Below are 115,343 nucleotides of genomic sequence, written 5' to 3' on the forward strand. Positions count from 1 at the left end.
GACGAAGTCGCCGACGCCGCTCAGCCCGCGGTTGATCGCCCCGCCCCAGCCGCCGTGGTCCTTGTTCCACAGACCACCGTCGTACTCGTCTGTCTCGTTGTTGTAGCCGAAGAACGAGTTGACGCCGCGGGCGAACTTGCCGCCGAAATCGGCGTCGTTGTCAGCCCAGTCCCAGATTTGACGGAACCATCCGGCCTGCTCGGCTTGGCCCGGTTCGAGTTGTTCGGGGACCTTGCCGGGTGCGTCGCCTTGTTCACTGTCGTCGCTACTTCGGGCCGGGCGGAACCACTTCAGCATTTCTGCGGAAGTGGCGATGATGCCCATGATCGATTCGACGATCGACTTGACGTCCTCGAAGAACTTCTTGATTTCGTGCCGACCTTCGGGCGTTCCGAGGAATTCGTTCCAGCGGTCGAGGGTGGACTCGATCGAGTCGAGCCAGGACTCCCCCACCTCATCCGAGCCAGCGAACATGTTGCCCGCGAGTTCGCCGATTCCCTTGATGATGCGCCAGATTTGAGCGAACGTGTCGATCGCTTCCTGCATGAAATTGTGCAGTTGCGACTTACCGTTTTCGTCGATGGTGGTGCGCATCGAGTGGATCATTTCGGCGAAATTGCCGGTCCCCTCCTCGAAAGCACCGGTGATGGACGGGAGGAAATCCGATCCGACGGCAGAGAGGTCCAGCAGCGCAGAACCGAGATTGCCGAGACCATCCAGCAACGGCCCCAACGCTTCTGCCGTACTGGTGAGAATTTGCGAGATGTCGTCCTTGACACCATCGGTCATCAGCCAATCCATGGCCGATTTCAGTTTGGTGTTCAACACGTCCGCCAGCGCCGTCAGACCGTCCGTCAGAATCGGCATGTAGGTGCCGCCGAGCTCCGAGAACTTCTGCCCCATCCCGTCGAACAGCGCGTCCTGTACCGAGAACCGGAGTTCCTTCCAGGCGTCGGACATTCCGCGTGTCATCTCGACGAACTGCCGTGCATTCGGCGAGAGGTTCGCGAGCGCCTCGTTGTACTTCTCGAGGGACGGCGATCCTGCTGCCATGGTGTCGTTCAGGTTCTGCTGAGCGACCGCCACGTTGTCGAGTGCCCGCTCAATCCCTCTCTGCGACTCAGCGACTCGATCCTGCGCATCGACGATCGCTTGCTTCGAGTCGACGACACGGTCATCGGCGTCCACCACTGCCTGTTGCGCAGCGACGACCTGGTCCGCACCTTCGACGCCCTTGGCGTTGACGTCAGCGACCTCGGCCCGGAGATCCTGGTTCGCCTCGCGGACTTCCGTCAGACGCTGGACCTGCTGGCGGTACGCGAGATCGGCCCTGCGTAGCTGGGTCGGGGTCGCATCGCCGGAGCTTCGGGCTTCGACCAGTCGTTCCCAGGACTCCTGAACCCCGAGTAACGCGTCCTCTTCGTCGAGGGAACTGCGCTTGAGGGCGAGGTTCATGTCCTCGATCTGCTCGGTTGCGGCCTTGCGCGCCTGCGTGAGCGACTTCTGAGCGAGTTCCGCGTCCGCCACCGCACGACGGTTGTTCTTCTCCGCAGACTCGACCTCACGCAGTGCTCGCGTGTGGCCCTTCTCCGCCTGCTCCACCGCGTCGATCGCGTCGGCAAGAGAGCGCTGAGCGGCCTCGGTCTGCTTCGCTGCGGCTGCCGACTCCTTCGCGGAGTTCTTGGCCACTTCCTTGCCTGCCTCGAAGGCGTCCTTGATGCCGGTGGCACCGACTGCGATCGTTGCGAAGGTCGCCGTTGCAGCCGCACCCATCGCGGGTAGCAGCGCAACGACCCCTGCTGCCTGGACGAGTTGGCCGATGAGCGGTACCAACGACACTGCACCCAAAGCGACCAAAGCGATCTTCGCCAGACCTGCACCGGAAGCAATGCCACTGAGAGCTGCTCCGGCACCGCCGCCTGCGCCGCCACCTCCACCACCGGCAGGGATCGGCGGCATGCCACGAATCAGCGCCTCGAGCGCCAATACCTGTGCGGTCAGAGCTGCGACCTGAGTCATCGCCGCACCTGTGTCGATGTCCAGGTTCATGTGGACGTCTCTGATCGATGCCCGGAACGCCTGCATTTGCGCATGTGCCCTGGCCAGGTCCAGATCGGCGCGAACGGTGACGTCGGCTTCCATCCCCTGCAACTGGGTACGTACGCGATTACGCAGCCCAGTGAGATTCGGGGTGATGTCGACCTCGACGGCCTGCATGTTCCGGGTACCGTTCCGCACTCGCTGGTGGAATCCGGCAAGGTTCGGGAGAACTTGAACGTTCGCTTCGACATGTTTGGCGTCGACGAGGAACTTGACGCGCTCGTGGAAGTTCGCCTTGAGTTCGGGTTCGACGATCAGCCGTGCGGATCCAGCGTTGTACGACGTTGACATGTGCGCCTCGCTATTCAGTTGTTTTTCTTGTTGTCTTGCGCTGCTACTTCATCTAATGAGCTGCAGCGCAGGTGTTTACGTAGCTATCGCGCGAGTCGGCGCTGGATTGCTGCTTTGATGCGCGCGGCGTACCCGGGCTTAGGGGAGTTGCTCGTAGATGCTGCGTCGACTGAATGGGCCATTCGACTGCGTCGGAGCCTTGGGGGCGTTAATCCGAGACGGGCGAATAGTCGGCGGTAGGCGTTTCTCATGGTGTTGGTGACCTTTCGGGGTCGAGAAAACACCCCATCGGCATGTGCTCCGATGGGGTGTGGCGATGAAGTGGGAGGCGATCTGGTACCCCGGGTGGGGATACGCGAAGGATTGGCTAGATTTGTGGGTGTCTGACTGCGGACACACTGCTAGCGCGGAAGTAGCTTACCACGAGTTTCGCGTTCGAATTGAATGAAAATCCTTGTCCGCATGGAGAACTGGGGTTCAGCTCAGGTGTTTGTATGTCATCTCGAAGACCGACCGAGCGTTTGCGACAGCTTCGGATTGTCGAGGGCCGGAGCTGAGGAGAATCTCGACGACCGCGCCTTCAATTGATGGTGAGAGGCCATGGCACGACACGATCTCGCCGTCCTCGATGGCGACCACAAGGAGAAGTTCGAACGCGGCCGCCAATTCGTCGTATGTGCGCGCAGGTCGGCCGGTTCTCACACCTCCATGGAACCCCATCTTGGCGGGTTTGCGTGCCTTCTTGACGAACAACAGAGGCTTGCCTGGCATCCAGGCAAGCCTCTGGGGGTGTCGAGTGGGTTGAGCGGGTTAGCGAATGTGCCTCCCATCGCTGAGGTCAGCTGCTTTGCTGAGGATCTGGGCAAGGGCCCTGGCCAATTCTGGGGTCAGGCCTTCGATCGTGTCGATTGCGCCGGCGCTGATGGTGATGGGGTGACCGTGCTGGGCAACAATGTCCAGACTGCCCACCCTTTGGTCGGAATGGAGGGAGGTGATGCTGGTGCCTTCCACAGTGAAGTGATCCAGTGTGATGCTCATGCTGACACCTCCAGGAGTGCGCTTGCGGGTTCGAGTTCTTCGATTGCGCTGGTCAGCTGCGCGAGTAGGAGCTTGGCTTGCTCTGGCTCGAGGTGGAGGCTTTGGTGCTGTAGCTCTGGAATGTACAGCTGGACAAGAGGGTTGGATGATTCTGCAGACCAGGGGTGCACCCAGACTTCCTTGCCTTGTATGTCTGTGACTCGAGGCCTGATTGGGGTGATGTGTGCCATGTGGATGCCTTACTCGAGGGGATGTGCCATCCAGGTTGGTGTCCCTGGGGCTGATTCATTTTTACACCCCCCTTTAAAGTAATTCAACCCCCCTTCAAAAACTAGTTCGTCAAGCCGGGTGCTCGTAGCTACTTGGGGCGGGCCTTCGCGATCGTGTAAACCCGCGACAGGCTGACGCCGGCCGCCCTCGCGATGTCCGCGATGGGGATGCCAGCGTCTATTGCTGCGTAGATCGCCGCACGGTGGGCTTCTGCTGCATCGATCGACGATTGTTGTGCCGCTTTGTTGGTCGCCGCCGTGGTTGCAACGCGCGCCAGGGGATCCAATGTCATATTCCCAAATTACACCCCCCTTCAAGTTTCTGAGTAGGCGAGCCTGTGCGGGATTGTTCTTCGCAGTTGCGAAGGAGCTGGGCTCTACATCGGCAGCATTCAAGCGTGCGTTGGCATCGACTGGGAAACAGCGTGCGTTGGCATCGACTGGGAAACTCAGTCGAAGCAGCGCATTCGCTCGGCATGTCTCCGCGAGGAATGCTCGCGGTTGATATTTCATTCGCAGTCATAAAATGACGTCTTCGGTCGAAATTCGCAAATTATGACCTGAAATTATGACCTGCGTGTGCAAGGGTCCCGACGAAATCGTCGACGCGGCTATCCATCGCAGTCTTCGGGGCATCCTGGCGTTCGGGGTGGACGGAGGCGAGCCAGAAGTAGCGCTTGGGGTCCTTGGTAAGGGCACTTGAACTGCCGCAAGTGGCATCGTGAACCATAGTGGTACTTAATTAGGTACCGGTTTGGTACACTAGGTAGCAACAGTGGCGTAGAAACCAAAAACCGAAATCATCATCGATGCGAGCTGCTGTTCAGGAGGCCGTATGTCCAATGCCATCACCGCCACGGACGCCAGGAAGTCGCTGTTCCCGCTCATCGAGCAGGTCAACGACGACCACACGACGATCGAAATCGTCTCAAAGAAGGGGAACGCCGTTCTCCTCTCGAAGGACGACTACGACTCTATCGTCGAGACCGCGCACCTGCTGTCATCGCCTGCAAACGCGATGCGCCTGATCCGCAGTCTGGAGGCAACCCGACGTGGCGAATACACCGAAAGAGAGCTTCTCGAGTGAATATCGCCTTTACGGACGACGCATGGGATGACTACACCCACTGGTCTGTCGCAGACCGCAAGATGCTCAAAAAGATCAACGATCTGATCAAGGACATCAAGCGGGATCCCTTCACCGGGACCGGTAAACCCGAACCTCTGCGATACAGCGACTTGAACGCCTGGTCTCGTCGCATCGACCGCGAGCATCGTCTCGTCTACGTCGTCAAAGATGACATCATCGTCATCCAGCAGGCACGGCGACACTACTGAAAGCAACAGCCCCGGTTCGTGATTTGCGCGCCGGGGTTTTCTCATTCAACTCCGAGGATTCGTACGCGTCACTTGCCTTGCTTCGCTTCGGCCGCGGTCAGCAGGTTCACGAACGCCGACGAGGTCACCAGCATGTATCGCGCGAGATCCTGGTCCGGGGTCGGCGCCGAATCGCAGCCATGACGCAACCCGTCCTCATCGCTCGCCCAGCCGTAAATCTTCTTCCACCCCTCGACCAAAGACGGATGCACGTACGGACCCGACTTTTTGATCTCGTCGAGGGCTTTCCCTAAGGTGCTTCTACCAGTCAGCTGGCCGGCCTTCGACTCAACCGCAACTGATCGACTCCTTGATCGAGTTTGGGTAGTCAGGGTTGTCCCTATCAGCAAAAAGATCCAAGGCCTGCTTCAGGTGGTGCCGGGTCCCTTCGTGCTCCGAACCGATCGCGGTTTCGATCTCCGACACCTCTGCTTCATCCGAAATTGGGACGACGCGCCCCGCCAGCACCCGATAGCCCGCTTTGTGTTCCTCTAGCAGTGAGTTAATTGAAGCGGCGAACGCTGGCACCTTCCCGGTCAGAACCTCCACCAGGTCGTAGACCCGTTCCACGGCCCCTTCTTGATCCATGTCTTCACCCAGGTGTCGATGTCGTAGGAACTCCGGTACTGGTCGGCGTCATACCCATAGTGAAGAGTCCATATAGGGGCGAACAACGCATCGACTTCGTAGTCGGCCATCGCGCCGTGGTCGAACACGGTTGCGTAGAGCAGATTCCAAATCTGGGTGCGTGTCGCGTCGTCTAGCACCTCGACTTGGATCGCACTACGGATGGGTGCGTAGCCGTATCTTTCTGAGAATCTCATCGCGCCATTCATGCCAAATCCGACCGACTGGTTCACGGTCGACTTTGTGCGGGCCAGTTCTCCGGCCCTGCGCCATACCCCCACTTCAGACTGATTGGTACGATCTGCTGACTTCGAGCGAAAGACGGCCCATGACCAGCAAAATCAAACGCTTCACGACCACCGCCGCCCTCACAGCAGCGGCAGCCCTCGCGGTTCCCGCGCTCGCTTCCGCAGCGCCGACGCCCGCCACTATTTCCGTTGAGCCTGGAACCAACTCGGCCGTCGTGACCATTCACGCGCCGGACAGTCTCACCCGGAACGGCAATTGCCAGGGGCCGTGGGTGCACACAGCCCAGGACGCCAAACTGATGGACGCAAGTCCACTGCTCGACCTGGCGAACAATCCACGAAATTGGCTAGTCGGCAATCCTGCATCCCCGACAGCAGCCGACAACCCGTCGTTCGAGTCGTACGCCTACCTTCAGCCTGGCGAGACGAAAACCCTGACGATTCCGTTCCTCAGGGACGGCGAATACGTGGCGGGGGCCCTATGCCAGGACTGGGACGGGAAAGTCGTCTACACGCTAGCTCGGACTTCGTTCACGGTTGGTACCCCGACAACTGAGCCCGGCAACGGAGCCGGAAGCATCGGGAGCCCGTTCGGTTCGTGACCGACCGCCCAACACACGTCTTCTTCTCCACAAATGCAGCCCCGGTGAGCAAATCCCGCGCCGGAGTTTCCTCATTCACCGCCAAGATTCCCTATGACCGAACGAAAGAAGGCCCAATGACCAGCCTGATCAGACGCGCCACCACCGTCACGGCCCTCGCGGCAGCGACCGCCTTCGCAGTCCCCGCCCTCGCACACGCTGCGCCCGCTGCCACAGTGACAGTAACGAGCGTGGCGAACACTGCGAACGTGACAATCAAAGCCCCCGACGGAGGAAACATCGGGCAGTGCACGGGGCCGTGGGTGCATACGGCAGCTGAAGCAAAGAAGCTTCACGAAAGCGCCGAACTCGACATCGCCAATAACCCGATCAACTTCTTCGTGGGAACGCCGGTGTCCCCTAACACAGGCACCTCGCAGGGGGCTGACCGAGACGCCTGGGTTGACGTGAATGCAGGTGAGACAAAGACTGCGAAGATCCTCTTCATCGACGACGGCAACTACGTTTCCGGTGTTGTCTGCGTAGCTATCGAAGACAACAAACCTGTCTACTCACTGACTGAAACGCCGTTCACGATCGGCACGCCGACAACTGAGCCCGGCAACGGAACCGGAAGCCTCAGCAGCCCTTTCGGTTCGTGACACGTCGAACAGCAATAAGCCGTTAAGGCATTTGCCCCGGCATGCGGATTGCATGCCGGGGCTGTTGGAACCGATCTGCCCGGCCATTGCCCACTCCGAAGACGGGGTCATGACGGCATCGAAATCGATTCGCGACGGTGTGCCCGAAAAACCGCCACGGGGTGGCTCACGCCGTCAGACCTGCGGAAACCCGACAACTGCAGTGTAAGAGCGCGATTCGGAATCACGGCCATGTCGTTTCGAGGCATCCATAGGTGCACACAAACCATGTTTCATCGCCGGCAATAATATCCGGGATCTGCGAAATTATCGCGTCTCGACGAAACCGTTAACGCCGTGGAAGTCATCGTCTTCCGCCGCGTCAGCAGTCATTTCAGCGAGCACCGCACTGCGCCGCTCCGAGATACGAGACTTGTATGCGAGGAGATCCGCGAGATTGACCCTCCGGTGCCGACTGGGCTTCTCGAACGGAATCTCGCCCTCCTCGAGCAACCGCACCAACGTCGGACGTGAGACGCCCAGCATCTCCGCAGCTTCCTGAGTCGTCAGTTCGTCGTCACCCATCACCTTCCCGCCACCCATCCCCGGATCCACCCAGATATCTAGTGTCTAGCGCGCCACTCGATAACCATCAAGTGGCGCAACGTTTTTCAATCAACGATACTCAACAGTCCACACAATCGGAGAGTACGTGACCAAACCAAATCCACCGCACCACCCACCAGCGATCGAACCACTGATGACCCTCGCCGAACTGTGTTCGGTACTAAGCATCACGCCAGCAGCCGTCCATAAAGGCCGAAACCGCGGCGGACACCCCCTGTACGAAAAAGGATTCTGCCCACTAGGCACCCGAGCCGGCCTACGCTGGCTCACCGCCGACGTACGAGACTTCATCAACCGAGCAGCCGCGAACTCCGACTGATAAACGTTCGCCCGGCCGCTCGCGTCGAGTGGCCGGGCGAACACTCCATCAATCCTCGATCGACGTCACGCGACCACCACTGGAAATGAACGCCTGACGTTCCCTGAGAGCTTTGCGCTTCGCCTCCGCACGCTCCTGAGCACGCGCGACGGTTTCAGTCCGGTACGTCGACTGCCTCGCCAAATGCGCAGCCCTCGCCTGCCTCCCGACTGCGTTCATGCGCTCCACCTCCGAGTCGTGCGCGGCTGCCGTCCGTGCGGATCGATCCTGATCCCTATTGCGCCGTTCCTCGATCAATGCGGCAACATCATCATCAGTCCGGCCTGCGCGCTTGCGCTCCCGGATTGCGTCAATCCGAGCCTCCTCCTCGAGACGTTCCACCTCGCGGGCAGCGCGAGCCTCCTCCTGCGACATCGGAACATCCAAAGCCTTGGCAACCTGTTCATCCAACTCGGCCCTCGCCTCCTCGCGGCGTCGAGACTGAGCCCCAGGACCTGTTCGACCCCGGTGAGACTCCTTCAAGGACTCGATCGACGCAGCTCGATCATCTTGTGACCCATTGTGCGAAACAGACATGAAACTTTCCCTTCAAACGAATAATGGACGAGCCAGAACAAATGTTCAAAACGATTCCTCGCGCGCGCACACGCGCGCACACGAGGCTCCGACCGGTTGGTGCGGGGTGCAGGTAAGAGCCGAAACACGCTTGGTGTGTGAGAACCAGATGGGCCTCGGAATGGATTCGTCGTTAGTCGGACATTCCTGTGCTTCGGAGTTTTACTTCGAGTGCTGCGCGTTTGAATTCCTTTCTGACTGGGATGTTTTCGGCGTCGCATAGTTCGAGGATTGGTTCGAGGATCATGGTGGCCATTTGTGTGATTGCGATGGCGGTGTAGTGGTGGCCGTTGGTGCCGAGTGTGTGGTTGTAGTCGGTGATGAGGCTGATGAGTCGGGTTGGGCTGTCTGTGTTGGCGGATGCTTGCCAGATGAGGTTGTGTGTTGCGCGGTCGAGTTTGTCGGGTGTGGTGTTTGGTGTGGGTTTGATTGTGGCGTCGAGTATTTGGTGGATTCGGGTGTTCATGTGGGTTGCTTTCGTTGTGGGTGGGTTCCGGGCCAGCCGTAGGCGGTGAATTGTCGGGGCATTTGGGTGAGGCCGGCGGCGGTGGGGTGTAGGCAGTGGTTGTGGCGTCGGTGTTGGTCGAAGGCGCTGGGGCTGGTGAAGGTTGTGTGGCAGTTGCTGCAGTGGCATGTGGTGAGTCCGGTCCAGGTGGCTGCGCAGCAGTTGGTGTGTATTGCGGTGGTATTGGGGTGGGGTTTTTCGGCCTGGGGTTCTCCGCTGTGCGGGTTTTCCAGAGTGTCTGTGGGTGTTTGGTTGGGTTTGGTGTTCATCGGCGGTTTCCACGATGGTCTGGGCAGAGTTGGGTTGGGTGTCGGGTGAGTTGTGCGCAGTGTGTGGTGGTGCAGCGTTTGGCTGGCGCTTTGGTGCGCTGTTGGCGATGGACTGCGATGAGGTCGGTCATGCGAGTGGTCCTTCGGGTTGTGCGGGGGCGTTGTAGGGGTGGAAGGTGGCGTTGGCTGTCGCGGGTGGGATCAGGGTGATGGTGGTGCGTCCTGTGCTGGTGAATACGTCGAACTGCTGTTGTGTGTTCTTAGTGGGGTCTGGGTTCCAGTGATGCGTGATTGTTCCGCCGGTGTTGCCGATTTCGACGGTGGATGAAACTGGGCGACCGTCGGAGTACGTGGAGCTGGTGGTGTGTGCTCGCGCAGCATCGTGGACGTCGTAGATGAGTTGGCTGAGTGAGTCGAGTGCACGCCGATTGCTCTCGTAGAGGTCGTCGGCTGTTGTTCGCGCGGTGGGAATGTTGTCCGCGATAGCGTGGATCGCGCGTTGGACGCGGGCTTCGACGATGTTCGCAACGTAGGCGACGGCGTCGACAGCAGTGTGGTTCGGCACAGTCATGGTCTCTCTTAGGTGGTGGTGATCGGAGGTGCTGATTCGTAGTCAGCGTTTGTCCGTTTGTCCGCTCTCCTTAGAGAGGAGAGAGCGGACGAACATAACGGCGCTTCGCGGACAAACCTCGGACAAACTCCGGACAAACTTGGACGTTGTTCGATCACGGGCCGTCAGCAGCAGGGAAAAATGCAGGCATCCCGACATAGTGGGTTCGCTTCTCGGTACCGATGTTCTTGAGTTTGTTGCTATTGACCAGCAGTTTTAACGCTTCGAAGTACGAGGTGCGTTTCATGCCGTGTTCGAGGGCGATCTCTCGAATCTCGGATCCCGGTAGACCGTCCTGGGTCAGCTTTGTTCGGAGTATGTCCAGAAGCAGGCTGCTGTTCTTCTCGGCGGCGAGAAGGTTTGTTCGGGCGCCATTTCCGGACATACTGTCGGCCTGGATGAGCACCAGTGTTCGCCGCTGCGGTTCGTCGGCCTCCGGCATCAGCCTCTTGCTGACCGTGTGTGGAACGAGTCGGTAGTGGTAGTCCATCCCGGCAGGAACATCTTTGTGTTTCTCGACATGGATTCTTGCCATGAGATCACCACCTTCGAGGCGAAGGTCGGACCATACGGCGCCGTCCCATGCGTTCGATCCACGACCAGCGGTCCCGCCGCGCGAGCTGTGATGGACGGTGAGAACCGCACAATCGGCAGCTTTCTGGATCAGCTCAAGCGCCCGGATGGCTTTCCCTTGTTCTGTCGCCGAATTCTCTTCCAAGCCGACTGTGCACCGTGCCCGCGTATCGAGAACGAGTAAGTCAGCATCGATCTCCTTTACCATCTCCACGGCTTCACTGATATCAATGAGCTCGCCGAGCTGTACTGGGCAGGGCAGGATGAACAGTTGCCCCTCGAGTGCGTCGGGATCGATCCCGGAAAGCTCGCAGTAAGCCAGGATTCTGGCTCGCAATCCCGTCGCGCCTTCCGCTGCGACGTAGACAACTTTCCCTTTCGTGGGCACATGGTGCCCTTCCCAGTTTTCGCCGGCTGCGACGGCGACACTCATTCCAACGGTGCAGAACGATTTGTACGAACCAGGGGGGCCGGACAGCTGGGCAATGGTGTCGCGATAGATGATTCCGTCCACGAGCGCTTCGACGGAACCGATGTCTGCGAGACTGGCAAGCGTCAACAGTCGGTCTTTGAGGGGCTTCCGAGTGGGCATCGTGCTATCCACGACTTGACCGTTCGTCGTTGACGAGAGCGCGGTCATGCGCAATCACCTCGGAGTGCAATTAGCCTCTTCGAGTGGAGCCGAAGTTCTGAGCCTTCAGCCACGAGATAGGGAAGTAGGTCATCCTCTCGCCAGCTGTCCGCGTGTTCAATGAGACCGCGGCCGAGTGCGCTGTACCGGCGTCGGTAGGACGCGGATACGACTGCGGCGGCGTAGGTTCGCAGTCCGTGTGCGTCGGCGCCACAAGTGACGGCATCTAGAAGTCGACGACTGACCAGTTGACCGGCGTGGCCACCAAGATGGCCATTGCGTTGCAGTTCGTCAGCGATGCCGGTGCTGTCAGTGGGTCGTTTCGCTTCGGCCAGTCTGCGGATTGCTGCCAGAATCGTTCGTGCAGAAGGATCTTCACAGTCGTGGCTATCGACATGGGCGAGTATCGTATGTAATTCGGCTGGTCGGGCCCACATTAATGCGCCGAGAAACATCGTCTCGGCGGAGATCATTTCCCGTTCCGGGATGGCTGGCGGGCTGTTGTCGTATACAATTGTCAACGTGAAACTCTGCCTTGGATAAAGGGTTTCGCATCCCCCGCACGCTTTTGGCGGCGGATACCTTGTTGCTCGAGCTGTGTGGGTGTCGAGAAACTTGAGTTAGATGGTCGGGACCTTGCCAGAGGTCCCGACCATCCTCATCTCGGTGCTTAGAAGTTAGAAATCCCTACAGTGACTGGGATCAAATTCTTAGGTGTCACCGATTCCCAAGACGGACAGCAGATCGGCTGTCAGTACTCGATAGGTCCCGCCGAGGCGAAGCACTCTGGCTGGGAATTCCCCGCTGCTTGCAAGTTTGTAGGCGTGCGAGCGCCCTATGCCGAGTGCTTGACCGGCGGTGGGCCACAAGCTGACTGTTGGTGGCGCACTCTGCAGTTCTGTGATCGTGACGTCCGGTTTCACTTCTGGTGCAGTGGGCATGAGGAGTCCTTCGCTGTTCTGCGAGAAATCGATCGATTGCTCGTTGTGCTACACATTCTGTGTGATTGTGCCAAATTACGCAAGATCTCGGTATAGTTCGCAGAATGACGAATGATCGTTGGGGTAGAGACACAACGCAGAGGGTTGCCGACGCGATACGTAAAGCCCGCGGAAAGTCGACCGTTCAGTGGTTGTCTGATCGCACGGCTGAGCTGGGGTACCGAGTCAGCAGATCCAGGATTTCCGACCTCGAGCGGGGTGACCGTGGTGGTCTACTTGGCGTTGCGGAGCTGATTGTGCTCGCGGGAGCTCTTGATGTACCTCCGGTTGTGCTGCTGTATCCAGGGCTAGCGGAGGAGAAAATCAAGGTGCTTCCTGAAATTGAAGCTACGTCGTGGGATGCTCTGCGCTGGTTCACAGGTGAGGCACCAATGGCTGAACTCCACGGTGTCGAGGGTTTTAAGTCCCATTTTGAGGAGGTATCGAGCACTACGATTTCGTATGTTGGTAGATGGTTAGAGGGGGCCGAGGTCCTTATGCTGCTGCGGCGGCACGAGAGCCTGACTGACGAGTACAGCTCAGTTACTCAGCGCGCCAACGAGGCCTATGCCGAAGCGGGGGAGAAGCAAACGCTCGAGACTCGGCGGCTTTCGGCCTACGAGTCGTCGTTGGTCGAAGAGCTCGGCCACATCAGAGGTCGCTTGAAAAGCTTGGGGGCGAGCGTGCCCCGAGTTCTCTCTCCCCGCGAGGAGCAGAGTCTGTTGGACGACGATGCGAACTAGCGCCGGCGGGTCAGTCAGTGCAGATCTTTGATTGAGTAGCGAGGAGCCAAGGGACATGAGAGGTAGTGTTCTTAAGCGGTGCAGGTGCCCCGTCGAACGTGATGCAAAGGGCCGGCGCAAAGCCTGCCGCAAAGCTCACGGCTCGTGGGTGTTCGTCGCTGACGTGGGAAATGACCCGTCAACGGGCAAGCGTCGCCAGGTTCGTAAGTCCGGATTCCGGTCGAGCGACGAGGCCGAAGCTGCACTCTCTGCGTTCCTGCACGCTGCCGGCACCGGACAGCTCGCACACGACGACAAACTAACTGTCGCTGACTATCTGCGTAGTTGGATCGAAGCGAAACGAGATTCGGGGATCCGGCCGACGACGATCCGGTCGTATGAGCAGCACGTGAACTCGTACCTGATTCCCCATCTCGGGCGGCTTCGTCTCGGTGAGCTGCGCGCCACCCATGTCGAGAAGTTCCTACGGGACATCGCGAAGCCGAAGGCCAAGCCTGAGGTAGACGCACAGATCGCAAAGGGAGCGCGCCGCCACCCGAAGACACTGAGTCCTGCAACAATCCGGCGCGTCCACGCAACGCTGCGCACCGCGCTCACTTCAGCGAAGCGCAAGCACCTCGTGGCATTCAATGCTGCCGAGAACCTCGAACTGCCTCGCGCCAACCGTCCCAAGGTGAAGCCGTGGGAAGCCGAGGAGCTAGGCAAGTTCCTCGACCACGCCACGACCGACCGACTCGGCACGCTCTACGAGACGATGGCGATGACGGGACTGCGCCGCGGTGAGACTTGCGGGCTGCGTTGGGATGACGTGGACCTGGACAAGAACACCGTCATCGTTCGTCAACAGCTCGTGGAGATCGACGGAACGGGCATCGAATGCGAGTACTGCGGGGGAGAGCACCGACAGTTCCAGTTCGGCAAGCCAAAGACGGCCAGCGGTGAAGATCGTGTGGTCGGTATCGACGCGCACACCGCGGGGGTTCTGCTGGCTCACCGTTTCGCACAGGACATGGAGCGAGCCGAGTGGGGTGACGCCTACGTCGAACACGGTCTCGTCTTCGCTCGCGAGAACGGACAGCCCTACCCGCCGCAGTACGTAACCGATCAGTTCAACAAGCTGACCAAGGCCGCGGGTGTGCGCTCGATCCGTCTGCACGACCTGCGCCACGGTCAGGCGTCACTGTTGCTCGCGGCCGGCGTCGATTTGACCATCGTCAGTAAGCGGCTCGGGCACTCGTCGATCGCCATCACAGCGGACACGTACAGCCACCTTTTGGCTGGTGTGGACTCCAAGGCTGCCGAAGCTGCGGCCGGTCTCGTACCGCGCTCGAACAGGGAACAAAAAGGCGGGCGTGACCACTTGGTGACCACTCCCGCCGATCCGAACGTACCTGTCCCACAATCTGAACAGGACGATCCTGGTCAGGATGGTGCCCCCAGTAGGACTCGAACCTACGACCTGCGGATTAAAAGTCCGTAGCTCTACCAACTGAGCTATAGGGGCGCGGCGCAGAGTCTAACGGGACCGCAGAGTCCGTGAAAACACCACCCCCACCAGAAGGGCGATTCCGATGACGGCGATGGTCCCGCCCGTGCGATGCAGACCCGCGTCGTCGATGGTTCCGCGCATGGTCAGCTCGATGACGACGGCCGCAAGGTTGGCGCCGATGTACTGGATTGTTCGGTACAGACCGATCGCAGTTCCGACGTCGGCGGAGGTGGTCACCGAGTTGATCAGGTTCTGGTTTCCCATGTTGTTGAAGCCGTTGGGAATGCCCAGGATCGCCGCAATCAGCAGGAGTGCCACAAGGGGAGTCGAACTCGATTCGACAAAGGCGATCAGAATCCCGCCGACAGCCAACGCGGCGGTGCCGATCAGGAGGGTGATCCGTGCGCCGAATTTCCCGTACACCCTGGACGCGGACATGGTCGCGAAGATCCCGACCGCAGCGACAGGCAGCATGAAGAGTCCGGCGCTGATCGGTGACATTCCGCGGGCTACCTGCAGCCACTGGGGGAGCCCGAAGAAGATGCAGTAGAACGCCGTGTACGTCAGAAGCGTCCGGCCGAGAGTCATGCTCAGTGCGCGGTTTCGAGCGACGGCACGGACGTCGATGAACGCCGAGGCCGTTCGACGTTCCCACCAGACGAACAGGAACGCGAAGAGGGCCGTCGACGGGACGAGGTACCACTTCGCGTGCTCGGCGAGAGAGAGGAGAAAGAGCATCGTCGATGTCGTCAGAGCGAGAAACAGGGTGATGCCGAGTGGGTCGAGAGACTTGAACAACGCAGCGGCGCCGGCCCGGTCGGGCAGGGCGGAGTCGCTCGGGGCGGCGAAGAAGACCCATACGGCAGTGACGACGACAAGTGGGAGGTTCACCCACATGATCGATTGCCAACCGAGTGTGCCGACCAACAACCCGCCGAGAGTGGGCCCCAGCGCGACGACCGATTGAGCGCAAATGGTGAGTGTTGCTATAGCTGAACGGGTTTGAGTCCGGTGGCGGTCAGCGTATTCGCGGATGACGGTCATTGCGTTCGGATACTGTGTCGCCGTGCCGATTCCGAGCAGGATTCGTGCGGCGATCAGCCAGCCCAGCGACGGGGCGAGCGAGCCGAGGATCGATCCGGCAGCGATCAGGCCCAATCCGGCGAGGTAGACGCGTTTGGCGCCGAGGATCGATCCGAGTCGACCAGCCGCCGGCGCCGTGACCGCAGTCGCGATGTAGAGGGCCGAGATGACCCACGCTGTGCCTGAACTGGAACCGAAGTATGTGGCGATCGGGACGATTGCCACGGCAATCATCGACGAGTTCAGCGCTTGAAGAACGGTTCCGGAGCCGAGAGCAAGACTCAGTTTCAGGGGAACGGGAGTTTGGGGGGTCGGCGTTTCGACGACGGTGGTCACGAGTTCATCAGTGACTCCTCTGATATCGATGTCGATGCTGGGGACTCGCCCTGGCCTAGTCTGCGCAGGATTCGGCCGGCGATCAGAAGCAAGTCACGCTCGGCTTCGGTGCACTCGGCGTCGATGACCTCAGCCAGCCACTCTGTTCGTTTCGTTCGGTCTTCGTGAAGGGTCGATGTGCCGAGTTCGGTCATCGTGACCAAGACCGCGCGGCCGTCCGATGGATCCGCCCTTCGCGTCACCATGCCCTGTTCTTCGAGCGCGGCCACGGTCTTTGCGATTGATTGCGGTGTGACGCGCTCGAATTTTGCCAACTCTTTGGCGGTCGACGGACCTTGTCGGTCGAGGTGGCCGAGGGCCTGGATCTGGCTCGGCGTGAGCTTGTGGTCGTTGCGTTTGGTGCGTAGACGTCGGACGAAGGCACCCAGATCGTCCCAAAGTACGTCGATCTCGTCTCGAGCCTTGCTGCGACCCTCTCCAACGTTCATTTAGACAGTCTAACTGTGTTGTTTCGATGCTGCCAGCACGGTTTCGACGGAAAAGGGGGAATAAACAATTGCACTAGTTGTTTAAAACCTTGGGACTGCTGTCCATCGGTCGGCGAAGCAGTTCCGTCTGCGAGGTCGAATTATCAGAATCTCGGGCACGAAAAAGCTCGGATGCGCACCCCCTGCGGCGCACCCGAGCGGCCAAAACCATACCACTTGGTGTCTTTTGGGCATAAAGTCGGTTCTTGTCCCCTGAACAGCCGATTGCGTCTAGTACTTTTGGCGGGTATGGCTCTAGTCCTTACGTAGGGTGTGTTGGAGGGGATATTGTGAAGTTTCGGGGGATGACAGGCGCCGATCACGGCGGCTCTGCGTACCAACTCTGCGAGAGGCACAACACCGTAAATGGCACGTCAACAAGAGCGTGCGCGGCGTACCCGCGCCGCCCTGGTCGAAGCGGCTGCAGTCGAATTCGCCAAGCGCGGCTATGCAGCTGCGTCGGTGAACACGATCCTCGAGGGCTCCCGCGCCACCAAAGGCGCCATGTATTTCCATTTCCAGTCCAAGGAAGAGTTGGCGCGAGCGGTTCTGACCTCGGCTATCGAAACCTTCACTGGAATTACTGATCGTTGGGCCAAGAGAACAGACCTCGATCCATTCGTCGCTTTGCACGGTCTCGTGCTCGACATTGCCGAGGTCTTCCGTGCCGAGGTAATCGTGCAGGCGGAATTCCGGCTGATCATCGAGCCCGAGTTCTACAAGGATGTGCAGTCCGGTGGTGGGCAGGTCTGGGGAAAGACCGCCTATGAGTTGGCATTGCGTGCCAAGGACGACGGTTTGCTCCGAGAGGACGCCGACCCGGACAAATTCACGCGTGTACTGGCAGCGAGCCTTGCCGGTCAGCGGTACATGGCAGACCTGATTGCCTCCAGTGGAGATCTGGGCGAGTGGTTCGAGGAGTCTCTCGAAGTAGTCCTCGAAGCCATGGCTACGCCGCAGTGGTTGGAGACGTTCCATCGTGACGGGTGGCCCCAAGTCGAGTTCCCTGACACTGAATAGTGCACTTTTCTGCCCGTGAACAGGCGATTTGTGATTTCCGAATGCCGTGCCATAAGCTATCCAAGCTCCCAACGGAACGCCGTTGGGGTACTAGTTCGGAGAGATCCGGCGGGCCCCCTTCGTCTAGCGGCCTAGGACGCCGCCCTTTCAAGGCGGTAGCGCGGGTTCGAATCCCGTAGGGGGTACGTTTTGCGAAAGCGAAACGATGCAGTATGGTTTGACCCGCACGACACGCTTTGAGATGCACAAATGCCAGGCCAGGACAGTGGTTTGGGAGCGGCTCGAAGATGTAGTACGGTTTCACAGCAAGGAAAAAGCAAGGCCCTGTGGCGCAGTTGGTTAGCGCGCCGCCCTGTCACGGCGGAGGTCGCGGGTTCGAGTCCCGTCAGGGTCGCAAAGCTTTGTTCTCAATCAATCGGTTGAGAACAAAGCAATGCGATAGGCATTCGGTTCGGGTGCCGTCCGGCCAGGTAGCTCAGTTGGTACGAGCGTCCGCCTGAAAAGCGGAAGGTCGCCGGTTCGATCCCGGCCCTGGCCACCATAATTCTTATCGAAAAGCTCCAATCTCATGTTCTTCGAACATAAGGTTGGAGCTTTTTCGTATTCGGATGTCAGTCGCCGTCAACCACTCGGCCCGATCATCTCAGTTATGCGCATCCTTTGTCTCCGTGAATGTTTCCGGTCACCGGGAACGTGCTGGGCGTCACTCCACAGAGGACATCACTATTAGCCGATTGCGGCCGATCCGTGGCTGCGTCTACTGAAAGTGAGGTGGAATCTCCGTGTCGCACTCGAGATCTTGGCGCATCGGGAAAGTCAGCCGGGTCACCGTCGCATTGTTCGGTACCGGGGTTCTATTGGTGGGCTGCGCGAGCAATGGTGACGACAGCGGGACCGATACGACGACCGCGTCGGCGGACGTCGTGACCGGCATGGTCAACGAGCAGCCTGATCCGGGAACTGCGGTGGCCGGCGGGACCATGACGTACGGCGTACAGGTGCTCGTTCCCTCACTCGACCCGACGAAGACGGCCGCGCGCGGCGGTTCCGGCGGTGAGGCCTTCGCTGCTGTGTACGACGTCCTGATGAGTTACGACACTGCGAGCGGCGAGTTCGAGCCCAAGTTGGCTGAATCGCTCGAGACAGCTGACGACGGAGCCACCTGGACGCTGAAACTTCGCGACGGTGTGAAGTTCAGTGACGGCACCACCCTCGACGCCAACGCCGTGATCGCGAGCATCGATCGGTACAACGCGGGCAAGGGCAATGGCGCCGAACTGTGGCTGGCTTCGGTGGAATCGGCGCAGGCAAGCGGTCCGACGACAGTGGAATTCAAGCTGAAGACGCCGTGGATGCGTTTTCCGTCGATGCTCGCTCTCGGGCACGGGATGATCGTCGCCCCGAGTTCGCAGCAGGGCGACAAGTTCACCGCCATCGGAGCCGGACCCTTCACCGAAGATGTCTTCACACCGAGCGTCGAGCGAATCTTCAAGGCCAACCCGTCCTACTACGGCGGCGCCCCCAAGCTGGACAAGTTGCGGATGGTTGCGCTCAACGGTCCGCAGGCCAATCTCGAATCATTGAACAGCGGTCAGCTCGATGTCGCCTACATTCGCGGCCTCACGTCGGCGATCAATTCCGCCAAGTCCGCTGGCTACCCCGGCTACATCGACGTGCTCAATGCCGGTAGTGCCGAGATTATCAACAACCGTGAGGGCCGACCGGGCTCGGATGTTCGCGTTCGCCAGGCCATCGGCTACGCGCTGGACACCACGTTGATCGATCAGCGAGTGGAAAACGGTGAGGGACTGCCGGGCTCGGAGTTGTTCGGTCCGACGTCTCAATGGCATGTAGACACACCGGGTATTGCCTACGACCCCGAAAAGGCCAAGGAGCTTCTGAATCAGGCGAAGGCAGACGGATACGACGGCAGCCTCGACTACGTCGCGCTCAGTGAGCCCAAGGACCACGCGATCGGCCTCGCCGTGCAGTCACTGTTGCAGGCCGTCGGGTTCGAGGTGAACTTGATCTTGGCCAACAACGCCGGCGACATCGTGCAGAACGTCTACGTCAAGCACGATTTCGACCTCGCGCACGCGGGCATCGGAATGTACGAGTCGATTCTCGATCTCGGATTGTTCTCCACGACCAACAGCACCTCGATGGCGAATACTGCTGGATATGCGAACCCGGCGATGGATCAGCTGATCGCAGATCTACAACAGGCCAAGGACAATTCGTCGACCCTGGCGATCATCGGCAAAATTCAGACGCTGTGGAACGAGACGGTTCCATCGGCGCCGATCGGCGGGCTCACGTCGTTCTGGGCTTGGCAGAAGAACGTGCACGGTGTGGTTCCGACTGCAACCGGCATCATGCTGTTCGATCAGGCATGGATGGGCGCGAAGTAGCGTTCCAGCGCACACCGAGAGCTCCGTCCGACGCGAGTCGGGCGGGGCTCTTTCGTGTCTACGTCGGCTAGCGTTGCGCAACCCTTTCGATCAGGATGATTGTATTGAAATATGTTGTAGGTCAATATGATTCGACAAGCGTGATTTGACTTGCCCAGCGTGGCCCGCATAGATTGCATCCACCATCCAGAGTGGCTGAGAGACCTGGCTCGATGATGCCGCAGCAACCCGCTACCTAACCGCAGTGTGGGTGCTACCGCCAGGACCGATGGAGGACACATGACTGTATTTGCCGTGGGTATCGAACTGGACGGCGAGGGCACTCACCCCGCTGCCTGGCGCCGAAGCTCACACCGCCCGGACCAGCTGCTCACGGGCAAAGCCGTGCGCGATCGCGTCGCGGCTGCCGAGAATGCCGGCTTCACGTTCGCGACGTTCGACGATTCCATCCTCCCCCCGAGTGGTGACGTCGTCGGCCGCATCGATGCCGTCTCGAGGGCGTCGTACGTGGCGGCGACAACCAGCACGATCGGGCTGGTCCCCGTCGTCGGGACCACGTACGCCGAACCGTTTCATACGTCCTCGCAATTGGCGACGTTGGACTACTCCTCGCGTGGGCGTGGCGGCTGGCTTGCTGTTCCGGTCGAAGACGATGCCGCGGCGAGGGCGTGGGGGAGGGCTCCGGTAACAACGGAGTCGGCGCGTCAGCAAGAGCAGCGGGATTCGGTCACCGTTGTGACCGATCTCTGGGACTCGTGGGAGGACGACGCCGTCGTTCGTGACTATCTCAGTGGGCGTTTCCTCGAGCGTGATCGTCTGCATTACGTCAATTTCGAGGGCGACACGTTCTCGGTGAAGGGGCCCGCAATCGTTCCGCGGCCGCCTCAAGGCCAGTTGGTGGTGTTCGGCCGCTACGGCGAAATCGATCCACGCCAGCCGGATGTTGTTCTCGTTTCCGGTGATTCGGTGGAGACCATTGCACAGTCGGCTGCCAAGGCGCGCGATGAGGGCGCGTCATTGGTGGTCGCCGAGGTCGATGTGGCATTCGATACGCCGAATCTGTCTGCGGCGCAGCGGAGGACCGAGCTGAACTCGTACGGGAATGCCGTCGTCACCGGCCGACTGCTCCTGGCTGCAGATCCGGGGGAAGCGGCCGTGGTTCTGAAGGAATTGGCGGGACACCTCGACGGTGTTCATTTCCATGCTCTCGTGATCGACGAGGACCTTCCGGTGCTGGCCAAATTCGTGCTTCCGACGCTGTCCAAGGCCGGGTTGACGCGACGCCCGGTTCCGGGATCGACCCTGAGGGACAACCTCGGTCTGCAGCGGCCCGCAAATCGATTCGCCCACTCCTCCTGACTTGACTTCGCGCTAAGGATATTTCGGCCATGACTGCATCACGCTCCGCCGTACCTCGACCCGACGCTCACGTTCACTTCGGCGTCTTCTTCCAGGGGGTCAACCACACCACCATCTGGTCCGATTCCGCGAGCGGATCCCAGATCGACTTCGAGACGTTTCGGCGGTTGGTACTCACCGCCGAGCGAGGTCTGTTCGACGCCTTCTTCCTCGGTGAAGGCCTGCGGCTTCGGGAACAGAACGGCAAGATTCTCGATCTGGATATCGCCGGCCGCCCCGACGCCATTGCGCAGTTGGCCGCCCTCGCCGGTATCACCGACAAGATCGGGTTGGTCGCGACACAGAACACCACGTACAACGAACCGGCCGACCTTGCGCGTCGACTCTCCGGCCTCGACCTACTTTCCGACGGACGGGCCGGCTGGAATGCGGTGACCACCGACAACGCGTGGACGGGAGAGAACTTCCGTCGCGGTGGTTTCCTCGACCACTCCCTGCGCTACGAGCGTGCCGGGCAGTTCATCGAAACCGCGCGGGCACTGTGGGATTCGTGGGCCGACGACGCGATCTCGGATTCTCGTACGTCCGAGAACTGGTCTACTCCGGGCGCCGTCGGCGCCGTGCGCAGGCAGACTTCACAGTTCGACATCTCCGTGACGCCGACGCTTCCCCGAAGCCGCCAGGGGCATCCGGTCATCTTCCAAGCGGGTGATTCTCCGAGTGGACGCGATTTCGCGGCGACCCATGCCGACGTCATCTTCTCGCGACACGGGACTCATTTCGACGGCGCGCTCGACTTCGCCGACGACATTCGGGCTCGGTTGCGTAAAGCCGGGCGACCGGAGGACGACGTCAAGATCTTGCCCAGCACGCAGATCGTGTTGGCGGAGAACGAGTCCGAAGTCGAGGAGAAGGCACGGTGGGTCCTCGAAGGCCAGTTCACCGGTCAGACTGCCCTCTCTCTCGTCGGACTGGTGTGGGGTAAGGACCTTTCCGATCGAGACCCCGACGGTCCACTCCCCGAGCAAGATCCGGTTGCCCGCCCGGTTTCGGAGACGCGCGGTTCCGCGCGGGACGGCAACGACCCCATTGCGATCGCACGTGAATGGCGTGCTCTTGCCGAGGCAAAGAATCTGTCCCTACGTCAGGTCGCTATCGAGACCTCGCAGCGTTCGGGTTTTGCGGGCACTCCGGGGCAGGTCGCAGATCAGTTGGTCCATTGGGTGCGCAATGGAGCTTCGGACGGCTTCAACATCTCGCCGTACCTGGTGCCGACCGGGCTCGACGAGATCGTCGACTGGTTGATCCCGGAACTGCAGGAGCGTGGGGCGTACCGCACCGAGTACTCCACGTCGACGCTGCGAGAGCACTTGGGGTTGCGACCGCCGCTCACGCGTCGGGCCACGTCTGAAGCTGCGGGGTAACGGGTCCTGTCCCACACAGTCACAGCGACGGCCGAATCCACCAAGCTCGGTTCGGCCGTCCGCTGGGAAATCGTCGTCTGCGTAGCTGCGGGTTTCACCACCCTTCTCGATTCGGCGGTGCTCGGAATCGGGGTTCCGTCGATCCGGGCGTCGCTGGGCGCGTCGACCTCGGAGGTGCAGTGGATCCTTGCGAGCTATTCGCTGACTTTCGGCTTGGCCCTGGTGCCGGCGGGCCGACTCGGTGACGTCGTCGGGCGTCGACGCTTGTTCTTGGCAGGCCTGAGCATTTTCGCGGTGATGGGAATCCTCGGAGCGTGTGCGTCGGATCCGTCGATGATCGTGTTGGCTCGGCTGGGGCAAGGGATCGGCGCAGGCACCGTCAGTTCGCAGGTGCTCGGCATCATCACCGACCGGGTGTCCGGAAAGGCTCGGGCGAAGGCGTTGGGCGCGTACAGCACCGCGGGTGGTCTGGCCGGCGTTTCCGGACCGATCCTCGGTGGCGTACTGCTGAAGTATTCCGACGCCGACTTCGGATGGCGGTTGCTTCTCGTTCTCAACGTGCCGTTTGCTCTGATCACACTGATTCTGGCGTTTCGCTTTCTGCGCCGTGATCGAACCACCCGATCGGGCGCGTCGATCGATCCGGTTGGGCTGTGTCTGCTGGCGACTACGACCGGGCTCCTGTTGTGGCCCATCGTGACCCGGACCAGTGTTACTGTCGCCGCGGCTTTCCTGATCGGTGCGTTCGGCGTTGCCGTTGCCTTCTGGTTCTGGGAACGTCGGTACGCCGAGCGCGGCGGGACGCCGGTACTGCTTCCGTCGTTGATCGCCTCACGGGGCTTCCGACTGGGTACGACGGTTGCACTCTTCTGGTTCGGATCCATCCTCGCCGTCAACGCGGTGCTCAGCCTCTATCTGATCGAAGGTTTGGGCTTCGCCCCGCTGAGTGCGGCGTTGATCATGACCGGTAGCTCACTCGCGATGGCATTGACGTCGGCTTTCGGATGGCGGCTGGTTGCCAGGTTCGGCCGAAGTGCAGTGGTTTTTGCCATAGTCGGCGAGATCCTTGTCATCCTCGGGTACATCGCAGCGGTCAATCTGATTCCGCGGGAACATCTGATCCCGGTGCTGGTGGTCCTGGCGGTGTTGTCGGGAGTTGCCAGCGGTTTGGTCGACGCGCCCAATCGGGTGCTGACTCTCGAATATGCACCGCCGGGCGCGAACGGTGTTGCGGCGGGTTTCCTTCAACTGTCTCAGCGCCTGTCAGCGACCATCTCGCTGGCCGCGGTATCGGGGTTGTATCTCGGTGTACTCGGATGCTCGCCCGACGGATATGGACGTGCGTTCGGGATCGCGCTTGCCGTCTGCGTGGTCATGTTGACGCTCTCGTTGGCGGGGGCGGTGGCAGACCGACGCCGGCGAAGGACGTGACCTGGTATTTCGTGGGTCTACATGGACCTCGGGAGGCCGAGCCCGTGTGACTCATGGGACTTGTGTTACCCATGGGTTAGGAGTCGTGGGACGATACTTGTGTGGTGACCGGTCGCAGTGAAGACAAGCCCAACGGTCGCGGGAGTGGAGAGCCAGTTAACTCACCCCGTGGATCGTCGGACAAACGTGACCGCACATCGACACCCTTCCGCGCTCGAACGGCGATGTGGACCAATCGGCCTCTGTTCGATTTCCATATGATCGTCGGTCTGGTCGTGCTGATCGTCGCGTTCGGACTGCTGATGGTGCTGTCGTCTTCGGGCGTCGAATCCTATGTGTTGTCCGGGACGTCCTATGCCAGATTCTGGCCCCAGTGCATGTTCGCGGCGATCGGCTTGGTGATGTTCGTGGCAGTCGTGCGGTTGCCGACCGAAACGATGCGTAGAGCGTCCCCGTGGCTGCTGATCCTGTGTCTTGTTCTGCTTGTCCTGGTGCTGATTCCAGGTATCGGCTCGGAACAAATGGGTGCTCGCAGCTGGTTTGTGATCGCGGGCATTTCCTTCCAGCCGTCGGAGCTGGCCAAACTTGCTCTGGCGATCTGGTCCGCAGCGACGGTTGCGTCGTTCATGAAGGCGCGGATGGACGTCAACCGCGCGCTGCCGGTGATCGGCGGTACGACGTTGCTGGTTCTGGTTCTGGTGGTGTTGGAGAAGGACCTCGGAACCACCATCACCATCGGCATCATCTTCATGTCGGTGCTGTGGTTCGGGCTGTTTCGGATGAAGACATTCATCAGCCTCACACTCGGTTCCGCAGTCGCATTTCTCGTGCTCGGGCTTACGGCTGGTTACCGCTCGGATCGCATCAAGGCTTTCCTCAATCCTGATCTCGACCCGCAGGGTTTGAACTTCCAGAGCACTCAGGCCAAGTACGCACTGGCGAACGGAGGCATCTTCGGTCGCGGTCTAGGACAGTCCGACGCCAAATGGAGCTATCTCCCGCAGGCGCACAACGACTTCATTTTTGCCGTGATCGGTGAAGAGTTGGGTCTGGTCGGCGCGCTGATCGTCGTCGCTCTCTTTGCCGCGGTTCTGATCGTCGGGCTGCGGATCGCGAAACGGTCCACTGATCCGTTCCTCAAAGTCATGACAGCGACGGCAACGACGTTGATCGTCGTGCAGGCGTTCATCAACATCGCCTACGTCGTCGGCCTGATTCCGGTGACCGGTCTGCAACTACCGCTCATCTCGGCGGGCGGAACGTCGATGATCACCACCCTGCTGATGTTCGGGCTCATCGCGCACGCAGCCTTCCGTGAGCCCGAGGCTGTCGCCTCGGTCGAGAGCAGCGGTCGCGGTTGGATACCGCTGGTCTTCGGCAAGCCTCGGTTCGGCATTGCCAAGAAGCCACAGACCGATCGACGTAGGCCGCCCGCTCGCCGCGCCCAGCCTGCCCCTGGCGGTCAACGCCGACCGGAACGACGGGCACCACAACCCGACAGACGCCGGACTCCAGCTCCGGGCCGACGCGCACCCTCTCGCGACTGGTCGGAAGATCCACGTAGACGCGGCCGATCCGATCGGCCGCGGCGCGCTTCCTGATCTGGGCCAGTTCCACTGGCGGGCAGTTCGGAAGCGGGCAGTCATGCACCCGACAATTGCGTTGGGCGGCTACATTGGGAGTCGGCAAAACGACGTCTAATAAGGGTTGTGGACATGGCAGGTGGCGACAAGGCAGACCAGTCGGTGGTCGAACGTAGCTCGGTGACCGGACGTCGTACGACGCCGTCGCAGCGAGCGCGTTTTCGCCGGATTGTCGACGCCGCAATGGAATCCGCCTCCGAAGGCGGCTACGACGCGGTGCAGATGCGATCGGTGGCCGATCGCGCCGGCGTCGCGATCGGCACTGTTTACCGGTATTTCCCGTCCAAGAACCACATGCTTGTCGTCGCATTGTTGTGGATGTTCGAGGGTTTGCGTGACAGATTCCAAGACTTTGTAATCCCGGGCGAGACTCCGTCGGACCGGATTCTGTTTGTGCTGCGCAAGAATACGGAGGTCCTCGAGACCGATCACCTCCGTTACGAAGCGTTGGTTCGGGCGTACATGTTCGCGGACGCGTCGGCGACTCCGGAACTCAACGCGCTCGGTGGGGTCGTGACCGAGATGTTCGCGAAGGCGATCGGTGTCGAGGAAGTCTCGCAGCAGCAGTTGGACGCGGTGAAGGTGATCGACGACGTCTGGATGTCGAGTCTCGTCTCGTGGGTTGCGGGCCGGATGACGACGGACGAGGTGATGGCGCACCTGGAACTTGCCGTGCGACTGGTCTTTCGCAAGTTGGGCGGATAGCGCTCAGACGGTGTAGCCACCGTCGACGTTGAGCTTCTGGCCGCTGATGAATCCGGCCGCGTCGCTTGCGAGGAAACATACTGCTTCGGCGATGTCGGCAGCTGATCCGAAGCGCTTCAACGGGATTCGGCTCATCGTCACGTCGAGCGCGCCTTGGTCGAGTTCGGCGGAGCTGATCAGGCGCTCCGCCATTCCGTCCGTCAACATGCCTGGTCCTACAGCGTTGAACCGGACGCCGTAGCGTCCTTCCTCTGCGGCGAATCCGCGAACAAGTTGTTCGACAGCCCCTTTGGTGCCAGCGGAGAGTCCGTCGCGCACGGGAAAGCGATCCGTTGCCGCGGTTGTCACCGCCACCACCGAACCCGAGGATGCACGCAGCGCAGGCAGGGCGGTGTGGACGAGGGTGAAGAACGCCGCGGCCTCCTGGTTGAGTTGTTCGGTGAAGAACGCCGGCGTCACACGTGAGAGGTGCGTCATCGGGACGTGCGGTCCCGCAGCGTGGACCAGCGTCGTCAATGTGCCCAGATCATCGACCGCATCGTTGACGGCGGCGCTGATCGACAACTCGTCGGTCAAGTCGAGAGAGTACGAGTGGGCGCGCACGCCATGCGCTCGAATCTGCTCGCTCAGTTGCTCGGCAGCGCCCTTGTTGTTTCGGTAGGTGAAGGCGACGTCGTGTCCGCGTTCGGCAAGGGTCAGGGCGATCGCCGACCCGATTCCACCGGTTCCGCCGCTGACAAAAGCGGTGCGTACTGCGCTCACAATGCCTCCAGATGTCTGCCGATTCCAAACCGAACAAATGCTTGGTTGGGGTGCCAATCGGAATATATCAGTGCGCGAAGGACAGGCTCAGATTGCTATCGCAACCGGACTGATCGTCCTAATCTGTTGCCATGTCCGGAGACAGTGTGCAGTTGACCGACGGGGCGCCCGGTGGGGAATCGGAACCTCACGCACCGAGTTTGAACAATCGCCTGAACTGGCTGCGTGCAGGTGTTCTGGGTGCAAACGACGGAATCGTCTCGACCGCAGGCCTCGTGGTCGGTGTTGCGGCAGCCACAACCGAGCGCTCAGCAATCTTCACAGCCGGTTTTGCTGGACTGGTTGCCGGCGCTGTGTCCATGGCGTTGGGCGAGTACGTCTCGGTCAGCGCTCAGCGGGATACCGAACGCGCACTCCTGCAGAAGGAGAAGAAGGAACTCCTCGAGACCCCGGAGGCTGAACTTCAGGAACTGACCGAGATCTACGAGAACAAGGGATTGAGTCCGGAGACGGCCCGCCGCGTCGCCGAAGAATTAACCGAGCACGACGCCTTCGCAGCGCACGTAGAAGTCGAATTGGGTATCGATCCAGACGATCTTACCAATCCGTGGCATGCAGCGATTTCGTCGGCAATCTCGTTCACGATCGGCGCGGCGATCCCGTTGGTCGCAATTCTGGTGCCGCCGACAGGCATCCGCGTCCCCATCGCATTTTTCGCGGTGCTGATCGCACTTGCGCTGACCGGGACGATCAGCGCGACGCTCGGCGGAGCTCGCAAGACCAGGGCGGTGCTACGCGTGGTGATCGGTGGCGCGCTGGCGATGGCCGTGACGTACGGAGTAGGTCAGTTGGTGGGCACGGGTCTCGCCTGACCCCTGCTGTGCGCCTTTATTAACCGCGGGGGGTTAATAAAGGCGCACAGCAATTCAGGCGCGACAGATCATGACCGGCCCTGGCGCATGGTGCAGCAGATTCTGGCTGGTGGAGCCCATCACGGCGCCCGCCATCGCACTGCGGCCGTGACTTCCGACAACTATCAACTGTGCGTCGTCGGCGTATTTGAGCATGACGGGAGCAGCGGCACCGGGTTCACTGATGCGGGTGACCGGCACGTCCGGGTACTGGTCGGCCATACCGGCTAGATTTTCCGCCAGTAGCGCCGATTCCTCCTGCTCGACAGCCTCCCAGTCGATCAGGATTCCCGCTCCGCCTTCGCGGAAGGTGGACGAGCCCTGCCAGGTGTGGACCGCGATGAGCGGCGCGTCGAACTGATCGGCATAACGAAACGCGTACTCGACGGCCTTCTTGCTCAACGCGCTTCCGTCCACTCCGACGATGACGGGACGCTGATCCGGACCGGGATTCTCCGCCGAACCACGCCACACGGTGACCGGACAGGTTGCATGATTGGCCACCTTCAGTGCGGTCGATCCGAGCAGCCGTGAGCGCAGTGCACCCGATCCGGTCGACCCCATCACGATCAGGCGTGCAGTACCCGAGGATTCGAGGATATGCGTCGACGCCGGCCCTGGCGCGATCTCGGATTCGATGGTCAGTTCGGGGAATTCGGCCGAAATCACCGCGGCGGCGGCATCGACGATCGCCTCGCCGTCTTCGCGGATCTGGCTGAGGAACTGTGACTGCAACATCACTGCAGCGGGACTGTAGATCGGGCCCTCTTGCGGCAGGGCGTGCGCCAGAATCAGCCGTGAGTTCACCGCGTTCGCGACGGAGGCCGCCCACCGGGCCGCCGCCGTCGAGGCCTCGGATCCGTCGATACCGGCGACGACATCCTGGTGTCCTGCAAGTGTGTTCATGTCTACTCCCTCTGAAATGATCGAGATCGGTCGACTGGTTACAGCGACGTCACCAGAGTGACGATGCTGACTTCACGGCTTCCTTCCACGTCTTGCGTAGCAGGGTCGATTGCCCGTCGGCTATTTCCAGTTCTCGTCGGTAGGCCATGCCCAATCCGAAACTGGTGAGCGAGGTATGCTCCTGCTCGGCTGCCATTGCAAGTAGATGATGTTGGGCGACAACGGAATCCTGGTGCTCGCCGAGAACATCCTGGAAGTGGCTGAAATGCTTCAGTGCACGCTTCGCTCGGCTCTTCGACACGGGTTCCATGACCTCGATCGCGTACTTCATCCGCTTGGCTCCCTTGCGGGCGCGGTGCATTCGCTCGTCACGCTCGGTGCGGCTATCGGCATCGAAGACGTGATCGACCCGCTTACCGACCTTGTGTGCCAGGTGCCGCAGGGTATGGGCCAACTCTCGTGCCGATGCCTTCTTTCCGACGCGGTGGGTGGCGGTGTCGAATTCGAGGTCGCCGACGTACTCGTCGAGGCGATCGAGCAGCGTGGTGTATCGCTCGGAATCGAGCGCCTCGAGGGCTGTTTTCTGGGCGGTTTCACCACGTGCAGAGAAGAACTCGTCGATTCGAGCTCGCACAGCTTCTCGCTCGGGCATCTCGTCGATTTCGCCGAGGCGTTCCACAAGACGCTCCCACTGGACCTCGACGTCGCGGGCGTCACCGAACTTTCCACCGATCCACCGCAGATCCGTGATGAGATCGTCGGTCTTGGGGGAGTGGCCGGCGTACGACTGCAGAGCGCTGCGGATGCGACGTGCCGCAACCCGGAAGTCGTGAACGGCTTCGTCGTCGGCCCGACGCGTGCCGAGATCCGCGGCGACCAGTGCGCGCAGTTGTTCGATGAGGTAATTACGCAACAGAATCCGCGGATTCGACGCCTTGCCCGAGGTGACCTCGTGACCGGCGTACGGTGTGACCGACGTGCCCAGTGCTCGTTTGAGTTTGGACGGACTCGCAGAGCGCTCCAGCCCGGCGTCCAGTAGAACCGACTCGATTGCATCGGCCAGCTCTTGCCCGCCTGCGCCTTGTTCGACCTCGACTTCCTGCCACGTCGACTCTCCGGAACCGTCTGCCTTGCAGGCGATGACGGTGTCGGAGACCACTTCGGCAAGCAGCACACCGTTTTCGCCGTTGAGCCTGGTGCGCTCCCGATCGGTTATGATCAGGGCGACCGGCACCAGATCGTGACCGCGAATGATCGCCCGGATCAGACTCGACAGCGGCGAGGGCACATCGGTGCTCTCGTCCGGGGGAAGTTGGATTTCGGTTCGAGTGTCCTGGCCTGCGGGAAGTTTCATGTGCCACCCCGCGTCGTCGCCACCCTCACGCTTGCGCAGCGTGATCTTCTCGGCCAGCAACCGGTAGTCCGCCGTGTCGAAGTAGGTGGCAGAGAGCTGTATCGAGTCGTGGACCGGTTCGCCGACAACACCGGGAAGTCCGCCCAAGGCGGGAACTCCCTGCTCGGCCGGCGCCTCGTACTTGCGCTCGATCTCCCGTACGGCTTCGGGTACGACGGCGGTCTTGCTCATCTGGTCTCCTCTTGCGGTGCGGTCTGCGCTTCCATCCTCCCGGTATCGGAGGCGCAGTGGAAGGGTCCGGGGTCCCTACGGCGAGTCGCCACTGCCTGATTCGTCCGGCCAGGACAGGGTCCGCCGACTTTCGAAGCGTTGCAGTCGGCCGGTCTTCGGATCCTCGAACTCGAGGACCTTCGACAGCAGGCGCAGCGGGTTCGAATAATCTTCTGCGGCAACGTCGTAGAAGTCGGGATAGAAGTTGTCGCCGTGGATCGGGAGCCCGAGCGAGGTCATGTGCAGCCGAAGTTGATGGGTCTTGCCGGTATGGGGAGTCAACCGGTACCGCGCGAAGCCGTCTCGCGTTTCGATCAGTTCGATCCGCGACTCGCTGTTGGGTTCGCCCTCGATCTCCGCGGCCTTGAGCACGCCGCGTTCTTTCACGATGCGACTACGCACGACCACGGGGGTGCTCACCTGAGCGTCGTGACGCGCGATGGCCTCGTACTCCTTGGCCACGCGGCGCTCGGCGAACATGGTCTGGTAGTCGCGCCGGGCCGCCTGATGCACGGTGAACAGCAGCAGTCCCGCCGTGACGCGGTCGAGGCGATGAGCTGGACTCAGCTCCGGTAGTTCGAGGTCCCGACGCAAGCGGACCAACGCCGATTCGGCGATGTATCGCCCGCGCGGGGTGCTCGCCAGGAAATGCGGTTTGTCCACGACCAAGATGTTCTCGTCCCGATAGAGGATGTCGATCTCGAACGGCACCCGCGTTTCGACGGGAGGGTCGCGGTACAGGTAGACGAACCGCCGGGGAGCAAAAGCGCTCGTCTCGGTGATTCCGACACCCTTCTCGTCGACGACCTCCCCGGCTGCGACCTTCTCCCGTAGGCGGACGGCGTCCTGGGGGAACCGTTCGAGCAGATAGTCGAGCGTCGTCGTCCACATGCCGTCGTCGGGCTGACGGATGCGACTGGGGTTCAGGCCGTCGCGGACGGGAAGCGGTGATCGTGACACATCTTCAAAGCTAGCCGTCCGGTCGGCATTCAGACCTATTGACGACATATGGGACGGAAGTTACTATCCGGTAAGTTCGTGACACCGGTCACTGTCGTGGGGGCAGGGCTGGGTCATCACAACAGAAAATTGGGGTTTTCGTGAGGACACGACTTCTACGTCGAAGGTCGACAACGATTGCGGTGGGGCTGTGCGTCGTGGGATTGACGGTGCCGAGCGCCGTCGCTTCTGCGGATCCGACGGGAGGGTCGGACGGGCAGGCCTGGCTCGCGGCAACGGAGGCGACGCCGCAGTATCCGGGGGTCTCCATCGAGTGGGACGTGCCCATCACGATGAGTGACGGCACAGTTCTGCAAGCGAATGTGTACCGACCGGCGGATGCATCCGGGCGGGCCGTGGAATCGAAGACGCCTTCGGTCCTCAACATCACGCCGTACACGAAACTGCTGGACACACTGGTGGATTCAGCTCTGTCGATCCCGCAGGTCGGTGAGACGCTGATGGACGTTGCGAACTCGCTCGACCTCGCGGCGCCGTTCGACGGCGTGTCGGAGTTGACGGGCGTCATCGCCGGCGGAGGCGCCAGGGTTCTCGGCGTCAACCGTGATCTGGTCCAGAACGGATACACGCAGGTAGTGGTCGATGCACGTGGAACCGGCTTCTCCCAAGGTAATTGGGACGTGCTCGGTAAGCGCGAGCAACAGGATTCGGTCGAGGTCATCGACTGGATGAGCAAGCAAGGATGGTCCGACGGGAAAGTAGGGATGGCGGGCATCTCGTACTCCGCGATCAACTCGGTGCAGGCGGCGAGCAACAATCCACCTGCACTGAAGGCGATCTTCCCGGTCGAACCTGGCAACGATCTGCTGCGCGACATCGTCGGAACCGGTGGCGGCCTCGGAGTCGGGTTCATGCCGTTGTGGTTGACCGCGGTCAACGGGCTCAAACTCATCCCGAACGTTCAGGACATCCTGCAAGGAAACTTCGATCCCCTGTGGTTGGCGAGCCGCCTCGAGGATCCGGGAACGCTGATTCCTGAACTGGTGCAAGCGATGACGGCTCAGAGAATCGAGGACGTGTCACCGTCGACTCTGCAAGTCGCGCAAGACGGGCAGTTCTATCAGGACCGAGCCGCTGACGTCGGCAACATCGCCGTTCCGACGATGGTTTACGGCGGTTGGCACGACATCTTCGCCAACAGTGAGCCGCGGATCTACAACGGAATCGATCTGCCGCCCGGGCAGAAGCAGTTGATCATGGGGAACGGCTATCACGTCACTCCCGGTGGAGGATTCGGCAAGGACGGTGCGCCGCCGCGCCTCGACGTGCTCGAACGTGCGTGGTTCGACAAGTGGCTCAAAGGCATCGACAACGGAATCGATCGTTACGGTCCGGTGACGATGTTCCAGCAAGGCGGCGGATGGATCACGGACGATCAGTTCCCGCGAGCCGGTGCGAGCTACGAACGTATGTATTTGAACTCTGCGCCCAGCGGTACTGCCGCCCACGCAGCGTACGACGGTTCGCTGACGAATGACCCGCCCAGTGCCGCAGCGCGATTGACAGTCGCACCAGGACTGCGAGGCTTCTGCTCCGGTGACGGAACTCAGGGAACTGCCGGGATCTCCGTGGTGCTCGGTGCGACGTGTTCCAAGGATTCCCGATTCCAGGAAGCGGAGGGCCTGACGTTCACCGGTGAGGCAGTGACGGAGCCGACCTCACTCTCGGGCCCGATCAACGTCCACCTCGAGACCGTCCTGGACGCGACGGACGGATTCTGGGCAGCGACGGTCAACGACGTGGCACCGGACGGAACATCGACACCGATCACGAACGGCGCTCTGACTGCGTCGCTGCGGGCAGTCGACGATTCGAAGAGCACTCGCTCGGCCAACGGTGACTACAGTGAACCGCACCACTATCTGACGATCGACACGCGTCAGCCGGTGGTTCCCGGTGAGGTCACCACCGTCGACATCAACATGCTCCCGACGGACGCAGTGCTGCAACCGGGGCACCGGCTCCGCGTCGACGTCTACGCTGCCAGCGTGCCGCGATACCTGGCGCTCGGCCCGATGCTCGCCGACAGCCAACTCAAACCGCAGCACATCGAGTTGGCTGCAGACCGGCCGAGCTTCGTCAACGTTCCGTTCGTCGGGGGCCGCTGACTCGGATTGGATCGGCGGCGTGAGAACCTGCGGGCTCGCGGACGTTCTGAGAAGATCGTCCGATGACAGAATCCCGACTCTCCGCCGCCGTCCACGATCGTCTGGACGGACTTCTGGATCCGGTGGACGAGCGGCTCGCGGCGCAGTACCCGGGAAACCGTGACGAGATCCAACCCGTGCACACGATTTACGTCAGTGCCGCGGATGCAACCGTCGACACCCCTCGACTCTGGGGTGAGCAGGCGATCGCGCTTCTCGATTCCCATGCTCATGTGTTCGCCGATCTCGACACGGAGAATGCGCTCGCTGATGTGCGAGTTCAACTCGGCCGCAAGCCGGTCCAAGACTTTCGGATCGATTTCGAGGACGGGTACGGACGCCGCAGCGACGAAGAAGAAGACGATGCAGCGACGTCGGCCGGACAGACGCTTGCCGCGCTCAGCGCTGATCCTGCCGGGCCGAACTGGAGTGGCATCAGGTTCAAGGGGTTGCCGGCCGGTGAGCGTCGGCGCTCGATCAGGACGCTCGAGCTTGTGCTCGACGCGGCCGGCGGAGTGCCGGACGGATTTGTCTTCACCGTTCCCAAACTGCGCGCGGTGGAGCAGGTCACGGCGACGGTGTTGCTCTGCGAAGAGCTGGAGAAGGCGCACGGACTCGAGCTCGGTTCGCTTCGGTTCGAGTTGCAGATCGAGAGCCCGCAGGCGGTCATCGCGGCCGACGGAACGGTGGCAGTTGCTCAGGCCATCCATCGTGGTGCCGGTCGTCTGACCGGTTTGCATTACGGTACTTACGATTACAGTGCAGCTTGCGGAATTGCATCGCGTCATCAGTCGCTCGAACATCCGGTGGCAGACCACGCAAAGGCTGTCATGTTGGCTGCTGCCGCGCAGACCGGCGTCTGGGTGTGCGACGGGTCGACTCAGGTCGCGCCCGTCGGGAGCGCCACGGCGATCCGCGACGCGATCACTCGGCACCATCGCCTCGTCACGCGGTCCCTGGAACGCGGTTACTACCAGGGGTGGGACATGCACCCCGGGCATCTGGTCACCCGCTGGCTCGCCACGTTCGGCTTCTATCGCAACGCGCTCGGCGCCGCTGCCCCGCGCATCCAGTCGTACCTGGGGCGCCAAGGTGGCGACGTGATGGACGAACCTGCAACTGCCCAGGCGCTCGCAGCGGTGGTATTGCGCGGGCTCGACGCGGGGGCTTATCCGGAATCCGAAGTTCTCCGACTCGCCCCGAGCGCCGACACCAACGCACTCCGTCACCTCGTAGGACGCACCACACCGATCACAGGAGAACACTGACCGATGAGCACCACCGAATTCACCTTGCTGCCCGATCTGGCACTGCGCACCCTCGGCGGAGCCGTCATCTGGGCGAACGACGAGGCGTTTGCCGAGCGTGAGGCCCTGATCCGCCCAGGCAAGGCCGGGTACCAGCCGGCGACGTTCGGTCACAAGGGGCAGGTGTACGACGGTTGGGAGACGCGTCGCCGCCGGGTGGCAGGCCATGACGAGGCGATCGTCCGACTCGGTGTTCCCGGAGTGGTGCGAGGCGTCGTGGTCGACACCGCGTGGTTCAAGGGCAATTACCCGCCCGAGATCTCGGTGGAAGCAATCTCGGTCGAGGGGTATCCGGATCCCGCCGACCTGGCCGTATCCGGTGAGTGGACAACCATCGTCGAGCGCTCGACCGTGCACGGTGACTCGGAGAATCCGTTCTCGGTGACGTCGGAGGAGCGGTGGACGCACGTCAAGCTGACCATTTACCCGGACGGCGGCGTGGCGAGATTCCGTGTTCACGGCGAAGCGCGCCCGGACCCGCGTTTCCTCGATGCCGGGCCGTTGGACCTCGCAGCACTCGAAAACGGTGGCCGCGTGACCGATTGCTCCAACATGTTCTACAGCTCACCGCAGAACATCCTGTTTCCCGGACGCGCTGCTTCGATGGGTGACGGGTGGGAGACCGCCAGGCGCCGCGACAACGGAAACGACTGGGTGCAAGTACAACTCGCGGGTGAAGGCGTGCTGAGTTTCGTCGAGATCGACACCTCGTACTTCCTCGGAAACAGTCCAGGTGAGGGCGCTCTGACCGGGCGGACGTCGGAGGGGGAGTGGATCGAACTGTTGCCGCGCACGACGCTGCGTCCGGATACGCGCCATCGCTTTCCGATCGATTCCGAAGTCCAGGTCACCGATGTTCGTCTGGACATCTTCCCGGACGGTGGCCTGGCGCGGCTGAGAGTCTTCGGCGTACTCACCGACGCTGCTCGCGCTGTGATCTCCGGGCGCTGACGGTAAAGTTGTTGGCATGAGCGACTATCCGCGCGACGACTATCCCCGGGACATGGTGGGGTACGGCCCTCATCCGCCGCATCCGCACTGGCCCGGCGACGCGCGGATAGCGGTTCAGTTCGTGCTCAACTACGAAGAGGGAGCCGAGAACAACGTCCTGGACGGGGACGCGGCTTCGGAAACATTTCTGTCGGAAATGACTCCGGCAGAGGCATTTCCGAATCGACACATGAGCATGGAATCGCTGTACGAGTACGGCTCACGGGCCGGGTTGTGGCGTGTACTGCGAACCTTCGAGCGGCGAAACCTGCCTCTCACGGTCTTTGCGGTGGCGCGGGCGATGCAGCGTAACCCCGAAGCAGTCAGTGCTTTTCAGGAGTTGGGCCACGAGATCGCGTGCCACGGATTACGTTGGAAGTCTTACCAATCCGTGGACATCGAGCGCGAACGCGCAGACATGGCCGAGGCAGTGCAGATTCTGCGAGATCTGACGGGTTCGGCGCCCCTCGGTTGGTACACCGGGCGCGATTCACCGAACACCCGCGAATTGGTGGTCGAGCACGGCGGCTTCGTCTACGACTCCGATTCATACGCCGACGATCTGCCGTACTGGGTCGACGTTCCGCGTGGCGCAGAATCGGTGAAGCACCTGGTCGTCCCGTACACCCTTGACACCAACGACATGCGTTTCGCCTCTCCCGCAGGATTTCCCAGCGGTGATCAGTTCTTTGCGCACCTACGCGATGCCTTCGACGTGCTGTATGCGGAGGGGACGGCCGGATCGCCCAAGATGCTCTCGATCGGGTTGCACTGCCGCATAGTCGGCCGCCCTGCCCGTGCGGCCGCTCTCGAGCGATTTCTGGACCACGTGCAGTCACACGAGAAGGTCTGGATCGCGCGGCGCATCGACATCGCCGAGCACTGGAAGACCGCGCACCCCGTTTAGATCACGGTCGGTCGACAAAAGACTTCATTCGAGCAGTCCGGGTACTGGTTCGACTGCCGCGTATTCCGCCATCGAATTCTGGGCCATTGACAACTGGCACGGTTGTGGATGACTCTTTGGAGATGGAGAAACACACAGCAGTCGAAGCGTCTTCAAGGTGAGCCGACCGGTGCCGACCAAGAAACCGACCAAGAACCGCGGATCGAAGGTGTCCCACAATGCCCGCGCAGTGGTGACCGGCGCCGGCAGCGGAATCGGCCGTGCCTTTTCGTTGGAGTTGGCGCGCAGAGGCGGTGAGGTGATCTGCGCGGATATCTCGCTGGAACGGGCCAAGGAAACAGTGGCACTCATCGATGAGATCGGTGGTACCGCGCACGCCGTCAAATGCGATGTGTCAATTCGTGAGCAGGTTCAGGACCTGGCGTTGTTCGCGGAACTCGAACTTGCGGGTCCGCTTTCGTTGGTGATCAACAATGCCGGGGTGGGTATCGGTGGAAAACCGGTGGGCGAGATCGGTTTCGACGATTGGGGGTGGGCACTCGGGATCAATCTGTGGGGTGTCGTGCACGGCTGTGAGATATTTGCTCCACAACTGCGTGCGAGCGGCGCCGGGGGATTCATCAACGTGGCCTCGGCTGCTGGGTTTGCGGCTGCGCCGCTGATGGCGCCCTACAACGTCGGTAAAGCCGCCGTGATGTCGCTCTCGGAGACCTTGTCCGCTGAACTTGCCGGTACGGGAGTGCGGGTGACGGTGCTGTGTCCGACCTTCGTCAAGACAAATGTTGCTCTCGACGGCCGAATCACCGCGGAAGCAACACAATTGGCGCAAGCGTTGATGCGGCGAACCGGCTTTTCGCCGGAGCGCATCGCCGTCACCACTCTCGACGCCTACGACAAGGGTCGACTCTACGTGGTGCCGCAGTTCGATGCGAAGGTGATCTGGCGACTCAAACGGTATCTACCCGTTGCATACACCTGGGGCTGTGGAGTTCTCAATCACTTTGCACCGAAACAGAAGTCGGGTTCATCTGGAACTTCGGCGGCGCCGGAGACGAACTCGCCGAGCACGAAAGGAGCGTGACATGTCCTTCGATTTCGACGGCATGCTGCACAAGATCAAGGACCGCCAATGGGCTCTGGTGGACATCGACTGGGATGCTCCGGGCGCCGAGACGATCAGTCCAGAGCTTCATGCGAAGCTGAAACCGTTCATGTCGGACCTGATGTGGATCGAGAACGTCGGTGCCCGTGGCTTCGCTGCGATGGCTCTCAAGGCGCCGACTGAAACTCTCCGAGACATCTATCGGCATTTCCACGCCGAGGAACAGAAGCACGCCAACGCCGAACTCGCGCTGATGCGTCGTTGGGGAATGCTGGACGGCGACGAGATGCCCGAGCCCAACATCAACGTCAAGCTCGTCATCGACTGGCTGGACAAGCATTCCGACGGTTTGTCGCTCTCGATTCTCGGGACCGTCATACCGATGCTCGAGGTGGCGCTCGACGGAGCCCTGGTCAAGTTCATCATGGACGAGATCGAGGATCCGGTCTGTCAGGCTGTGTTCAAGAAGATCAACGCAGACGAGTCCAGGCATCTGGCGGTCGATTTTGCGGTGATCGAGATGCTCGGGCACTCGACGACGCGCAAGCTCGTTGTCGAAACCGTCGGCGCCTGGATGAATCCGGCGTTGATCATCGGGACACTTCGCTACATCCCGCTGCTGAACAAGATGCGCGACAACATCGTCGACATGGGAGTGAACGAGGAACGGCTCTACACCGCGATGAAGCGATTCAGGAACGTAGGCGAACGGAGTCCGGCCGCGCTCCGCGTCCCGATGTATCGGGTGGTGAAGTGGCACGGCAACATGGTCATCAATCGCAACCATCCCTACCATCTGCTTGCCGATCGGATGGTCAAGGTCACTGGCCGACTTTCCGGCAGCAGGCTCAATTCCGAGCCGACCTGGGCCAAGGAACTTACGTACGAGCCACTCGCATGAGTACTGCCGAGCCACTGTCAGTGGCGATCATCGGTGGAGGTTTCGCAGGAATCGGAGCGGCGATTCGGTTGAAGCAGAACGGTATCGAGGACTTCGTCATTCTCGAACGCGGCACGGAGGTCGGCGGGACGTGGCGCGACAACACGTATCCGGGAGCTGCGTGCGACATTCCGTCCCGTCTGTACTCGTACAGTTTCGCCCCGAACCCGGACTGGTCGCACACCTACTCGGCCAGCGCGGAGATCCTCGGCTACATCCGAACGATGGTGAAAGAGTTCGGCCTCGAGCCGAAGATTCGGTTTCGGTGCAACGTCACGGGCGTCGAGTGGGACGAGCAGACAGGTGTCTGGGCGATCGCGCTCGAGGGCCGTGAAGCGGTCATTGCCCGGACCGTCGTCATGGCGTCCGGTCCGCTGGCGAACGTCAGCTTTCCTGCTGTTCCGGGTTTCGAGAGCTACGAAGGACACAAGATTCACAGTGCTCGCTGGGACCATGACTACGACTTCACCGACAAGCGGGTCGCAGTGATCGGAACCGGGGCCAGTGGCGTCCAGATCGTCCCGGAACTCGTGAAAACTGCACGATCAGTGAAGGTTTTCCAACGAACACCGGGATGGGCATTGCCGCGGGCAAACCTACGCACCCGATCTCGCACGAAGGATCTGTACCGCCGTCATCCGGTCGTCCAGACTCTGGCGCGTCGGGCTTGGTACTGGGGACACGAATCGGTTGCTCTCGGGGTGGTGTGGGAATCCCCGTTGACGAGGGTGGTGGAAACAGTCGGGCGTCTTCATCTGCGCATGCAGGTGAAGGACCCGTGGTTGCGGCGACAACTCACTCCCGACTTTCGGGCAGGGTGCAAGCGGTTGCTGATGACCAGCGAGTATTACCCGGCTCTCCAGCAAGACAATTGCACACTCGTGACCTGGCCGATCGCGAGATTGGCGCCACATGGCATTCGCACGGTCGAAGGGATCGAGCATCAATTCGACTGCATCGTCTTCGCCACCGGCTTCGACGTTTGCAAGACCGGAACACCGGTCCCGATCATCGGCCGGGACGGACGTGTGCTCGCTCAGGAGTGGAAATCCGGGGCGCGTGCGTACAAGAGCATTGCGGTATCCGGTTATCCCAACCTGTATTTCACCTTCGGACCCAACTCGGGTCCGGGGCACAGCTCCGCCCTTGTGTACATGGAAGCGCAACTCGACTATCTCGCCCAAGCGATCAAGATCGTTCTCGAGCGCGACCTCAAGGCACTCGATGTTCGTCAAGATGTCGAAGATGCGTACAACGTCGAGTTGCAGCGTCGGCTGTCGAAGACCACGTGGAACTCGGGATGTTCGAGTTGGTATCTCACCGACGAAGGATTCAATGCCACTATGTTTCCCGGTTTCGCGACCCAGTACGTGAACCAATTGAAATCGGTGGATCTTCGGGACTACACGAGCACGGTGCGCGAGAAAGACACTGCGCAGACCTGATCCCGGGTTCTGATCGGCCTGGTGTTGCCACTAAGTTGGAATCGTGACGACCGACGCGGCAGAGGAGACGAGGCGGTGACCGAGTACCGCATCGACGATCTAGCGCGCGCTGCGGGCACCACCTCGCGGAATGTACGGGCATATCAGGAACGTGGATTGCTTCCTCCGCCGGAGAAGCGTGGGCGGGTAGGCATCTACGGCGACGCGCACCTCGAACGCCTCAAGCTGATCGACACGCTTCTTCAACGAGGTTTCACCACTGCGCATATCGACGACTTCATCACCGGGTGGGAAAGCGGGAAAGACCTGACAGAGGTGCTGGGTCTGCAGCACGCGGTCACCGAACCATGGTCCCGCAGCGACACCGTGAATATCGAGATGGCCGTCGTACGCGAGTTTCTCGGGGGAGATTCAGATGGTCAACTGGATCGTCTCGTAGATCTCGGACTGGTACAGATCGAAGGAGAGAACTGCGTTTTCACCGATCCTGCTTTGCTCAGCGGATTTTCGAGTCTCCTCGACTACGGTTTCACTCTCGATCAACTGGTCGATGTGCACGAAAAGCTTCACAACGCTGTGGACGGGATCGCCAAAGACCTGATTCAGGCGGCGAAGGATCGCATCGTCGATCAGCACGGGGTCGGTTGGCTCCCGGAGGGCGACGAGGTTGCCGGAACAGCCGAGATGCTCCAGACGATGCGTGAACTCGGTGTGGCGTCGGTACATTCGGCACTGGCCCGGGCACTCGACGCGAACCTTCAGCGTGAACTCGGCGACTATCTTGCCGCTGCGATCGGCTCGCGGAGCGACGCCGACGAGTCCGACTAGCAGCATCGATCACGTTCGGGATGTGCGGCCCGTCGCGGTGCGCTCAGCTCTTGCGTGCCTCGATCAGGAATCGACTCGAGTGGGCGACAAAAGATCCGTCGCGACGGATCTGCTGATCGAGTTCGCGGAGCCGGTCCCGATACTGCGCGACGGTGAATCCCGGAACCATCCAGATCACCTTGCGTAAGAAGTAGACAACGGCGCCGATGTCGAAGAATTCCATGCGCAGACGCTCGAAACGAAGGTCGACGACGGTGAGCCCGGCCGCAATCGCGTCGGCAGTTTCGTCCTCGTGGTGCCGTCCGCGACGAGCCTGCGGCTGAGGACCGAGAAAGTACTCGACCAGTTCGAACACGCTGGCGTGACCCACATGTTGAGCGAAGTACGTTCCTCCCGGTTCGAGTACCCGCGCGATTTCGGTCCACCACACCGTCGCTGGGTGTCGGCTGGTCACCAGGTCGAAAGCCGAATCGGCGAACGGTAGCGGCGGCTCGTCGTGATCCGCGACCACCACCACACCTCGGGGACGCAGAAGGGCGGTGGCCTTGGCGATGTTCGGTGGCCAGGATTCGGTTGCTGCCATCACCGGCGGGAGTGACGGTGCAGCGGCGAGGACTTCGCCGCCGCCGGTCTGGATGTCCAATGCGGCGCCGGCGCGGCCGAGACGTTCACCCATCAGCCTCTGGTACCCCCACGACGGACGCTGCTCCGTGGCGCGTCCGTCGAGCCACGAGAAATCCCACCCGTCGACGGAGGCGGATTCCGCTTCGGCGACAAGTTCGTCGAAACCTCGTGACATGCTCTGTGACTCGCCTTCAGGCGTTCCTTCCGACATCACATCATCATCGTCGCGGAGGGTCGATGGTGCCAGTTGTTTACGGCTACTTCGGGGTGGCGCCGAGCATCGGTGCGAGTTGAGTGGCAATCGGGTTCAGGTTGAGCTTGTCCGGGTCCACCTTGGGCTTGCTGTCCCACGGTTGCGAGGTGTTCGGGTCGGCGAACGCGATGCGGTTGGCGCTACGAACTCCCGTTTCGCTGCCCTGAGGTGCCTGGCAGTTGGCGGCAGTGTTCAACGGGAAGTTCTGCGTCGTGTCGTCGAAGTTCGGGTCCTTGCGCTTCATCTCGTCGAGGATTGCCATGGTCCCTTCGTAACCGACGGTGCACGAGAGCGGGTTGTTGGTCTCGAGTACCAAGCCCAGATGTACTGTGCCGTCTCCCGGTGCAACGGTGGGCGCCGCCCCGGCGAGCGCAGGCAGGAAGAGCAGGAATGGCTGCAGCGAGGGCAGTGTCGGTGCGGCTGCCGCTGCAACGGCGGAGAGGTTGGAGAGGTTGGTCGTGAGCGCGGGGCCGGCTTCGGTGACGAGAGAGCCGACTTGTTCGCTGGCCGGTATGCCGTTGTCGATCACGCGTCGGATGTCGGGGTCGCTGGTGCGCAATTGCGCCGTCAGTGCGTCGAGGTCGGTGCTGAACTGCTTGATCGCCGACGATTGATCGGACTGGGTCGTGAGCACCGTCTGGCTGTCGCGGATCAGTCCGAGGGTCTGGGGAAGGGTGTCGAGGCCCGACTGGGAGATCCCCGACAGCGAGTCGGCAAGTACCTGCAGATCTTCGCCCTTGCCGTTGAATGCCGCGCCGAGTTCTTTCGCGACGGTGTGGAGTGCGTCGACCGGAACGGAGTGCACCAGACCGTTGGCGCTGGTCAAGACATTCTCGATCGGGATCGGCGTGGTTGTGTCGCCCACGGCGATCACCGAGCCGTCTTCGAGGAACGGGCCCTGGCCGGTATCGGGCTGAAGGTCGACGTACTGCTCGCCGATGGCTGAGCGATTGGCCACCACGGCCCGCGCGGATGCGGGAATCTGCGGAGCACTGCTGTCGATCAACAGGTCGACTTCGATTCCGTCGGACGTGAGCGACATGTCACCGACGCGTCCGACGGGTACACCGCGATAGGTCACTTCGGCGTTGGTGAAGATGCCACCGGACGTCGCCAGTTCGGTTTTGACCGTGTATTGGCCGAATCCCAGAAGATTGTCCAGCCGTACGTATTTCGCTCCGACATAGATCAAGCCCAGGAGTGCAACCACGACGAGGGCGACCAGCTGCCATTTGGCGAGCTTCGACATCACCATGAGGTGAGGACCCTGAACTGATGCGGTGTGTTCATGGTTCGACTCCCGAATGACAAGCCGGGTACGGCTGGTGTTGAGCGAATTGTGTTCACCCACGGACGTTCTGAGGTGAACCGGAAACTTCCGGCAATTCGTTGTTGGCGATAACTATAAACAAGTCGTCACAGATAGAAAGTCGGCGCTGAGATTTCCGCAGGTCGTCGAAACGTAAGTGTCGCAGCTCACTTCGAATGCTTCGATGTGATGCAGACGGCTTTCGGTCCGAATCGGGCTTGACTTCGCCAAACATATCCACAAAAGTAGATGCGTTCCGGTTGTCGTGCAGAGGGGTGTGGTCCATGGATGCTTTGGCGATCTTCAAGGCGCTGTCCAACCCGACTCGCCTGCAGATCATGGAGTGGCTCGCGCATCCGGCGAAGTATTTCGACGAGGACTCGTATACGCAGCAGGATCTCGGGTTTCACATCGGAGTCTGTGTCGGTGACATCCAGGGGCGATCGGGACTTGCCCAGTCGGTGATCTCGGGGTACCTGCAGGGCATGAAAGACGTGGGTCTGCTCGAGTCCGAGCGCATCGGGAAGTGGACGTATTACCGACGAAACGAATCCGTGATCGGCGAGTTCAGGGAATTCGTTCGCGAAAAGCTGTAGCGGCCGAATTGCCCTCGTCGGCCTGTTTGTTCAACCAAATATATCTACATATCTAGATATGTAACTGTCTTGTGTGACGTAGTAGTGAGGAGTGTGTCGTGAAGTCGAAATTGTTGATACCGGTTCTGGCGTTGGGTGTATTCGGAATCATCACTACGGAGATGGGCATTATCGGGGTTCTGCCTCAGATCAGCGAAAAGTTCGGTATCACCGCGTCGACTGCCGGATGGTTGGTCGGTGTGTTTGCACTCGTCGTGGCGGTGACCGGTCCGTTCACAACGCTGATCACCTCGGGAATCAACAGGAGAACCGTTCTGTTGGTAGCGATTGCAGTCTTTGCGGTCTCCAATGTGGTGTATGCGACCACATCGAGTTTCGAGGTGATGTTTGCATTTCGGATCATCCCCGCCGTGGTTCATCCGGTCTTCTTCGCTGTCGCGCTTGCAAGTGCGGTTCGTCTGGTATCGCCGGAACAGGCGACCGCCGCGGTGACCAAGGTATTTGCAGGCGTCACAGTCGGATTCGCGTTCGGCGTGCCCTTGACGTCCTATTTGGCCGAGAACTTTTCGGTGTCGACAGCATTCGTGTTCGGCGCCGTGGTCAACGTTCTCGCGTTTCTCGGGATTGTCGTACTTCTGCCCTCGGCTCCTGTGACACAACGCCTGTCGTACGGTGCACAGGTCGGGATACTTCGCCGGCCGCGCGTGTGGTTGACCATTCTTTCCGTCACCTTCGTCTTCGCAGCCATGTTCTCGGTGTACGGATACTTTGCCGAATACCTCGGCGAGGTGACCGGCATGAGCGGATCGTGGATCAGCGCGATGCTATTGGCTTTCGGTGTCGTGATGATCTTCGGCAACTTCGTCTTCGGGGCTCTGCTCGCCAAGGGGGTGGTGCGCACGGTTGTGGCTTTTCCCTTGCTGTATATCGTCGTCTACGTGATGCTCTATCTGGCGGGCCCGTACTTCGGCGCGATGGTTGTAGCCGTGTTGGTTTGGGGTGTAGTGCATTCCGGTGGACTGGTGGTTTCGCAGAGCTGGATGGGGCGAGACGCAGTCGACGCGCCTGAATTCGGCAACAGCCTTTTCATCTCGTTCTCCAACCTGGGGATCACGCTCGGCACTGCGGTCGGTGGACTGTTTCTCGCGCATTTCGAAACCCGCCAATTAGTCTGGGCTGGAGTATTGTTCGCGATCCTGGCGCTGCTGGTGACAGGTGTTCGACTCTCGCTCAGGCACGCTCACAGCGAGAACGGTGTCAGTGTACCGGTGTAGTTCTTGGGAAGTGGGCGTGCGAACTCGCCGCGCGAACTGGTCGACAGCCCGAGGGTGACCAACGACTGAACCATCGTGACCCCAGCGGCAACGCCGTCGACTACCGGGACACCCAGTTCGTCGGACAAGTCCTGGCACAGGTCCGCCATGCCGGCGCAACCCAGCACGAGGACGTCCGAGTCGTCTTGCTCCAATGCGTCGAAACAGGCTTCCAAGATCACCTTTCGCGCGTCGGGATCACGATCGAGTTCCAGAACCGGAATCTCGCAGGAGTGGATACCCCGGCACCGAGCCTGCATGCCGTACCGGTCCACCAGATCGGCTGCGCGGCCGCGGGTTCGACCGAGAGTGGTCACGATGCTGAATCCGCGACCCAGGAAACTTGCGTAGTTCATGGCCGCTTCGGCAACAGCTACGACGGGGCCCTTGGCCAACTCTCGGGCTGCATCAAGACCTGGGTCACCGAAGCAAGCGATGACGTAGCCGTCGACTTCGTTCTTTTCTCCGGCGGCGATCTCGGTCAGGATTCCGGGGACGCTGAGAGCTTCGTCGTAGTGGCTTTCGATCGACGCGGGACCCATGGCAGGGCTGACAGCCTCGACGAATGTGCCCGAGCCTGCGACGGTCCGGGCACATTCCTCGATCTTGGCGGTCATCGCCCACGTGGTGTTGGGGTTGATCACCTTGATTCTCATGACGATCAGTCGACCGTCACAGTGTCGGGAGAGGAAGCATTCCGGACAGCTGAGGAAGAGCGCGCGGCGAGTAGGTAATAGACGGTGAATCCGAGCCCACAACCGATGAACCAGCTGTACTGCGCTGCGGTGTACATCCCGGTGAGGTCCTTGCCCAGGACCGGGACCATCGCGACGACGGCTCCCACCACGGTGGCGATCACTGCAGCAGGGTTGTATCCCTTGCTGTACCAGTAGGTTCCGGTCGGCGACATGCTGAACAGTTCGTCGACGATGACCTTCTGCTTGCGCACGAGGTAGTAGTCGGCAATCAGAATTCCGAACAGCGGACCGATGAAGGCTCCGAGGGTTTCGAGTGTGTAGTGAATGACGTCCGGATTGTTGTACAAGTTCCACGGCGTGATGAGGATCGAGCCGATCGCTGCGATCATTCCGCCGGCGCGCCAGCTGATCTTCTGCGGACTCACGTTGGAGAAGTCGAAGGCCGGGGAAATGAAGTTGGCCACGATGTTGATGCCGATCGTGGCGATGGTGAAGGTGAGTGCGCCGAGAACGATGGCGAAGGTGCTGTCGATTCGTGCAACGGTCGCAACGGGATCGGTGATCAGTTCGCCGTACACCGGCAGCGTCAACGATGCAGTGACGACGACCAACAACGAGAATACGAGGAAGTTCAACGGCAAACCGAGGAAGTTGCCCTTCTTGACGGCAGCGAACGACTTTCCGTAGCGGGAGAAGTCGCCGAAGTTGAGCATCGGTCCGGAGAAGTACGAGACAACCAGAGCGATCGCACCGAGCATGACCGGCACGGCGTCGAAACCCGAGTACTTGACGTCGCCGAGCGTGAGATCGATGGCGCTCCAGCCTGCCTTGTAGATCAGGTAGCCGCACAGCATGAACATCACGACATACACAGCCGGCCCGCAGAAGTCGATGAAGCGGCGGATCGATTCCATGCCTCGCCAGAAGACACAGGCCTGAAGTACCCACAGGAGCATGAAACTTCCCCAGCCCAGTGCGGAGAGTCCGGCGAATCCGTAGTCTTCGACGACGGCATAGGGCGCGAGTGACGGAAAGAGTTTGATCAGTACGACATCGAGGGCTGCTGAAGCGAGGAAGGTTTGAATTCCATACCAAGCCACGGCAATCAGGCCACGAATGATTGCCGGGATGTTCGCGCCGAGGACGCCGAACACGCTGCGGCAGATCACCGGATACGGCACGCCGGTAACTTGGCTGGGCTTGGCGACGAGATTGCAGAAGAAGTAGACGATCGTGATACCGACCAGCAGGGCGACGAGTACTTGCCAGCTGGCCAATCCCAGTGCGAAAAGACTACCGGCAGTGACATATCCGCCGACGCTGTGTACGTCGGACATCCAGAAGGCGAAGATGTTGTACGACGACCAGGTCTGCTTGCGAAGCGGCGCCAAGTCCTCGTTGGTCAAACGAGGGTCGTAGCCCGGCTTGATCAGGCCGCATCCGACAGGGTGACCCGCGGCTTCGACAAGGTCACCCGATCCGGTTTCCTTTGGGGGAGTGGGGGTAGTGGTCGTTCGGGACGGAAGAATGTCGGTCATGACAGCTCCTGTGCATCAGTGCAGGAAATCAGCGGACGGTGCCACGAGCTCTCAGCGTCAGTGATGAAAACTGTGTTGAGAGAAAGGTATCGATGCTGTGTTGCACGACTATTGCGTGATCGGTATATCTTTTTCGGCCAATAGACCGGTGTCTGTCGGTAGAGTCGCGATCACGGTATCGAGTCGGCGATGATGGATTTCGGAAGCGCTCAGAAGTGCGGATGCGTCCCGACGCAGGAATGCGTCAAGCATCGCGGTGTGATCCGAGTGCAGAACCCGGCGATCGACGCCGGCAACATGGACCATCGGCTGTACTGGTTCGGTGATGTTCCAGGCAGCTTCGAACATGTGCAGCAGTCGAAGCATCTGAGACGGTCGGGTCAGTGCGAGATGAAAGTTTCGGCTCTCGCAGTGATAGGACTGAGAGTCGTCGTAGCGCAATGCGATCTCCAAACGGGAGTTCACCTCGACGGCGTGTTCGTGATCCTCTTCGGTTGCCTGCTCGACGGCGACGGCCAATGCAGCTGATTCGAGAGTTTCGCGGACGATGTACATCTCTCGCAGTTCTGCCGGCGTCAGCTGAGCAACGGTGTAGCCGAATTGATGTCGATGGTCGACCAAGGACTCTCCGACCAGTGTTTTCAGTGATTCCCGCACAGGTATTCGACTGACACCGAACACATCAGCCACGTCGCCGAGAGGAATCGGGGTACCCGGAGGCGCCGAACCCGACAGAATCACTCGCCGCAGTTCGTCGAGGATCGTTTGTTGTGGACTTCCGGGAGCATCGATTACCAGTTGCGTCAGCAGTACCGATCTACGGCGCGGCGGCATGTCGCTCTCCCTTCGTCTGTCTGCCAGAGTAGGAATACGTTGTTTCGTCTGCGTGACACCGGTGTGGCCGTCGTGCATCTCGCACTCGGGGGAGAACAAGTGGGCTCCGATCACATGCTCGCGTGAGTGCTGCTCGGGAGGCCGATCGTGGGGGTAGCGTTGTTGTGTAGTGGTATGGCAGAAAGCGAGTCGGTCGATGGCATCCGCTGTGCGCTCAGAAGCCGACCAGCGAGTTGTCGGCAACCTGCCCTTGGAGCTGACGAGTTTCGTCGGTCGTCGGCGTGAGTTGGCCGACGCCAGGAGATTGTTCGAGACGTCCCGTTTGTTGACACTCACCGGGATCGGTGGCGTGGGCAAGACACGGCTCGCGATCCGACTTGCGGGCGCGTTGCAAAGGGTGTTTCGAGACGGTGCCTGGTTGGTGGAACTGGGGGAGCAGACAGATTCGGATCTCCTCGAAGATCATGTCGCCGTGACCCTTGGTGTCCGGTCGGTCTCGTCGGCGGACCCGCTGCAGGCATTGATCGACTACTGCGCCGATCGGAGTCTGCTGTTGGTGCTCGACAACTGTGAACATCTGGTCGATGCCGTCGCTGTGTTCGTAGGCGCGATCCTACGGCGATGTGCCGGCGTCAAGATCCTGGCGACGAGCCGCGAATCGCTGGGCCTGGGCGGTGAGGTGACGATGCGCGTTCCCTCACTCACCACACCGCAGCAACAGCCGCCCGAATTCGAGGGAATTGCCCAGTACGAATCGGTGTCGTTGTTCACCGAGCGTGCGGCTTCCGTCGTACCTGGTTTCACCCTCACCGAGGAGAACAAGCGCGCCGTTGCGCATATCTGTCACGACTTGGATGGACTCCCACTTCCGATCGAACTGGCGGCAGCTCGCCTGCGTGGCATGTCTGCTGAGCAGATCATGAACAGGCTCTCGGATCGATACCGACTTCTTACAACGGGTGGACGCGACGTTCCGAGTCGTCAACAGACGCTGCGATTGTCGATCGATTGGAGTTACGACCTCTGCTCGCCAACCGAACAGCAGTTGTGGGGGAGGTTGTCGGTGTTCTCGGGTGGGTTCGATCTCGATGCCGCTGAGGGCGTGTGTGGGCAGGACATGAATTCGACCGAAGTGCTCGATCTCGTCACCGCGTTGGTCGAGAAGTCCATCCTGATTCGTGAGGAAACCGACGGGGATGTTCGGTACCACCTCCTCGACCTACTCCGGGAGTACGGACATGAAAAGTTGGAGTCCGCCGGTGAGTATTCCGCTCTGCGTCGAAGCCATCGTGATTGGTTCGAGGCACTGGTCGTTCATGCGGAAGCCGAGTGGATCAGTGGCCGGCAAGCTGCCTGGATCGCAAGGCTCGGTCGTGAACAGCGCAACGTCAACGATGCGTTGGAGTACTCGATTTCCACTGCCGGAGAGGCGCGATCTGCAACGCGAATGGTCGGTGCGTTGTACAGATTCTGGCTTGCAGGTGGATTACTTGTGCAGGCGCGTTACTGGACGGATCGAGCCTTGAATGCAGAGGATCGAGAGCTGGATCCGTTCCGAGTGGATGTCTTGGCCATCGACGCCGTGAATCACGCGATGCAGGGGGAACTCGAACGGGCAGAAGAGTTGGTCGACGAGAGTTGGCGCCTGGCAAACGACTTGGCGGATGTGCGCTCGCGCGGCTTGGCGACGTGGGGAGACGGATACGTCGATACCTTCAGAGGTAACTTCGATACCGCTACAGCCAAGCTGGAATCCGCGTTGACGCTGTTTCGACTCGACAAGAATCTGCTGCATGTTGTGATCGGCCTGGACACCTTGGGAGTCGCGTACTTCCTGTCCGGCGCTCTTGATCGCTCTGTGGAGTGCAACGAAGAGATTCTCGCGATCACCGTGCCCGCCGACGAGATGATGTTCCAGGCATTTGCGCTGGGAACTCTCGGGCTCGTGAGCTGGCTCCGAGGTGAATTGGATGCCGCAAGTGACTATTTGACTCGAAGTCTGAGAATTCTCGATGCCCCGATGAACTCGGCGTGGTGTATCGAGCCGTTGGCGTGGATTGCTGCAGCGCAACGTGATTGGAAGCATGCAGCGGTTCTGCTCGGCGCGGCAGCCATGTATTGGCAGAAGGTCGGGGGACGGCTGGCGGGCCTGCCGGGTTTGTCAGCTCATCACGACACTGCTGCAGAGACTGCTCGCAAAGCCATGGGTGACGATGCTTTCGACAAGTCGTTTCGCAGCGGGTTTGCGATGTCCGAGGGTGAAGCTGTCGCATATGCGCTCGACAAGCGCTCCAGTGTCACGACTGCGTCGTCGGCTGAAGGGCCTCACCTCACTCCTCGTGAGCAGCAAGTTGCGGAACTGGTTGCCCAAGGGTTGACCAATCGCGCGATTGCGGAGCACTTGGTAATCTCGCTGCGCACCGCTCAGGGACACGTGGAACACGTACTGACAAAACTGGGATTCAGTTCCAGAGCGCAGATCGCAGCGTGGTACGTCTCGACCGCGCAGGAGCGTGACTCGCGTGAGGTCAATGGCTCAGCAGGCCGGAGTTGACGTCCGATAGCAGTTCACCACGGTCGTCGCCGCACAAGCAGAACACCGGGTAGCGCTTACCTTCTTCACGCCCCTGAAACGACACTCGTAGCGGTCCAGGCGCATCCGCGCGAGGGGATTCGGTGAGGAAAGTGTACAGCCACGGCCCCTCGTCCAATTCCACGATGGCGAGAACGGTCGAGGGGTCGCCGTGAACCGTTCGCCAGGACACGACAGTGCCGTCTCCGCAACACCGCGTCACGTCCAACCGCGCCCCACGGCACCTGGCGCAGACCGCGCTCGCGGGCGAGAGGATGACATCACATTCCGCGCAATGGGGGAGTGTCAATCGTTCGGCTCGCGACGAGCGATTCGAATATCGCCGCGATACACGCTGTTTCATCGAGCTTGCGGGATTCATGTCAGTAACGTCGGGCGAGGTAGTACGGCATCGAGTCCACGGGTGCGCGTTCGACCGACTCCCCGGACGTCGGGGCATGAACGATCTCACCGCCTCCGGTGTAGATCCCCACATGCTCCCCGCCGTAGTACAGGACCACGTCACCCGGCTGTAGATCGTCCCGGGAAACTGGAGTGCCGCCAACCGCCTGGTCGTAGCTGGTTCGCGGAATCGAAACGCCCGCTTGTGCATAGGCCCATTGAACGAGACCGGAGCAGTCGAACGAGTCCGGCCCGGTCGCGCCCCAGACGTACGGAGCGCCGATCTTGGACTCTGCGGCTGCCAATACGCGGCCTGTATCCGAGGAAGCGAAAGCTGACACCTTCGCCGGATTCGTGTCGACGGAAACTGCGGCGATGTTCCAGTCCCGAAGCACGGGGGCCTGAGCGTTCGCGGTGTCGATACTCACGGCAAGGGTTGTCAGGGAAAGAACGCCGACGACAAGCGCTCTTCCGAGTGCATGCTTCCTCGTGCGGGGGTCGGTGAATCGGTGGTGCGACATTTCTCGTGTTGCCTTTGCGTCGATGCGTCCCGAAGCAGGTGTCCAGCTGGGTGTGATCGGGCTTCGGCTTGCGACACTCAGCCTGGTTGCGCCTCGACGTGTTCGCATCGGTCAGTTGGACGGGGTGCATACCTGTTTCGAGCGGCATTGTGGGTGCAAGGCCTGTTGATCGATCGCGAGAACTTCGACGGACTTTCGTGATCCGAATCAAGGAGGGCACGGCGGCCGGCCTCACCCCGGCTCCGGTCAGGCGATTCGCAGCGGGAGCGCCGAACGCTCAACAGTGGCACGGTCGGATGGACCACGATCCTGCGCACAAATGGCTGCGCGAACAAGTACGTGAGGCAAGCGTCTGGCTGGATTCGGCGGACGTTCTGTACTCTCGCAGTCATGCAACAGCGGAGCACAGGAACGGTGACACGGTCACTGTTGCTGCTTCTGCTGCCGTTCATCGCTCTTCTCGCAGTGCCTCCGCTTGGTTCCTCGGGTAGCGCCGCGGTGCTGGGAACTGCGATTGCCGTCTTCGTGGTCGCTGCGCTCGCAACTTCCTCGAAGTACGAACTTCTGCAACTGTGCGCGGTTTCGACCACTGGCCCGTCTGATGACGAACGCTGCCTGCGTGGTGCTTTCCGCAGGCAGAGCAGCCCGGACGCGCCCGGTCGTCCGCAACCTCGAGCTCCGGGAATCGGTCTGTAGATCGGCAGTCGGCGGGTGTGAACTCGTCGTAGGTCGGTCAGACGTCTTGCGTCCACGACCATTCCCGCGCTCTCATCTCTCTGAGCGTGCCTTTCGGTGAGGTTCATTCGTCATGCTCGATTTTGTCTACTACCCCGTGTCCGGAATCCTCTGGTTCTGGCACAAGGTCTTCTCACTGGTCTCCGGATCACCCGACAACGGCGTCGTGTGGGCGTTGTCGGTCGTATTTCTCGTCTTCACGCTCAAAGCCCTGCTGTTCAAACCCTTCGTCAAGCAGGTCCGCACTCAACTGGTGATGCAGAAGCTGCAACCTCAGATCAAGGCGTTGCAGAAGAAGTATTCGGGTGACCGGCAGAAACTCACTGTAGAGATGGCCAAGCTGCAGAAAGAACATAATTACAGTCCGTTGCTCGGCTGTCTGCCGATGCTGGTTCAGGCACCGGTGTTCATTGGTCTCTATCACGTCCTGCGATCGTTCAATCGGACCGGAGCGGCATCGCACGTCCCGTTTCTGAGCCCGACCGAACCGATGTCGGTGGCGGACAACGCGAACACGGCCAACTACTTCTTCAGTGCCTCGGACGTGCAGTCTTTTCTCGACGCCAAACTGTTCGGCGCACCGTTGTCCGCCATGATTTCGAGCCCGGCAGCACAACTGGAAGCATTCGGCGACGTAAGCCGTATCTCCATCATTCTGGTAGCGGTACCGCTGATGATATTCGCCGCCGTCGCTACACATTTCACATCGCGGGCATCCATCGCGCGCCAAGTGGACACCGGAACCGTCAACCCTCAAACAGCGATCATGAACAAGCTCGCATTGTGGGTGTTTCCGGTGGGGGTGATCGCTTTCGGTGCGTTCGCGCCCGTGGCGATCCTGCTGTATTTCGTGAGTAACAACTGCTGGACGCTGGGACAACAGCATTTTGTGTACGGACGCATCGCTGCGGAGCAGAAGGAAGCCGAATCGTCGCCGACTCCCGGAATGACCGCGCCCCCGTCGCCCAGAGTGGCTGCACCGCCGCTGCCGGGCGCCAAGCCCATCCGCGCCAAGCGCAGGCGATGACGGAAGGCGACCCCTCCCTACCGGCGAGTAAGGCACGTACGCTGGAAAGCATGACCAAATGGACCGCAGAAGACGTAGTCGATCAGACCGGCCGCACATTTGTCGTCACGGGGGCGAACAGCGGACTGGGTGAGGTAGTCGCACGAGCGCTGGGCAAAGCCGGGGCCGACGTCGTCCTCGCCTGTCGTGACACTACGAAGGCCGACGCCGTAGCCGCCGAGATCGGGCCCAACGCGGTTGTCCGCAAATTGGACCTCTCGGATCTGTCGTCGGTACGAGCCTTCGCCGACGCAACGGAGAAGGTCGACGTCCTGGTGAACAACGCCGGCGTGATGGCGGTTCCGTTCCGCCGGACGGTCGACGGATTCGAAATGCAGATCGGCACAAACCATCTCGGACACTTCGCATTGACCGGATTGCTGAAGGACAAGCTCACCGATCGTGTCGTGACGATGTCCAGTGCCCTGCATCAGCTCGGAACTGTCGATCTGGACGATCTCAATTTCGAGCGTCGGAAGTACAACCGATGGTTGGCCTACGGGCAGTCCAAGCTTGCCAATCTGTTGTTCACGTACGAACTTCAACGCAGGTTCGCGGCGTCGGGATCTTCGCTCAAAGCGCTCGCTTCGCATCCGGGATACGCGTCGACGAACCTGCAGGGGCACACCGAGTCGATCCAGGACAAGCTGATGGGAATCGGCAATTCGATCTTCGCGCAGTCCGCGGAGATGGGCGCCCTTCCCGAACTGTGGGCGGCAACCGCGCCGGATGCCTTTGGCGGCAGTTACATCGGACCGGACGGTCCGTTCGAGCAGCGAGGGTATCCGAAGGTCGTGGGGTCGAACAAGAAATCACACGATACGAATACAGCCTCGGGTTTGTGGACACTGTCGGAGAAGTTGACCGGAGTCTCGTTCGGGATTTGATTCAGATATGAAGGTGGCCGCGAACTTCGAGAAGTTCGCGGCCACCTTCATATCCGTTCGAGCTAGATGTTGTTCGGGTTACAGCGTGACAACCATCTTGCCGGTGTTCGCGCCGCGCATCAGGTCGATGAACGCTTGCGGTGCATTCTCCAGGCCTTCGACGATGGTCTCGTCCCACTGAATCTTGTTGTCGGCGAGCCACCCTGCCATGTGGGTGCGGAATTCGCCACCGAGGTGACGGTAGCCGCCCACGAGGAATCCGCGCAGTGTGAGCTGCTTGCCGATCACCAGTGCCAGGTTGTGGGGAGCGGTGGGCTTCTCGGTGGTGTTGTACTGAGCGATGGCTCCGCACAGGGCAATCCGGCCACCCTGGTTCATGGCATCGATGGCGGCTTCGAGATGCTCGCCACCGACGTTGTCGAAGTACACGTCGATGCCGTCAGGGGCGGCAGCGGCGAGTAGTTCGGTGATCGGGCCGTCGTGATAGTCGAATGCCGCATCGAATCCGAGTTCGAGAAGTCGGGCAACCTTCGCCGGTGAACCGGCGCTACCGATTACTCGCTTCGCTCCGAGCAACTTGGCGATCTGACCGACGAGCGATCCGACGGCACCTGCTGCGCCGGAGACGAATACGGTATCGCCTTCCTTGAACTCCGCAACCGCGGTGAGGCCGGCATACGCGGTGAGGCCAGTCATGCCGAGGGCACCCAGGTAGGCCGTCGCCGGCGCGATGGACGTGTCGGCCGGAGTCACTGCGGATCCGTCGAGGATGGCGTATTCACGCCATCCGAGGCCGTGGACGACAACGTCGCCCACGGCGCGATCAGCCGACTTGGATTCGACGACCTCGCCGATGGCACCACCGTCGAGCGGCGCACCGACCTGGAACGGCGGAAGGTAGGACTTCACGTCGTTCATTCGGCCGCGCATGTACGGGTCGACGGAGATGGCGATGTTGCGGACCAGGATCTGGCCGTCTTCGAGTTCGGGGAGTTCTACTTCGGCGGTGGCGAAGTTCTCCGACGTGGGCCAACCGTTCGGGCGTGAAGCGAGACGGATTTCCCGGCTGACAGTGGTAGTGCTCATTCGTCGTCCTTACTTACTTCGAGGGTGACCTCGATGTTGCCGCGAGTTGCATTGGAGTACGGGCACACCTGGTGTGCCTTCTCCGTCAGCTCGACGGCCTGATCATGGGGTAGATGGGGGAGTGAAACCTCCAGCGTCACAGCGAGTCCGAAGCCTCCTGCACCGTTGGGGCCGATGCCGACCCGCGCGCCGACTGCGGAATCAGCCACGTTGGCCTTCTCGGCACGGGCGACCATCTGCAGAGCGGAGTGGAAGCATGCTGCGTATCCGGCGGCAAAGAGCTGCTCGGGGTTGGTGCCTTCGCCGCTGCCACCCATTTCCTTGGGAATGGCGAGGCCGAGATCGAGGCGTCCGTCCGAGGTGCGAGCGTGACCGTTGCGGCCTTCGCCGGTGGCAAGTGCTTCTGCGGTGTAGACGATGTTCATGACTTCTTCTTTCCGTCGGAGTGGGCATTGGATGCTTGGAGCGACTCGCCGAGACGAGTGAGAACGTCTCGAAGTTCGGTGAGTTCGTCGGTGCTCAGACCAGTGGCACCTGCGAGTTTGGCTGGGATGTCCTCGGCCTTGCTGCGCAGGGTGGAACCCGCCTCGGTCAGGTGAATCTCGACGCGACGCTCGTCGGTGGTGAGGCGTCGGCGCTCGATGAATCCCAGACCCTCGAGCCTCTTGAGCAGCGGCGACAGAGTTCCGGTATCGAGATCGAGTGCCTCACAGATCTCACGCACCCCGCGGCCGTCTCGTTCCCAGAGTGTCAACAGGACGAGGTACTGGGGATACGTGATTCCCAGGTCGTCGAGCATCGCCCGGTACGCGGCCGTCGTGGCCCGCGACGCCGAATAGAGGGCGAAGCAGACCTGGCGTTCGAGAGCGAGTGGGTTGGTCACGAGAACAACTGTAGCGCACAGTTAAGTTGTGCACAACAAAGAAGTGTCAAATAGATCTACGGATAGGCGGCCGTTCGTCTACGGCGTCGACAGGATCTCGGAGACATGCGAGAGGAAGGTGTGCACTGTCCGGGCAGCGGGCGCAGGAAACCTGGTCCGCACTGCCAATCCGTCGTGAGTTCGTGAGAACCAGAACTGAACGTCGTCGGCGTTCGAGACGCGACTGAGTTGCTGCGGATTGATCGGCGCAGGCTGTGATTCGCTGGACTTTGATTTACGGGGGCGAGATCCACCGGGCATGGTTCGGTAGTCGGCATAGGACACCGAGAAGATGTCTCTGCGAGTGGGCGAAACCTCGGGCCCCAAGCTCCGCAACACCTGCCTCGACGAGACGGACGACAGTGAAAGTGACTCGTGGAAAGCGAGATTGACTGCCCGGGCAGTGCTGTGAAGATTGTCCATGCTCGTCACGGTGATGGGCGCATTGGCTACCAGCCATCCGAAGGTGTGGTTGTGTCGCGGTTCCCGACGCGTGTGAACAGGGAACAGTAGGTGCGTGTCCCTCTTGCCGGTCAATTGTGTTGTGGCCAAACCGATCGACGCAAGAATTGCACCGAACGACGAGTGCCGATGATCGGCGCAGTTCTGGTCGAACAGCTCGGCTTCGTCGGCGTCGAGGAGCATTCGGGTGTCTGTGCCCTGGGGCGACATCGCCCCGGCGGGCAGTCCCAGATCTACGGGAAAATGGGGAGTGTCACCCCCGCATGCTCGGAGGAAGGACCGCCAACCCGCAATCCGGTGGTCGCCGGGCTCTGGATCCGCGGTTGCCGATTCCCGGAAGCAGTAGTTGAGGAAACTCCCGGGCTCCGGAAGGAGATCAGACGCGATCGGATCACGGTCCGCCCGCGTGTATTCGCGATACAGAGTGCTGATCTCGGTAATTGCGATGCTCATGGACCAGCCGTCGCAGATGGCATGGTCGAACCCGCAGATCACTGTCGACTGGTCCTCGCGGGTGATGGCACCGAGAAAGTACGCGGGAAACGCGAAAGGATTGCACCATCGATCCAAGCGCTCGCCCAAGAGTTCTCGCACCTGCTCCGGTGTTCTCGCGTCAGCCACTGTTTCCTCACGCAGGCGCAGATCGCCGACGTCGGCGACGTCGACGAACAGTGCCGAGGATTCACCCGATTCTTCGGCCTGGGAGAACGAGCACGACAGGGCGTCGTGACGGGACGTCCATTCCTCGAAGCTGGCCTTGAGTGCGTCCGTGTCGATGGGGCCGGGAACGTCGAAAGTAGCAGCGAGCCAAGTCGTATCGCCGCGGCTGCCGGCAAGATGCAGCTGCTGATTGGAGGTCGGGGGAACCGGATACGTCGTTCCGGTGGAGATTTCGCTCGGCGTCCACTGCAGAATGCGGCCCGGCCGTGCCTCGAACCTGTCGAGAAACGTGATGTGCATCAGGCGGTCTCCACTTCCTGACGTGCATCCGCCTGACGCACGACACGGTAGTCGCCGGTATCAGCGACCGTTCTCAGGACGTTGCGAAGGTGTCGTAGGTACCGATTCACCGATGTGTGCGCCTGCTCGGTGTCCGGAAAACTGACCATCACGTACGTACGGTCTTCCTTCCGGTTGATCCACATCGACAGATCACCCGTCGTTCCTGGCCCACCCAGTGCCCGCGCTTCGAGTTCGTCATGGTGCTCGGCACCTGGAATCAGGCGCATGTCGATGTACGACACCATCGGCGGGACCGAGGTTCCACCGATGTCGGATCCGGTCAACTTCGACACCTGGGCGATCACCGAGTGAATGGACACGTCCGCGAGTCCCTTCACCGCAGCGCGAGCAGCGTGGGCAAGGGGGAGTGCATCGGTAAAGTTCGTGACACCGCTCAGCGTGAACGAGACCGGGACGAGATTGATGAACCAGCCTTGGGAATAGAGGTATCTCGGATCGGAGCGAGTGCCGACTGCGTTGAGCGCGAAGTAGTTCGCTCGATCCGCAACTTCGATCTCGGTGAGGGCGAGGGCTGCGAAGATCCCCGTGGAGAAGCCGACGCCATTGGACTTGCACAGCGCTGCGAACGCGGCTGACTCGTCGCTGTCGAGAACGTCGATATGTGTGCGGGTCGACCGGGTCTGTTCGCCCCGCGCGACACCGAGGTCGAGGGGGAACGTCGGGAGTTGGCCGGCGTTGGCGGCGAGAATCGAAATCCACTGCTGCACAGGCGCTGCGGCCAGGTCGAGGTTCCCCGCGGATGTCCGTTCCTCGCCGCTGTACTCGACGTAGCTGCCGGGAGAGGGAAGTTGAGCGTCGATGCCGGCGCTTTCGGCGATGTACAGCGCACGAAGTTCTTCGACGCCCAGCATCAACGACAGGCCGTCGGTGTGCGAGTGATCGACGCCGTAGTAGACGGTGAAGCCGGCGCCGTGCTCGACGACGCCACTGATGAACGAGGGCCATTGCAATGGGCTGGTATCGCCGGCGAAACTTCGGCTCACATGCTCGCGAACCGCATCTGTCGTGTTCAGAGAACCGATGCTGTGCGGCGTGAGTTCGATCGTCGACGCATCCACCACGTGACGGTCGATGACCCCGCTACCGTCGGGATCTCCGGATGATCTCACCTCGAACCAACTGTGCAGTGTGTTGTGCCGCAGGACAAACGCCTGGACCGCCCGACGCAGTGCCTCCCGATCGAGATCACCGGGCAGAGTGAACGTGAATCCGATCCACGGTGACCAGTCGACGCCTTGTGCGCGCTTGTGATCGGCGGTACGAATGTGTCCTTCCTGTAGGAACGAGAGCGGTTGGTCGCTCCGTGGTGCCCCGGATGCCGCTGCCAGGGATTGTTCAGTAGGCCTGAACTCGGTGAGCGTCCCGGCTTTCGGTGCCCAGAGATCGATGGGTGTCATTTCCATGAGAGGTCTCCTCGATCGGTACAGCGGTGTTGGTCGGAGGTGCGAAAGTGTCGGTCGAGAAGGCAAAGTCCTCCATTTCGCGGCGTAGGAGTCCCGCGAACTGATGGATGTGGCGGCTCGTGCGCGCGTTGCCCGGGTGGCGTATGGCCAGATTGAGCCCTTCGGGAGTCCGCGTGAGCCAGATGTAGACGTCGGTTCCCGAATGATCTCGACTACGAAGGCCCCTGGTCTGCCAGCTCGTCCATTGCTCGGCACCAGGAACGTGACGAACGTCCATGTACGAGAGCACGAACGGCAGGTGCTGCGGGGAGTCGATCAGCTCGCACACTTTCGAATACGGCAGTGCCGCGGCGGGGCGGACGCGCCGTATCTCCGTGCCGGCAACCTTGGCCAGATCGCTCACGGTTGCGGCGGGGGCTATCGGAATCCTCACCGGCACAACACCGATGAACCATCCCAGCGACGCGGCCCATCGAAGCTCCGAACGGGTGTGTTGCGGCACGACGACGCGGAATTCGTCTGCACCGGTGAGATCGCCGGTCACCTTGGCCGCGCACGCGAGTATCGCGGCCAGGAATCCTTGGTTGCTGCGCTTGCTCGCTTCTGCCAGGCGTTCGGCTCCCCGGGCGCTCAGAAGCCAGGCGGACAGGCTCTGCTGAGGGACTCGGCGTCCGGTGACCGGTTCGGGTAGCGCTGGAAAGTACGGAGCCTCGCCCTGCGCGTAGAACTCGCGCCACGTCTGCACTGCCGGGTGAGAGCGGTCCGCGTGTCCCACGAGATCTCGTTCCTTGGTGCCGAAGTCGATGTAGCTTCCGGTCTCCGGCGGCGAGGGAGGGCTTCCCTCGCTCAACGATCGGTAGATCGTCTGCAGTTCGTGCGCGGTCAACGCCACCGAATATCCGTCCAGCAGAGCATGATCAGCGGCAAAAACCACGGTGAAGTGGTTGGGGCCTTCGATCGTCGCGAACTGATACGCAGGCCAGACAAGTGGATCGGTCGATCGGTCGAGCAGTTGCTGCAGATGCGTGAAGACAGACATCGAGGACGCAAGGTGTCCGACCTCGGTGCCCAGAATCCGGACGTCTCCAGACGCCGCGGTGCGTCGGACTATCGTTTCGCCCTCCACGGCGACGTGTGTTCGGAGCACTTCGTGGCGATCGATCCAGTGATCGAGAGCGGCCGCCCAGATCCTTCGGTCGAGTCGGTCGTGGATGCGAAACGAGGTACCCAGCCACGACGGAGTGCACACGTCGGTCTGATGGTGCACCTGCCGTTTCGCCTGCTGGGCATTTTTCAAGTGTGCCTCGTGTATGTAGCTGGCGGGACGCTGGTCGACAGGCCACAGCTCGGGCGGATTCACCGCGGCGGGAGTCCACTCGGTGACGGTCCCTGGAGGTAGGGGATAGTCGGCAAGTTCCGTGAATTCCATTGGGAAACCTGATCTCTCGAGATGGCGAAAGGTGGGGATCGTGAACGGGGCGGATGTTTGTAACCGAGAGTGACAGATGATTAGTCAAGGCAAGTAGAACGCGGCCCGAGGCTCCGCGCAACTGCTTCGGTGCGGGATGTGACGAGGAACATTCCGCTCGTTATTTCGGACAATTCGAATACTGGACATCCGGTTTACGGCCCTGGTCACCTGTCAGTTGATCGATCAATCACTCTGTGGTGAAACAAATTTCAACAGACCGTTGTGAATTCCGTCGGCGACGAAGCATGTGCGCATGCGAACGTCGGAATATGTTTATGTGTAGCAAGTTTCGTATGGATTCGGCTGTATCTCTTTTAATTGCAACAGGGTTCGTGTACTGCCGTCGTGTCGTTTCGGCGCGCGGATTGTTCACCGAGTATTGACATGCTCGGCATCTGCCGGTCGTATGCAGACGGTATTTGTAAGCGATGACTGATCCGATGGAATACGACCTGGTTGTGATCGGCTCCGGCCCGGGTGGGCAGAAGGCTGCCATCGCGGCGGCCAAGCTGGGTAAACGGGTAGCGATGGTCGAGAAGGGCAACATGCTCGGGGGAGTGTGCGTCAACACCGGCACCATTCCGTCGAAGACGTTGCGTGAGGCGGTTCTCTACCTCACCGGGATGAACCAACGCGAACTGTACGGCGCGAGTTACCGCGTCAAGGAGAACATCACTCCGGCCGACCTGCTGGCGCGAACCCAGCATGTCATCACCAAAGAAATCGAAGTCGTTCGATCTCAGCTTCTGCGCAACCGCGTCGAATTGTTGGTAGGGGTCGGCTCGTTCGTCGACGAGCACACCATCCTCGTCGAGGACTCCTCGCGCGGAGACAAGATGACGATCACGGCGAGGTTCGTCGTGATCGCGACCGGAACGTTGCCTGCTCGCCCGGCGGGGGTGTCCTTCGACAGTCACCGGGTGCTCGACTCCGACGGGATCCTCGATCTGACCTCCATCCCGACCACCATGGTCGTCGTGGGCGCGGGAGTGATCGGTATCGAGTACGCATCGATGTTCGCGGCACTCGGCACCAAGGTCACCGTCGTCGAGAAGAGGACGTCGATGCTGGACTTCTGCGACCCCGAGGTCATCGAATCGCTTCGATTCCATCTACGCGATCTGGCGGTCACTTTCCGATTCGGTGAAGAAGTGACGGCCGTCGACGTCGGAGCGAACGGAACGCTTACGACGCTGCGCAGCGGCAAGCAGATTCCAGCCGAGACCGTGATGTACTCGGCTGGACGGCAAGGCCTCACGGCGCCACTCGCGCTGGAGAACGCCGGGCTCGAAGCCGACGAACGTGGCCGTATCTACGTCGACGACAATTTCCGCACCAAGGTCGAACACATCTACGCCGTCGGTGACGTCATCGGATTCCCGGCGTTGGCGGCGACGTCGATGGATCAAGGTCGACTCGCGGCCTATCATGCCTTCGACGAACCGGGCGCGAAGCTGATGGATCTGCAGCCGATCGGCATCTACTCGATTCCCGAGGTGTCGTACGTGGGCGCCACCGAGGTCGATTTGACCAAGGAATCGGTGCCGTACGAGGTTGGCGTTTCCCGATACCGCGAACTCGCGCGCGGGCAGATCGCAGGCGACACCTACGGGATGCTCAAGATCTTGGTGTCGACGGATGACCTGAAACTGCTCGGTGTCCATATCTTCGGCTCGGGTGCAACGGATCTCGTGCATATCGGCCAAGCGGTGATGGGGTGCGGCGGGACCGTCGAATACCTTGTCGACGCCGTCTTCAACTATCCGACACTGTCCGAGGCGTACAAGGTGGCGGCGCTCGACGTCATGAACAAGATCAGGGCTCTCAAGCAATTCCACTAGGGGTCGGGGTGTCCCCAGGTACCGGTCAGGGTCGGTCGGTGTACTTCTCGGGTAGCACTTGTTCGAATACCTGAGGGTGATGTCAGGCCTGGGGAAATAGGGCAGGGTCTATCTCCATGACCATTGCCCAGGAACTTCGTGTGGAATTTCGATGCTGATCGGACTGATTGCCGCGATCGTGGCATGCGTCGGGTACGGCGTTGCATCCGTGCTGCAAGCCTACGGCGCGCGCAAGTCGGCAGCTGCCGCCGAGCAGCGTGGCGAGGCCGGACACGTGACGGCGTCGGGTGGCCCGACCTTGCGTTCGACGTTCGCGGCCGCGCTGACGGCGTCGTTCATCCTGGGCACCGTGCTCGATGCGGTCGGATTCGCCGGAAGTGCCATCTCCGCGCGGCTCATTCCACTGTTCTTGTCGCAGACAGTGGTCAGTGCCAATCTCGTCATCACGGCAGTGCTGGGGACCGTGGTCCTCGGCATCCAGTTGCATCGTCGCGACTGGTTCGCGATCGCTGCGGTGATCGGATCGCTCCTGCTGCTCGGATTGTCGTCAGGTCACGCGGGCGGTGGGAGTTCCAACGACGTCGTCCATTGGGGTGTCCTCGTGGGCTCGGCGTTGATCTTGCTGATCGGCATCGGTTTGATCCGATGGTTGGGCTCACGCGCAGCAGTTGTCGCCGGGTTGATCTCGGGTGTGCTGTTCGGCTGTCTGGCCATTGCCGTACGCGTGGTCTACGGAATCGATCCGTTCGAAATCGGTACGATGCTCCGCGATCCGGCCGGCTGGGCGATCCTCGTTTCGGGCCTGGGCGGTTTCTATCTGCACACGGTGGCGCTGCAACTGGGATCCGTCAACGGAGCGACAGCGGCTCTGGTTGTCGGCGAGACGGTGGTTCCGGGAATCGTTGGCGTCGTGGTGCTCGGCGACGCGTCGAGACCGGGCCTGGAATGGCTTGCCGTCGTCGGCTTCGTCGGGGCAATCGCGGGTGCCGTCGCCGTGGCCGTCTTCGGCGCGGCGAGCCACGAGGAGAAACCGGTCGAAGAAGTTACCTTCTGATCCGGTAGACGAAAGTGTCCTCGAAGACACGACGGCGAACACGACTACAGACGTGTTAGAAAGGCAGTTCAGGCCGATCTCGGAGGGGTAGTCATGCAAGGGGCAGCAGCGAAGCACGAGGCCGAAGCCATCGCCGGAAATAAGGCAAATTGGGACGATCGCGCCGATGTGCATGTGCGCTCCGAAATGTATGACGTCGGCGGGTTTCTCGCCAACAGAGCGACCATTTCCACAGTTGTGCAGAACGACTTGTCGATTCTGGCCCCGCATCTGCCACAGTCAGGAGTGCAAGGTCACTCGCTCCTGCATTTGCAGTGCCACATCGGGATCGACACGATCTCCTGGGCGCGTCTTGGTGCGATCGACGTACACGGGCTTGATCTGTCACCCAACTCTCTGCACCACGCTGCTCGTATCGCAAAGGCAGACAACCGCGAGATCACCTGGGTGGAAGGTGATGCGCGATTCGCCTCGACGCTGATCGACCGACGTTTCGACGCGATCGTCACCAGTGCCGGAACAATCGTCTGGTTGCCGGAACTCACCGCTTGGGCTCAGTCGATCCACGACCTCCTCGAGCCTGGTGGGGTGTTTCAGATCCGGGACGATCATCCGATCCTCGGCGCAATGGCGTTCGAGCCGTGGATGATCACCGACGACTACCTCTCCGGAGGCGGCATGCGATCGTACGAAGACTCGGCGACTTACACCGGGACCTCCGATGGGCAGATAGCGCACACTGCCAACCACGAATGGCGCCACGACCTAGGCGAGGTCATTGGTTCCTTGCTGGATGCGGGTCTTCATATCGAATCAGTTTCGGAACTTCCCTATATGGACTGGCCGGCCTTCCCCGAACTCGTTCCATGCGCCAACGGATGGACTCTGCCGAGCCACTCTCCGCGGATACCGTTGAACTTCGCCATCGTCGCCAGGCGAAATCAGCGAAGTGAGTGAGCAGAGCCGATCCCTTGGAAGACTTCGAATTATTCCTCGAGCGGCGTGGCCGTATTTCGTGCATGATCGTCGGATGGCTTTGTCCCGGTTGTTGCCTGTCAGCTCGCCCTTATCGCAAGTCGGCGCGTCTGGTGTGGTGCGTCCAGGAATCGAGTTAATCGTAGTTCTTTCGAGCTAATACTTCTGGTGGATAGTGCTTTTCGCTCGAACTCTGCTCGGCGTTGTTGCAACCGTTCGGCGAAGTTGCAGTATCAGGTTCGAATGAACCTGCGTCGCTGTTCGATCGGTCAATTGGTAACGGAAACCGCGTTCTCGCAGATAGTTCCAATGCGCCCCAATGTCCCGCTTACGTTGTGCGTCACGGGCAGCGGGACGAAGAACGGAGGAAAGTGATGAGCAGCTTGGATATTCAACGCTGGTCGAACGACTTCACCGCGCTGACCAAGGTCATATCGGAAGGCATCGAGCAGTTTGTTCTCCGGTTCATTTCCAGCTGAAGTGATCTGAGCTCGTTGCCGGGTGCGGATAGTTCAGTCGTCGCTTCCGCGGTTCGAGTGATGAATTGCGATGAAATAGAGGTTCTTACGGCGTCTGGGAGACCTGGGCGGGGGCGAGCAGGTAGGAGAACACGTACGTAACTGCGGCGATGACCGCCAGTACGATCAAGGACATCGGGAACCCTGCGGCATCTCGCACCGGGTCACCAGTAGCGACGACAGCCGCCATGGACACTCCGATTACCAGCAATGTCACCGCCAAGGCAGAGCACGCAGCGAACCGATGCTTCCAGCAGCAGACTGTGCGCGCCGGCCATGTGTGGCTTGTTCTCAGGGCGCAGCGCCCACCTGCAACAGCGCTCGCGCCGACAATCAGCCCTGCCAGCGCTCCGATGAAGGCGGGTATGAACAGTCCTACCCAGGACCAGGCTCCATCGCCGACTATCGGGATCATCACGGCGACACCTGTGACCGCACCTGTGAGCGCAGCCAGACTCAGTTCCTTGTCGACCCAGCTCATGGATCAACTAGAACACAGGCACGCTCGCGAGGCTGTGGAGTATCTCGGATTCAGGGGCTGAAGAACTCGAGTCGGCGGTGCAGGCGTGCGATCGACGGGTCCCCGATCGTGCGTCTGCCGTCGGTTCGGGCTTGGCTCGGGGTCATCCCGTAGAAGTCCTTGAACGCTCGCGCCAACTGGGATTTCGAGGTGAAGCCGCATCGCAGGGCCAACGCTTCGATCGTTTCGTTCGGCATCTCGGTTCTGGTCAATTCGCGGTAGACGAGTTCGAGACGCTTCCGCCGAATGACAAGAGCTATTCCGCCGTCGGATGCGAATGCGCGATAGAGCTGTGCCCGGGAGACGGACAATGCTGCGCACATGCTCGTCGGGCCGAGCCAGGTCTCCGAGAGATGCTCGGCGATGTAGGCGTACGCACGATCGCGGAGAGAGTGATCGGGCCGCGGCGACAGATCAGGTTCGGCGATACCCAAACTGACACGAAGGAGGGAAGCGACGACGTCCTCGTAGCCGGCCGCAGCATCGGGATCGAGATGCGGTAGCGCGAGTACGACCGATTGCATGCACTGAGCGAGCACGACGGCAGGAACTCCGCGCAGTACCGTCCCGTGTAGAGAACGACCCTTCGACTCGGCCTCGACGAGGGAACGCGGTGCGAGGAGCGTGATGGTGCGCCCTGTCGATTCCGCCTCCGCGTCGGCGGTCCAGGTACGCCCGAGGTCGAAGAATGTGACATCGCCTGGACGTGCGACGAAATCGACTCCGTCGGCGTTGCCGCTCAACTGCCCGTCGAGGACGACCTGGACCATGTATTCATCGTCGAGTCCGCTCTCGGCGATCAGCCGATTGTTTCGGGTGTACTTCTGTGCGTTGAAGGTAGTTTGACCGATCAACGAGGTTCCGATGGAAAGCGCTGTGATCGAGCCTTCGAGAGATGTGTCAGGGTCAATTCGGTCGGTGACGAAGAACGGACGTGTGACACTGCGCCAGAAGTCGTCGGCGTCCGCAGGATCGACCGATCGGGTCGACACGCGGATGCGGGCGGAATTCATCGACACGCGGGCATGATATGTCAGATCCCGCAGGTCGCAGTCACTCTCCCGCAAATAGACGTCAATAGTGACCGAGCCCACATAATGAGACAAATCGGGCGTATTTGTGAGCCGGCCAGTGCTCGCGTGTCGCGGCGAAGCTGTCTATGTTGTTCGTTATGGGTGGACAGGTTGGGAGTTCGATGCTCGAACGAAATCTCGAGTTCGGCGGGGATCGACTGCTCGTTTGTCGGCCATCATGACGTCCACTTCGAATCGATCGCAGCTATCTCGAGCAAAGCGAAATCCTCGAGGAAGGGGCACGCTGCAAAGGCGGCTTGCCGGGCGTGGAGCCACGGCGATTCGTCCCCGCCTCCTCGGATTGATGGAACGCTCGGCGGGATTGACTGTCATCGATTCGCCACTTGGGTTCGGCAAGACGGAACTCGCCGCGTTGTGGCTCACGACTCTCGGGCAGGTGCCGAGCAGACCGGTAGTCTGGGTGCCGGCGCCATCGCATCGGATGACCCCCCTCGAGTACTGGAACACCGCGCTCGCAGTAATTCAGGATTCGCTGGAATCACTCGAGGCCCCGCCACGAATGCGCGAGGATCCAGTGGGCGCGATCGAATCACTCCTCGACTCGTCACCCGCACCATTCGTGTTGGTGTTCAACCGCATCGACCTGGTTGAGGGTGACGAGGTGGGACGCCGAATCGTGGATCTGATCGTGCGGCTTCCCGGATTGAAAGTAATCGTCACGCTGCAGGATCGGTCTGCGACGGACTTGCTCGAAGACGTCCGCGTGGACGAGTACCTGTGCGCGAACGACCTCAGATACACGCTCGACGAGTCCACCGTTCTGTTCGCGGAGGCAGGGATTCACCTTCCCTCGGGCATCGTCCATTCGATCTGTGAACGCGTCGCCGGCGTTCCCGTGCTGATGAAGGTTGCTCTGAGTGCGGTTGCGGGGCTGAGTGAACCGAGCCGTGGACGCGAACGCGTTCAGCAGCGAGTGGACCAGGCGATCCACGCGTACGTCAGTCGGACCGCTCCTCGGTCGGGCAAGTCGCTCGAGTTGTTCGACTTCGCGACTACGATCGCCGCTGCCCGCACGGTGACACCAGAGATCGCTCGTGTCTTGTCCGACGATCTTGACGTGGAGGGCAAACTGGACTTGCTCGAGTCTTTCGGTCTGATCTTCCGGAATGGTTTCGAGGGAGAACCGTCCTGGTACTTCGCGCCGTCAGTTCGACTGGCATTCATACAGATACGGGCCGAACAAGGGGATGGATTCGAAGATCCCTTCCAGGTACTCGTCGATCACGCTCTCGGGACTTCGGATATAGCCGGTGCCGTTCACTACGCCTTGGACGGACGCAAGTGGACCAGGGTGCTCGACATACTCGAGCGCCACTGGGCTGATCTTCTGGTCGATCACACCGGATTGGTCCGGACTGCGTTGCAATCCATACCCGGTGACGTACTCAGTTCGAACCCTTCGATTCTGGTGGGTCGTGACCTGCTCGAATCACGTCTGCGGCCGCAGTTGATCAACGGCGATTCATTACCGACGGAACCGGCGGAATTGCGTGCGATAGGTGGTAGTCCGCATGCGCACAGCTTGTTGAACGTCGGAACTGTCCAATCGGTGGTGCTGAGAACATCCGGTAAGTACCAACGCTCTACCGAGATCACGCGCAAATTGGCGCACGTCGTGTACGGACTCGGCGACGAGTCGTTGGGCGCGTTGGGGTCTCAACTGCCCGCCCTGCGGCTGATCTGGGGGGTCTCGCATCAATTGACCGGTGACCTCGGTGATGCCGCGGTGGAATTGCGACTCGCCTATCAAGGTGCGGTGCAACATGGTCCGGAGTTCGTCCTGCGTCACGCCGCAGGCAATGCCGCGCTCAACTCCGCGCTGATCGGGGACGTCGCGCACGCGACAGACTGGCTGCACCTGGAAAGCACACACCCGGACGTTTCGGGATGGTTGGGACCGCCCTCGCACATGGGGGGAGCGATCGCGCGGGCACTGGTGGCGTGCGACAGCGTGGACCTGCACGCCGGAGCTGCCGCGATGGACGCACTCGCCGAGGTCACACCGCCGGGCGACCTGTGGGCGTTCGCGGCCTACACTTACACCAGATTTGCACTGCTGCAATCGGACCCGTTCTCGGGGCTGATTTCCCTCCAGCGCGCAGTGGCAACGCACGGGCACGTGAATCCGTGTGAACGATCGCTCGGTGACGCGCTTCTCACCGCGGCACGTATCGATCTTCTGTTGGCGTCCGGGGAGGGTACCAAGGCGCTGGAAGAATCAGTCGCTGCGCCACATACGTTTGCAGTTGTCACGGTCTCCGTGGCGCGGGCGCATCTCCTGACCGGGTCGCCGTCCCAGGCATTGGAATTGTGCCGCGAAATCGACTGGAGCGGGCAGTATCTCACGAGGTTTCGGCTCGAATCCCTGCTGATCGAATGCGCTGCTCTGTGTGAACTGGGCAGGATCCCCGCTGCCGCGAGTACATGGGAGGAAGCTCGCGGACTGCTCGAAACCTCCGGTGTCCTGTCGGCCCTGGCGACGATACCGCGTGATCTGATCAGGCAACTCGAAGATCGGGCCGAGGGCTCGAGCAGTGCCGTCGCGACCTTTCTCGAATCCGAAGCGGCGCAGATATATCCGGCGGCCATCGTTCGGGTCCAATTGACGAAACGGGAGATGGACGTTCTCGTGGAACTGGGTCTCGGCATTCCGATCGGTGAGATCGCGCGGCGGTTGTTCGTATCCAACAACACGCTGAAGAGTCACCTCCGAGCCTTGTATCGCAAACTCGGTGCGCATTCCCGGGAAGAGGCTGTCGCGGCAGCGCACCGACACAACCTCCTCGGCAGTGGGCAGGACTGATCGGCGTCAGTGCAGATTGCGCTCGGCGTAGACCTTCATCGCGTCACGGACCAGCGAAGCGGTGCCTTCTCCGTACTTGTCGTAGTTTGCAGTGAAGCGGGGATCGTCGACGTACATCTGGCCGAGTCCGGTGAAGGCGTCGGCGCTGGGAGTCCTTCCCTGCCAACCGATCTTTATCCACTCGAACTGTCTTCGGGTAATCGTCTGGACGTCGTCACTTTCCGCGGACAGCCCCGCTGTCAGTGCTCTTCCGAATGCCGCTGCGATGTCGGCTTGAGCTTGCAGATGAGCTTTACGGTCCTGCTCCGACATCGACCGCCACCAGTTGTCGCCGCTGGTGTAGGCGTCCTTGCCCCAACGCTCGATGACCTCGTCCTTGTATCGGGTGTGGTCGAACCCGTCGAAAACATCTTCCGGCATGAGTGATTCACCATTCTTCGTCTTGTTCAAGGTCCTGTTGACCGATTCGATCTGTCTCGAGATCCGCGTGCGCTCTTGCTCGAGGAGTTCGAGGTGCGTACGCAGTGCGGCGGCCGTATCGCGTTCGCCGGTGAGGACTTCGGCGATGGCCGGCAATCCGAGTCCGAGTTCCCGAAGTAGAAGGATGCGTTGCAGTCGCACCAGGGCGTCTTCGTCGTAGAAGCGGTAGCCGTTGGCGCCGATGCGACTCGGTTCCAGGAGTCCCAAATCGCCGTAGTGACGCAGCGTTCTGCTGGTGGTACCTGCGGATTTGGCGAGTTCTTGGATGGACCATTCGCTCACGTGGAGTTCCTACTCTCGGATCGGTTGTGCTCATTCAGCATGCAAGTTGACGTTGCGTCAATGTCAAGAAAGTTCTCGGTGTGCATTGTCGGGAACGTTTTATGTCCGTTTCGCCGTATCGCCACGAACGGGTCTCCAACTGATTGATTCGATGACCTAGGTCACGTGATTTGGCTCACAAATTGTCAATTTGAATAGTTGAACAAGCCTCTGTTGACGCTTTCACATACCTCGACCACGATCATCTGAACAGATCGAGTTACGCGGTTGTTGAAAATGCACGGTAGTTGAAATGCACTGCAGACGGAACGGTGGTCCACGATGACTGAACTGGTGTCGGGCGTAGCCCAGGCCAAGCCCTATGACCTCGATGATCGGTACCGGTCGGGATCGGGACCGGTGTTGCTGACCGGTGTTCAGGCAATTGCACGCGGCTTCGTCGAGCAGCACGTTCGCGACATTCGGGCAGGTAAGCGTATTGCCACCTTCGTCTCCGGTTACCAGGGCAGCCCCCTCGGTGGCGTCGACAAGATGCTTCACGGCATGCCCAAGGTTCTCGCCGAGCACGACATCACCTTCATCCCTGGCTTCAACGAGGAGCTCGCCGCCACGGCGGTATGGGGAAGCCAGACGGATCTCCCTGCCGGAACCGCGACCCACGACGGCGTGACCGGCGTCTGGTACGGCAAGGGCCCCGGCGTCGACCGCGCTACCGACACCATTCGCCACGCCAACATGTACGGCGTGAACCCCAAGGGCGGCGTCGTCCTCCTGGTGGGCGACGACCCCGCGTCGAAGTCCTCCACGGTTCCGGCCGTCAGCGAGCGCTCGCTTGCCGCGATGGGCGTGCCGGTTCTCTTCCCACGCAATGCCGAAGAGATCATCACGATGGGTATGCACGCCGTTGCACTCTCGCGTGTCTCCGGTTGCGTCGTAGCGCTGAAGATCGTCGCCGACGTCGCAGACGGTGCCTGGACGATCGACGGCAGCATCGCGGACTTCGACATCGTGGTTCCGGAAGTGCAGTTCGAGGGCAAGCCCTTCGTCTACAAGCAGCGTCAGATGGCTGCGCCGCCGGACAGTGTCATCGCCGAGGCCGATCTGTACGGCCCGCGATGGGATCTTGTGCACGCGTACGGAACTGCCAACAACCTCGATGTGATCGAGGTCAACCCCTCCGGTGCGAAGATCGGTATCGCCGCCACCGGTACAACTTTCGACTCCGTCCGTCAAGCTTTGGCAGACCTCGGCGTCGATGATGCCGCACTGCACCGCGCCGGGATCCGTCTCCTTCGCATCGGAATGTGCTACCCCGTCGTGGGCGAGAAGATAAAGGAGTTCGCCGAAGGCCTCGAGCAGATCGTCGTGGTCGAGGACAAGACCGCGTTCATCGAAGCTCAGATCCGGGAAGTCCTGTACGGCACCGACGATGCCCCTCGCATCATCGGCAAGCGTGACGGCCAGGGCCGTCTGCTCATGCCTGCCAGTGGTGAACTGACCGCAGGCCGGCTGCTCGCCCCGTTGCGCCGCGTACTGAAGCCGCACGTCGAGCTCAAGCGCACCCTCCCGGCCCCGCTGTCGCTCAACGTGCTTTCCGCCAAGCGAACCGCGTACTTCTGCAGCGGGTGCCCCCACAACCGTTCCACCGCTATCCCCGAGGGTTCCATCGGCGGCGGCGGAATCGGTTGCCACACACTCGTCACCATGTCCGGCCGTGAGGACAGCGCTGTCACCGGCCTGACGCAAATGGGCGGCGAGGGCAGCCAGTGGATCGGGCAGGCACCGTTCACCGACGTGCCTCACCTGTTCCAGAACATCGGCGACGGCACCTTCTTCCACTCCGGTCAGTTGGCTGTCCAGGCATGCATCGCCGCAGGCGTGAACATCACCTACAAGTTGCTCTACAACGAAGTAGTGGCGATGACCGGTGCACAGGACGCGGAAGGTGCCCTCTCCGTTGCTCAGCTCAGCCACAAGCTGACCACCGAGGGCGTCAAGCAGATCATCATCTGCGCCGACGAGCCTTCGCGTCACAACAAGCGCGCTCTGGCCAAGGGCACCAAGCTCTGGCACCGCGATCGCCTCGACGAGGCCCAGAAGGAGCTTCGCGAGATCAAGGGCGTCACAGTGTTGATCTACGACCAGCACTGTGCGGCCGACGCTCGTCGCCAGCGCAAGCGTGGCACGCTGCCCACTCGCAACACTCGCGTCGTCATCAACGAGGCAGTGTGCGAAGGCTGCGGTGACTGCGGTGTGAAGTCGAACTGCCTCTCGGTCCAGCCCGTGGACACCGAGTACGGCCGCAAGACGAAGATCGACCAGACGTCCTGCAACACCGATTACACCTGCATGGACGGCGATTGCCCGTCGTTCGTGACCGTCGAATTGGTACCGGGCAAGAAGGCTCCCAAGGCCGCACGTCCCGTCCCGCCCGTCGTCGCAGACCCCGATTTCGGACCGCTCACCAGCACGCAGAACGTTTTCCTCGCGGGCATCGGCGGCACCGGCATCGTGACCGTCAACCAGGTGCTCGCAACGGCTGCACTGCGCGCCGGCCTCGAGGTGGAGAGCCTTGACCAGATCGGACTGAGCCAGAAGGCCGGACCGGTTGTCTCGCACCTGCGTTTCAGCTCCAGCGCGCTCGAGCCGTCCAACCGCCTCACTCCGGGCAGCGCGGATTGCATCGTCGCCTTCGACCTGCTGACCGCGACGGACAACAAGAACCTCGACTACGGCAACGCCGAGAAGACGGTCTCCATCGCCTCGACGTCGCAGACGCCGACCGGAGACATGGTCTACGACAAGGCTGTTCGCTACCCCGAGGAGACGTCACTCCTCGCCCGTCTCGACAAGGTGTCGCGCACCCTGCGTTCGTTCGACGCACTCGCCGCGGCGCAGGAGTTGTTCGGTAACACCGCAGCAGCCAACTTCCTGCTGATCGGTGCGGCCTACCAGAGCGGCGGACTTCGTCTGCCGGCAGAGGCCATCGAAGAAGCGATCGGCATCAACGGCGTTGCCGTGGACGCGAACATCGCGGCATTCCGTTGGGGTCGTGCAGCAATTGCCGACACCGCAGCGTTCTCGGCCGTCACCACGCCGGCCAAGTCCGTCCGCGAACCCGTTGTCGCACCGGCTCACATGTTCGCCGGAACCACCTTCACCGGTGAAACCCTGCGACTGGTGGAACTGCGTGCGGCGCAGCTCATCGAGTTCCAGTCCGTCAAGATCGCCCAGCGCTACATCGATCAGGTTCAGGCAGTCTGGACCGCCGAACGTGCCGCAACCGAGCGGACCGATTTCAGCGAGGCTGTTGCCCGCGGCCTCTTCAAGTTCACCGCGTACAAGGACGAGTACGAAGTTGCTCGTATGCTGGTCGACCCCGCATTCATCGAGGACGTCAAGTCTCAGGTGCCGGCCGGGGAGAACCTGACCTACAAGCTCCACCCGCCGATCCTTCGAGTGATGGGCCGCAAGAAGAAGATCGGTCTCGGACCCAAGTCGCATGTTGCACTGAAGGTTCTGGCCAAGGGTAAGAAGCTTCGCGGTACCAAGCTCGACCCCTTCGGCTACATGCACGTCCGCAAGGTCGAGCGTGAACTGCTCGCCGAGTACGAGGCCATGATCGCTGACCTCTCTCGTACTCTCGCAACCGACGGATACGATCGCGCCGTCGAGATCGCGGCACTGCCGGACGTGGTTCGCGGTTACGAAGACATCAAGCTCGGCAACATCGAGCTGTACAAGACTCGCCTGCGCGAACTCGGTGTCGGTGAGTAGGAGCGCCGGCGAGTAGATCGAACAAGACTGTGCCCCAGTGACCGTCGTCGCTGGGGCACAGTTGCATTCAGGGCCTTCTCGGACCCAGGCAGGTTCAGGAGGGCGGGAACTGGCCGTCGGCAACCACGACGCTGCCGTTCCACGTGAAGTTCACTATGTTCGGTCCGCCTTGGGGACAGCAGAATGCATCGTCGTCCAGCAGCCAACGGTATTGGACGGATACCGAATCCTTGTTGCTGTCGATGACGTGTGTGTACGAGTACGGCTCACTGGTAGCCGTGCCCAGGTATGTTCCGTCGTGGAAGAACAGGACGTGTGACTGGTAAGTCGCATCGCCGACGCCGTCGCCGTCCACCGAAACCCAGAGCAGGTCAGGACAATTCCCGATCTGTTCTTCGCTCGCGGATCTCGGTATCCAATTGCCCCCGTTGATGTCGGTGCCCAGCGTGCCGATGGCGTCGGTGACGAGCGAGGAGCCGACGTCGAGACAGGGACCCGAAGCGGGGATTGCTGTCGTAGTCGCCGTCGTGGATGCATTTGTGCGGGTGTTCGATTGTGGCGGGGGAGAGCTCGCTACCGTCGTCTCGGTTTCGTTTGCCGTCGATGTCGCCGACGCCGTTGAACTGGCTGCCGTGGAACTCGCCGCCGCTTCAGGTGTTCCTTCGGTCGACCCACAACCGGCGACCGTCAGGGCAGTGGCCGTCACCAGTGCAGCGGCTGCGACGGCGGCCGAAATCGGAGCTTTCCTGCGCATGCGTCCTCCAGAGTGTATGGGTTCACGTGTTCAAGTCCCTCCTTCGTTCTGTCGCCGGGCCGCATGCGTGCGTTATCGAACAACCGGTAACGATCAGCTATCGGACTCGGTGTTCCGTGCTTCGGTGCTCTTGGCCCCGGCCGCGTCGTATCGCACGGATCCAGCAACGACGGTCATCGCAATCTCTGTGGTCAGGAGAGAATCGACCCCTTCGGTGAACGGATCTTGTTTCAGTACGACAAAATCGGCTGCTTTACCCCGAACCAGCTGGCCGGTCACATCTTCCCACCGGCACGAGTAGGCAGCGTCGCGAGTTGCGTGAGCCAGCGCGTCCGCGAGGGGGAGTGCGTACTTCGGCAGATTGGGTGCCAGCGACGGATCGATTGCGGATCGACGGGTGGTGGCGATGAACATGTTCGGCAGCGGCGGGTGGGGAGCGGTCGGAGCGTCCGAACCCAACGCCAGAACCGCTCCGGCCTCGGTGAATTCGGGCCAGGGGTACGCGCGATTGACCCGGTAGTCGCCGAGCATCGCCTGCCAGTTCTCCTGGATTGCAGGGTCAGCGTGAACCGGTTGCATCGAGGCGATGATTCCCAGGCGGGCAAGCCTTTCGACGTTGTCCCTGGTGATGGACTCCAAGTGTTCCATTCGGTGCCTGCGGGGAATGTCTCCGTTGGCGGCGATCGCGTACTCGAGTGCAGTCAGTCCGATCTCCGACGCCTCGTCGCCGATCGCGTGCATCGCGATCTGCAGGCCTGCGGCGTCAGCGGCTGTCACGACGGGGATCAAGGACTCGAGATCCCAGATGGGCTCGGCGTTGGTGCCGTCCGAGTACGGCTCTTTCATTGCGGCAGTGCAGCTGTCGATCACACCGTCGATGATGATCTTGATTCCGGCGATACGGAGCCACGGACCTTGGACGCGCTCGTGGAGTTCGATCACGTCGTGAACTTGTCCGACGTTGTCGGCCTCGTTGTCCTCGCGGGTCATCAGCCAGTGAGCCGCGACACGCAGCGGCAGTGTTCCGTCTCCTGCGTCCAATGCTCTTTCCAGCGAGGCTAATTCGTCCGCGCCGAGTGCCATGTCGACCGCACCGGTCACGCCGTCCTCGAGATAGTGGCGGAAGGCGAGAGCGAGGGCGGCGTCCCGGTCTTCGTCGGATGCGAGCTCCGCCAGTTTCGGCCAGACGTAGAGCATCATGGCGGTCTCGTACAGCATTCCGGTGGCTTCTCCGGTGTCCGGATCCCGGCCGATACGACCGCCGATCGGATCGGGAGTGTCCGCGTCGATGCCGAGTTCTCGCAGTGCTGCAGTGTTCACCCAGACCGAATGTACGTCGTTGGCGTCGAGGTACACCGGGCGATCGGGTACGACGGCGTCGATCATCTCTCGCGTCGGGTGCCCTCCATCCAGCGCGGAGAACAACCAACTGCGACCCAGCAGTCGTGGTGCGTCCGGGTTCGATTCCGCGAATTGCTTGATGCTGGACTGAATGTCGGCGAGATCGGCGGCATCACGCAGATCCAACTTCTGCAGCGCGAATCCCATCATCACCAAATGCGTATGGGCGTCGACGAAACCGGGTAGCACGACGGCACCTTCGAGATCGATCACCTCGGCGTCTGGAGCCAGGATATCGGCATAGACGGTTTCGCCCACGAATCTGAGCTTGTGGTCCTCGACGACTATCGACTCGGCCCATCCGTCGTCGGCAGCCGTGAAGATCTTTCCGTTGCGGTAGTGAGTGATGCTGTCATTCATGACTTCTACGTGATCCTTACGCGATGACGGTAGTAGTGATGGCGGCGCTGTGGTGACGATACGCACCTTCGGTACGTGCGGAGAGTCGGGAAACCAAGGCGAACGGGACCAGTAGAACGAAGCTGATCCCCGAGATGATGACTCCGAAGGTCGGATACCCGAGGCCGGCCGTCACCGAAGTTCCGAACAGCGGCGCGAACGCGGAGCCGATGAGGTAGGTGCCCAGTAGTGGCGCCGACCATCGGCCGGCCGCGTCGAGCGCGGCCGAGATGGCAACCAGGACGATGAACGTGGCCGCGTAGATCGTGTTCCAAGCGATGACCACTACCAGGTAGATCGTGGGATCGGTGGTGAGGCCGGCAGACAGCTTCAGAATTGCCCCGAGTATCAGTAGCACGGAGATCGATACTGTCCGACTGACCCGAGAACCCAACGCGGTCAAGGTAACAGCCGCGAGCACACCACCCGCCGTTGATGCGCTCAGTGCGAGACTCATTTGTTGATCCGAGAGCCCGGCGTGCTCGGAACCCATGATGCCGAGTACTGCCCACAACGAGTCCTCGCTGATCGCCCAGACTGCAAGCATCGCGAGAAATGCGGTTCCGGCAAAAGTGAGTCGTTTCGCGCTGACCCCGGCGGGGAGAGCTGTGGTCGTATTGGCGGACTTCGCCGTCTCCGGCGACTCTTTCACCGGGGACGACGGCAACCAGGTGACCGTTGCTGCGGTAGCCAGTGCCAGGACTGCGACGATGCCGAATGCGTTGGTCATGTGTGTGCCGAGGATGGGTATGAGAGCGAGGACGGCTGTGACGACGACACGGTTCACGAGGCCGCTGATGCTTGACGCCCGGTCCGGGTTCGTGAGCGCGGCCAGTGCCGCTCCGCCAACGGATGCGGATCCACCAGCGCCGATACCGCCGACGATGATCGCGGCGCATGCGATCGTCGTGGACGGTGCGATGGCCGCAACGCCGAATGCGGCTGCCATCGCGATCAGGCTGACGCGGCCGAGGAGATGGCGATGCCGGCCCGAGGCGATTCGGGTGGTGGCGAGGCAGGTGACGGCGCAGACCAGCAGCGATGCGGTCAGAACGGCACCGGCAGCGGATTCGGTGACACCAAGGTCCTCGACCATTGCCACGATCATCAGGGGGATGAGGTTCGCGGTGATGAACCCCATGACGCCGATACTGAAGACGGCAATACCGCGGTTGGCGGTGAGTGGAACCCGGTCGGACTGCGTATTCGTCGAAGCGTTGATCGGCACTAGGGCAACCCCATGTCCTGAAGGGGGTGGCTGAACCGACCCCTGGTGGCGTGATGCGAGTCACTTAATGAATGTGATTCGTTAAGTATGGGGATGGGCTCCGCCACGGTCAAGAGATCTAACGAATTTGATTCGTTAATTGTATGTTTCCGGATACGTGCTTCCGTAAAGTGGCGTCGCCGGTCTGTTTCCTGTTGTGAGGCTTATGCTTCCGCAATGGCTGAGATTGCGGAACGCACCCGCTACTTCGAGCGCTACGTCACTTTCATCGACGCGATTGTCGCCATTGCGATCACGCTGCTCGTACTGCCGCTGGTCGAACTCACCAGTGACCACCACGGCACCACGTCGGAACTGCTGCGCGATCACGCTGCGCAGTTCTACTCGTTCGCCCTGAGCTTTCTGGTGATCTTCCGGCTCTGGTGGTCGCAGCATCGGCTGCTTCGTTTTGTGGTCGACGCGGACAAGGTGGTCGTTCGCGGACTGGGGTTGTGGGTGATGACCATCGTGTTCCTGCCCTTCCCGACAGCGCTCGTTGCGGCGCCGTCGCAGGATCTCGGAACCAGGGCTCTCTACATCGGGACAATGGCAGCCAGTGCTGCGTGCCTGGCGGTGGTCGCGTGGGGTCTGGTTCGCAACCCGTCGTTGAGTGAAGAGAATGCGAAGCCGCATTTCACCGCTGAAATCGTCACTTTCCTGATCATGGTGGTGGCGCTGCTCGTCAGTGTGCTCGTTCCGGTGACGTCGTACTTCCCGCTGTTTCTTCTCCTGCTGTCGACGCCGATCGAGAAGCTGTGGAACCGAGTGGCGGCGAAATGGAGTCGCGGTGAAGGTGAGATGAGCTAGTCGGCGCGAGCGGTCATCGCGGATTTCTTGGCTTTGTTTCCGCAGATGTTCATCGAGCACCAGCGTCGGTTGTTGCCGCGACTGGTGTCGACGTAGAGGCCGGTGCACCCGTCGCCCTGGCAGGCCTTGACGCGGTCCCGGTCGGCTCCACCGAGCACCGCGATCGCGTCGGCAGCCACTATCGACAAAGCGTCGCGGATCGGATTGTCTCCGGCTGATTTCCAGAGGGCCCGGCCACTCTCGAGGACGAGGTGGGCATCACCGAGCTCGGATGCGGTGTTGACGATCCCGACATCGGTGCGTGAGGCGCGGCGGTTCTCGCACACGGCGGTTCCGATGCGATGAATGGCCTCACGTAAATCCTGCGCGCCGCGGAGGTCGTCTTCTGTCGCGGTTGCGGGGGCGTCCATCAGATCGTTGGCGCGTAACCATAATTCGAGTCGCTGCGGGCTCGTGAGTCGTTCGAACCTCGAGCTGTTCCGATTGGTGAGGGTGGCGGTGAAGCGGAAGGCGAGCGTGTCGTTGTCGAGTCGAAACACGTCCCGAGCGGATTGATCAGCTCCTGCTTCGTTCACTTTCGTCCTCCTTCGTGGCGAACCATCTCAACCGGTTCGACAGCAACTGTACCCGTGTGAGAGTCTTGAACCGTCTTAGATGGTTCAGTACTTTCGAGAGGGAAATTCATGACTTCTGTTTCCGTGGTCGGCTTGGGCGCGATGGGTCGTCCCATCGCTCGAAATCTACTGGGCGCAGGCTTCGACGTGACGGTGTGGAATCGCAGCCCTGAAGCGGTAGCCGAACTGGTCGAGGAAGGGGCGAGCGGCGCGAAAACCGTTGCCGAGGCATTCCAGTCCGGTGTTGTGCTGTCGATGTTGGCAGATGATTCGGCCGTGTCTTCGGCCATTCTGGATCCCGCCGTCCTCGCATCCGTTCCGAGTGGAACCGTGCACGTCAACATGGCCACCGTCAGCGTCGACCTTGCCAAGCGCGCCGCCGCACTGCACGCCGAGTACGGTATCGGGTACATCGCGGCGCCGGTGTTCGGACGCGTTTCTGTTGCTCAGGCTGGCCAGTTGAACATCATCGCCGCCGGCGACAGTTCCCTCCTCGAGCGAGTGCAACCCTTCCTCGACGTCATCGGTGCTCGCACGTGGCCACAAGGTGAGCGTCCGGAGCAGGCCAACATCGTCAAGATCATCGGCAATTACCTCATCCTCGCCGCGATTCAATCCTTGGGCGAGGCAATCACATTGGGGGAGAGGTCAGGTGTGGACGGAAGCCAACTCGTAGAACTGCTGACCTCGACGATCTTCCCGGGGCCGGTCTACTCCAGCTACGGAAACCTCGTCGCGACGCGTCAGTACGAGCCTGCAGGATTCACCACAGCTCTGGGCCTCAAGGATTTGAGGCTTGCGCTCGACGCCGCCGACAGCGTCGATCTGGATTTGCCGTTCGGTGGCGTACTTCGAGGCGTGCTCGCTCAGGCTCTGGCGAACGGTCAGGGCGAGATGGACTGGGCGTCTATTGCAGAACTGGTCCGTTCCGGCCAGTCGGGTGAAGGCAGTCCCGAAACACCGACGAGGTGAGCTCGAACTCGGACGGGACGGCGACTTCGGCACTGACGGAGACCGATTCCGTCCGGACACTACCGCTGGCCGGGTTGTCGGCACTCGCAATGGCAGGCTTCATAGCGATCACAACCGAAACCATGCCGGCCGGACTACTGGTGCAGATCGGGTCAGGGTTGTCCGTATCAGTCTCCGGCGCAGGGCAATTGGTTACCGCATACGCATTGGGTTCCGTCGTCGGGGCGGTACCACTGATCGCATTGACCCGAGGGTTGCGACGGCGTGCTGTCCTGGTGTCGGCGATTCTGGGGTTCGGTGTCTTCAATCTGGTGACAGCGCTTTCGTCGAATCTTGTTCTCACCTTGGGTGTTCGGTTTCTGGCCGGTATGGCGGCAGGTGTGGTGTGGGGGTTGCTTGCCGGGTACGCACGCAGGATCTCGCCCCCTCACCTGCAGGGGCGGGCCGTTGCGGTTGCCTCCGTCGGACAGCCGATCGCGTTGGCAATCGGCGTTCCGATGGGGGCGTGGCTCGGGACCCTGGCCGATTGGCGCGTCGTCTTCGCCGTGATGTCGGTTGCTGCGCTACTTCTGGTCGCGTGGATACTCACGGTGATGCCGGACTTTCCCGGGCAACAAGCGGATCGGCAGCTGCCGGTGCGGAAAGTCCTGGTCCTGCCTGGCGTACGACCGATTCTGTTTGTCGCGTTCTTGTGGATCCTCGCGCACAACATCGTGTACACGTATCTGGCGGCGTTTCTGGATCGCATCGGTTTCGGCGATCGGTTGGGAATCGTCTTGTTCGTGTTCGGACTTTTCGCCTTCGTGGGCATCGGTGTGGTCGGGGTGTTTGTCGACCGGGCCCTTCGAAGTCTCACCGTGCTGAGCTTGGTGGTCTTTGCCGCAGCTTTGACGGCGTTGGGCGTCGGCGGTGACAGCTTCGCTGTGATTGCACTCAGCGTTGTGGCGTGGGGTGTGGCATTCGGGGGCGCTCCCACTCTCCTTCAGACGGCGCTCGCGGATACGACGGGCGACGCTGTGGACACTGCGCAATCGGTTTTCGTGACGATCTTCAATGCGGCGATCGCAGCGGGCGGCGTCGTAGGCGGGCTGATCTTGGCGGACAGGGGTGCGGGAGCGTTGCCGTTGGTTTCGCTGGTGCTGATCGTCGTCGGTGTTCTTGTGGTCAGTATCCGACAATTCGGACATAGCTTGTGATTCACTTCACGCATGCGGAAGTCATTGTTGGTGGTTGCTCTCGTTGCTACGTGGTTTGTCGCCGGAGCGATGCCCGCGGGGGCTGCGGATGCGAATTGGTCCGGTGATTACTCGCTCAAGCGTTTTGCCGCGACCAAGACGGGCACAAGTCTGGCCGCCAGCCAGTGGGAGCCGGATTTCTCCGATACATACACGTTCGAGACGGATTGCTCGAGCGGAGTCTGTATCGCCACAGTGGTCGGCGGTCCGGCTCCCGCCAATCCGACGTTGCCGCAGCCTGCGCGATACACCTGGGACGGAACCAGTTGGGTGCACCCCTATGACTGGGAGTGGGATTGCTACCAGGGGGAAGGCGTGCCCAAGGTGTGGGCACCGGCGCACTCCGAGGCGTATTACACACCTCAGCCCGATGGCAGTCTGAAAGGTTCGTGGCGTACCGACATCGCGAGTGGTCCCTGCGAGGGATCGGTGATCATGCACGTCGAGGCGTACCCGGTCGGTCGATCTACCGGATCCTTCGGTAGTTGAGAACGATCTGTGGCCCGAAGGTGTTGAAACAAATCTGAGGCCGCGGGAATTGATCGAGCCCCATGCACGTTAATTGAGTCAGTAACGCTCAACTTTCTGCAAGGAGGCTTCGGAATGCCAGCATTCTTCGGGCCCGAGGGTCCCGGTCGCATCGATATTTCCCGGCTCATGAGCAGGGCCACCCAGCAACTCATGGCTGACGCTGCACGTGTAGCGGCTGCTCGCGGTGATTCGGATCTCGATGCACTGCACGTTCTCCGCGTCATGGCGGAGCAGGATCCGGTCCGCACGCTCATGCAGCGCGCCGGAGCCGACCCGAAATCCGTGGTCGACGCCGTCGACCTGCGGCTGCCACAAGGCCGTGAGCAGGGGGCCTACTCTGCTCCTGCGCTCAGCAGTGCCGTGAAAACCGCTCTACTCGAGGCTCATCAACTGGCCCGAGCCCTGGGATCGACGTACATCGACCCCGAACATCTCTTCATCGCCCTGGCCGGTGACCCCGATCATGTTCCGGGTCGTCTGCTCGCTTCGGCCGGCATCACGCCGGAGAAGCTGCAGGCAGCGGTTCAGAATCCCGCAGCCGGTCCAGTCGAAGACGAGTCCACCACACCGACGCTCGACAAGTACGGCATCGATCTCACCGATCGCGCCCGCAACGGCGGCGTCGATCCGGTGATCGGCCGCGCCGACGAGATCGAACAGACCATCGAGATCCTCTCCCGCCGCACCAAGAACAACCCGGTCCTGGTGGGTGAGGCCGGCGTCGGCAAGACTGCCATCGTCGAAGGTCTCGCCCAGCGCATCGTCGACGGGGATGTCCCGGAATCGTTGGTGGGCAAGAAGATCGTCCAGCTCGAACTCTCGAGCATGGTCTCGGGTACCCGTTACCGCGGAGACTTCGAGGAACGGCTGACCAAGGTGATCGACGAGATCACCGCACACAAGGACGAGCTGATCGTCTTCATCGACGAGATGCACACCATCGCCGGTGCCGGAGGCGGCGCAGACGGTGCGATGGATGCCGGAAACATCCTCAAGCCCAAGCTCGCTCGCGGTGAACTGCACATCGTCGGCGCCACCACGCTCGACGAATACCGCAAGAACATCGAGAAGGATCCCGCGCTCGAGCGGCGCTTCCAGCCCGTACAGGTCGGAGAGCCGTCGATCGAGGACGCAATCGCGATCTTGAGCGGACTGCGCAGTCGGTACGAGGATCACCACAAGGTGCACTACACCGACGAGGCGATCACCGCTGCGGTGGAGCTGTCGGCACGTTACATCGGCGACAGGTTCTTGCCGGACAAGGCAATCGACCTGATCGACCAGGCCGGCGCCAGGCTTCGCTTGAAGACGGCCACGGTAGACACCGCCGCGCTGCAGCAGCGTCTCGAGCAGCTCGAGAGCGACAAGGAAAAAGCCGTCGCCGACGAGTTGTACGAGAAGGCGTCGACCCTGCGTGACGAGATCAACGGCGTCGCAAAGCGTCTCGAGAAGGCAGGATCCTCGGTTCCTTCCGAGGAAACGCCGGACGTGACCGCTGAACAAATCGCCGAAGTTGTCGCTCGCGCAACGGGTATTCCGGCAAGCCAGATGACTCAGGCAGAGAAAGATCGCCTGCGCCGTCTGGAAGAGGAACTGCACGGTCGTGTCATCGGGCAAGATGACGCCGTTCGCGCCATCGCGCGTGCCGTGCGTCGTAGCCGGACCGGTATGAGCGATCCGGATCGTCCCGTCGGTAGCTTCCTGTTCCTCGGACCCACTGGCGTCGGCAAGACGGAGCTCGCAAAAGCTCTGGCTGCCACACTCTTCGGAGACGAGAACAAGATGCTGCGCTTCGACATGAGTGAGTTCGGTGAGAGGCACACGGTCAGCCGATTGGTCGGTGCTCCTCCCGGATACGTCGGCTACGGCGAGGCCGGACAGCTCACGGAACAGGTGCGTCGTAACCCGTACTCGGTGATCCTGCTCGACGAGATCGAGAAGGCACACCCGGACGTGTTCAACACCTTGCTCCAGGTGCTCGACGACGGCCGTCTGACCGACGGTCAGGGTCGGACGGTGGACTTCAAGAACACCGTCGTGATCATGACCAGCAACCTCGGCTCGGACATCATCTCGAGCAAGTCCGGTGGACTCGGCTTCACCACGGGTGACGCAGAGTCGGCGGAGAAGCCACTGCGCGACCGCGTGATGGCCAGGTTGCGCGAATCGATGCGGCCGGAGTTCCTCAACCGTATCGACGAGATCGTGATCTTCCGCAAGCTCGACACCGAGCAACTGCACCGGATTACTGATCTGCTGCTCGACGACAGCCGGAAGCGGCTGCAGTCCAAGGGCATCGAGATCGAGTTCACTGCCGACGCGGTGGACTGGATCGCCGAGCACGGGCATCAACCCGAGTTCGGGGCTCGCCCGTTGCGTCGTTCGATTCAGCGTGTGGTCGACGACAAGATCGCCGACATGCTGCTCGACGATCTCCTCGAAGAGGGCGGCAGTATCACCGTCGCGGTTGACGAGGGTGAGTTGGTGTTCAGCTAGGGGCACAGCCCCCTGTGAGCGGTTAGGGAGTCCCAGGACTCCCTAACCGCTCACAGGCGCGTAGCACCCAAAATCTCCGCCGCCAGGGCATCGTTATGCCGGAAGAACCCTGCATTGGTACGGGGACGAGGGAAAGCCGCCGACCAGTTATGGCCTGCAACCCACGGCCCGGCCGCGAAGCGGCGGGGATGAGCAGTGTTGTTCTGGTCGAGAATTCGTGAAGTACCGTCGACGGCGAGCTTCGCCGAACTGTCCACGGTCGCACGAAGTTCGACTGCCTCGCCCCGACGGTGAAGCGTCCGCAGGAGCAAGTCACCGCTCGCGCTGATGGAAGCAACCGGCAAGCGTGCTTCGACGAGGGTGTTCGCGGCCACGATGTCGGTGTGCGACGCACTGCGCGCGACAAAGATCCCAGCCCCCGTTGCCGGGTCGATCTCGGTGGAGAACACCGAATCCGGCCCGAGGAACTGGACGATGCCCGCCTCGTTGAGGGCGACCAACTGTTCCAAACGCTCGGGCGGCGGACCACTGGCGATGAAGCTGAAGAACGAATGAAGCCAACCCTCGACGTCCTTGGCGACGGATTCGGCCGGGATTCTGCCGCGCCGCAACAATTCTCCGACGGTCATGTACGTCGACAGCAGCGCTGAGAAGACAGCCGCGTCGGCGCTGAAATACGGGTCCGACCTCCGCGCGACATCCGCCGAGATGTATTCGGTGATCCGGGACTGGACCTCGGCAAGCCCGTCGTAGCGCTCACCGCCGAGTGGGCGGTTCAGCCGCTCGAGATCGATACGGTCTTCCGGCTTCGGGACTGCGTTCTCGACCAGTTCCTGCAATCGAGGCGATCCCCAAGCCAGCGAGGCGAATTCGGCGTCGAACTCCTCCCAGGTGCCCACTGTCCGATCCGGGTGAGATGCAAACAGCTCGTAATAGTGGGCGCCTGCCAGTTCTTTCGACGCCAAGGGCCAGATGTCGTTTCGGAAATCCAACGGTCCGTCGCCGGGAACGAGATCAGCGGTGAAGAACCGCGGTAGCGGTGGCCGCGCGTCAGCGATCGAGTACGAAATCTTGGAATGATACGGCACTCCGCGACGAGATCCGGCATACAACAGGGGTTCCCGACCCGAGGGAGCGTAAGTGAGGACGCCGTCTTCACCGCGTTCGAAGATGCCGCCACGGCTCTCGGCGAGGAGAACCATCCAGTCGATGAAAGCCAGCCCGAGTCCGGCGATCAGAACCGGTTCGCCTTCGGGAATGACATCGGCGTCGAGATCGGCAGTGTAGCCCGGACCCACATACGTCAACCCGTGATCGGACGCGAAGCTGGTCAGCGCGGTTTCGCGTGGGGCAGGCAACGCATCGGGGTGCCCTTGTGCGAGAAGGACGGTCGTCGCGTCGATGACAGCTCCGTCGTCCAGATGAACTGTCTGTGTCTCGCCGACGTTCACGATGTCGACCACGGATCGTCGATGAACTCGAACGTCGACGTGCGCTGGCGCGGAGTCGACTGCAGTCTCGAACACCCAGTTCAGGTATCGGCTCTGCAGTGACCTCGATGCAAACGACGACGGGGTGAGCGTCGGAACTTCTGCTGCGATTTCGGGGAATTCGGCAAGCTCAGCCGAGCGCTCGGCGACCCATTCCGCGAGGGTCGGACCCGGCAGCACCGGGCCGATCACGGCGGTGGTCTCGTCGGTGAACATCGTGACGTCCGCTGTTGTCGAATTCATCCACAGAAGCGGCGCCTGGCTGCCTCGCCAAATACGGCCGGCACCTGCCGGATACGGGTCGACAACGTGAATGTCGATCGGTGTGGGATCGGCGTTCACCGATTCGTGAGCGAGGATCCGCTCGAGTACGCCGGTCCCGCGGGGTCCACCGCCCACGATCACGATGACAGCTGCTGTCCCCACTGAGGTACGGGGTCGATCGCCTGGCACGAGTCCTCCATCGGACCTGGCAGAAAGCACCCGCACCTCAGCAGAGGGGGTTGCTGCGACGTCACGGAGCCAGGACTCTCGATCGCTCTGGATGGTTAGTCCAGCTTATCTTCGGAGAATTTTGAGGCAAGGAATTCCGGACATCAGATCAGCGTGAATCAAACAGTTGTCAATCACTATCTTTCGGTTTGCGTTGCAGGCAGGATCCGAGCGTGAACATCCCCGAAGCCGATTCGTGATCCGCCGACGCCGGGAGCGGTGGCTGAGATGGCGATGGTGTCGCCGTCTTCGAGAAAGGTACGGGTCTCGGAGCCCACAGCTACGGGTTCCTTGCCGCCCCACGTCAGCTCGATGAAGGCGCCGCGCTGATCTTTGTCCGGTCCGGAAATGGTTCCGGACGCGAAGAGATCGCCGGTGCTCGCTGCTGCGCCGTTGATGGTGGTGTGCGCGAGCATCTGCGCAGGCGACCAGTACATCTGGGCGTAGGGCGGCCGGGAGACGACGTGACCGTTCCATTCGACGGCCAGGTCGATGTCCAGCCCCCACTTCTCTTCACCACGCAGATAGGAAAGCGGTTCGGGATCCTGCACCGGAGTGTCGATTCGGGCTGCTTCGAGAGCGAGCAAGGGTACGACCCACGGTGAGATGGAGGTCGCGAAACTCTTCCCCAGGTTCGGACCGAGGGGCACGTACTCCCACGCCTGGATGTCTCGGGCAGACCAGTCGTTCACGACCACGGCGCCGAAGACGTACTCGGCAAATTCGTCCGGGGTGATGGAATCGCCCATCTTCGAGGGAGTTCCGACGATGAACCCCATCTCGGCTTCGATGTCGAGGCGCCGGGACGGTCCGAAGTCCGGGCTTTCCTGATCGGGTGCCTTCCGCTGTCCGCAGGGACGAACGATGTCGGTGCCGGAGACGACGATGGTGCTCGAGCGCCCGTGGTATCCGACGGGAAGATGCTTCCAGTTCGGCATCAAGGGGGCTGCGTCCGGGCGGAACAACCGCCCGAGGTTGGTTGCGTGATTCTCCGAGGCGTAGAAGTCGACGTAATCGGCCACTGCGATCGGCAAATGCATTGTCACCGAATCAACGGAAAACACTGCATTCGAGTCTATTTCGCTAGTCACGAGCTCCGTGATCCGGTTTCGCACCGATACCCACTGATCTCGTCCCTGAGCCATGAACGCGTTCAGAGTCGGTTCGGAGAAGACGGAATCACCTAGTGTCGCTGCGAGATCGACCACCGATTCGGCGACGCGCACACCGACACGCGGTAACCCTCCCGCGGGGGAGAAGACCCCGTACGGCAGATTGTCGAGACCGAACAGTGAGTCGGCGGGAATGTCGATGGTCGTGACAGTCATACGAGAGTTCCTTCGGTTTTGTCGGAGCGGACGATCAACCCGAGGCCTTCCAGCTCGGTCAGAGGGTCCGAGATGCTGCAGGTACCGAACGAGAGGAATCGGCGACGCACCTCGCCGGCCTCGTCCTCGGTGAGGTCGGCCAGGGCTTGCGCGATCGATTTTCCATCGCGCTGAGACAGTGCAGCAACAATTTCCGAACGATCGGCGCCCCGCCTCGCCGCGTCGACGGCCACCATGATGTTGAGGAAGCCGTGTTGCTCGAAGCCTGTTTCCGGATCGGTGTTGCGCACACCGTGGTGCAGTCCCGCAGTCGCCTTGAACGGGATATTCGCTCGGACAACGGATATCACCGCATCGGCGAGCTCTTCCTCGTTCGGGTACGCCTCGGCGACAATCCCGCCGGTGCGAAACTTTGCGGAATGCCCGGCAGTTTCGAGAGCTGTGAGATAGCCCGCGCGCCGATCACCTCGAGGCACCTCGACAAAAATGTCGACGTCGGGATGAGCGGCATGGACACGAGAGAGTTCCTCGAAGGCCGCATCGGCGTCCAACCCGTCAGGAATTCCCACCTCGACGGCGGCGACGTGAACACCAGGGATGGCGAGCGCGTTCGAGAGTGCGGCCGCCGTATCGGATGGGCCGGCCGGCACGGTCAGGCTCAGCGTCACCGGGCTGTCCGCTGAAACGTACGCAGCCAGTTCGCTCAGTCGCGGCGCGGGAAAAACGAAAGGCCCGACCAGTGCGTCGTAATCCGCCTGCAGGTAGGCGGCGTGGGCCGGAATTGCCTCGGCGAGAGGAGCATTGCCGGGTGGGAAGAGTGCTGCGTCGTCGCACAGGCCACGCAGGAGTGGGGAGATGATCGTCATTGCCTAGGCCCCCGCCCTGCCCAACTCCAGGCGTACGCTTCGTCCTCGCAGGCCAGGGCTCCCTCACCCAATTCGAGGGGCCGGAACGTATCGACCATCACGGCGAGCTCGTCGAAGAACTCGGCGCCGATGCTCCGCTCGTAGGCGCCGGGTTGTGGTCCGTGGGCGTGGCCGCCGGGATGAATAGATATCGAACCCTGTCCGATGCCGGAACCCTTGCGCGCCTCGTAGTCACCGCCGCAGTAGAACATGATCTCGTCCGAGTCGACGTTCGAGTGGTAGTACGGCACCGGGATCGACAGGGGGTGGTAGTCGACCTTGCGCGGAACGAAGTTGCAGATCACGAAGTTGTTCCCCTCGAACGCCTGGTGCGCCGGCGGCGGTTGGTGAACACGGCCCGTGATCGGCTCGTAGTCGGAGATGTTGAAGGTGTACGGGTACAGGCAGCCGTCCCAGCCGACGACATCGAAAGGGTGCGTGGGATAAACCATTCGGGTGCCGACGATGCCCGCCGACGTTCGGTGCTTGACCAGTACTTCGACGTCGGTTCCTTCGGCGATCATGGGCGCGATCGGTCCGTGCAGGTCTCGTTCACAGAACGGTGCGTTCTCGAGCAGCTGGCCGAAGCGGGAAAGATAGCGCTTGGGCGGGACGATGTGACTGTTCGCCTCGATGGCGTAGGCACGAAGTGGCTTGTCACCCTTGGGGATCCATCGATGCGTTGTGGACATCGGGATCAGGACGTAGTCACCTTCACTGGCCTCGAGTGCACCGAAGACGGTCTCGACGGTCGCCTCGCCAGATTCGATGTAGACCATCTCGTCGCCGATTGCGTTGCGATACAGGGGAGATGGCGCTGCCGCAACGACGTAGGACAATCGCACGTCGGCATTTCCGAGGATGAGACGACGGCCGGTTACCACGTCGGTCTCGTTCCAGGTGCTTTCGGGAAACAGCGTGTGGAGTTTCAGATGGCGCGGTTTGAGGGGATGGTTGGGGGTTGTGCTCTGATCGCGCAGTTCCCAGACCGTTGCGTCGACGATGGCCGACGGGATCTCGCGGTGGTACAGCAACGAAGAATCCGAGGAGAAACCTTCCTCTCCCATCAGCTCTTCGTAGTAGAGGTTGCCGGACTCGTCACGGTGTTGGGTGTGACGCTTCGGTGGGATGTTGCCGAGTTGTCGATAGAACGCCATGACGGGGCTCCTTCTGTGCTGTTCTGCCTGGCTCACCTCCACCAGATAGTAAACACATTAACTAAAATGATGTGATGAGTGCAACCCTCCAAGGGGTTCGGGTCTATGTCAGTTACGTCCGCGTACGTCGAACTGGCTGCGGTTGGTGATCAGTTTGTCCAGGAGCATGACAAGAATTCGCTGTTCGGCCTCGCTCAGGACGCTTACCCAGGCGTGTTCGCGTTCGTTCTGCTCGCGAAAGGCTTCGACCATGGCTTCTCGGCCCTTGGCGGTCAGGTACAGCTGGACGGAACGGCCGTCGTTCTCGGTGGGCCGACGATCGATCAATCCGTCTGCCAGCAGCGACTTGGACAGATTGGAGACCGCTGCCCTACTCATGCCGGTGAGCTCGGCGGCAGCCTTCGGCTCGATCGGACCGGCCAGCCAGGTGACGAACAACAGCCTGAAGGAGGACCATGACCAGCCGCGAGGGCGGTGGATCGACGACTCGAGATCGTAGGTGACCACGTTGGAAGCCCGATTGAGTGTAAGTAGTACCTCGGTGGCCAGCTGGTCGCGAAAGCCGTGTTCGGTGGCCAGTCGCTTGTTGGCCAGTTCGATGAACGACCAGAAGTTCAGCACGCCGACGGTTGGCTGGTCATCGGTTGTCCGGTCAGTCATGGACTAACCCTAGCGCGATCTGCAGTTGATTAATCCATGTATTAGATCTCGGGGTTACGATGAAACTTCGCAACCCGGCACTGCGGTCAGGATTCTGAACTATCGTGACGCGCGTGACTGCGCGCAGCGACGAGTTTCCCTTGGACGTCGACCTCATGTCGGTGGGGCAACTCGAGCGGAGAGGACGACTGACCACGGCGGTGGTCGAGATGCTGGCCGAGATGCCGTCGGATCGAATCCAGATGAAAGACGTCTCGGAGCGTTCAGGCGTCGCACTCGGAACGCTGTATCGCTACTTTCCGACCAAACAGCAACTTCTGGCTGCGGCGATGACGGCGTGGAGCGGTCTCGAATCGGTCCGTCGTCCTGAGAAGTTGCGGGCAGACGGTGGTGAGAACAACGCGTACGAGCGGGTTCTGGCACTTCATCGCCGCGAGATGAAGGCATTCGAGCGTAGGCCCTACTTCGCTCGGTTGGAGATCGAACTCCATTCGTCCTCGGATCAGTTCGTGATCGAGTCGTTGGATCTGCGCGCAGCGGCACATCGGAGAATGCTGTTCGAGTTGATGGACGGCGTCCCGGCCGAGACGGCGAGGGTTGCGGCCGTGGCAATAGGCGGCACGATGCTGACGGCCCTTGCGCTGTGGACCAGTGGCCGGATCGGATTCGCAGAGGCCCAGCGGAACGTCGAAGACGTCATCGGGCTGGTAATTCGCTGAACGGTTTCAACCTAGAATTCAGTTCTTGTTTCTTCTGTCATGAACGCGAATTATCGCTTCGGCTTTGTGAAAACGAAGACGCAGGACGAGACCTTACCTAGAATTCACTTACAAATATGTCGGGGTGTCCGATCCAGGGATCGACGTATCCGTGAACTGTGAAAGTGAGTCGCAATGAAGCGCTCGTACCGAGTCCGCGCTCGAATCTGGATGGTTGTCCTGGCGTCGGCGACGCTGGTGGTGACGGGGTGCGCCGGTAGCAGCCAAGGTACGACCACGGATGCATCGGACGTGACGGTCGGAGTTGTCGGTGACCAGAACAACGGGGGAGAGCCGCGATCGGGTGGCACCGTGTCGTTTGCCACCTACAACGGGATCAGTAGCCTCGATCCGGCTGACCGTCAGGACGGCGGCGCTACCGGTGGTAGCGAAATGGCAGCCATCTACGACCTTCTCATGCGCTTCGATACGTCGGCGGGCGAGTATGTTCCCCACTTGGCTCAGTCGTTGTCGGCCAACGGCGACAACACGGTGTGGACACTGAAATTGCGCGACGGCGTCACCTTCAGCGACGGCACTCCGATGGACAGTGCGGCAGTCCTGTGGAGCATCGATCACTATCTGCAGAAGAAGGGAACTCACGCGCTGGTGTGGAAGACCGCTGTGCGCGAGACGAATTCACCGGATCCGAGTACGGTCGTCTTTACATTGGCGCAGCCGTGGGACGAGTTCCCGATCATGTTCACCACCGGTCCCGGCATGATCGTCGCGCCCTCGTCGATGGCTACCGGCACGTTCACCCCGATCGGGGCAGGCCCGTTCACCGTCGAGAAGTTCGCCTCCCAGGACGAATTGGTGCTCGCTGCCCGTCCGACGTACTGGGACGGGGCGCCGTACCTCGAGAAGTTGCGCTTTCCCGCAATCGTCAACGAGAAGAGCAAACTGGAAGGATTGCACACCGACGGAATCCAGGTTGCCTATCTGAAGTCTCCCGACTTCATTCACGAGGCTTTCGAAGCCGGTGATCCCGGATTTGTGTACTCGGCCAGCATGGCCGGAGTTCTGGCAATCAATCAGCGCGACGATCGGGCAGCGAAGGACGAGCGCGTGCGTAAGGCGATTGTCGCTGCGGTGGACCCGAATACGTTCAACGAGCGAGTTCAGGGCGGCTTCGGCGAACCCGGCACCGACATGTTCGCGTCGTGGTCGCAGTGGCACGGATCGGTGGCCGGGAACGGCTTCGACCCCGAGGCGGCCAAGAAGTATCTCGCCGAGGCGAAGGCGGACGGTTACGACGGAAAACTGACGTACGTCGGGATGAACGATCCGGCGACACAGCGCAGCGCACTGACGTTTCAGTCGCTCTTGCAGGCAGTGGGTTTCACGGTCGACATCACCTACGCAACCAGCATCAACGATCTGATTTCCATGCTGTACGCAAAGCATGACTACGACGTGTCCTACTTCGCGTTCAACGTGCTGGAAGAGTCACCGTTCGTGCGTATGTACGGCAACCTGTTCAGCGATTCGCCGTCGAACATCCTCGGTTACAAGAACGCTCGGATGGACGAGTTGCTCGGCAAGCTGCAAACAGCGTCGGGCGAGGATGAGCGGCGAGCCGTCATCGACGATATTCAGACCGTGGTCAACGAGACGGCGCCGATGGCCGTGGTCAACTCCGGCAAGGTCTTCATCCCGTGGCGCGAGAACGTCCACGGAGTGACCCCGAGTGCGGACGGGATTCTGCTCTTCGGCAATACGTGGTTGAGCTGACCCCCGTGCGCCTTTTTGGTAGTTCCCACTACCAAAAAGGCGCACAGGGGCTTTGCCCCTAAAGCTCCGCTCGTACCAACTTCGCGGCTTCGACGAGGTTACGAAGCGATGCTTCGACCTCGATCGGCCCCCGTGTCTTCAATCCGCAGTCCGGATTGACCCACAATCGTTCGACAGGAACAGCTTTGAGTGCCTCACGCAGGGATTCGGCAATCTCGTCGACGCTCGGCACCCGCGGCGAGTGGATGTCGTAGACACCCGGGCCGACGCCGAGATCGAACCCGACCGAACTGAGATCGTCGAGGACCTCCATGTGTGAGCGCGCCGCCTCGATGGACGTGACGTCCGCGTCGAGGCCGGCGATGGCGCCGATCACCGCTCCGAACTCGGAGTAGCACAGGTGCGTGTGGATCGCAGTGGAATCCGCGACGCCCGAGGTAGCCAACCGGAAGGCGCCGACCGACCAGTCCAGGTAGGCGCGCTGATCCTCGGCACGCAGTGGGAGCAGTTCTCGCAGAGCCGGTTCGTCGACCTGGATGATTCCGATTCCGGCGGCCTGCAGATCGACGGTCTCGTCTCGAATTGCCAGTGCGACTTGATTTGCCGAGTCGGCGAGGGGTTGGTCGTCACGGACGAACGACCAGGCCAGAATGGTGACGGGTCCGGTGAGCATGCCCTTGACCGGCTTGTCGGTCAGGGACTGCGCGTACGTGATCCAGTCGACGGTCATCTGCTTCGGGCGCGAGACGTCGCCGTACAGAATCGGCGGACGCACGCAGCGGGTGCCGTACGACTGGACCCAACCGTTGGCGGTGGCGAAGAATCCGTCCAACTGCTCCGCGAAGTACTGGACCATGTCGTTGCGTTCCGGCTCACCGTGAACAAGCACGTCCAGGTCCAGCTTTTCTTGGAGCGCAACAACTTCGGCAATTTCGGCGCGCATACGGTTGACGTACTCGGCTTCGTCGATCTCGCCCTTGCGCAGTGCTGCGCGAGCGATGCGGATCTTCGAGGTTTGCGGGTACGAACCGATGGTCGTCGTGGGCAGCGGCGGCAGAGAAAGCAGCTCGTCCTGGGCAGCGCGACGTTCGGCGGCGGGCGCGCGACCGGTTGCCGAGTTCAGCACCGCGTCCAGACGGCCTCGAACACTCGCATCATTAAGTCTGCGATCGTCCTTGCGGGTCGACGCGGCCGCTCGTGCCAGAGCGAACTCGTCCTCCACCGACTCTCGGCCCAGTGTGAGAGCGGTTGCGAGAGTTACTACTTCCTTGACCTTCTCGGTGCCGAACGCGAGCCACGAGCGCAGGGCCTTGTCGACATCGGACTCAGCGTCGAGTGTGTACGGAACGTGCAGCAGAGAGCACGACGTGGAGACGGCAAGCGTGTCGACGCTGCCGAGCAAGGCACCCAAAGTGCTCAGTGCCGAGTCCAGATCGGACCGCCAGATGTTTCGTCCGTCGACCACTCCGGCGACGATTAGTTTGCGGGCGAGTTCAGGTACGGAGCCGATCGAATCCTGACCGGCCACCAGGTCGACGGCAAATCCTTCGACGCCGGTGGACGCAAGCGCGGGCAACGCGTCACGCAGCGAACCGAAGTACGACGCCAACAGGATCGACGGCCGCTCGGACAGCGCTGAAAGCTGTTCGTACGCAGCGCGTGCCGCTTCGATTTCCTCATCGGTGCGATCGCCCACGAGGGCGGGTTCGTCGAGCTGAACCCAGCTCGCACCGGCCTTCGCGAGCCGACCGAGTAGATCCGCGTAGAGGGGGAGTAGTTCGTCGAGCCGCGAGAGCAGCGGCTCGTCTGTGCCGACAGCCTTCGAGAGCAGCAGGAAGGTGACCGGTCCGATGACGACCGGGCGGGCTGCAATGCCGTCGGAAAGTGCTTCTGCCAGTTCGGACAAGACCTTGGACGGGTCGAGTGCGAACGTGGTGGACGGTGAAATCTCCGGCACCAGGTAGTGGTAGTTGGTGTCGAACCACTTCGTCATTTCGAGTGGCGCGATGGTGTCCGTCCCACGGGCGGCGGCAAAGTAGCGGTCCAACGGATCGGCGACCGACGCGACGCGGTCGGGCAGCGCGCCGAGAAGAACTGCGGTGTCGAGCATCTGGTCGTAGAAGGAGAAGGTATTGACCGGGATGGAGTCGAGGCCCAGGTCACGGAGGTCGGCCAAGCCCTGCCGACGGAGGTCACGGGCGACAGCCTGCAGGGCGTCGGCGTCGATGCGCCCTGCCCAGTAGCTTTCGGTTGCCCGCTTGAGTTCTCGATGAGGACCGATGCGCGGTGAGCCCAGCACGGTCGAAGTGAATGTTGTTGTCACGGAGTTTCTCCAGATTGCCAATGCATTGATGGCCACTGCCGGCAGACGGGTACACCTCACGAGACCTCGAGTTTCGGCGGACAGTACTGCCCGCACCGCACACGAGGTCCGATGGAGATCTACACGCCCATTCCACGAGGCGGTGGACCGTCGGGCACGGCGTGCCCGACACAGTCGGCAGGTCTTCGGACTCGCGGGCACTCGATCGAGTTGGATCGAACCTACTGGCCGTCGCTTCCCAGGCGGATGCCCAGTGCACATAAACGGCGGTCGTTCCTGCTTACCGCTGCGGGACAGTCCCGGATTTTCACCGGGTTCCCTCTCACTCCGACAGCTTGCGCTGACGGGGCTTCGACGCCGGGAACGGTCTTCGGGGCTCCTCATGACCGCGCCGGGCGAACCAGCTGCATCGACCAGCATAAGGCCAACCCTCCCTGAGCAGTCAAGGAGAGTCGGCGAAGGGCGCTACGCGCGTGACATGTAGGAATTCGAGTCCGGTGGTACGCGCGGAAGATTCTCGGAGGAACGTAGATTCTCCGCCATTTCGACAAGCAGATCCTGCGAAGACGGCGATAGATCGACGACGCGAGAGGTGAGGTTTCGCAGGCGCACGTTGTGCAGCTGTTCGAGGAGAGAGAGGTCCGCCTCGCCGCCCGAGATCGCGGGCGGAGTTTGATCGGACGGGGCGTAGAAGTAGTCCGGATGGACGTTGAAGAAGTGGGCGAGGGCGGCAACCACTTCGGGTGACGGGTTGGTTCGGACGCCGGTGCGCAGTTGGGACAGGTACGGCGTCGAGATGCGGCAGCCGAACTCGGTCATGCCGCGAACGACCATCGCGTTGGTGACGTGAAAGTCGGCAGTCTCGAACAGCGAGTTCAAGCGATCGTTGAACTGGTTCGACATGAGACGTCCCTTCCCCCGTTACGCACAGGCTCCGTCGATTCAATTAACTGCATCATAGCCAGTTATCGAACGATTAGCTGTTTTGGATTCTCGCGAAGGGGTTTGTTTGCAGGGAAAACCCCTAGGGTAGAAGGTCCCTACTTTGAGTGATCTGGACAAATCGCCGTCAAGAATCGAACGGCGAACTATTTGCCGGGGAAGTGGATTCCGGCCATGCGGATCAGAGCCAGCCGTTCGACTCGGCGATTCTGACGGCTTCCGCGCGCGTCGACGCACCTGTCTTGCCCATCGCGGATGACAGATGATTTCGAACTGTCCCTGCGGACAAGAAGAGCGCCCCTGCGATGGCTGCCACGGGTGCGCCGTCGTGAGCGGCGCGCAGTACTTGGGTCTCACGCTCCGTCAGGGGCGACTCGCCGCTGACGAGGCTGTCGGCCGCAAGGGTGGGATCGACGACGCGCAGTCCGGCGTGGACACGCCTGACTGCGTCGGCCAACTGCCTGGCGGGTGTGTCCTTGACGACGAACCCGCCGGCCCCGGCGTGCAGGGCTTTGCGAAGAAATCCGGGACGTCCGAACGTGGTGACGATCAGGACTCGGGTGTCGGGTGCTGCCTCGCGAAGGGCCGCCGTCGCGGCGATTCCGTCCATGCCGGGCATCTCGACGTCCAGAAGCGCGACATCCGGGCGGTGTTCGAGAACAGCGGCCACAACCTCGTCGCCGCGACCGACCTCGGCCACCACGGAGAGGTCGGATTCCAGATCGAGTAGTGCGGCCAACGCTCCTCGCACGAGCGCCTGGTCGTCCGCCAAGAGCAGCCGTATGGTTGCTCGATCGCCCTGGCTGTTCACTCTGTCTCCTGTTCGACTACCTGAAGTGCAAACCCCTGCGGCTGGGGATGAGTGATGATCACTCGTGCGCCCGACGCTCCGGCGCGCTCGCGTAATCCGATCAGACCGTTGCCGGAAGACGTCGACCCGGCCCCTTGCCCGTCGTCGACGACCGACGCACTATTTTCGTCGACCGTGATCCGGCAGTGGGTCGCACCGCTGTGTCGAACGACGTTGGTGACGCCCTCACGGATCGTCCATGCAAAGAGTTCGCGAAGACGCGTGGGAACCATGTCGGTACTGCTCGGCACCTCGTCCTCGATGCCAGCCGCACGCAATGCCTCTCGTGCTCGGGCTATTTCGACGGGAAGAGAAATCCCACGAAATCCTTCGACGGCCGAGCGCACGTCTGCCAACGCGTCACGCGAAAGTCTTTCGAGGTCGTCGAGTTCGTTGCGCGCACGTTCGATATCGACATCGAGTAGGCGATTGGCCAGTTCGGCTTTGATCGTGATGACGGTCAGCGAGTGTCCGAGGATGTCGTGCAGATCGCGCGCCATCCTCGTTCGCTCCTCCATGATTGCCCGCTGCTCCTGCTCTTCGCGTTCATGGAGCATGGCGAAGTTGCGGCTGATCAGGGACATGATGCCCCAGGTCGCGAATGCGGCCGCGCAGACTCCGAGCGAGAGTCCGGAGTAGTTCCCCCACCCGGACGAGAGGCTGACTATCTCCACGGAGGCCGCGAACACCAAGGCGAGAATGCCGCCGGCGACGGTCGGCAACAGTGTCACCGCTGTCACCGCGAGGTACGGTGCTGCTGCCAAACCTGTCGGCCCGACGCTCACGATCATCACGGCGGCCAACGCGGTCAAGGCGGCCAAAGTCAGTGCAGCTTCGCGAATCGTCGGCCGAGTCATCGTCATTCGACGCCGCTGCTGCGTTGTGGCGAAGGTGTAGAGGTAGAGGGCACTGAAGGCGATCGTCGCGAGAATCCCTGTCCAGCCGCGCAGTTCGTCGCGTAGATTCCATCCCTCGATCAGCGGCCCGCCGAGAAATACCATCCAGACCGCCGCGAAGAGAACGCCGAAACGATTCCGCCGCGGGAGCGCGACGGAATCTTCTCGGTCAGTCGTTTGCGACAACTACACACGCTCCGTATCTCGTTGGAACCGCCAGATCGCTCCGCCGGCGAAGATGGCGAACCACACCAGGATATTGACGATCCAGGTCCAGTGAATGCTATTGCCCGTCAACGGTGCGTGGGCGAGGGCGTTGATGCCGAACATCGGGGTGAACTGTGCGATGGTCGCCCATACGGAACCGTCGGTGAGTGGTACGAAGAGTCCGCCGCCGAATGCGAGCAGAGCCAGTCCCGGTCCGAGCAACTGCATGACGTTCTCACTGGGGAGTAGGTACCCCATGAACAGGCCGAAGGCCGCGAAGATCGACGATCCCAGCCAGGCGATCAATGCCGTTGTGAACCAGAGTGATCCGTCCATCTGCGCCGAGGTGAACGCGCCGACGACGTAGACCACGAGAATCGAGACGAGACCGAGCAGCATCGCCATGATCAGTTTGACGGCGATGTAGGCGACCGGGGTCAGGGGAGTCAGCCGAAGTTGTCGGCTCCACCCGGACGCTCGTTCGATCGAGACCATCGCGCCGCCGCTGGTGGTGGCCAGCATCGCGCCGTACAGGGCCATGCTGATCATGATGTACGCGGCGACATTGCCGTGCCCGATCCCGTGGTCGTCGTCGCCTTGACCGAGACCGAAGACGAGGAAGAAGACAACCGGCATGACGAGCGTGAAGATCATCGTGCGCCGGTTGCGAGTCAGGCGACGAAATTCCAGTCGCAGTAGCGTCGTGTTGAATCCGCCGAGAGGTACGACGGTTCGCTCGGCTCCGTAGGTGTTCGCTTCGGTTTCAGTGGTCATCACTTCTGTCCTTCGGAGTTGTTCGACGTGAGTGCGATGAATGCGTCTTCGAGGCCACGCGAGACGATTTCGAGATCGCGAGCCTGCGTATTGGTCAACAGGAATCGTGCAACGGCATCGGTGTCGCCCGAGTGCACGAGCAGCGACTCACCGCGCACCTCGACGGCGTCGGAGTTCGGTATGGCTCGCAGGAGTTCGTCGGTGATGCCTGGAACAGTCGCGCGCAGGGTGCGTCCGGACGCCATCGCCTTGACCTCGGCGGTGGTCCCGTCTGCGACCACGGTGCCTTGCCTGACCAGGATGATGCGGTCGGCGTAGACATCGGCCTCTTCGAGGTAGTGCGTCGCAAAAAGCACAGTGCGACCGTGATCTGCGTCGGCGCGGATGGCGGACCAAAAGTCCCGACGCCCTTCGACGTCCATACCGGTGGTGGGCTCGTCGAGAATGAGCAATTGCGGGTTCGACAGCAACGCCATCGCAAATCGCAACCGCTGTTGTTGTCCGCCTGAGCATTTGCTGACCAGGCGATCGGAGATGTCGAGGATTCCGGCTCTCCCCAGCACTTCGTCGACCGGACGGGATTGGGAGTACAGGCTGGCGGTCAGCTGCACCGTCTCGGCAACCGTCAGCTCTTTCAGTAGTCCGCCGGTCTGCATGACTGCCGAGACGAGTCCGCGGGCAATCGCCGATCGAGGTGACATTCCGAAGACGCTCACCTCGCCTGACGTCGGCCGGGACAGGCCGAGGATCATGTCGATGGTTGTCGTCTTGCCTGCGCCGTTCGGGCCGAGGAACGCGACGATCTCGCCGGGGCGGATGCTCAGGTCGATACCTTTGACGGCGTCGACGGTTCCGAAACTCTTGCGAAGTCCGGTCAACCGGACGGCGTCGTGTGCCGATCCTTCAGTGCGTGTATGCAGTGCCTGTGGTGAATGCCGTGCCTGTGTTGAGGTCATACATAGAATCTGCTCGCTTCGAGGTCGTGATCCCTCGTCCGTCCGTCATTCTTCTGCCATGACATTTGTCATCGGGTCGGCCGGTATCTGTTTCGGTGCAACCTGGCCGAGGCGCGCGAGGACCAACCCCGCGATGATTGCTGCGCCACCTACAGCTTGGAGTGCGGTGACGGATTCCCCGACCAGGATCCACGCGGCGACGACCGCGCACAGCACTTCGGTCAGCGCTACCAGAGACCCGATTGTCGGCCCCAGCAGCGTGATCGCGGCGATGCCGGTGAGATAGGCAATGACAGTGCTGACCAGGACCAGGACCACCACCGGCAGCCACACGTTCACCGAATGGTCTGCCACGACTGCGTTCGAGGCCGAGAACTGGAGGGGGAGGACGCCTACGAGTCCGAGCGCGCCGATGACCACTGCACTGACCGTGAGCCCCGATGCCGCGAGCACAACTGGATGGAGATCACCGTCCGCACGTTCGGAAATGACGAAATAGACTGCAAGGCATGCCGCGGCGGCCAGTCCCCAGGCGACTCCGACGGCACTGATCTCTGCCGATCCGAAGACGTCGATCACCACGGCGGCGCCGATCAAGGCCACCGCCGCACCGAGAAGCGTCTGCACGCTCGGACGCGCGCCCTTGGTTATCCACACCCACCCGATGACGATGATCGGTGCAAGGTACTCGAGAAGCAATGCGACGCCGACCGAAAGATGTTGCACGGCATTGAAGAAGCACAGTTGAACGCCCGAGATCGCGAACACCCCGTACAGCAGTACCGTGCGCGTGTGGGTGCTCACCTGTCGTAGGCGAGGCCATTGGGTGGCTACGGCGATCACCATCATCACCAGTGCGCCGCCGGCAACGCGCGCGAACACTGCGCCGCCGGGGGACCACCCTGATTCGATGAGAGATTTCGCGAACGGGCCCGATACGCCGAACGTTGCCGCGGACAGCAGAGCGAAGATCAAGCCGTTGCGAGAGTTCACGTCGTCACCCGTCAGGAGTAAAAGCGATTACGATGCTGACATTAGGTTGATACGGCTCAGGAGTCAAAGTGCATTTTGCTGGTGACACGGAATCGGCGCTCGTCTTCGCCGCGTCGTTGGTCAACACGGCCCGCGGCGGGGCCGAACTGCTTCCGGATCAAGAGGAGCTGACACGGTTTCTCGACGCGGATCGCTGGACCGGCAGGCGGGACGGCACACCGGAGGAATTGACGGCGGTTCGTGCGCTGCGTCCACGACTGCGAAAGTTCTGGGAAGCCGCGGGAGTGGACGACGCCGTCGAGGTGGTGAACACACTGCTACTCGAATCGGGCGCGAGGCCGCGGCTCACCAGGCACGACGACCTCGGCTGGCACCTGCACGTCACCGCTGACGATTCGCCACTGGTGGACCGGATGGCCGCAGAAGCGGCGATGGGTGTGCTCGATCTGATCCGAACCGACGAATTCTCGAGGTTGCGATGGTGCGAGGCCCCGGACTGCGAAGCGGTCTTCGTGGATTTGTCGCGCAATCGTTCGAAGCGATACTGCGACACCGGGAACTGTGGGAACAGGGCGCACGTCGCCGCCTATCGTGCCCGTAAATCCGGGGCGTGACCAAGCGGCGTTCGGAGGGATAGAACCAGGCTGAGTGAATACCTTGTCGGGAGCCAGGATCGGTCTAGCGTTGTGAATTCGGAACAGATTTCGCGAAGCCAGGAGGATGGTCGGTGGCCGATCGTAGGCGTCCACTCAAGACGGTGACCGGTGTCAGCGGGGCGGTGAGTATCTACGACGCCGCGATCGATCCGACGACTTCGACGGTCGCGTCCGCGATCGACGTCGCAAAGACGGCCGAGGCGAACAAGATCGACGGACTGTTTGCCGCCGACCTGCTGAGTTTCGGTGCGCAGGGCGCGATCGGTGCGCAGGAGCCGTTGATCTTCCTTGCCGCGCTGAGTGCGGTCACCACCCATGTGGGGCTCATCGCCACCGTCACGACGACGTTTCATCACCCATTCAACCTGGCACGGTTGTTCGGCACCCTGGACCACGTCAGCAATGGTCGAGCCGCATGGAATGCCGTCACTTCCTCACTCGGAGAAGAGAACTACAGCGACCTGGACCTGCCGAGTCCGGAGGAGCGGTACGCCCGAGCGGCCGAATCGCTCGAGGTGGTCAACGCGCTCTTCGACAGCTGGAAGCCCGGCGCCTTGATCCGGGGAGAGGGCTCTGCGGTGCTAGATCCGTCGAGGGTGGTCCCCATCGAGCACCGAGGCAAGTACTTCACCGTGCAGGGGCCGTTGAACATTCCATCCCTGCCGCAGCGTCGTCCGGTCCAATTCCAGGCAGGCCAATCTGCCGGAGGTATCGAACTGGGTGCTCGCTTCGCCGAGGTCGTATTCACTTCTCTCGCAACCTTCGAGGACGCGGTCACCTACACGAAGACGATCCGCGCCAGGGCGGCAGAGTTGGGGCGTGGGGACGAACTGCCACTGATTTTCAGCTCGTTCCACGCAACGTACGGCGCTACCGAAGCCGAAGTCGAACGATTGGTCAGAGAAGCCGAGGAATCGACGGACTTCGACGCCGGACGCACCAGGCTTGCCGACATGTTCGGCGGTGACGTGGATTTCTCGGAATTGCCGCTGGATCGGCCGATCCCGGAGTCGTTGTTGCCGGACCCGTCGTCGGTGAATCGACGACGGGGCCGGGTCGAGATCTTCGGCAAGCTCGCATCACTAGGAAAGACTCTGCGTGAGTTGATCATCGCGTCCAAGGACACCGGCCACTGGGCAGCGGCGGGCACCCCGGAACAGCTCGCGGACGCGATCGAGGAACGATACGACGCGGGCGTACTCGACGTCATCACGCTCGGTGACCTTGCCGATCCGCGTACACGCGATTTCGTCACGAACGGACTGCTGCCGGAACTACGCAAGCGCAGAATCGTGGGAACAGATTACGTCGGGGGTACCTTCCGTGAGAACCTCGAGTTGCCACCGCTGCCACCGGTTTCCAGCACCTAGTTGTTGGAGGCGAGTGAGCGCATGAAGAACATGAGGTTGGCCGGCCGTTCCGCCAGGCGACGCATGAAGTAGCCGTACCACTGGCTGCCGTAGGGAACGTAGACCCGCAGGTGATTGCCTTCGGCTACCAATCTGCGTTGTTCGCCGTCGCGGATGCCGTAGAGCATCTGAAACTCGAAATCCTCGGCTGTCCGTTCGGTCAATGTGGCGAGTTCGAGGGCGGCGTCGATCATGGTGGGATCGTGGGAGGCGACCATCGGGTACCCGTCACCTTCCATCAAGACCTTCAGACAACGCAGGTACGACGCGTCGACTTCGCCGGGCTTTTGGAACGCAACGTCGGCCGGTTCCTTGTATGCACCCTTGCACAGCCGAATTCGTGAACCTGATCCGGAGAAGTGCCGGCAGTCGGCCTCGGTGCGGTGCAGATACGCCTGCAGGACCGTGCCGAGCGTCGGGAAGTCGCGGCGCAACTCTTCGACGATGGACAGTGTCGAGTCGGTGGTGGTGTGATCCTCCGCATCGACGGTGACCCACGCGCCCACTTCGTCTGCCGCTGTGACGATTCGGTGAGCGTTCGCCAGGGCGATCTTCTCGCCGTCGCCGGGAAGTGACTGCCCTAACGCGGAGAGCTTGAGCGAAACCTCGAGAGTGTGTTGCGTCCCAGCCGCTTCGGAAAGCGTTGCGTACGAGCGGAGAAGGGAGAGATAGGCGTCGACGGTAGCTGTTGCCTGAGCTGGATCGGTAGTGTCCTCGCCGAGGTAGTCGACCGTCACGAACCGGCCACTGGTGAGGATGTCGCGTACGGCAGAGACCGCTGCGGGTTCCGCGTCCCCGGCGACGAACCTGTCTACCAGCTTGCGGGTCAGGGTCATCCCGGAGACTGTCTTCTCCAGCCGCGACGAGCGTGCCGCCGCGAGGAGTACCGGGCGCAGCGGGTTGCTCAGCGAGACGGCACTCATCAACGGTTCTCGCTCTCGGCTGGATCGACGTCCTGGTGGGGGTAGCGATGATCGGTGGGAGGAACGAAGGTTTCCTTGACGGTGCGTGTCGACGCCCAACGGAGCAGGTTCTGCGGTGAACCGGCCTTGTCGTTGGTACCGGAAGCTCGAGCGCCGCCGAAGGGCTGTTGTCCGACTACCGCGCCCGTCGGCTTGTCGTTGACGTAGAAGTTTCCGGCGGCGAACCGCAGACCGTGGTGAGCTTGATCGACGGCTGCACGGTCGGTGGCGATCACGGCACCGGTCAGGGCGTACGCGGATCCGCTGTCGATACGAGCGAGGATGTCGGCGTACGCATTCGGTGCGGAGTCGTCGTAGACGTGCAGGGAGAGTATGGGGCCGAAGTACTCGGTGCTGAAGGCCTCGTCACTGGGGTCGTCACCGAGCAGGACCGTCGGCGAGATGAAGAATCCTTCGCGGTCGTCGTAGTCGCCGCCTGCTGCGATGGTGAGGCTGCCGGCCGACTTGGCTCGGACGATCGCGGCGGCATTGCGGTCGAAGGAACGCTGGTCGATGACGGCGCCGCCGAAGTTCGTCAGGTCGGTGACGTCGCCGTACTTCAGTGACGACACTGTGTCGATGAACGTGTCGCCCATCTTGGCCCACACCGATTTCGGGACGAATGCCCGTGACGCGGCCGAGCATTTCTGTCCCTGATAGTCGAAGGCCCCGCGGATCAATGCCGTCGTGAGTACGTCGGGGTCTGCTGAACTGTGTGCGAGTACAAAATCTTTGCCGCCGGTTTCGCCGACGAGACGCGGATACGTCCGGTAGTTCGAGATGTTGGCTCCGACCTCACGCCACAAACGCTGGAACGTTGCGGTCGATCCGGTGAAGTGGATGCCCGCCAGGCGGGGGTCGGCCAGCGCGACCTCAGACACCGTGGGTCCGTCGCCGAGAACAAGATTGATCACCCCGGGCGGGAGGCCGGCGGCTTCGAGTAGTTGCATCGTCAGGTACGCCGCGACGGCCTGCGTCGGTGACGGCTTCCAGATCACGGTGTTGCCCATCAGGGCCGGTGCGCTGGGGAGATTTCCGGCGATGGCGGTGAAATTGAAGGGGGTGATCGCGTAGACAAAACCTTCGAGTGGTCGATATTCGACGCGATTCCACACTCCCGGAGCGGAAACGGGTTGGTCGGCGAGTATCTGACGAGCGAACGCGACGTTGAAACGCCAGAAATCGATCAGTTCGCACGGGGCATCGATCTCGGCCTGATATGCGGTCTTCGACTGACCGAGCATTGTTGCGGCGGCGATGGTTTCGCGCCACGGGCCGGAGAGTAGATCGGCGGCGCGGAGGAAGACCGCAGCTCGGTCGTCGAACGAGAGGTCGCGCCAGGCCGGGGCGGCGAGCGTAGCGGCGTCGATGGCATCACGAACATCCGAGTGCGTTGCGCCCGCAAACGATCCGATGATCGAGCTGTGACGGTGTGGTTGAACTACGCTCTCCCGCTTGCCCTCCGCAGTTCGGTGGACGCCCCCGATGACCTGTCGGATGTCGGTGGGTGTCTCGGCCAGTTCGGAAAGTTTGGTGCGTAGGCGTGATCGTTCCGGGCTTCCCGGTCCGTAATTGTTGACCGGCTCGTTGGAGGGGTGGGGGACATTGGTGACGGCGTCCATGACGATCCTTCGGCAGACTGATGGGTGGGGCAGTTGTCGTGTCGTCATCAGTCAAGCCGAAAGGAGTCGGCGAGTAATCCGCTGATCGGCCAAACTTCTCGGACGCTGTTTGTTCGATCGGCTGAACCATTTCCGCAGGAAAATGCACTATTCTCGAAATTAAGGCGTTGGAACGGTCCGGAAAGTGGGTGGTACGTGGCTATCCGTGAGGTCAGGCTCGACGCGGTCCTTCGGGCGCTGGGCGGAGCCTTTGTCGAGCTCGTCTTCGCGCCGCCAGGTGATGACGTCTTCGTCGACTCCGTGGTGTTTGCGGAGGTCGGGGACCTCACACGCCCCGGAACCGCAGACGTCGAATCCTCTGAGCTCTGGCTCGCTGTCGGTATCGGCGCAGCAGAATTGGCGGCCTGGCTGAACCGCGTCGATCAGAAGGGATCAGCGCCTCGGGCCGTCATGTCGAAGGAGGCCTCGGACACGTCGGTGCGCGCGGCGGCACAGCGCGCCGGGATCGCCTTGATAGCAGTCCATCCGGACGCTCGTTGGGATCGATTGTTCACCACGATCCGGGGCGTGCTCGATCATTCGGTATCCCGTCAAGATTCCGAGGACGTTGTATTCGGCAGTGACACAGACTTGTTCGAGCTGGCGCAGAACGTCGCGTCACTCACGCGGGGGATGGTCAGCATCGAGGACGAGCGTTCCCACGTCATGGCTTATTCGGCATCAGGAGATGCTGCGGACGAGCTCCGCCGGCAATCGATCCTCGGCCGTGAAGGACCTCGGGAATACCTCCGAAAGCTGCAGGAGTGGGGCGTCTTCGAAAGCTTGCGGCGAAGTGACGACGTGGTCGAGGTGCCCGCGCACGAAGACCTCGCGATCAGGCGACGGTTGGTGGTTCCCATTCGCAGAATTTCCGAGAACGTCAAGGGGGAGAGCGGTTTCAGTTCTGATCTGCTCGGCACGATCTGGGTTCAGGAAGGCCCGCTTCCCATCGCCGGCGATGCCGAGAGAGTGCTCCGCGGTGCCGCGGCCATTGCAGCTCGGCTGATTTCGCGCATCCGAGACGCGCCGAGTAACGAGGCGATACAGGTTCAGCGCTTGCTCGGGGTTCGCGGCGGCGGCGTCGATGTTCCTTCTCTGGCGGCCTCGTTGTCCATCCCGATGTCCGGACCCGCGATGGTGATCGGCGTGGCGAGTGTCGGGGGCAGCGTGTTGTCGGCTTCGGGTGAGCTCGTGTCGTCGTTGCGCCTGCACGCCAGTGCCTTTCACCGTGAATCGCTGGTGAGTGCATTCGGCGCCCGGATCTATGTGCTGTTTCCGCGAACCCAATCCGTGAAATCCACAGTCTCGTGGACCCGTGAAGTTGTCGCGCGTTTGGACAAGGTGTCGCCCTCGGGTTTACGGGCCGCAGTCTCGTCGCCGGTTTCGACGCTTGCGGAGGTGGCCCAGGCTCGGGCCGAAGTGGATCGAGTCTTGGACGGAACGTCGGGGGATATTCGTGTGACCACCCTCGCGGACTCGCGCACTCCGGTGCTGCTGGGCGAAATCATGGACGCGATTGCGGCCGACGAGCAACTGCACGATCCGAGAATCGACGCGCTCGACGTCTACGACAGGCGTAACGGGTCGAACATGCGTGAAAGCGTCTCCGTTTACCTCGCGCATTCGGGCGATGTCCGACGCGCGTCCGAGCAGCTTCGCATTCACCCGAACACACTCAGGTATCGGATCAAAAGGGTCGAGGAGATAACAGATACCGACCTGTCCGAGCCCTCGACGAGGCTGTTGATGGAGATTCAGTTGGCGGCGTCCGCTCGCGCAGTGAGTTCGCCGAACCTGTCGGACCCCAGCAGTACTCTTCGCGAATGATCGACTCAGCGAAGGTGCCAGGCGCAGCGCGCGCGTACTTCGACGGCGGAGACGTCCGTGACGTGTTCACCGAAGACGCCGTGGTGCGTGACGACGGCCGGACGTATGTCGGGATCGAAGAAATCGTGGCGTGGAAGTCCGCCGTGTCGACGGCGTTCACCTTCACCCAGAAGATCGAGTCGGTCAACACCCCAGGCTCGGCCGTTGTCGTGTCGGTGAAGGTCGAGGGTGATTTTCCCGGAAGCCCCGTCCAGTTGCATCACCATTTCACTCTCGACGGTGAGCGGATTTCCGCTCTCACGGTGTGCCCCTGATGCCCACCGCTGACGAACTGCTCGGGAAATCCGTCGTCGCCGATCTGGCAGGCTGTCTCGAGCGAGCCTCCGGTCAGACACGCCTCGCCCTCGTTCGGGGTAGTACATCCGAATTCGACGGTATGAGTCTCGGCGAACGTACCCGCGTTGTGCGGGACGCGATGACTGCCGAACTGCCTCAGGATCTTCCGGCCTTCGCCGAGATCATCCGCCGTGCGCTTTCAGCGGAGACCTTCACTGGTTGGATGATCTGGCCGGTGACCGAAGCTGTCGCCGTCACGGCGACACGAAGTGGCTCCGAGTCGGATTTCGACGAGGGAATGGCTCTGCTTGCCGAGCTGACGTCGCGTCTGACGGCCGAATTCGCAATTCGCACATTTCTCGAGACGGACCTTGACCGTTCGCTGGCGATCGCACTCACCTGGACCGGCCATGAAGACGAACACGTCCGGCGCTTGGCGACCGAAGGCACTCGTACTCGTTTGCCCTGGGGAAGACGAGTGAAAGAATTGACGGCGTGTCCCGAGTCGACAATCGCCATTCTCGACGAGCTGTATCAGGATGATTCGGAATACGTACGACGTTCGGTCGCAAACCATCTCAACGATCTCAGTCGTGCTGACGCAGCGCTCGCCGTGTCGACTGCGAAGCGTTGGTTACAGACACCGGATTCCAACACACTGAAAATCGTCAAACATGCATTGCGGACGTTGATCAAGGCCGGCGACCCAGATGCTCTGTCTCTTCTGGGGTTCTCGCCGCCCACCGACGTCGTGGTCGAAGGGTTCGTCATCGACCGCGAAATAGTCGATGCGGGTGGAGAACTCACCTTCGACTTCGCCGTCACGAACAACGGCAGCGAGTCCGTCACCGTCGTGATCGATTACATCGTCCACCACGTGAAGGCCAACGGGACGACGACGCCCAAGGTCTTCAAACTGACAACACGAACGCTCGAGCCTGGGGTGCCGGCCCGCATCGCGAAGAGACATTCCTTCAAACCGATCAGTACCCGGAAGTACTACGCCGGCGACCATGCCGTCGAAGTGCAGATCAACGGTGTACGCCAGGTGCGAGGCGAATTCCGCTTGGAGGCGTGAGTGACCCCACCAGGTGTGGCGGGGTCACTCCAGTACCGATCCAATGCCCGCACGGATGTCAGCGCATGACCTGTACTTGTTCGGCGATATCAGCGGCCAGGGCCATCGCAGTCAGAGCGAGGCCGTTGTTGAGGTCGTATCGCAGTTGTCCGACATGGCCGTCCTGGACAGCGCGGACTCGTTTCCACGTCGGCGACTCGGCTTCGACGGCGTCGGGGTTCTGTAGCAGTACGAAGTCGGCCTGGTCGAAGATCGCGAGCTCCTCGAGGCTGTAGAAAGTCGAATCCTTCCGATCGGGTGCGGCATGGGCGGCGTCAGTCAAGACGTTCAGGCCGAGGTCCTGTGCAACCGACACGGCGAACGTGTTGTTCTGCAGCCAGATCTGACCGCTGTCGGCGCCGGCGATCGCAATCGACTTGCCTTCGAGGAGACCACCGATCTTGGCCCGCGCTTGAGCAAGTTCGGCGTTGTATCGGGCGATGACGCGTTCGGCGACTTCGCGGCGATCGAGCGCCGTGAGCTGCGCGGTCATGGCCTGTTTCCAGGACGAGCCCGTCGTGCCCTCGTCAACGACGAGCACCGGGGCGATGTCAGTGCCGAGCAGGCCCCTGTCCTGGTAGTAATCCCACCAGCCTTTCCCGACAACCAACAGATCGGGGTCGTAGCTCAGTATCGATTCGGCATTCGGTTCGTTGTTCGTCCCACCGAGGCGAGCTGCGCCGGCGGGTACCTGTTGCATGAGCTGAGACTTCGGATCCCAATTGGTCGCGACGATCGGGTACTCGGCCAGTAGTGCAAAATCGAGGGCGCCTCGGGCTTCGAGCACCACGACACGCTTGGGGTCCCGCGGGAGACGGTAGGTCTGGTCTGCGACGACGATGTCGACCCACTCGTCCGAGGCTTCGGTGCCGCTGGATTCGCTCGAACATGCAGACAGTGCGCCCAGTGCACCGAGCGCCGCCGCACCGCTCAGGAACCCGCGTCGTGTCAAGGAATCGATCAGACGGCTGAATTCGTCGTCCACATCTTTTGTCGACTGCAAGGGGGTTTCGGTCGCAGAAGGGGACACCGTCGGGTGGAAGGTTTTGGTCGATTCGATCACAGGCATGAGAAGGCGCAGCTCCATCTGATGTTCCGGGCATTGGCGGGTGCCTAACCAACGTATTCGAACTTCGCAGCCGGAGCCTTACTCGAAAGCGCCAACCGCTCAGCGGATTTGGCCATTCTTCACGGACTCGTGCCACGGGACTCGCCCCTCGGATTCGGCTTGTTGTGGAGGGGCGCGCCCATCTGATCCGAACTCGAGGTATCGTGGCCGTCATGCAGCGCGTCTATTTCTGGTTTAGCAGGCCGGCCCCGGGTGGGCCTGCCGGCGTAACCACGCGCTGACAACCTCCACCCAAGAGCCGGACTACAGACCGGCTCGCTGGAGTTTCTCTTCATCTCTGGGGTCGGCCTGAGAACAGGAAACCGAAAACCCCATGACTGTCACCATCGACACCACCGCAGCTTCGGACAGCCTCGACGATCAGCGCACTGTGAGTATCAGTCCGCTCGTGTCACCGGCGACTGTTCGTGCTCAGCACGCTCCGGACGAGGTCGCGGCCGCAACCGTGCGCACCGGTCGGGCCGACACGATCAACATCCTCAACGGCGACGACGATCGATTGATCGTCGTTGTCGGTCCGTGCTCCGTGCACGATCCGGAAGCGGCGATGGACTACGCCCGCCGGTTGGCTGCCAAGGCCGAAGAACTGCGGGACGATCTGCACATCGTCATGCGCGTCTACTTCGAAAAGCCTCGCACCACTCTCGGGTGGAAGGGCCTGCTCAACGACCCCCACCTCGACGGCACGTTCGACATCAACACCGGGCTCGGTATCGGCCGCAAGTTGCTTCTCGACGTGTCGAGTCTGGGCCTGCCTGTCGGCTGCGAGTTCCTTGATCCGATTATGCCGCAGTACATCGCCGACCTGGTCAGCTACGGTGCGATCGGCGCCCGGACCGCCGCCAGTCAGGTTCACCGTCAGCTGTGCAGCGCGCTGTCCATGCCCGTCGGCATCAAGAATTCCACCGAAGGTGATGTGCAGGTAGCCGTCGACGGTACCCGCGCCGCGGCGGCGAGCCATGTGTTCCCCGGAACGGATCTCGACGGCCAGGCTGCCTTGATTCGGACCGCGGGCAACCCGGACTGCCATGTCATTCTTCGTGGCGGCAGCGACGGACCGAACTACGATGCCGAGACCGTCGCGGATACCCTTGTTCGCCTGCGTAAGTCGAACCTGCCCGAGCGCGTGGTCATCGACGCGAGTCACGGTAACAGCAGCAAGGACCACGAGCGTCAGGTCATCGTGCTGGACGACATTGCCCGACGTCTGACCGAGGGTGAGCAGGGAATCGCCGGCGTCATGTTGGAGAGTTTCATCGAGGCCGGCCGTCAGGACCTGACCTTGGGTAAGGCGGACGAGCTCACCTACGGTCAGTCGATCACCGACGCGTGCATCGACTGGTCCACCACCGCAGCGCAGTTGGACCGTCTGGCGCAGGCCGTTGCGGCTCGGAGGGGCTGACGCCCCCGTGCGCGTTTAGGGAGTGCCTGGACTCGCTAAACGCGCACAGGGCCGCTAGGCCAACACTGCTCGCGTGGCCTCGACCAGGCGCTTCAGCCAGGCGTCCGTGCCGACGGCGCGGCGCAGCGGCTCGTTGGGCAATTCGATGCTGACCGGCAGTCCGGCAGGCAATGTCGACCAGATGTCGGCCAGGGCGATGCCGCCGGTGCCGGGCACCAGACGCTCTTCGCGGGCGTGACGGATCAGTTCTGCGTCATCCGTAGGAGCGGGGGTCGAACCGTCGCACATCTGGGCGTAGTGAAGCCACTCGCGCGGGATGGACGCAAGATCCTCCAGCGTGGTCGCCGAGCGGTCGGTGTGGAGTGCGTCGACCAGGACACTACGAGCCGGACCGTCTGCCGCCGAGACGATCTCGATGGCCGCACGCGCATCGGGCACCGCAGTCCACGGCATGAATTCGAGCGAGGCGACGATGCCGTAGTTCGCGCACAGTTCAGCGAGGCGGGCATAGGAGTCCGTGAGCCGAGCGCGGTCGCGGTCGTCGCCGCCCACCAGAACGGCTTTGGCTCCGAGCTGTGCACCCGCTTCGAGAAGCGGAACGTAGTCGGTGGAGTCGAAGTCGGCTGCAAGGCGGATGATTTCGAGGTCGAATACCTCAACGGGTGAATCGCCTAGTCGACGCACCAATTCGTTCAACCCCTGCTTGTCCTCGTGCAGGGGGTACGCCGTAGTGCCCGGTGCCGCGGGCATCAGACGGATACCGATGGTGTCGAAGCCGTGTTTTTCCGCCAAGTCGACGTGCTGCATCGGTGCGGTATCGAGCACTGTGAGGGCTGCCAGTCCGAGTGAGAGTGTCATGCGTGCGCTCCAACTGTCTTGGCTCCGGCCAGTTCCCGACCTGCCAGATAACCGAACGTCATAGCCGGGCCGAGGTTGATGCCGCCGGACGGGTAGTGCCCGCCCATCACGCTGGCCTGATCGACGCCGACGGCGAGCAATCCCTCGATGGGGCGGTCGTTGTCGTCGAGCACCTGCGACGACGAGTCCGTCACCAGTCCGGCGAAGGTCCCGAAACTCCCTGGCACCACTTTCACCGCGTAGTACGGACCCTTCTGTAAGGGTGCAAGCGACGGGTTCGGCCAGGGGTTGGCGGTATCGCCGGATCCCCGGTTGAACGGTGTTGTGCCGCGACCGAACTCGGGGTCTTCACCGGCCACGGCCCCGACATTGAATGCCTCGATTGTCTTCTCCAACTGCGTCGGATCAGCGCCGATCTTCTCTGCCAGTTCGCGAACGGTGCGACCACGTGTCAGGTATCCCGAGCGCAGGTACGGCTGGATCGGGATCGGCAGGGGCTTGGCCATGCCCAGCGGGAGGTAGCGCACATACTGCTGATCGGCGATCAACCACGAGCACACTTCTTCGCCCTCAGGAACCTGCTCGACCATCGCGAGTGTGTAGTCGTGGTAGCCGAGTGCCTCGTTGACAAAACGCTTGCCGTTCGCGAGAACTCCGATGACACCGGGCTTTCCGCGGTCGAGGATGTGCGGGAACACCCCTTCCTTGCCGTTGCGATAACGAACGATGGAGACGGGGCAGTACGCGACGGGGGAGGCAAGAGTGCGGTCGAGGCGACCACCCACGGATTCGCCGAGGGTGATGCCGTCGCCAGTGGTTGTCTTCGGAGTGAGTGACCAGTGCTCGTTTCCGGTGGGGGTACGGGGGAACAGTTCACGTCGGCGGTCGATGTCCTGGGCGAAGCCGCCGGTGGCCAGTACGACGCCGCGCGTGGCAGTTACCGAGTACGCACCATCCGGACCTTCGAGGCGGACACCGACAACGCGACCGTCATCGTCAGTCTGCAGCGATGTTGCCGACGTTTTCACCCGAATCTCGACGCCGAGATCGAGCGCTGAGCGAAGCATCATGCCGACAAGCGCAGTGCCGTTGACGAGTTGCTGGCCACGACGCTTGGTGGCGAGATCGAACATGTGCTTTGTCACGCGAACGCCACAGTGCACAAATGCTTTCGGCGATCGAGTCGAGTGCAGGAATGCCTGCAGGTCGGGGCCGGCCATGATGCCCATTCCGAGGAATGACGTCTCGTACAACTGTCGACGGAGCAGCGCCGCGACGTCGGGTCCGAGCTTTCGCAAGCTCACCGGTTTCGGTCCGACGGAACGATGACCCGTGCCGGCTCCCGGTGTGTCGCCGTGAATGTCGGCGATCTTGGCTCCGGGAACGAACTTCAGTGCAGTCTTGCGTTCGAAGAACTCGACCATCTCCGGTGCGCCGTCGAGGAGTGCATCCACCTTGGCAGCGTCGAAGTTGTCGCCGAGTCGGTTCTCCAGATATGTCCGCGGCGCCGAACGATCCTCGACAACCCCGTCGGCGATGGCAAACATGTTGCGCGGGGTCCACATCCACCCGCCTGACCAGGCCGTTGCGCCGCCGCAGGTGTCGGCCTTCTCGACAACGAGTACCGACGCGCCGCCATGTGCTGCGGCAATTGCTGTGGAAAGCCCGCCTGCGCCGGAGCCCACGACAACCACGTCGTAGGTGAGGGGGGTACTGCTACTCATTTCTGCTCCTTGGCAGTTGTTGCGAGGGTCGGTGTCGATGTCAGATCGACAACCTTCCCGGTTCGTGACGATTCGTAGATTGCGGCGATGATGGCAAGTGACGCGCGGGCGTCTCGTCCGGTGACGGCGGGTTCGCGCCCGGTCAGGACCGCGTCGGCGAAGTCCTGAACCTGCAGGGTGTGGAAGTCGGTCAGTGCCGCATTGACCGCTCCCACATCGAGATTGGCGTCGATGTCGGCAGAGTACGGCGACTGGAACTCCACTTCGCCGGGCACGGTCCAGATTTCGTTGACACCCTCGTGCCCTTCAGGAAATTCGAGGACGCTGGCGATGGCGCCGGTGCGCCCGATCACTGTCACGCGGTTGCCCAGATTGTGATTGGCACCGGTAGTCGCGGTGACGGTGGCGGTGCCGCCCGAAGCAAAGGATATTACAGCTGACGCACTGTCCTCGGTCTCGATGTGCTCACCGTGGGTGTGGGTGCGGATGAAGCCGCTGACCGAGACGGCCTCGCCCATGAACCAGGCCAGCATGTCGATCTGGTGCACCGCCTGCGTCATGAGCACGCCACCGCCGTCGGTGTCCCAGCGTCCGCGCCACGCGTCGGCCGAGTAGTAACTCGATGGGCGGTGCAGGATCACCGACGCCTCGCCGAGCGTGGGCAGTCCGATACGGCCATCGTCGATGGCGTCCCGGATCCGACGCGCGGCCGGCCAGAAGCGACGTTGGAAGAGGACGCCGAAGGTGATACCGGCGCGGTCGGCGGCCTCGATCATGCGGTCGGCGGCAGCAACATCGACCGCGATGGGCTTCTCGCACAACACATGTACACCCGCTTCGGCAGCGGCCACGACTACCTCTTCATGTACCGGGTGCGGCGTGCAAACGGTGCAGGCGTCGA

General features: G+C 61.5%; 102 protein-coding genes, 4 tRNA genes, 2 pseudogenes and 3 riboswitches (2 of these 111 only partly in view). Of the genes and pseudogenes, 49 read left to right on the forward strand and 59 right to left on the reverse strand.

The window, feature by feature from the left end; genetic code table 11:
• The 4 genes from AC1Q61_RS03225 to AC1Q61_RS03240 all read right to left on the reverse strand — a co-directional run.
• Positions 1-2,391 carry the start of a transglycosylase SLT domain-containing protein gene (locus AC1Q61_RS03225; protein WP_492650954.1) on the reverse strand. 2,427 nt of this gene lie to the left of the window's left edge, so the window shows 2,391 of its 4,818 coding nt (coding positions 1-2,391); it begins with the start codon at positions 2,389-2,391; its stop codon lies beyond the left edge, outside the window.
• Positions 2,392-2,868: 477 nt separating this feature from the next.
• The gene (locus AC1Q61_RS03230; RefSeq protein ID WP_492650953.1) at positions 2,869-3,162 is read right to left on the reverse strand and encodes a hypothetical protein; all 294 of its coding nucleotides are present in this window, start codon (positions 3,160-3,162) and stop codon (positions 2,869-2,871) included.
• 39 nt (positions 3,163-3,201) lie between these two features.
• Positions 3,202-3,429, reverse strand: a complete 228-nt coding sequence (locus tag AC1Q61_RS03235; RefSeq protein WP_492650952.1) for a hypothetical protein — start codon at positions 3,427-3,429, stop codon at positions 3,202-3,204.
• Positions 3,430-3,787: 358 nt separating this feature from the next.
• A complete protein-coding gene (locus AC1Q61_RS03240) occupies positions 3,788-3,991 on the reverse strand; it encodes a hypothetical protein (protein ID WP_230359015.1) in 204 nt (67 codons plus the stop codon).
• A 542-nt stretch (positions 3,992-4,533) separates the two neighbouring features.
• Here AC1Q61_RS03240 and AC1Q61_RS03245 point away from each other — a divergent pair.
• Positions 4,534-4,785, forward strand: coding sequence for a type II toxin-antitoxin system Phd/YefM family antitoxin (locus tag AC1Q61_RS03245; protein WP_021333320.1), 252 nt, complete (start codon positions 4,534-4,536; stop codon positions 4,783-4,785).
• The gene (locus tag AC1Q61_RS03250; protein WP_459113562.1) at positions 4,782-5,036 is read left to right on the forward strand and encodes a Txe/YoeB family addiction module toxin; all 255 of its coding nucleotides are present in this window, start codon (positions 4,782-4,784) and stop codon (positions 5,034-5,036) included. Before AC1Q61_RS03245 ends, AC1Q61_RS03250 begins: the two co-directional genes overlap by 4 nt.
• Before the next feature lie 68 nt (positions 5,037-5,104).
• Here AC1Q61_RS03250 and AC1Q61_RS03255 read toward each other — a convergent pair whose 3' ends face one another.
• Complete coding sequence (locus AC1Q61_RS03255) at positions 5,105-5,287, reverse strand: hypothetical protein (protein WP_492650951.1); 183 nt, start codon at positions 5,285-5,287, stop codon at positions 5,105-5,107.
• 76 nt (positions 5,288-5,363) lie between these two features.
• Positions 5,364-5,911, reverse strand: a pseudogene (locus AC1Q61_RS03260) (AbiJ-NTD4 domain-containing protein).
• A 119-nt stretch (positions 5,912-6,030) separates the two neighbouring features.
• On the opposite strand from AC1Q61_RS03260, the gene AC1Q61_RS03265 reads away from it, so the two are divergent.
• Positions 6,031-6,552: a hypothetical protein gene (locus tag AC1Q61_RS03265; RefSeq protein WP_492650950.1), complete on the forward strand. Its 522-nt coding sequence runs from the start codon at positions 6,031-6,033 to the stop codon at positions 6,550-6,552.
• Between the two features lie 116 nt (positions 6,553-6,668).
• The gene (locus AC1Q61_RS03270) at positions 6,669-7,193 is read left to right on the forward strand and encodes a hypothetical protein (protein WP_378535834.1); all 525 of its coding nucleotides are present in this window, start codon (positions 6,669-6,671) and stop codon (positions 7,191-7,193) included.
• Positions 7,194-7,499: 306 nt separating this feature from the next.
• Here the strand turns inward: AC1Q61_RS03270 and AC1Q61_RS03275 are convergent, their stop codons facing one another.
• The 8 genes from AC1Q61_RS03275 to AC1Q61_RS03310 all read right to left on the reverse strand — a co-directional run bounded on the left by AC1Q61_RS03275 (position 7,500) and on the right by AC1Q61_RS03310 (position 12,262).
• A complete protein-coding gene (locus AC1Q61_RS03275; RefSeq protein WP_378535836.1) occupies positions 7,500-7,775 on the reverse strand; it encodes a helix-turn-helix domain-containing protein in 276 nt (91 codons plus the stop codon).
• A gap of 391 nt (positions 7,776-8,166) precedes the next feature.
• The gene (locus AC1Q61_RS03280) at positions 8,167-8,568 is read right to left on the reverse strand and encodes a hypothetical protein (protein WP_492650949.1); all 402 of its coding nucleotides are present in this window, start codon (positions 8,566-8,568) and stop codon (positions 8,167-8,169) included.
• A gap of 298 nt (positions 8,569-8,866) precedes the next feature.
• Positions 8,867-9,199 carry a hypothetical protein gene (locus AC1Q61_RS03285; protein ID WP_492650948.1) on the reverse strand — a complete coding sequence of 111 codons (333 nt, stop codon included), beginning with the start codon at positions 9,197-9,199 and terminating at the stop codon, positions 8,867-8,869.
• A complete protein-coding gene (locus AC1Q61_RS03290) occupies positions 9,196-9,507 on the reverse strand; it encodes an FDXHR family putative zinc-binding protein (RefSeq protein WP_492650947.1) in 312 nt (103 codons plus the stop codon). The genes AC1Q61_RS03285 and AC1Q61_RS03290 overlap by 4 nt, the downstream gene beginning before the upstream one ends.
• Before the next feature lie 127 nt (positions 9,508-9,634).
• Positions 9,635-10,078: a hypothetical protein gene (locus AC1Q61_RS03295; RefSeq protein ID WP_492650946.1), complete on the reverse strand. Its 444-nt coding sequence runs from the start codon at positions 10,076-10,078 to the stop codon at positions 9,635-9,637.
• A gap of 154 nt (positions 10,079-10,232) precedes the next feature.
• Positions 10,233-11,282, reverse strand: coding sequence for an AAA family ATPase (locus AC1Q61_RS03300; RefSeq protein WP_492650945.1), 1,050 nt, complete (start codon positions 11,280-11,282; stop codon positions 10,233-10,235).
• A 44-nt stretch (positions 11,283-11,326) separates the two neighbouring features.
• A complete protein-coding gene (locus tag AC1Q61_RS03305) occupies positions 11,327-11,794 on the reverse strand; it encodes a DnaB-like helicase N-terminal domain-containing protein (RefSeq protein WP_378535846.1) in 468 nt (155 codons plus the stop codon).
• Between the two features lie 237 nt (positions 11,795-12,031).
• Positions 12,032-12,262: a helix-turn-helix domain-containing protein gene (locus AC1Q61_RS03310; RefSeq protein WP_492650944.1), complete on the reverse strand. Its 231-nt coding sequence runs from the start codon at positions 12,260-12,262 to the stop codon at positions 12,032-12,034.
• 104 nt (positions 12,263-12,366) lie between these two features.
• Here AC1Q61_RS03310 and AC1Q61_RS03315 point away from each other — a divergent pair, with 104 nt between their 5' ends.
• Positions 12,367-13,044 (forward strand): hypothetical protein, encoded by a 678-nt coding sequence (locus AC1Q61_RS03315; protein ID WP_492650943.1) that lies wholly within the window; start codon positions 12,367-12,369, stop codon positions 13,042-13,044.
• Positions 13,045-13,099: 55 nt separating this feature from the next.
• Positions 13,100-14,257, forward strand: a pseudogene (locus tag AC1Q61_RS03320) (site-specific integrase); the annotation flags it as partial.
• Positions 14,258-14,472: 215 nt separating this feature from the next.
• Here the strand turns inward: AC1Q61_RS03320 and AC1Q61_RS03325 are convergent.
• The 3 genes from AC1Q61_RS03325 to AC1Q61_RS03335 all read right to left on the reverse strand — a co-directional run bounded on the left by AC1Q61_RS03325 (position 14,473) and on the right by AC1Q61_RS03335 (position 16,440).
• Positions 14,473-14,548 (reverse strand) — tRNA-Lys (locus AC1Q61_RS03325).
• Between the two features lie 12 nt (positions 14,549-14,560).
• Entirely contained in the window at positions 14,561-15,952 is a 1,392-nt protein-coding gene (locus AC1Q61_RS03330; protein ID WP_042922262.1) for an MFS transporter, read from the reverse strand.
• Complete coding sequence (locus AC1Q61_RS03335) at positions 15,949-16,440, reverse strand: MarR family winged helix-turn-helix transcriptional regulator (RefSeq protein ID WP_007733882.1); 492 nt, start codon at positions 16,438-16,440, stop codon at positions 15,949-15,951. Before AC1Q61_RS03335 ends, AC1Q61_RS03330 begins: the two co-directional genes overlap by 4 nt.
• Positions 16,441-16,845: 405 nt before the next feature.
• On the opposite strand from AC1Q61_RS03335, the gene AC1Q61_RS03340 reads away from it, so the two are divergent.
• The 10 genes from AC1Q61_RS03340 (at position 16,846) to AC1Q61_RS03385 (ending at position 26,472) form a co-directional block, all read left to right on the forward strand.
• The gene (locus tag AC1Q61_RS03340; RefSeq protein WP_003940323.1) at positions 16,846-17,499 is read left to right on the forward strand and encodes a TetR family transcriptional regulator; all 654 of its coding nucleotides are present in this window, start codon (positions 16,846-16,848) and stop codon (positions 17,497-17,499) included.
• Positions 17,500-17,611: 112 nt separating this feature from the next.
• Positions 17,612-17,684: transfer RNA gene (locus AC1Q61_RS03345), tRNA-Glu, on the forward strand.
• Between the two features lie 135 nt (positions 17,685-17,819).
• A tRNA-Asp gene (locus AC1Q61_RS03350) sits at positions 17,820-17,893 on the forward strand.
• A 70-nt stretch (positions 17,894-17,963) separates the two neighbouring features.
• Positions 17,964-18,040, forward strand: a tRNA-Phe gene (locus AC1Q61_RS03355).
• A 241-nt stretch (positions 18,041-18,281) separates the two neighbouring features.
• On the forward strand, positions 18,282-19,910 hold the full coding sequence (locus AC1Q61_RS03360) for an ABC transporter substrate-binding protein (RefSeq protein ID WP_118603208.1): 1,629 nt from the start codon (positions 18,282-18,284) through the stop codon (positions 19,908-19,910).
• Positions 19,911-20,089: 179 nt separating this feature from the next.
• Positions 20,090-20,185, forward strand: a riboswitch (SAM riboswitch).
• 4 nt (positions 20,186-20,189) lie between these two features.
• The gene (locus tag AC1Q61_RS03365; RefSeq protein ID WP_118603211.1) at positions 20,190-21,269 is read left to right on the forward strand and encodes an LLM class flavin-dependent oxidoreductase; all 1,080 of its coding nucleotides are present in this window, start codon (positions 20,190-20,192) and stop codon (positions 21,267-21,269) included.
• A 29-nt stretch (positions 21,270-21,298) separates the two neighbouring features.
• Positions 21,299-22,693, forward strand: a complete 1,395-nt coding sequence (locus AC1Q61_RS03370; RefSeq protein WP_118603214.1) for an NtaA/DmoA family FMN-dependent monooxygenase — start codon at positions 21,299-21,301, stop codon at positions 22,691-22,693.
• Between the two features lie 69 nt (positions 22,694-22,762).
• The gene (locus AC1Q61_RS03375) at positions 22,763-24,124 is read left to right on the forward strand and encodes an MFS transporter (protein ID WP_118603217.1); all 1,362 of its coding nucleotides are present in this window, start codon (positions 22,763-22,765) and stop codon (positions 24,122-24,124) included.
• Positions 24,125-24,348: 224 nt separating this feature from the next.
• Positions 24,349-25,725 carry a putative lipid II flippase FtsW gene (gene ftsW / locus AC1Q61_RS03380; protein ID WP_118603220.1) on the forward strand — a complete coding sequence of 459 codons (1,377 nt, stop codon included), beginning with the start codon at positions 24,349-24,351 and terminating at the stop codon, positions 25,723-25,725.
• Positions 25,726-25,839: 114 nt separating this feature from the next.
• Complete coding sequence (locus AC1Q61_RS03385) at positions 25,840-26,472, forward strand: TetR family transcriptional regulator (RefSeq protein WP_007733896.1); 633 nt, start codon at positions 25,840-25,842, stop codon at positions 26,470-26,472.
• Positions 26,473-26,475: 3 nt separating this feature from the next.
• Here the strand turns inward: AC1Q61_RS03385 and AC1Q61_RS03390 are convergent, their stop codons facing one another.
• Positions 26,476-27,234, reverse strand: coding sequence for an SDR family NAD(P)-dependent oxidoreductase (locus AC1Q61_RS03390; protein WP_007733899.1), 759 nt, complete (start codon positions 27,232-27,234; stop codon positions 26,476-26,478).
• A gap of 131 nt (positions 27,235-27,365) precedes the next feature.
• Here AC1Q61_RS03390 and AC1Q61_RS03395 point away from each other — a divergent pair, with 131 nt between their 5' ends.
• Complete coding sequence (locus AC1Q61_RS03395) at positions 27,366-28,106, forward strand: VIT1/CCC1 transporter family protein (protein WP_007733901.1); 741 nt, start codon at positions 27,366-27,368, stop codon at positions 28,104-28,106.
• Between the two features lie 54 nt (positions 28,107-28,160).
• On the opposite strand, the gene AC1Q61_RS03400 is transcribed toward AC1Q61_RS03395, so the two are convergent.
• The 3 genes from AC1Q61_RS03400 to AC1Q61_RS03410 all read right to left on the reverse strand — a co-directional run bounded on the left by AC1Q61_RS03400 (position 28,161) and on the right by AC1Q61_RS03410 (position 31,683).
• Positions 28,161-29,051, reverse strand: a complete 891-nt coding sequence (locus AC1Q61_RS03400) for a universal stress protein (RefSeq protein WP_063315860.1) — start codon at positions 29,049-29,051, stop codon at positions 28,161-28,163.
• Between the two features lie 49 nt (positions 29,052-29,100).
• Positions 29,101-30,636, reverse strand: coding sequence for a CYTH and CHAD domain-containing protein (locus AC1Q61_RS03405; RefSeq protein WP_118603223.1), 1,536 nt, complete (start codon positions 30,634-30,636; stop codon positions 29,101-29,103).
• 75 nt (positions 30,637-30,711) lie between these two features.
• Positions 30,712-31,683, reverse strand: coding sequence for a pseudouridine synthase (locus AC1Q61_RS03410; protein WP_058226167.1), 972 nt, complete (start codon positions 31,681-31,683; stop codon positions 30,712-30,714).
• Between the two features lie 92 nt (positions 31,684-31,775).
• On the opposite strand from AC1Q61_RS03410, the gene AC1Q61_RS03415 reads away from it, so the two are divergent.
• The 8 genes from AC1Q61_RS03415 to AC1Q61_RS03450 all read left to right on the forward strand — a co-directional run bounded on the left by AC1Q61_RS03415 (position 31,776) and on the right by AC1Q61_RS03450 (position 41,361).
• Positions 31,776-33,803, forward strand: coding sequence for a CocE/NonD family hydrolase (locus AC1Q61_RS03415; protein ID WP_039973373.1), 2,028 nt, complete (start codon positions 31,776-31,778; stop codon positions 33,801-33,803).
• A gap of 62 nt (positions 33,804-33,865) precedes the next feature.
• Entirely contained in the window at positions 33,866-35,110 is a 1,245-nt protein-coding gene (locus AC1Q61_RS03420; RefSeq protein ID WP_007733914.1) for a DUF6986 family protein, read from the forward strand.
• Positions 35,111-35,113: 3 nt separating this feature from the next.
• Complete coding sequence (gene alc / locus AC1Q61_RS03425; protein WP_118603226.1) at positions 35,114-36,100, forward strand: allantoicase; 987 nt, start codon at positions 35,114-35,116, stop codon at positions 36,098-36,100.
• Between the two features lie 16 nt (positions 36,101-36,116).
• The gene (gene puuE, locus AC1Q61_RS03430; protein WP_003940421.1) at positions 36,117-37,046 is read left to right on the forward strand and encodes an allantoinase PuuE; all 930 of its coding nucleotides are present in this window, start codon (positions 36,117-36,119) and stop codon (positions 37,044-37,046) included.
• Between the two features lie 169 nt (positions 37,047-37,215).
• Positions 37,216-38,127, forward strand: coding sequence for an SDR family NAD(P)-dependent oxidoreductase (locus AC1Q61_RS03435; RefSeq protein WP_118603229.1), 912 nt, complete (start codon positions 37,216-37,218; stop codon positions 38,125-38,127).
• Position 38,128: 1 nt separating this feature from the next.
• Positions 38,129-39,049 carry a hypothetical protein gene (locus AC1Q61_RS03440; protein WP_003939862.1) on the forward strand — a complete coding sequence of 307 codons (921 nt, stop codon included), beginning with the start codon at positions 38,129-38,131 and terminating at the stop codon, positions 39,047-39,049.
• Entirely contained in the window at positions 39,046-40,533 is a 1,488-nt protein-coding gene (locus AC1Q61_RS03445; RefSeq protein ID WP_118603232.1) for a flavin-containing monooxygenase, read from the forward strand. The genes AC1Q61_RS03440 and AC1Q61_RS03445 overlap by 4 nt, the downstream gene beginning before the upstream one ends.
• 75 nt (positions 40,534-40,608) lie before the next feature.
• On the forward strand, positions 40,609-41,361 hold the full coding sequence (locus AC1Q61_RS03450) for a MerR family transcriptional regulator (protein WP_118603235.1): 753 nt from the start codon (positions 40,609-40,611) through the stop codon (positions 41,359-41,361).
• Positions 41,362-41,404: 43 nt separating this feature from the next.
• Here the strand turns inward: AC1Q61_RS03450 and AC1Q61_RS03455 are convergent, their stop codons facing one another.
• Both AC1Q61_RS03455 and AC1Q61_RS03460 read right to left on the reverse strand, forming a co-directional pair.
• Positions 41,405-42,160, reverse strand: coding sequence for a class I SAM-dependent methyltransferase (locus tag AC1Q61_RS03455; RefSeq protein WP_492650962.1), 756 nt, complete (start codon positions 42,158-42,160; stop codon positions 41,405-41,407).
• Positions 42,161-42,242: 82 nt separating this feature from the next.
• On the reverse strand, positions 42,243-43,493 hold the full coding sequence (locus AC1Q61_RS03460; RefSeq protein WP_371698825.1) for an MCE family protein: 1,251 nt from the start codon (positions 43,491-43,493) through the stop codon (positions 42,243-42,245).
• A gap of 338 nt (positions 43,494-43,831) precedes the next feature.
• On the opposite strand from AC1Q61_RS03460, the gene AC1Q61_RS03465 reads away from it, so the two are divergent.
• Positions 43,832-44,143, forward strand: coding sequence for an ArsR/SmtB family transcription factor (locus AC1Q61_RS03465; protein ID WP_007733929.1), 312 nt, complete (start codon positions 43,832-43,834; stop codon positions 44,141-44,143).
• A gap of 98 nt (positions 44,144-44,241) precedes the next feature.
• Complete coding sequence (locus AC1Q61_RS03470) at positions 44,242-45,417, forward strand: MFS transporter (protein ID WP_003939751.1); 1,176 nt, start codon at positions 44,242-44,244, stop codon at positions 45,415-45,417.
• Here the strand turns inward: AC1Q61_RS03470 and AC1Q61_RS03475 are convergent.
• The 3 genes from AC1Q61_RS03475 to AC1Q61_RS03485 form a co-directional block, all read right to left on the reverse strand.
• Positions 45,384-46,112: an aspartate/glutamate racemase family protein gene (locus AC1Q61_RS03475; RefSeq protein ID WP_007733934.1), complete on the reverse strand. Its 729-nt coding sequence runs from the start codon at positions 46,110-46,112 to the stop codon at positions 45,384-45,386. The genes AC1Q61_RS03470 and AC1Q61_RS03475 overlap by 34 nt on opposite strands.
• Before the next feature lie 5 nt (positions 46,113-46,117).
• Positions 46,118-47,692 carry an NCS1 family nucleobase:cation symporter-1 gene (locus AC1Q61_RS03480; protein WP_118603238.1) on the reverse strand — a complete coding sequence of 525 codons (1,575 nt, stop codon included), beginning with the start codon at positions 47,690-47,692 and terminating at the stop codon, positions 46,118-46,120.
• A 108-nt stretch (positions 47,693-47,800) separates the two neighbouring features.
• Positions 47,801-48,526 (reverse strand): GntR family transcriptional regulator, encoded by a 726-nt coding sequence (locus AC1Q61_RS03485; protein ID WP_042451513.1) that lies wholly within the window; start codon positions 48,524-48,526, stop codon positions 47,801-47,803.
• A gap of 196 nt (positions 48,527-48,722) precedes the next feature.
• Here AC1Q61_RS03485 and AC1Q61_RS03490 point away from each other — a divergent pair, with 196 nt between their 5' ends.
• Complete coding sequence (locus AC1Q61_RS03490) at positions 48,723-51,080, forward strand: ATP-binding protein (protein WP_058226164.1); 2,358 nt, start codon at positions 48,723-48,725, stop codon at positions 51,078-51,080.
• Here AC1Q61_RS03490 and AC1Q61_RS03495 read toward each other — a convergent pair.
• Positions 51,055-51,291, reverse strand: a complete 237-nt coding sequence (locus AC1Q61_RS03495) for a PhlB family protein (protein ID WP_007733940.1) — start codon at positions 51,289-51,291, stop codon at positions 51,055-51,057. The genes AC1Q61_RS03490 and AC1Q61_RS03495 overlap by 26 nt on opposite strands.
• A 190-nt stretch (positions 51,292-51,481) precedes the next feature.
• Positions 51,482-52,129, reverse strand: a complete 648-nt coding sequence (locus AC1Q61_RS03500) for a C40 family peptidase (RefSeq protein ID WP_230587450.1) — start codon at positions 52,127-52,129, stop codon at positions 51,482-51,484.
• A 282-nt stretch (positions 52,130-52,411) separates the two neighbouring features.
• Here AC1Q61_RS03500 and AC1Q61_RS03505 point away from each other — a divergent pair, with 282 nt between their 5' ends.
• From AC1Q61_RS03505 to AC1Q61_RS03515, 3 genes are all read left to right on the forward strand, one after another.
• Positions 52,412-52,717, forward strand: coding sequence for a DUF6412 domain-containing protein (locus AC1Q61_RS03505; RefSeq protein WP_065455270.1), 306 nt, complete (start codon positions 52,412-52,414; stop codon positions 52,715-52,717).
• Between the two features lie 112 nt (positions 52,718-52,829).
• Positions 52,830-53,783 (forward strand): membrane protein insertase YidC, encoded by a 954-nt coding sequence (gene yidC / locus AC1Q61_RS03510; protein WP_003939695.1) that lies wholly within the window; start codon positions 52,830-52,832, stop codon positions 53,781-53,783.
• Between the two features lie 50 nt (positions 53,784-53,833).
• Complete coding sequence (locus AC1Q61_RS03515; RefSeq protein ID WP_007733943.1) at positions 53,834-54,709, forward strand: oxidoreductase; 876 nt, start codon at positions 53,834-53,836, stop codon at positions 54,707-54,709.
• 78 nt (positions 54,710-54,787) lie between these two features.
• Here AC1Q61_RS03515 and AC1Q61_RS03520 read toward each other — a convergent pair whose 3' ends face one another.
• From AC1Q61_RS03520 to AC1Q61_RS03545, 6 genes are all read right to left on the reverse strand, one after another.
• Positions 54,788-55,795, reverse strand: coding sequence for an NADP-dependent oxidoreductase (locus AC1Q61_RS03520; RefSeq protein ID WP_047271041.1), 1,008 nt, complete (start codon positions 55,793-55,795; stop codon positions 54,788-54,790).
• The gene (locus AC1Q61_RS03525; RefSeq protein ID WP_003939720.1) at positions 55,792-56,220 is read right to left on the reverse strand and encodes an organic hydroperoxide resistance protein; all 429 of its coding nucleotides are present in this window, start codon (positions 56,218-56,220) and stop codon (positions 55,792-55,794) included. The genes AC1Q61_RS03520 and AC1Q61_RS03525 overlap by 4 nt, the downstream gene beginning before the upstream one ends.
• A complete protein-coding gene (locus tag AC1Q61_RS03530; RefSeq protein ID WP_042451335.1) occupies positions 56,217-56,678 on the reverse strand; it encodes a MarR family winged helix-turn-helix transcriptional regulator in 462 nt (153 codons plus the stop codon). The genes AC1Q61_RS03525 and AC1Q61_RS03530 overlap by 4 nt, the downstream gene beginning before the upstream one ends.
• Before the next feature lie 78 nt (positions 56,679-56,756).
• Positions 56,757-58,139, reverse strand: coding sequence for a condensation domain-containing protein (locus AC1Q61_RS03535; RefSeq protein WP_118603241.1), 1,383 nt, complete (start codon positions 58,137-58,139; stop codon positions 56,757-56,759).
• Positions 58,139-59,605, reverse strand: a complete 1,467-nt coding sequence (locus AC1Q61_RS03540; RefSeq protein ID WP_118603244.1) for a condensation domain-containing protein — start codon at positions 59,603-59,605, stop codon at positions 58,139-58,141. Before AC1Q61_RS03540 ends, AC1Q61_RS03535 begins: the two co-directional genes overlap by 1 nt.
• A complete protein-coding gene (locus AC1Q61_RS03545; RefSeq protein WP_118603247.1) occupies positions 59,538-61,034 on the reverse strand; it encodes a condensation domain-containing protein in 1,497 nt (498 codons plus the stop codon). Before AC1Q61_RS03545 ends, AC1Q61_RS03540 begins: the two co-directional genes overlap by 68 nt.
• Before the next feature lie 470 nt (positions 61,035-61,504).
• Between AC1Q61_RS03545 and sthA the strand changes: the two genes are divergently transcribed.
• The 3 genes from sthA to AC1Q61_RS03560 all read left to right on the forward strand — a co-directional run bounded on the left by sthA (position 61,505) and on the right by AC1Q61_RS03560 (position 64,928).
• Positions 61,505-62,917, forward strand: a complete 1,413-nt coding sequence (sthA, locus tag AC1Q61_RS03550; protein ID WP_054827928.1) for a Si-specific NAD(P)(+) transhydrogenase — start codon at positions 61,505-61,507, stop codon at positions 62,915-62,917.
• Positions 62,918-63,068: 151 nt separating this feature from the next.
• Entirely contained in the window at positions 63,069-63,971 is a 903-nt protein-coding gene (locus tag AC1Q61_RS03555) for a hypothetical protein (protein ID WP_054188915.1), read from the forward strand.
• Positions 63,972-64,064: 93 nt separating this feature from the next.
• Positions 64,065-64,928, forward strand: a complete 864-nt coding sequence (locus AC1Q61_RS03560) for a class I SAM-dependent methyltransferase (RefSeq protein WP_007733954.1) — start codon at positions 64,065-64,067, stop codon at positions 64,926-64,928.
• A gap of 582 nt (positions 64,929-65,510) precedes the next feature.
• Here the strand turns inward: AC1Q61_RS03560 and AC1Q61_RS03565 are convergent.
• Together AC1Q61_RS03565 and AC1Q61_RS03570 are read right to left on the reverse strand one after the other, a co-directional pair.
• Positions 65,511-65,945, reverse strand: coding sequence for a hypothetical protein (locus AC1Q61_RS03565; protein WP_118603250.1), 435 nt, complete (start codon positions 65,943-65,945; stop codon positions 65,511-65,513).
• 50 nt (positions 65,946-65,995) lie between these two features.
• The gene (locus AC1Q61_RS03570; RefSeq protein ID WP_228402298.1) at positions 65,996-66,997 is read right to left on the reverse strand and encodes a helix-turn-helix domain-containing protein; all 1,002 of its coding nucleotides are present in this window, start codon (positions 66,995-66,997) and stop codon (positions 65,996-65,998) included.
• Between the two features lie 364 nt (positions 66,998-67,361).
• Here AC1Q61_RS03570 and AC1Q61_RS03575 point away from each other — a divergent pair, with 364 nt between their 5' ends.
• The gene (locus tag AC1Q61_RS03575) at positions 67,362-69,881 is read left to right on the forward strand and encodes a helix-turn-helix transcriptional regulator (RefSeq protein WP_118603253.1); all 2,520 of its coding nucleotides are present in this window, start codon (positions 67,362-67,364) and stop codon (positions 69,879-69,881) included.
• A gap of 6 nt (positions 69,882-69,887) precedes the next feature.
• Here the strand turns inward: AC1Q61_RS03575 and AC1Q61_RS03580 are convergent, their stop codons facing one another.
• Positions 69,888-70,643 (reverse strand): MerR family transcriptional regulator, encoded by a 756-nt coding sequence (locus AC1Q61_RS03580; RefSeq protein ID WP_118603256.1) that lies wholly within the window; start codon positions 70,641-70,643, stop codon positions 69,888-69,890.
• A gap of 321 nt (positions 70,644-70,964) precedes the next feature.
• Here AC1Q61_RS03580 and AC1Q61_RS03585 point away from each other — a divergent pair, with 321 nt between their 5' ends.
• Positions 70,965-74,420, forward strand: coding sequence for an indolepyruvate ferredoxin oxidoreductase family protein (locus AC1Q61_RS03585; protein WP_042921773.1), 3,456 nt, complete (start codon positions 70,965-70,967; stop codon positions 74,418-74,420).
• 94 nt (positions 74,421-74,514) lie between these two features.
• Here AC1Q61_RS03585 and AC1Q61_RS03590 read toward each other — a convergent pair whose 3' ends face one another.
• From AC1Q61_RS03590 to AC1Q61_RS03600, 3 genes are all read right to left on the reverse strand, one after another.
• Positions 74,515-75,174, reverse strand: coding sequence for an LppP/LprE family lipoprotein (locus tag AC1Q61_RS03590; RefSeq protein ID WP_215516055.1), 660 nt, complete (start codon positions 75,172-75,174; stop codon positions 74,515-74,517).
• A 93-nt stretch (positions 75,175-75,267) separates the two neighbouring features.
• On the reverse strand, positions 75,268-76,935 hold the full coding sequence (locus AC1Q61_RS03595) for an amidohydrolase (RefSeq protein ID WP_003939773.1): 1,668 nt from the start codon (positions 76,933-76,935) through the stop codon (positions 75,268-75,270).
• A gap of 16 nt (positions 76,936-76,951) precedes the next feature.
• On the reverse strand, positions 76,952-78,202 hold the full coding sequence (locus AC1Q61_RS03600; RefSeq protein ID WP_007733614.1) for an MFS transporter: 1,251 nt from the start codon (positions 78,200-78,202) through the stop codon (positions 76,952-76,954).
• Positions 78,203-78,418: 216 nt separating this feature from the next.
• Between AC1Q61_RS03600 and AC1Q61_RS03605 the strand changes: the two genes are divergently transcribed.
• Complete coding sequence (locus tag AC1Q61_RS03605; RefSeq protein ID WP_030535295.1) at positions 78,419-79,048, forward strand: TMEM175 family protein; 630 nt, start codon at positions 78,419-78,421, stop codon at positions 79,046-79,048.
• On the opposite strand, the gene AC1Q61_RS03610 is transcribed toward AC1Q61_RS03605, so the two are convergent.
• Complete coding sequence (locus AC1Q61_RS03610) at positions 79,045-79,623, reverse strand: CGNR zinc finger domain-containing protein (RefSeq protein ID WP_051649552.1); 579 nt, start codon at positions 79,621-79,623, stop codon at positions 79,045-79,047. The two genes, AC1Q61_RS03605 and AC1Q61_RS03610, sit on opposite strands and share 4 nt — an antisense overlap.
• A 108-nt stretch (positions 79,624-79,731) precedes the next feature.
• On the opposite strand from AC1Q61_RS03610, the gene AC1Q61_RS03615 reads away from it, so the two are divergent.
• From AC1Q61_RS03615 to AC1Q61_RS03630, 4 genes are all read left to right on the forward strand, one after another.
• Positions 79,732-80,634 (forward strand): NAD(P)-dependent oxidoreductase, encoded by a 903-nt coding sequence (locus AC1Q61_RS03615; protein ID WP_054781765.1) that lies wholly within the window; start codon positions 79,732-79,734, stop codon positions 80,632-80,634.
• Complete coding sequence (locus tag AC1Q61_RS03620; RefSeq protein WP_128637904.1) at positions 80,631-81,830, forward strand: MFS transporter; 1,200 nt, start codon at positions 80,631-80,633, stop codon at positions 81,828-81,830. Before AC1Q61_RS03615 ends, AC1Q61_RS03620 begins: the two co-directional genes overlap by 4 nt.
• A gap of 12 nt (positions 81,831-81,842) precedes the next feature.
• On the forward strand, positions 81,843-82,358 hold the full coding sequence (locus AC1Q61_RS03625) for an Rv2253 family sensor-like surface protein (RefSeq protein ID WP_019745018.1): 516 nt from the start codon (positions 81,843-81,845) through the stop codon (positions 82,356-82,358).
• 114 nt (positions 82,359-82,472) lie between these two features.
• Entirely contained in the window at positions 82,473-84,896 is a 2,424-nt protein-coding gene (locus AC1Q61_RS03630; protein ID WP_007733608.1) for an ATP-dependent Clp protease ATP-binding subunit, read from the forward strand.
• A 50-nt stretch (positions 84,897-84,946) separates the two neighbouring features.
• Here the strand turns inward: AC1Q61_RS03630 and AC1Q61_RS03635 are convergent, their stop codons facing one another.
• The 5 genes from AC1Q61_RS03635 to AC1Q61_RS03655 form a co-directional block, all read right to left on the reverse strand.
• Positions 84,947-86,839, reverse strand: a complete 1,893-nt coding sequence (locus AC1Q61_RS03635; RefSeq protein WP_223304426.1) for an FAD/NAD(P)-binding protein — start codon at positions 86,837-86,839, stop codon at positions 84,947-84,949.
• A gap of 4 nt (positions 86,840-86,843) precedes the next feature.
• A riboswitch (SAM riboswitch) is annotated at positions 86,844-86,937 on the reverse strand.
• Positions 86,938-87,015: 78 nt separating this feature from the next.
• Positions 87,016-88,206: a fumarylacetoacetase gene (fahA, locus tag AC1Q61_RS03640; RefSeq protein WP_003940530.1), complete on the reverse strand. Its 1,191-nt coding sequence runs from the start codon at positions 88,204-88,206 to the stop codon at positions 87,016-87,018.
• Positions 88,203-89,072 carry a hypothetical protein gene (locus AC1Q61_RS03645; RefSeq protein ID WP_158170086.1) on the reverse strand — a complete coding sequence of 290 codons (870 nt, stop codon included), beginning with the start codon at positions 89,070-89,072 and terminating at the stop codon, positions 88,203-88,205. The genes fahA and AC1Q61_RS03645 overlap by 4 nt, the downstream gene beginning before the upstream one ends.
• Positions 89,069-90,268, reverse strand: a complete 1,200-nt coding sequence (locus tag AC1Q61_RS03650) for a homogentisate 1,2-dioxygenase (protein WP_030535304.1) — start codon at positions 90,266-90,268, stop codon at positions 89,069-89,071. Before AC1Q61_RS03650 ends, AC1Q61_RS03645 begins: the two co-directional genes overlap by 4 nt.
• Positions 90,269-90,376: 108 nt before the next feature.
• Positions 90,377-90,928 (reverse strand): MarR family winged helix-turn-helix transcriptional regulator, encoded by a 552-nt coding sequence (locus AC1Q61_RS03655; protein WP_007733603.1) that lies wholly within the window; start codon positions 90,926-90,928, stop codon positions 90,377-90,379.
• A gap of 104 nt (positions 90,929-91,032) precedes the next feature.
• On the opposite strand from AC1Q61_RS03655, the gene AC1Q61_RS03660 reads away from it, so the two are divergent.
• Both AC1Q61_RS03660 and AC1Q61_RS03665 read left to right on the forward strand, forming a co-directional pair.
• Positions 91,033-91,647, forward strand: a complete 615-nt coding sequence (locus AC1Q61_RS03660; RefSeq protein WP_003939912.1) for a TetR/AcrR family transcriptional regulator — start codon at positions 91,033-91,035, stop codon at positions 91,645-91,647.
• A gap of 174 nt (positions 91,648-91,821) precedes the next feature.
• Entirely contained in the window at positions 91,822-93,420 is a 1,599-nt protein-coding gene (locus AC1Q61_RS03665; protein ID WP_492650942.1) for an ABC transporter substrate-binding protein, read from the forward strand.
• A gap of 58 nt (positions 93,421-93,478) precedes the next feature.
• On the opposite strand, the gene metE is transcribed toward AC1Q61_RS03665, so the two are convergent.
• The 7 genes from metE to AC1Q61_RS03700 all read right to left on the reverse strand — a co-directional run bounded on the left by metE (position 93,479) and on the right by AC1Q61_RS03700 (position 101,361).
• Complete coding sequence (gene metE, locus AC1Q61_RS03670) at positions 93,479-95,743, reverse strand: 5-methyltetrahydropteroyltriglutamate--homocysteine S-methyltransferase (protein WP_492650941.1); 2,265 nt, start codon at positions 95,741-95,743, stop codon at positions 93,479-93,481.
• A gap of 159 nt (positions 95,744-95,902) precedes the next feature.
• Positions 95,903-96,111, reverse strand: a riboswitch (cobalamin riboswitch).
• A gap of 97 nt (positions 96,112-96,208) precedes the next feature.
• Entirely contained in the window at positions 96,209-96,646 is a 438-nt protein-coding gene (locus AC1Q61_RS03675; protein ID WP_019745008.1) for a helix-turn-helix domain-containing protein, read from the reverse strand.
• A 220-nt stretch (positions 96,647-96,866) separates the two neighbouring features.
• The gene (locus AC1Q61_RS03680) at positions 96,867-97,496 is read right to left on the reverse strand and encodes a response regulator transcription factor (protein WP_019745007.1); all 630 of its coding nucleotides are present in this window, start codon (positions 97,494-97,496) and stop codon (positions 96,867-96,869) included.
• Positions 97,493-98,617, reverse strand: coding sequence for a sensor histidine kinase (locus tag AC1Q61_RS03685; protein WP_492650940.1), 1,125 nt, complete (start codon positions 98,615-98,617; stop codon positions 97,493-97,495). Before AC1Q61_RS03685 ends, AC1Q61_RS03680 begins: the two co-directional genes overlap by 4 nt.
• Positions 98,618-99,412 carry an ABC transporter permease gene (locus AC1Q61_RS03690; RefSeq protein ID WP_215516053.1) on the reverse strand — a complete coding sequence of 265 codons (795 nt, stop codon included), beginning with the start codon at positions 99,410-99,412 and terminating at the stop codon, positions 98,618-98,620.
• A complete protein-coding gene (locus AC1Q61_RS03695) occupies positions 99,412-100,368 on the reverse strand; it encodes an ABC transporter ATP-binding protein (protein WP_042921758.1) in 957 nt (318 codons plus the stop codon). The genes AC1Q61_RS03690 and AC1Q61_RS03695 overlap by 1 nt, the downstream gene beginning before the upstream one ends.
• Positions 100,369-100,413: 45 nt before the next feature.
• A complete protein-coding gene (locus tag AC1Q61_RS03700; protein ID WP_003940332.1) occupies positions 100,414-101,361 on the reverse strand; it encodes an EamA family transporter in 948 nt (315 codons plus the stop codon).
• 68 nt (positions 101,362-101,429) lie between these two features.
• On the opposite strand from AC1Q61_RS03700, the gene AC1Q61_RS03705 reads away from it, so the two are divergent.
• The gene (locus tag AC1Q61_RS03705; RefSeq protein WP_003939872.1) at positions 101,430-101,975 is read left to right on the forward strand and encodes a CGNR zinc finger domain-containing protein; all 546 of its coding nucleotides are present in this window, start codon (positions 101,430-101,432) and stop codon (positions 101,973-101,975) included.
• 113 nt (positions 101,976-102,088) lie between these two features.
• Positions 102,089-103,387, forward strand: coding sequence for an NtaA/DmoA family FMN-dependent monooxygenase (locus tag AC1Q61_RS03710; RefSeq protein ID WP_492650939.1), 1,299 nt, complete (start codon positions 102,089-102,091; stop codon positions 103,385-103,387).
• Here the strand turns inward: AC1Q61_RS03710 and AC1Q61_RS03715 are convergent.
• Together AC1Q61_RS03715 and pruA are read right to left on the reverse strand one after the other, a co-directional pair.
• On the reverse strand, positions 103,384-104,349 hold the full coding sequence (locus tag AC1Q61_RS03715) for a proline dehydrogenase family protein (protein WP_019745000.1): 966 nt from the start codon (positions 104,347-104,349) through the stop codon (positions 103,384-103,386). The genes AC1Q61_RS03710 and AC1Q61_RS03715 overlap by 4 nt on opposite strands.
• Entirely contained in the window at positions 104,349-106,010 is a 1,662-nt protein-coding gene (pruA, locus tag AC1Q61_RS03720) for an L-glutamate gamma-semialdehyde dehydrogenase (protein WP_492650938.1), read from the reverse strand. Before pruA ends, AC1Q61_RS03715 begins: the two co-directional genes overlap by 1 nt.
• Before the next feature lie 195 nt (positions 106,011-106,205).
• Here pruA and AC1Q61_RS03725 point away from each other — a divergent pair, with 195 nt between their 5' ends.
• From AC1Q61_RS03725 to AC1Q61_RS03735, 3 genes are read left to right on the forward strand one after another with little or no spacing between them, the layout of a single operon-like run.
• Complete coding sequence (locus AC1Q61_RS03725) at positions 106,206-107,876, forward strand: PucR family transcriptional regulator (RefSeq protein WP_492650937.1); 1,671 nt, start codon at positions 106,206-106,208, stop codon at positions 107,874-107,876.
• A complete protein-coding gene (locus AC1Q61_RS03730; RefSeq protein ID WP_428689353.1) occupies positions 107,873-108,190 on the forward strand; it encodes a nuclear transport factor 2 family protein in 318 nt (105 codons plus the stop codon). Before AC1Q61_RS03725 ends, AC1Q61_RS03730 begins: the two co-directional genes overlap by 4 nt.
• Positions 108,190-109,290 carry a DNA alkylation repair protein gene (locus tag AC1Q61_RS03735; RefSeq protein WP_021345330.1) on the forward strand — a complete coding sequence of 367 codons (1,101 nt, stop codon included), beginning with the start codon at positions 108,190-108,192 and terminating at the stop codon, positions 109,288-109,290. Before AC1Q61_RS03730 ends, AC1Q61_RS03735 begins: the two co-directional genes overlap by 1 nt.
• A gap of 58 nt (positions 109,291-109,348) precedes the next feature.
• Here AC1Q61_RS03735 and AC1Q61_RS03740 read toward each other — a convergent pair whose 3' ends face one another.
• Positions 109,349-110,398: an ABC transporter substrate-binding protein gene (locus AC1Q61_RS03740; RefSeq protein WP_492650936.1), complete on the reverse strand. Its 1,050-nt coding sequence runs from the start codon at positions 110,396-110,398 to the stop codon at positions 109,349-109,351.
• 373 nt (positions 110,399-110,771) lie between these two features.
• On the opposite strand from AC1Q61_RS03740, the gene AC1Q61_RS03745 reads away from it, so the two are divergent.
• Complete coding sequence (locus AC1Q61_RS03745; protein ID WP_492650935.1) at positions 110,772-111,860, forward strand: 3-deoxy-7-phosphoheptulonate synthase; 1,089 nt, start codon at positions 110,772-110,774, stop codon at positions 111,858-111,860.
• A 54-nt stretch (positions 111,861-111,914) separates the two neighbouring features.
• On the opposite strand, the gene AC1Q61_RS03750 is transcribed toward AC1Q61_RS03745, so the two are convergent.
• The 3 genes in view from AC1Q61_RS03750 to AC1Q61_RS03760 are tightly spaced (each overlapping or abutting the next) and all read right to left on the reverse strand, a layout consistent with a single transcriptional unit that may run on beyond the window.
• The gene (locus AC1Q61_RS03750) at positions 111,915-112,718 is read right to left on the reverse strand and encodes a sugar phosphate isomerase/epimerase family protein (protein ID WP_141488502.1); all 804 of its coding nucleotides are present in this window, start codon (positions 112,716-112,718) and stop codon (positions 111,915-111,917) included.
• Positions 112,715-114,442 (reverse strand): FAD-dependent oxidoreductase, encoded by a 1,728-nt coding sequence (locus tag AC1Q61_RS03755; protein WP_070795805.1) that lies wholly within the window; start codon positions 114,440-114,442, stop codon positions 112,715-112,717. Before AC1Q61_RS03755 ends, AC1Q61_RS03750 begins: the two co-directional genes overlap by 4 nt.
• Positions 114,439-115,343: the 3' portion of a Gfo/Idh/MocA family protein gene (locus AC1Q61_RS03760; protein WP_492650934.1), read on the reverse strand. It continues 190 nt past the right edge of the window; only the last 905 of its 1,095 coding nucleotides appear in the window; its start codon lies off the right edge, out of view; its stop codon occupies positions 114,439-114,441. Before AC1Q61_RS03760 ends, AC1Q61_RS03755 begins: the two co-directional genes overlap by 4 nt.

The organism is Rhodococcus sp. MPR-R1B (assembly GCF_058793255.1).

Bases quoted from the DNA above. Each gene is read 5' to 3' on its own strand.
- AC1Q61_RS03230 (WP_492650953.1), bottom strand. From the start codon at position 3,162: ATGCCAGGCAAGCCTCTGTTGTTCGTCAAGAAGGCACGCAAACCCGCC.
- AC1Q61_RS03235 (WP_492650952.1), bottom strand. From the start codon at position 3,429: ATGAGCATCACACTGGATCACTTCACTGTGGAAGGCACCAGCATCACC.
- AC1Q61_RS03240 (WP_230359015.1), bottom strand. From the start codon at position 3,991: ATGACATTGGATCCCCTGGCGCGCGTTGCAACCACGGCGGCGACCAAC.
- AC1Q61_RS03245 (WP_021333320.1), top strand. From the start codon at position 4,534: ATGTCCAATGCCATCACCGCCACGGACGCCAGGAAGTCGCTGTTCCCG.
- AC1Q61_RS03265 (WP_492650950.1), top strand. From the start codon at position 6,031: ATGACCAGCAAAATCAAACGCTTCACGACCACCGCCGCCCTCACAGCA.
- AC1Q61_RS03270 (WP_378535834.1), top strand. From the start codon at position 6,669: ATGACCAGCCTGATCAGACGCGCCACCACCGTCACGGCCCTCGCGGCA.
- AC1Q61_RS03275 (WP_378535836.1), bottom strand. From the start codon at position 7,775: ATGGGTGGCGGGAAGGTGATGGGTGACGACGAACTGACGACTCAGGAA.
- AC1Q61_RS03285 (WP_492650948.1), bottom strand. From the start codon at position 9,199: ATGAACACCCGAATCCACCAAATACTCGACGCCACAATCAAACCCACA.
- AC1Q61_RS03290 (WP_492650947.1), bottom strand. From the start codon at position 9,507: ATGAACACCAAACCCAACCAAACACCCACAGACACTCTGGAAAACCCG.
- AC1Q61_RS03295 (WP_492650946.1), bottom strand. From the start codon at position 10,078: ATGACTGTGCCGAACCACACTGCTGTCGACGCCGTCGCCTACGTTGCG.
- AC1Q61_RS03300 (WP_492650945.1), bottom strand. From the start codon at position 11,282: ATGCCCACTCGGAAGCCCCTCAAAGACCGACTGTTGACGCTTGCCAGT.
- AC1Q61_RS03305 (WP_378535846.1), bottom strand. From the start codon at position 11,794: ATGATCTCCGCCGAGACGATGTTTCTCGGCGCATTAATGTGGGCCCGA.
- AC1Q61_RS03310 (WP_492650944.1), bottom strand. From the start codon at position 12,262: ATGCCCACTGCACCAGAAGTGAAACCGGACGTCACGATCACAGAACTG.
- AC1Q61_RS03315 (WP_492650943.1), top strand. From the start codon at position 12,367: ATGACGAATGATCGTTGGGGTAGAGACACAACGCAGAGGGTTGCCGAC.
- AC1Q61_RS03335 (WP_007733882.1), bottom strand. From the start codon at position 16,440: ATGAACGTTGGAGAGGGTCGCAGCAAGGCTCGAGACGAGATCGACGTA.
- AC1Q61_RS03340 (WP_003940323.1), top strand. From the start codon at position 16,846: ATGGCACGTCAACAAGAGCGTGCGCGGCGTACCCGCGCCGCCCTGGTC.
- AC1Q61_RS03365 (WP_118603211.1), top strand. From the start codon at position 20,190: ATGACTGTATTTGCCGTGGGTATCGAACTGGACGGCGAGGGCACTCAC.
- AC1Q61_RS03370 (WP_118603214.1), top strand. From the start codon at position 21,299: ATGACTGCATCACGCTCCGCCGTACCTCGACCCGACGCTCACGTTCAC.
- ftsW (WP_118603220.1), top strand. From the start codon at position 24,349: ATGTGGACCAATCGGCCTCTGTTCGATTTCCATATGATCGTCGGTCTG.
- AC1Q61_RS03385 (WP_007733896.1), top strand. From the start codon at position 25,840: ATGGCAGGTGGCGACAAGGCAGACCAGTCGGTGGTCGAACGTAGCTCG.
- AC1Q61_RS03395 (WP_007733901.1), top strand. From the start codon at position 27,366: ATGTCCGGAGACAGTGTGCAGTTGACCGACGGGGCGCCCGGTGGGGAA.
- AC1Q61_RS03400 (WP_063315860.1), bottom strand. From the start codon at position 29,051: ATGAACACACTTGCAGGACACCAGGATGTCGTCGCCGGTATCGACGGA.
- AC1Q61_RS03405 (WP_118603223.1), bottom strand. From the start codon at position 30,636: ATGAGCAAGACCGCCGTCGTACCCGAAGCCGTACGGGAGATCGAGCGC.
- AC1Q61_RS03410 (WP_058226167.1), bottom strand. From the start codon at position 31,683: ATGTCGTCAATAGGTCTGAATGCCGACCGGACGGCTAGCTTTGAAGAT.
- AC1Q61_RS03420 (WP_007733914.1), top strand. From the start codon at position 33,866: ATGACAGAATCCCGACTCTCCGCCGCCGTCCACGATCGTCTGGACGGA.
- alc (WP_118603226.1), top strand. From the start codon at position 35,114: ATGAGCACCACCGAATTCACCTTGCTGCCCGATCTGGCACTGCGCACC.
- puuE (WP_003940421.1), top strand. From the start codon at position 36,117: ATGAGCGACTATCCGCGCGACGACTATCCCCGGGACATGGTGGGGTAC.
- AC1Q61_RS03440 (WP_003939862.1), top strand. From the start codon at position 38,129: ATGTCCTTCGATTTCGACGGCATGCTGCACAAGATCAAGGACCGCCAA.
- AC1Q61_RS03445 (WP_118603232.1), top strand. From the start codon at position 39,046: ATGAGTACTGCCGAGCCACTGTCAGTGGCGATCATCGGTGGAGGTTTC.
- AC1Q61_RS03455 (WP_492650962.1), bottom strand. From the start codon at position 42,160: ATGTCACGAGGTTTCGACGAACTTGTCGCCGAAGCGGAATCCGCCTCC.
- AC1Q61_RS03460 (WP_371698825.1), bottom strand. From the start codon at position 43,493: ATGGTGATGTCGAAGCTCGCCAAATGGCAGCTGGTCGCCCTCGTCGTG.
- AC1Q61_RS03465 (WP_007733929.1), top strand. From the start codon at position 43,832: ATGGATGCTTTGGCGATCTTCAAGGCGCTGTCCAACCCGACTCGCCTG.
- AC1Q61_RS03475 (WP_007733934.1), bottom strand. From the start codon at position 46,112: ATGAGAATCAAGGTGATCAACCCCAACACCACGTGGGCGATGACCGCC.
- AC1Q61_RS03480 (WP_118603238.1), bottom strand. From the start codon at position 47,692: ATGACCGACATTCTTCCGTCCCGAACGACCACTACCCCCACTCCCCCA.
- AC1Q61_RS03485 (WP_042451513.1), bottom strand. From the start codon at position 48,526: ATGCCGCCGCGCCGTAGATCGGTACTGCTGACGCAACTGGTAATCGAT.
- AC1Q61_RS03490 (WP_058226164.1), top strand. From the start codon at position 48,723: ATGGCATCCGCTGTGCGCTCAGAAGCCGACCAGCGAGTTGTCGGCAAC.
- AC1Q61_RS03500 (WP_230587450.1), bottom strand. From the start codon at position 52,129: ATGCGAACACGTCGAGGCGCAACCAGGCTGAGTGTCGCAAGCCGAAGC.
- AC1Q61_RS03505 (WP_065455270.1), top strand. From the start codon at position 52,412: ATGCAACAGCGGAGCACAGGAACGGTGACACGGTCACTGTTGCTGCTT.
- yidC (WP_003939695.1), top strand. From the start codon at position 52,830: ATGCTCGATTTTGTCTACTACCCCGTGTCCGGAATCCTCTGGTTCTGG.
- AC1Q61_RS03515 (WP_007733943.1), top strand. From the start codon at position 53,834: ATGACCAAATGGACCGCAGAAGACGTAGTCGATCAGACCGGCCGCACA.
- AC1Q61_RS03520 (WP_047271041.1), bottom strand. From the start codon at position 55,795: ATGAGCACTACCACTGTCAGCCGGGAAATCCGTCTCGCTTCACGCCCG.
- AC1Q61_RS03525 (WP_003939720.1), bottom strand. From the start codon at position 56,220: ATGAACATCGTCTACACCGCAGAAGCACTTGCCACCGGCGAAGGCCGC.
- AC1Q61_RS03535 (WP_118603241.1), bottom strand. From the start codon at position 58,139: ATGCACATCACGTTTCTCGACAGGTTCGAGGCACGGCCGGGCCGCATT.
- AC1Q61_RS03540 (WP_118603244.1), bottom strand. From the start codon at position 59,605: ATGGAAATGACACCCATCGATCTCTGGGCACCGAAAGCCGGGACGCTC.
- AC1Q61_RS03545 (WP_118603247.1), bottom strand. From the start codon at position 61,034: ATGGAATTCACGGAACTTGCCGACTATCCCCTACCTCCAGGGACCGTC.
- sthA (WP_054827928.1), top strand. From the start codon at position 61,505: ATGACTGATCCGATGGAATACGACCTGGTTGTGATCGGCTCCGGCCCG.
- AC1Q61_RS03555 (WP_054188915.1), top strand. From the start codon at position 63,069: ATGCTGATCGGACTGATTGCCGCGATCGTGGCATGCGTCGGGTACGGC.
- AC1Q61_RS03560 (WP_007733954.1), top strand. From the start codon at position 64,065: ATGCAAGGGGCAGCAGCGAAGCACGAGGCCGAAGCCATCGCCGGAAAT.
- AC1Q61_RS03565 (WP_118603250.1), bottom strand. From the start codon at position 65,945: ATGAGCTGGGTCGACAAGGAACTGAGTCTGGCTGCGCTCACAGGTGCG.
- AC1Q61_RS03570 (WP_228402298.1), bottom strand. From the start codon at position 66,997: ATGAATTCCGCCCGCATCCGCGTGTCGACCCGATCGGTCGATCCTGCG.
- AC1Q61_RS03575 (WP_118603253.1), top strand. From the start codon at position 67,362: ATGGAACGCTCGGCGGGATTGACTGTCATCGATTCGCCACTTGGGTTC.
- AC1Q61_RS03585 (WP_042921773.1), top strand. From the start codon at position 70,965: ATGACTGAACTGGTGTCGGGCGTAGCCCAGGCCAAGCCCTATGACCTC.
- AC1Q61_RS03590 (WP_215516055.1), bottom strand. From the start codon at position 75,174: ATGCGCAGGAAAGCTCCGATTTCGGCCGCCGTCGCAGCCGCTGCACTG.
- AC1Q61_RS03595 (WP_003939773.1), bottom strand. From the start codon at position 76,935: ATGAATGACAGCATCACTCACTACCGCAACGGAAAGATCTTCACGGCT.
- AC1Q61_RS03605 (WP_030535295.1), top strand. From the start codon at position 78,419: ATGGCTGAGATTGCGGAACGCACCCGCTACTTCGAGCGCTACGTCACT.
- AC1Q61_RS03615 (WP_054781765.1), top strand. From the start codon at position 79,732: ATGACTTCTGTTTCCGTGGTCGGCTTGGGCGCGATGGGTCGTCCCATC.
- AC1Q61_RS03625 (WP_019745018.1), top strand. From the start codon at position 81,843: ATGCGGAAGTCATTGTTGGTGGTTGCTCTCGTTGCTACGTGGTTTGTC.
- AC1Q61_RS03630 (WP_007733608.1), top strand. From the start codon at position 82,473: ATGCCAGCATTCTTCGGGCCCGAGGGTCCCGGTCGCATCGATATTTCC.
- fahA (WP_003940530.1), bottom strand. From the start codon at position 88,206: ATGACTGTCACGACCATCGACATTCCCGCCGACTCACTGTTCGGTCTC.
- AC1Q61_RS03645 (WP_158170086.1), bottom strand. From the start codon at position 89,072: ATGACGATCATCTCCCCACTCCTGCGTGGCCTGTGCGACGACGCAGCA.
- AC1Q61_RS03650 (WP_030535304.1), bottom strand. From the start codon at position 90,268: ATGGCGTTCTATCGACAACTCGGCAACATCCCACCGAAGCGTCACACC.
- AC1Q61_RS03655 (WP_007733603.1), bottom strand. From the start codon at position 90,928: ATGACTGACCGGACAACCGATGACCAGCCAACCGTCGGCGTGCTGAAC.
- AC1Q61_RS03665 (WP_492650942.1), top strand. From the start codon at position 91,822: ATGAAGCGCTCGTACCGAGTCCGCGCTCGAATCTGGATGGTTGTCCTG.
- AC1Q61_RS03675 (WP_019745008.1), bottom strand. From the start codon at position 96,646: ATGTCGAACCAGTTCAACGATCGCTTGAACTCGCTGTTCGAGACTGCC.
- AC1Q61_RS03690 (WP_215516053.1), bottom strand. From the start codon at position 99,412: ATGACCACTGAAACCGAAGCGAACACCTACGGAGCCGAGCGAACCGTC.
- AC1Q61_RS03695 (WP_042921758.1), bottom strand. From the start codon at position 100,368: ATGACCTCAACACAGGCACGGCATTCACCACAGGCACTGCATACACGC.
- AC1Q61_RS03715 (WP_019745000.1), bottom strand. From the start codon at position 104,349: ATGAGTGCCGTCTCGCTGAGCAACCCGCTGCGCCCGGTACTCCTCGCG.
- pruA (WP_492650938.1), bottom strand. From the start codon at position 106,010: ATGGACGCCGTCACCAATGTCCCCCACCCCTCCAACGAGCCGGTCAAC.
- AC1Q61_RS03730 (WP_428689353.1), top strand. From the start codon at position 107,873: ATGATCGACTCAGCGAAGGTGCCAGGCGCAGCGCGCGCGTACTTCGAC.
- AC1Q61_RS03735 (WP_021345330.1), top strand. From the start codon at position 108,190: ATGCCCACCGCTGACGAACTGCTCGGGAAATCCGTCGTCGCCGATCTG.
- AC1Q61_RS03740 (WP_492650936.1), bottom strand. From the start codon at position 110,398: ATGCCTGTGATCGAATCGACCAAAACCTTCCACCCGACGGTGTCCCCT.
- AC1Q61_RS03745 (WP_492650935.1), top strand. From the start codon at position 110,772: ATGACTGTCACCATCGACACCACCGCAGCTTCGGACAGCCTCGACGAT.
- AC1Q61_RS03750 (WP_141488502.1), bottom strand. From the start codon at position 112,718: ATGACACTCTCACTCGGACTGGCAGCCCTCACAGTGCTCGATACCGCA.
- AC1Q61_RS03755 (WP_070795805.1), bottom strand. From the start codon at position 114,442: ATGAGTAGCAGTACCCCCCTCACCTACGACGTGGTTGTCGTGGGCTCC.